Here is a 115,343-nt window from a genome sequence, read left to right as displayed (position 1 = left end):
AAGACCAACCGGGCGTTTGCCTTCGACGACCACCAGCGCACCGATATGCTTTTCATTGATCGTGTTGAGGGCAGCAGCAGCCAGGGTATCCGGCTCCACCGTCTTGGGCGTGGTGGTCATGATATCATCGACAGCCAGATCGACGAGATTGCGGTGCAGATTGCGTGAAATATCGCCATCGGTGACAATGCCAGCCAGATCACCATTCTCCTTGACGATGACCACGCAACCGAAACTCTTCTGCGCCAGCTCTTTCATTGCATCTTGCATGGCGGTTCCCGTCCGCACCAGCGGCAGACGCTCGCCGCGATGCATGAGGTCGCGGATATGGACGAGGCTTGCGCCCAGCGAACCGCCGGGATGAAAGGTCTTGAAATCGCTCGGTGTGAAGCCGCGTGCCTCCAGAAGCGCAATCGCCAGCGCGTCACCCATTGCAAGCTGCATCATGGTCGACGTCGTGGGTGCCAGACCATGTGGGCAGGCTTCAGTCGCCTTGGGCAATAAAAGCAGTGCGCTGGCCGCGCGACCGAGTGCTGAATCAGCGCGTGCGGTAATCGCAATCAGTGGAATCTGAAAACGTTGCGAATAGTTGACGATGCCTTTCAGTTCCGCCGTCTCACCCGACCAGGAAATGGCGACAATAACGTCATCTCGGCTGATCATACCGAGATCGCCATGATTGGCTTCTGCCGAGTGCACGAAAAACGCGGCCGTGCCCGTTGAGGCAAAGGTTGCCGCAAGTTTTGCACCAATATGGCCGCTTTTGCCCACCCCGGTGACGACGAGACGCCCCTTGGCTCCAGCGATAAGCCGAACGGCTTCAGCGAATGGAGCGGACAGGCCATTGTCGAGCGCTTGCAGAAGCGTGGCAAGCCCTTCGTTTTCGGTTTTGATGGTGCGGAGTGCCGAAGCGATGGCTGCCTGCGCTCCCGTTTGTATGTTGGGGTCGAGCTTTTCCATGGCGCAAATCGTTAGCCTCTTCGCTGCCGCTTGTCCAAGCTTTTATTGATTCTCGACATGCATCGCTACCAAGGACACGGCACGAATAAGAAAACCCGCCCTGCAATGAGCAGAGCGGGTTTTGAATCGTTCAAGGCCGTGTTGGTCAGTCAGGCTTGATTGTTCGCAACAATTCACCAATCGAAGTTTCAACCGTCGGGCGGATGTCATTACGCCAGAGCGCGAAAGCAACATTGGCCTCGATGAAGCCCGCCTTGGAGCCGCAATCAAAGGTCAAGCCCTGATAATTGAAACCGTAGAATTTCTGCGCGTCGGCAAGCTTGAGCATGGCGTCGGTCAACTGGATTTCATTGCCCGCCCCTCTTTCCTGCTTGCTTAAAAGCTCAAAAATCTCCGGCTGCAAAATGTAGCGTCCGTTGATGTAGAGGTTCGACGGTGCCGTGCCCTTGGCCGGCTTCTCGACCATCTGTGTGATCTCGAAACCATTGGCAATCGATGTGCCCTTGCCAACGATACCGTATTTATGCGCCTCTTCGGGATCGCATTCCTGCACGGCAATCACGTTTCCACCGGTTTGCTCGTAGAGATCAACCATTTCCTTCAGACAGCCCTTTTTAGACTGCATCACCATATCCGGCAAAAGCAGAGCGAAGGGCTCGTTGCCGACCAGTTCACGCGCACACCAGACGGCATGGCCGAGACCAAGCGGATCCTGCTGACGGGTGAAGCTTGTGGTGCCGGGCTGCGGCTGGATATCCTGAAGGTGGTCCAGAATTTCCTGCTTGCCGCGTTCAGCAAGCGTTGAATAAAGCTCCACCTGCGCATCGAAATAGTCCTCGATGACCGCCTTGTTGCGGCCGGTAACGAAGATCAGATGTTCGATGCCCGCCTCGCGTGCCTCATCGACCACGTACTGGATGACGGGCTTGTCTACGACTGTCAGCATTTCCTTGGGAACGGATTTGGTGGCAGGAAGAAAACGGGTACCAAGACCGGCTACAGGGAAGACAGCCTTGCGGATTTTACGAATCGAACTCATTCCTCTCCTCGATTTTACAGAATGCGGATTAAATCAAAGCATTGAAACTATTGGATTTCAAATAAGGCAGTTTCATTAAGGATCGACGAAAATACGGTCATCATCCTATCACATTGCGTGACCCACTCTTAATCTAGTTTGATTCAAAAGTTTTTCTAATCCCGAAGCAAGTTTTTTTGCGCATCTCTTGCATGGTAAACCAAATGCTAACCGACTGGGCTTAATTTGCATGTTCGACTGAACGTCGCCGAAATTCACACTGCCCATTTTCGTGACCGAATGCTATGAGAATATCACATGCAATCTGAAACAAGCAGAACGGCTTCGATCGATCCTCACGCCGACAGCGGCAGAACAATGATTGCAAAAGGGAAACACAGAATGCTGCGATTTCCATTCAATATGAAGCAGACAATTGCGCGCAAGGGAGCTGCGATAATCGCAACTGCGCTGCTTGCTTGCACCCTGTCATCGGGAGCGGCATTCGCCGATGCTCAGTTCCGGCAATGGGTGGCAAGTTTCCGCACTGTGGCTGTCAAGAGCGGCGTAACACCTTCCACCTTCGACCGTGCATTTCGTGGCGTCGACGCGCCCGATCCGGTTGTTCTGCAAAAAGCGCGTTACCAGCCCGAGTTTACCGAACCAGTCTGGAACTACATCGATAACCGCGTCAACGAACAATCAGTTTCGGTTGGCCAGAACATGGCACGCAAATGGGGCCCATGGCTTCAGCGCATCGAGAAGCGGTTTTCAGTCGACCGCAACATTCTGCTCGCCATCTGGTCCATGGAAAGCAATTATGGCGAAATCCTCAAGCGCGATGACGTAATGCGCGATGCCATTCGCTCGCTGGCAACGCTTGCTTATGCCGATAAAAGACGAGCCAAATTTGGTCGCACCCAGCTGATCGCGGCCATGAAAATTCTCCAGACCGGCGACATCGACCGCGCGCATCTTTCGGGCTCGTGGGCGGGCGCACTCGGCCACACTCAATTCATCCCGACGAGCTACCAGGCCTATGCTGTCGATATGGATGGCGACGGCAAACGCGACATCTGGAACTCCATCCCCGATGCGCTGGGCACGGCGGCCAATCTTCTGCACAAAAACGGCTGGCAGCCGGGACGAACATGGGGCTATGAAGTGGTGCTGCCAGCAAGCGGCAAATTCCCATCCGGCTCGCTCAGCATCGCCGAATGGCAGCGCCGCGGTATCGTGCGCGCCAATGGGCGTCCCTTCCCCGATGCCAATGAGAAAGCAACGCTCAAAGTACTCGATGGCCGCAAGGGCCCGGCTTTCCTGATGACCAAAAACTTCTTCGTTCTCAAGCGCTATAACAATGCCGATAAATATGCGCTGGCCGTCGGCCTGCTCGCCGACCGTATCGGCGGCTATCAGGGTCTACGTCAGGACTGGAACCGTCCGTTCACGCCGATCACCATGAATGAACGCGAGGAATTGCAATCGCATCTCAAGGCACTCGGCTATTATGACGGCAAGATCGACGGCAAGATCGGCTCGACATCACGTGCAGCCATCGAAGCTTTCCAGAAACGCAACGGCCTCCAGCCGGACGGACATCCAAGCAAGGAAGTGCTTTCGGTGCTGCGTCGTCGCTGACCCCAACTGCAGAATTTCCGGCAAGGACTTTGCACTTCGCCGGAAAGGTTCTTTTTAGCAAGCATTGTTCTACGCAAAACCACTTCGCACTTTTGCCGGAAATGCTATTGTACCGCCCGACAAGGGTAGGATGGATGCAAGAATATCGGATCATGCATAAGCTTTTAAAGGTCGTCGGGTTGTTACTGACGGCCTTTGTTCTCGTGTTTTCGAATATCGCATCCACGAAGGCGCGTGAACGGCCGCGCACCATCTTCGATATGCTGTTCGGTCCGAAACAGGCCGAGCCGACACCGAAAGTTGAGCCGCGCGCCACACCCAAACGCACAAGGCCAAAAGTAAATCGCGCGCCCAAGGCCGCCCCTCCGACCGCGCGATCGGCGGCACCTGCCGCAACCGTGCCCTCTTCACCCTCGGTCGAGAAAAATCCCGATGCGAGAAAGGTTTTGGTGGTCGGTGACTTCATCAGTGACGGCCTGGCACAGGGACTGGATACCGCCTTCGCGTCCGAAGCATCGGTGACAGTTTCGGTTCGCGTAAACGGTTCTTCCGGCTTCGTGCGTAGCGACCACTTCGACTGGCCAGCCAATATCGGCAAGATATTGGACGAGGAAAAACCGGCCGTTGTCGTGGTGATGATGGGCTCAAATGACCGGCAGGCCATCACCGACGAAGGGGCGAGCCTTGCAGCGCGCTCGCCGGGATGGAACGCCGAATACCAAAAGCGCGTGGCACACTTCATCCAGACGATATCTGACCAGAAGTATCCGTTGATCTGGGTTGGCCAGCCGCCATTCCGCCCAAGGGGCATGGCGCAGGATATGCTGGCCCTTAATGAAATCTATCGCGCCGCCACCGAAAAGGCCGGGGGCCAGTTTGCCAGCGTATGGGATGGCTTCGTCGATGAAGACGGCAATTTCACCCAGACAGGTTTCGACATTAACGGCCAGACCGCACGCCTGCGCGGCAATGACGGCATCAACCTGACGACGGCCGGCAAACGCAAACTTGCTTTCTATGCCGAGAAGCCGTTACGCGCCTATCTTGGTGGAAGCTCTCAAAACGAACCGCTTCCAACAGCCGATACCGCCGGAGCGCCCCGCCCGGTCGACCGCGTTGCCCCCATAAGCCTGCGCGATGTCATCCGCGACCGGAACGGCGTGTTACTTGGGGGCAGCCTTACCCCACGTCCCGCACCGCAGCACACCATACCATCGGATAGGAAACCGGTACCCGGGCGCTCCGATGATTTTACCTGGCCCAAGAAAAGCGTAAAGCCCTGAAAGCTCACCGATAACTGGCCGCATCTTTCTATGATGGTGCAGTTATGGTGTCTTACTCGCTTAATTGTTCGTCTAATTGATTATCCCACGCCATTCACATTTGTGTCGCCATCCATTATCAAAGGCATCTGCACCGTTCACCCGAAACATCGGGGGTACCAGTCGGCGCTCCGCTGATCTAAGCGGAGCATGCAGAGAAATATCTGCCCTTCATAAAGAGGCTCTCGAATGAATATCGCATCCAAACCTTCTGTCGATTCTAGTCGGGAGGAGGAGCCCCATCTTGCACGCAATCTTTCCAATCGCCATCTACAACTGATCGCCATCGGCGGTGCCATCGGCACCGGCCTTTTCATGGGATCGGGCAAGACCATTTCGCTGGCCGGACCGTCCATCCTGATGGTCTATGCCATTATCGGCTTCATGCTTTTCTTCGTGATGCGCGCGCTTGGCGAAATTCTTCTGTCCAATCTCGAATACCGCTCATTCGCCGATTTTGCCGGCGATTATCTGGGTCCGTGGGCGCAGTTCTTCACAGGCTGGACCTATTGGTTGTGCTGGATCGTCACTGGCGTCGCCGACGTGGTCGCCGTTTCAGGCTATGTGTCGTTCTGGTTTCCCGAACTGGCGCTATGGATCCCCGCACTTGGTCTGATTTTTACGCTTCTTGCACTGAATCTGCCCACCGTTCGCAATTTCGGCGAAATCGAGTTCTGGTTCGCCCTCATCAAGATCGTCGCCATCATCGCTCTTATTCTGGCTGGCGCCTATATGCTGACGACCGGCTTTACGTTGCCGAATGGCACCAGAGCCTCCGTCACGCATCTTTGGGACCACGGCGGCTTTTTTCCGACTGGCTTTTTTGGTTTCGTGGCAGGCTTTCAGATTGCTGTCTTCGCCTTCGTGGGCATCGAACTGGTGGGCACGGCCGCGGCTGAAACCGAGAACCCGACGCGCAACTTACCAAAGGCGATTAACTCGATCCCCATCCGCATTGTGCTTTTCTATGTCGGAGCACTCTTCGTCATCATCACGGTCATTCCGTGGAATCAGGTCGATCCGGGTTCAAGCCCATTTGTCGCCATGTTCTCGCTTGCCGGTCTGGGCATTGCCGCACATGTGATCAATTTTGTCGTGCTGACGTCCGCGACATCAAGCGCCAATTCAGGCATCTACTCGACCTCGCGCATGATCTATGGTCTGGCGACCTCGCGGCTTGCGCCAAAGGCACTGGGCAAGCTCAACGGCCGGAAAGTTCCGGTCAATGCGCTGTTCTTCTCCTGCATCTTCCTGCTTTCAGGCGTGGTGCTTCTTTATGCGGAGCAAAGCATCATCGCCGCCTTCACTATAGTGACGACGATTTCGGCACTTCTGTTCATTTTCGTCTGGTCGATCATTCTGGCGTCTTACGTGCAATATCGCCGCAAGCGTCCCGACCTTCATGAAAAGTCGACCTTCAAGATGCCTGGAGGGCGCGCAGCCGTTGCCATGGTCTTTGCCTTCTTCGCCTTCATCCTGTGGGCACTGGCACAAGAACCCGATACGGCTGTGGCTCTGAAAATCACGCCCTTCTGGTTTCTGCTGCTTGGCGTCATCTATCTGGCTATCCGCGCAAAACGCAAGCAAGGTTAAGCCAAACAAAAAAGCCCGGGATCATCCCGGGCTTTTCAATTGTCTGAATTTCAGCTCAGCGCGGCAGGACCGACGCGCCCATGAGATCGTGGTCAATCGCATGCGCCGCCTGACGTCCTTCGCGAATGGCCCAGACGACCAGTGACTGGCCGCGCCGCACATCACCCGCGGCATAAAACTTGGCCACGTTGGTGCGATAGTCGCGTTCATTGGCCTTTACTGAGGTGCCACCGCGGCGGTCTGTAGCGATATCGAGGCTCTCTCCCATTTCCTTCAACACACTGTTTTCGGCGGGACCGAAAAAGCCGATGGCGATGAAGGCAAGGTCGGCCTTGATGAAGAACTCTGTACCCGCGATGGGCTTGCGCTGTTCGTCCACATGGCAGCATTTGACGTGTGTCAACACGCCGTCCTCACCAACGAACTCCAGCGTTGCCACCTGAAATTCGCGTGTAGCACCTTCAGCCTGACTAGAAGAGGTACGCATCTTGGTCGCCCAGTAAGGCCACACGCTGAGCTTGTTTTCCTTTTCGGGCGGCTGCGGTCGAATATCGAGCTGGGTTACATTGACCGCGCCCTGCCGGAACGCCGTACCGACGCAGTCAGACGCTGTATCGCCGCCACCAACGACCACGACATGCTTGCCTCCGGCCAGAATGGGTTCTGAAACCCAGGCAACGGATTCAATGTTTTCGCGTCCAACACGACGGTTTTGCTGCACGAGATAGGGCATAGCATCATGCACGCCCTCAAGATCAGCACCGGGAATGCCCGCCGGGCGCGGCTTTTCCGAACCGCCGCAATAAAGCACGGCATCGTAGTCAGCGAGAAGCTCGCGCATTGGCTTGTCTACGCCGATATTGACACCACACAGGAAACGCACGCCCTCGCCTTCCATCTGCTCGATACGCCGGTCGATCAGGTGCTTTTCCATCTTGAAATCGGGAATACCGTAACGCAACAACCCACCGGGACGGCTCTCGCGCTCATAGACATCGACCATATGACCGACGCGGGCAAGCTGCTGTGCTGCCGCCAAACCTGCCGGGCCAGACCCGATAATGGCAACCGACTTACCGGTTTTCTGCGCGACAGGCTGCGGCACGATATAGCCAAGCTCAAAAGCTTTGTCGCCCAATGCCTGTTCAACGCTTTTGATGGCAACTGGCGTGTCTTCGAGGTTGAGCGTGCAGGCTTCCTCGCATGGTGCGGGACAGATGCGGCCAGTAAACTCCGGAAAATTATTGGTCAGATGCAGATTGCGGATCGCCTGATCCCAATTGTCGTTATAGACGAGATCGTTCCAGTCCGGGATCTGGTTGTGCACCGGACAGCCGGTCGGCCCGTGGCAGAAAGGAATGCCGCAATCCATGCAGCGTGCGGCCTGCTTCTGCACCTCGCCGTCGCTCATCGGAATGGTGAATTCGCGGAAATGACGAATGCGATCCGAGGCTGGCTGGTACTTTGCCACCTGCCGGTCGATCTCAAGAAAACCTGTAACTTTACCCATTTTATGCTCCTCTCGCGGGGCGAGGTTCACAGCGTCGTGCGCCATTTCAGGCGCACCGTAACGCTGCGATTATGTTTCCTGATGCTCTTATTCGGCTGCGACACCGACCTGCATGCGCTCCATCTCTTCCAGAGCGCGGCGATATTCGACCGGCATGACCTTCACGAATTTCGGGCGATAGCTCTCCCAATTGTCGAGGATCTCTTTTGCGCGCGTCGAGCCGGTATAATGCAGATGTTTGGCAATCAGTTGCACCAGACGTTCCTCGTCGTGGCGCGTCATGTTTGCCGATACATCGACCCGACCCATATGCATGAGATCACCGCCATGATGGTGTAGCTTTTCAAGGATATCATCCTCTTCCGGCACCGGCTCCAGTTCCACCATGGCCATGTTGCAACGCCGGGCAAAATCGCCTTCTTCGTCCAGCACATAGGCGACACCGCCCGACATGCCAGCGGCAAAATTGCGCCCGGTCTGTCCGATGACCACAACGACACCGCCGGTCATGTATTCGCAGCCGTGATCACCCACGCCTTCGACAACCGTAACAGCACCCGAATTGCGCACCGCAAAACGTTCGCCCGCAACGCCGCGGAAATAGCATTCGCCTTCAAGCGCACCATAAAGTGCCGTGTTACCGGCAATGATCGAATGTTCCGCGACAATCGGCGAGTTTTCCGGCGGGCGGATGACAATGCGCCCACCCGACAGCCCCTTGCCGACATAGTCGTTGCCGTCACCAATCAGATCAAAAGTGATGCCACGTGCAAGGAAAGCGCCAAAGGATTGCCCTGCCGTACCGCGCAGGGTAACGGCAATGGTGTCATCGGGCAGACCCTTGTGACGGAACCGCTTGGCAACCGCACCCGAAAGCATGGCACCCGCAGAGCGGTCGACATTCTTGATGTCGACATCGATCTTGACCGGTTTGCGCTCTTCAAGAGCAGGCTGTGCCTCGGCAATCAGCTTGCGGTCGAGCACGTCATCGATCGGATGCTTCTGGCGCTCGGTCCAGAAGATCGCCGACTTTTCAGCCTCGGGCTTGTAGAAGATGCGGCTGAAATCAAGCCCGCGCGCCTTCCAGTGATCGACCATCGCCTGCTTTTCGAGCAACTGCGCTTCGCCGATGATCTGTTCGAGTTTCGTGAAACCCATTTCGGCCAGGAGCGCGCGCACTTCTTCGGCAAGATAGAAGAAGAAGTTGATGACATGCTCAGGCGTGCCTTTGAAACGCTTGCGCAGAACCGGATCCTGTGTGGCAACGCCTACGGGGCACGTGTTGAGATGGCACTTGCGCATCATGATGCAGCCAGCGGCAATCAAGGGCGCAGTCGAGAAGCCGAACTCGTCGGCACCAAGCAACGCGCCAATGACCACGTCGCGACCGGTGCGAAGACCGCCATCGACCTGAAGTGCGATGCGCGAGCGAAGACCGTTCAGCACCAGTGTCTGATGGGTTTCGGCAAGACCGATTTCCCAAGGGGAGCCGGCATGCTTCAACGAGGTCAGCGGCGAGGCACCCGTGCCGCCGTCATAGCCCGAGACGGTGATATGGTCGGCGCGTGCTTTCGCAACACCGGCTGCAACCGTTCCTACACCCACTTCCGACACAAGCTTGACCGAAATATCGGCCGCCGGATTAACGTTTTTCAGATCATAAATGAGCTGCGCCAGATCCTCGATTGAATAAATGTCGTGGTGCGGCGGCGGCGAAATGAGGCCGACGCCCGGCGTCGAATGACGGGTTTTTGCAATCGTCGCATCGACCTTGTGGCCGGGCAACTGTCCGCCTTCGCCGGGTTTTGCACCCTGCGCCACCTTGATCTGGATGAGATCGGCATTGACGAGATATTCCGTCGTCACACCAAAACGGCCTGATGCTACCTGCTTGATGGCCGAGCGCTCGGGGTTCGCGGTGCCATCGGGTAACGGATAAAAGCGGTCTGGCTCCTCGCCGCCCTCACCCGTGTTCGACTTGCCGCCAATCGCATTCATGGCGCGCGCAAGCGTGGTGTGCGCCTCACGCGAGATCGAGCCGAACGACATCGCGCCGGTCGAAAAGCGCTTGACGATTTCCGTTGCCGGTTCCACCTCGTCGATAGACACAGGCTTGAGACCACGCGTTTCAGCAAAACGGATATCGAACAGCCCGCGAATGGTCTTGGCATCCGCCGACTTGGCATCAAGCGTCGCGGTATATTCGCTGAATGTCGCCGGATTGGACGTACGCACCGCGTGCTGGAGTTTCGCCACCGCATCGGGCGACCACATATGCGCCTCGCCGCGCATGCGATAGGCATATTCGCCACCGACTTCCAGTGATGTCAGCAGCACGGGATCATTGCCGAAGGCGGACGTATGACGACGAACCGTTTCCTCGGCAACCTCGTCGAGACCGACGCCCTCGATCGTCGTGGCAGTGCCAAAGAAGAATTGATCGACAAAATCGGATTTCAGTCCGACAGCGTCGAAAATCTGAGCGCCGCAATAGGACTGGTAGGTCGAGATGCCCATCTTGGACATGACCTTCAGAATGCCCTTGCCAATCGACTTGATGTAGCGCTTGACCAGTTCGTCGGCATCCACTTCCGGCGGAAATTCGCGGCGGCGATGCATGTCCAAGAGCGTGTCGAAAGCGAGATAGGGATTGATCGCCTCGGCACCGAAGCCAGCCAGACAGCAGAAATGATGCACTTCGCGCGGCTCGCCCGATTCCACCACCAGCCCCACAGAGGTGCGCTGACCCTTGCGGATCAGGTGATGGTGGACAGCGGCCGTTGCCAGCAATGCGGGAATAGCGATGCGGTCCGGTCCGACCTGACGGTCGGAGAGGATGACGATATTATATCCGCCATGAACGGCTGCTTCTGCACGGTCGCACAGCCGCTCGATAGCGCCATGCATGCCGCTTGCACCCTCGCTCGCATTATAGGTAATATCGAGCGTCTTGGTGTCGAAACGGTCTTCGGTATGGCCGATGGAGCGTATTTTTTCCAGATCGCCATTGGTCAGGATTGGCTGACGCACTTCCAGCCGCTTGCGGCGCGAGCTGCCGACCAGATCGAAAATGTTGGGACGCGGTCCGATGAAGGACACAAGGCTCATCACCAGTTCCTCGCGGATCGGGTCAATGGGCGGATTGGTAACCTGCGCGAAATTCTGCTTGAAATAGGTGTAAAGCAGCTTCGACTTGTCGGACATCGCCGAAATCGGCGTGTCGGTGCCCATAGAACCGATGGCTTCCTGACCGGTTGTGGCCATCGGCGACATCAGGAATTTGGTGTCTTCTTGCGTGTAGCCGAATGACTGCTGACGGTCGAGAAGGCTGACATCCTTGCGCAGCGCACGCGGTTCGACCGACGCGAGGTCTTCGAGGATCAGCTGCGTGTTACCGAGCCATTGCTTGTAAGGATGCTTTTGCGCGATCTGCGACTTGATTTCCTCATCCGAGACGATGCGGCCTTCTTCCATATCGATGAGCAGCATGCGGCCCGGCTGAAGACGCCACTTCTTGACGACCTTCTTTTCCTCGACCGGCAGCACACCGGCTTCAGAGGCCAGAATGACGAAATCATCATCGGTGACGATATAGCGGGCCGGACGCAGACCGTTACGGTCGAGCGTCGCGCCAATCTGGCGGCCATCGGTGAAGGCGACGGCGGCAGGGCCGTCCCATGGCTCCATCAGGGCTGCATGATATTCATAAAATGCCCGACGTTCGTCAGACATCAGCTTGTTGCCAGACCATGCTTCCGGGATCAGCATCATCATAGCGTGGGCGAGACTGTAGCCACCTTGATGCAGAAATTCGAGCGCATTGTCGAAACAGGCCGTATCCGACTGGCCTTCATAAGAAATCGGCCACAACTTGGAAATATCATTGCCGAAAAGTTCCGAGTCGACCGAAGCCTGACGCGCCGCCATCCAGTTGACATTGCCGCGCAGCGTGTTGATCTCACCATTATGCGCGACCATGCGATATGGATGCGCCAGACGCCATGACGGGAATGTGTTGGTGGAAAAGCGCTGGTGCACCAGCGCCACGGCACTTTCGAAACGCGGATCTTTCAGGTCGTTATAATAGCTTCCTACCTGATAGGCGAGAAACATACCCTTGTAGACGATGGTGCGCGCCGACAAAGAGACGACATAAAAACCCTTATCGTCGCCATCATGCTCCTGATAGATGCGGTTGGAAATGACCTTGCGCAGCACAAACAGGCGACGCTCGAATTCGTCGTCTGTCTCGATTGCCGGATTGCGCCTAATGAAAACCTGAACGTGAAACGGTTCGGTGGCGGCGATATGCGGTGCCTTGGACAGCGAGGCATTATCGACCGGAACGTCACGGAAACCGATAAAGCTTTGGCCTTCCGCCTCAATCACTTCACGCACGATTTCAGCACAATGCGCGCGCAGCTTTTCATCGCGCGGCATGAACAGGAAGCCGACGGCATATTGCCCCGGTTCGGGCAGATCGATGTCCTGCTTGGACATTTCTTCCCGGAAAAAACGGTCGGGTATCTGCACCAGAATACCAGCACCATCGCCCATCAGGGGATCGGCACCGACTGCGCCGCGATGGGTGAGGTTTTCGAGCATGAAAAGCCCGTCTTCGATCACCTTGTGCGACTTTTGACCCTTCATATGCGCGATGAAGCCGACGCCACAGGCGTCATGCTCGTTACGCGGATCGTAGAGGCCCTGCGCCGCGAAACCCTTCGCGGCGGAAATTATGGCGGGCGGCGTCCCTGCGGTGGTACGCGCCGTTTTTTGCGGCTGTCCAAAAGAGGCGGTCGGGGCAGCTTTGATCGTTCCGTTCTGATCGTTGTGAGACATCACATGCGATACAGATGGCGTCAAATGCGTCATCGTCATTCCCTCCGTTTGGCCCTCGTCTTGAGGAGCGCGGTCAGTTTAAACCGGGATGATGACAATCATCCCGCAATGCATTTTACATATAGGATAAGCCCCACAGAGAAGGCGTCGGACGAAGTTCCGGGCAGGCGGAAAGACCGCTGCGGGAAACGATGTAGCGCCTTGCTCTCATCAGGCCCGGACAGACAGCCATTAGCGCAACCAAAGGCGCGCCAGATTTCTCCCCGTCACAGTTAAAGCGTGTTGCGTTTTATCGCATGCTAGAAACACGCTTTCAGTTTTTGTTTTTACGCATGACCTATCCCAAAACCGGTTCCCACTTTTGGGAGACATGCTTTAGGGCACCTGTGACCGCCAGACGATTGCCTGGGAGTAAAGGCGCCTTATTTCCGAAATGGAAGAAGGGTACTGTGACCTTCACCCGTATCGATTTAATTGGACAGCATCAGGCAATTGGTCAGCTATGCTGTCCTAATTAGGTATGACAGAATTTAAATTTCCTCACAAGACCGAAACGTCATTTTTTTTGACATGTTGCGTAATAAAATGTCGCACCTTTCAACGGATACCTATTTTAATTGCGTTTCTTGGCTTTTATACCCAGGTAGACAGGAAGTCCTTATCGAAGTATCGAGGTTTAATCGCAAGCTTTTGATGGAAAAAACCTTACAAAACGGCGCGTTGACCGCTATAGGTGCCAGAAATTTTATTTCGTTTTCCGGAGAGACAGAGTTGCATTTCGCGTCCGACAACTGGGCTGGAGCCCACCCCAAGATTGCCGAAAGCCTTTCACGGCATGCGAAGGGCTTCGCCGCAGCTTATGGTGCCAGCGAAATCGACAAGCGTGTTGAAGAACGCTTCAATCAATTGTTCGAGCGCGAAGTGGCGCTTTTTTTCGTCGGCACGGGCACAGCCGCCAATTCACTGGCGCTGGCCAGCGTCAACCGCCCCGGCGGTGTGTCGCTGGTACATCGCGAGGCGCATGTGATCGAGGATGAATGCGGTGCGCCGGAGTATTTCACTGGAGGCGCACGGCTTCACCCCATCGACGGCAAGGCTGGCCGCATCGACCCGGAACTTCTCAAACGCGAATTGAAGCGCTTCAATCCAGCCTTTGTCCATGCCGGTCAACCGATGGCGGTCAGTATCACGCAGGCAACGGAGGTCGGCACGCTTTATCAGCCGGACGACATCGCAACGATTGCGTCCATCTGCCGCGAACACGACCTGCCATTGCATATGGATGGCGCGCGTTTCGCCAATGCGCTTGTGTCGCTTGAGCTCACACCCGCTGAAATGACCTGGAAACAGGGTGTGGATATCGTTTCCTTCGGCGGCACCAAGAACGGTTGCTGGTGCGCGGAAGCGCTTGTCTTCATGGACCCGGCCCGCGCCAGAGACCTGCCATTTATCCGCAAGCGCGCAGCGCAGCTTTTCTCCAAGACGCGTTTTATTGCGGCACAGTTCGACGCCTATCTCGAAAACGATCTCTGGCTTCAGCTGGCACAACATTCCAATGCGCTCGCCGCACGGCTTGCCGATCATATCGATCTTTCGAGCCAGATGCGCCTTGCCTGGAAGCCGGAGGCCAACGAAGTCTTCGCGATTATGAAACAGTCGGTCTATGATAGGCTTCGCAATGCAGGCGCGCTTTTTTACGACTGGAACCCGCCGCATTCGGAAGTAGGGCGCATCGGCGACGGCGAGATTTTCGCCCGTTTCGTTACAAGCTTTGCCAATACTCCGGACGATATCGACAACTTTGCCAAATTGATCACCTGAACCATATAGGAACAAAAAGGCCCCGCAGAACGGGGCCTCTTCTTTTATGAACAGACGCGACTATTCGGCGAGCCATTCCTTGATGCGGTCGGGATGGTCGGCGATATATTTATCGACGGCCTTGTCGTAAGACGTTTCCTGCGCTTCGAACATAGCAGCTTCCAGCTCATCGATCGGAATGTCCATCTTGGTCAGAAGGGCCGCCACTTTCGGATTATCTTCCTTGAAACCCTTGCGCACCAGCGCATCGACATGCTCAGCCGCGCCCAGTGCGCCTTCAGGATCCGCAATATAGCGAAGCTTGTATTTGCCAAACATCCAGTGCGGGCTCCACGATGTGGCAACAAACCAGCCTTCCGAACGAATAGCCCGATCAACCGTCGTCAGCATCGCCGCTTCACTGGAAATATTGAGCTTATAATCGAGCTCGTATTTCTTGACCGCTTCCTGCGACAGGCGCGTCAGACCAGCACCGGGATCGATGCCCTGAATTTCGCCTTTCAGCTTTTCCTTCACTTCCGGCTTTTTCAGATCGGCAATCGATGCGATCTCGCTTTCGGGAATATAGTCGGGGACGACCCAGCCGAGCTTGGCACCCTCATAAAGGGATCCAAGGTTTTCCACCTTGTCTTCAACCCGCTTGTAATAATCTGCATGGGTTTCCGGCAGCCAGGCCATGAGCATGGCATCGACATCACCGCGGCTCACGCCCTGATAGAGTGGCGCTACATCCGTCTGTACCAGCTCCACTTTCTGTCCGAGATTATCCTCGATCAGTTTTTTCGTCAGCTTGGTGACAAACTCGGCATCCGACCATGGCGCCCATCCGATCTTGACCGTTTGTGCGTCCTGCGCGAAAGCCGCGCCCATCGTCATGGTGCCCGCCACCACTGTTGCCAGACCGAAACCTGCGAGTTTTCTGAACATGCTTACTCCTTTTCGAATGAATTGCGTTCCCGTTATTATTCTTGTCTTTTTCACGCTTCCTGCTTGCGGAAGGACGGCGCAGCTTCAGTGTCTTCCGCCTTACGCAGGGCTGCCAGCCGCTTGAAGAAGCCGGTGCCGCCCTTGCCAAAGCTCTGGGTGATACGGTCGAGAATGACTGCCAGAATCACCACGGCAAGGCCGCCTTCGAACCCCACGCCCACTTGAAGACGCTGGATACCGGTAAGAACCGTATTGCCAAGACCACCTGCACCGATCATCGAGGCAATCACCACCATGGAGAGCGAAAGCATAATGGTCTGGTTGATACCCGCCATGATTGACGGCATGGCATTGGGAAGCTGCACCTTGAACAAAAGCTGCTGCGATGTGCAGCCGAAAGCCAGTCCCGCCTCAACGAACTCGGCATCGACCTGACGGATGCCGAGATTGGTGAGGCGTACCACCGGCGGCATCGCGAAAATCACTGTCGCAATTGTGCCGGGCACGGCACCAAGGCCAAAGAACATCGCCGCCGGAATGAGATAGACGAAAGCCGGCATGGTCTGCATCAGATCAAGCGCGGGACGGATGATCGAAGCGACCGTGTCGTTGCGCGCCATGACAATGCCCAACGGTATGCCAAGAAAGACCGCGATGACGGTCGACGCCAGGACAAGGGCCAACGTTTCCATTGTACCGTTCCACAAACCCATATGAATGATGAGCGCCAGCCCGGCGATTGTGAAAAGGGCAAACTTCCAGCCGACGCGCCAAAGCGCCAATATGGCAAAAATGCCAATGCCGACCACGGGAGGAAAGGCCAGAAGTGCGTTCTGGATGCCTCCCGTCACAAAACCGATTGTTGCCGCGATCATATCGAGCGCGGGCGTAAAATGGTCGAGAATATAATTGACCACGAAATCGGCACCATCGCCGATACTGAAATTCAATTCCATAAGATACCGTCCATTTCAGATCACCCTATCTGCGGATCGGACCGCCTTTATCGCAAAAGGCGTAAAATCCGGGGGCCTTGTTTTTCGCATGTCTCCCAAAATCGTTTACCGGTTCTGGGAGACATGCTTGAGGCCTCAGCTCGCGCGGCCAAGCGTTTCAAGCAGTGCCGATTGGCTGATCGCGCCGACATAGCGGTTATGCCGATCCGTGACCGGCACAGGCCATGGACTTGCGGCAACCTGCATAAGCAGACCTGCAAGCGGTGAATCGGCAGCAATGGCTGCCACATCATCCAGCCGCTGCCCCTCTTGTTCCACCTTCCCCGAACCAAGCGCATCTCGGCTGACGAGACCGCGATATGTGCCGTCGGTGTCGACCAGTACGCCAAAGGATTTTGACGCAGCATCGAAACGCTCAAGGGCTGTTGCAAGCTGCTCGGGTTGAAAAACGATCAGTTCGTCATCGCGGGCAACATCGCCCGCCTTGAACACATGCGAAATATTGACATTGCTGAAGAACGAGCGAACGTAATCATTAGCCGGAGCCGAAACGATCTCGTTGGGCGTTCCGACCTGAACCACTTTGCCGTGCTGCATGATGCAAATACGGTCACCGATGCGCATTGCTTCATCAAGATCATGACTGACAAAGATAATGGTGCGGCTGTGCTCGGCCTGTAGACGCTTCAACTCGTCCTGCATTTCTGTGCGGATAAGCGGATCGAGAGCCGAGAACGCTTCGTCCATCAACAGGATGGTCGGCTCGCTCGCCAGAGCACGCGCCAGGCCCACGCGCTGCTTCATACCACCTGAAAGCTGGTCTGGCTTGCTGTCGGCATAGGGTTCCAGACCCACGGCACTGAGCGCTTTGAGCGCCTTTTCATGCCGTTCAGCCTCGCCCATGCCAGCAACTTCCAGACCGAAGGCCGCATTGTTCAAAACGGTTCGATTGGGCAAAAGGGCAAAGGACTGGAAGACCATGCTCATATCACGACGGCGCAGATCGATAAGTTCGCGCTTCGACATCTGAACAATATCGCGCCCGTCAACTTCGATGGAACCGGAAGTGGGTTCGATCAGCCGGTTGAGCAAACGCAGCAGCGTCGATTTCCCGGAGCCGGACAGCCCCATGATGACGAATACTTCACCATCATAAATATCGAACGTAGCATCGTCGACACCGATCGTTGCACCCAGTTCGCTATAAATCTGCTCTTTTGTTTGACCTGCGCGCAATTCCTGCATTGCACGCTCCGGGTCGTCGCCAAAGACTTTAAACACACTATTTAAGCTTATTTTCGTCTTAGCTGGCGACTTCATACTTCATTCCTTGTATAAAATACCATGCATTAAGTTTAACCCCGCTGTGCTGGCGGACTTAATCTCCTTTTTTACAATGACAAGACTTCATTCCAGCGCTTTACCCGCAAGCGCAATCTGTGGCTCGCGAGCGGGCCATATAGAATGATTATTGGTAGATTGCTCGACTTTATAGCGATCATTTTCTGACATGTCCACCCACAGCCGTAAATTCGTCCAAGCGCGCCCACCCTATTATTTGATTTTCAAAAGGTTGCGCGACGATATCTGGGCGCTGTGCCGACTGTTTTCGAAATAAACAACCGACCAGCCTCTGATCAATATTAATGCTCTTGCAGCCATTTGCTGGGATGATGTGCGACACTTATAATAGTAGCTGCGACATTCAGCATAAGACGCAAAATAATGCCACTTTTACTTAAATGGCTGCCGTTCATATTGTGGCGTCTCTGAGAAATACAGAATATTCTGAATAGAATGAAGACAAGGATGTTTTTACGATGCATAAACGAAAGGGCGACCCTGCCCAATCCTTGCGCTCACTCAGTAAAGCACTTATAAATCAATGACTTGAATTCAACACCGGCTTCACAATTCCTGTCCGGCATCCGTCCGCAAGGATGACTGCATTTTTTCCACAATCAGGCAATGCGGATGCCTGTCACAACCAAATTCGACCCGACTTACGATCTGTCAATCATCGATTGGAAAACTAAAGCCTGCCTTCACCCGGTCCATTACGACCATTGTCTTGAAACCCTTAATATCGTGGTTCTCGTAAAAGAAACGGCGCGTAAAGGTTTCATAATCTTCCATGTCGCGTGCGGTCACCACCAGAATGAAATCGGCATCACCCGTTACATAATAGCCGATCATCACTTCCCTGGTTGCGCGGATGGCCGCCTTGAAACGGTCGACGATATCAGCTCGTTCGCGCTCAAGCGAAACAAGAACAATCATCGTAATACTGCGCCCCACGGCCTTGGGCGAAACGATCGAAACATCGGCCTCGATCACCCCTTCTTCGCGCAGGCGCTTCAGACGCCGCTGGCATGCCGTCGGCGACAGGTTCACGATCCCGGCCAGTTCTTCCGAGGTGAGGCGGTTGTTCTTCTGTATTGCGTTCAGTAGCGCCTTGTCGGCGCGATCGAGCGTAGTCATGCAGAAATCCTGCGTATGATTGAGAATAATGCCTAATTCCTGCGTTTTCTAAATGGGTAACGCATAAATTCCATATTGGTCTCCGGTTAGGCTTGTGTAAACCCCAACCGGAGTCCGCCCATGAAAGGCATTGCTTCTGCCGCCTTGAAAAACCTGAAACGGCCCGATCTCATTGAGCACCGTGCATTTTTAAACGGGGTATGGGTGGAGCGCGATGCCGTTGTGGCCGTGAGCGATCCGGCAACCGGCGACCATCTTGCTGATGTCGCCGCCTGCTCGCTCAACGATGCCGATGTGGCAGTCGATACCGCCCGCCGCGCTTTCCTCGACTGGCGCGACAGGCTTCCCACAGAACGCGGTCGGGTGCTGCGCAGCTGGGCGCAGCTAATGCGTGACAATGCAGACGATCTTGCTGTCCTGATGACAGCTGAACAGGGAAAGCCGCTCAAAGAATCGCTCGGCGAAGTTTCCTATGGCGCAGATTTTCTCGACTGGTTTGCCGCGGAAGGCGAGCGCGCCTATGGCGAAACCATTCCGAGCCATCTGCGCGGCAGCCGCCTTTCAGTACAGATGCAGCCGCTCGGCGTCACCGTTGCCATAACGCCGTGGAACTTCCCGTCGGCAATGATCACGCGCAAGGCAGGTGCTGCGCTTGCCGCCGGATGCACGATGATCGTCAAACCCGCACCCGAAACGCCACTTTCGGCACTCGCACTTGCAAAACTTGCCCAGGAAGTGGGCATACCACCGGGTGTTTTTCAGGTTTTGACCGGAGAAGCCGCACCGCTCGCAAGTCGTCTATTGCAGCATGCCGATGTGCGCGGTTTTTCGTTCACCGGTTCGACCGACGTCGGTCGTATCCTGCTCACCCAATCGGCACAGACGATCAAGAAAGCCTCGCTAGAACTTGGCGGTCATGCGCCCTTCATCCTGTTTGATGATGCCGATCTCGATAAAGCGGTCGCGGGTGCTATCGGCGCAAAATTTGCAACCTCCGGGCAGGATTGTCTCGCCGTCAATCGTATCTATGTCCAGCGCAATGTCTATGAGCGCTTCGTCGACCAGTTCGCCAGCGCCGCGTCTCAACTCACCGTGGGTCACGGGCTTGAACCTGGCACCGATATCGGGCCGATGACACGGCCTTCGGTCGCTGAAAAATGCCGTGAGCAGATTGCGCAGGCGCTTAGCGCCGGTGCCCGTCTTGTCTGTGGCGGTCAGGACAGCCCGCTTGGCGGCAATTTCGTCACGCCAACCGTGCTTACCGATGTTTCCGACGACATGCTGATCGCCCGCGAGGAAACCTTTGGACCGGTCGCCGCAATCCTGCCATTCGATGGCGAGAGCGACGTAATAGAGCGCGCCAATGCCAGCGAAATGGGGCTGGCGGCCTATGTTTACACCAACGATCTTAGCCGCGCGATGCGTCTGACCGACCGGCTCGAATACGGCATGGTTGCCGTCAACACGCCCAAATTCACAGGCGCTCCGATCCCGTTCGGCGGCTGGAAGCAATCCGGTCTTGGGCGCGAGGGTTCGCGTCACGGCCTTCTTGAATATCTCGAAGCAAAATATGTCTGCTTCGGCAATCTCGCTGCATGAAAGGAAAACTTGCCATGACTGTTAACCTCGACCAGATCGCAGAGATGGACCGCAATTCGGTTCTGCACCCCTTCACGCAGCTCAAGGATTTTGCCAGCGGCAAGCTGGGTGATCCGACCATTGTCGAAACCGGCAAGGGCATCCGCATCGAGGATGCGCATGGCAATCAGCTGATCGATGGTTTTGCCGGGCTTTATTGCGTCAATATCGGCTATGGCCGCACCGAGGTTGCCGAAGCCATTTCGCGTCAGGCCCATCGCCTCGCCTATTATCATTCTTATGCAGCACACACGACGGATGAGCTGGCGGTCCTTTCCGACCGTCTGGTGAAAATGGCACCAGGCAAAATGAGCAAGGTTTTTTATGGCATGTCGGGATCGGATGCCAACGAAACACAGGCCAAGCTGGTGTGGTATTACAACAATCTGCGCGGCAAGCCGAATAAGAAGAAGATCATTTCGCGCGAGCGCGGCTATCACGGGTGCAGTGTGGTTTCCGGCTCGATGACCGGCATGAGCTTTTATCATGACCACATGGACCTGCCGCGTGCCGGCATTCTCCATACCGGCGCTCCGCATCATTATTGGGGCGGGGAAGCGGGGGAGACGGAGCGCGAATTCTCCAGACGCCGTGCCGACGAGCTTGAAGCGCTGATCCTGCGTGAAGACCCGGAAACAGTCGGGGCCTTTATTGCCGAGCCGGTGCTTGGCACAGGCGGCATTACCCCGCCGCCAGAGGGCTATTGGGAAGACATCCAGAAGGTCCTTAAAAAATATGACATCCTGCTCATCGCTGATGAAGTGATCACCGGCTTCGGGCGCACCGGTTCGATGTTCGGCTCGCAGCATTATGGCATCGCGCCTGACCTCATAACTGTCGCCAAAGGGTTGACATCGGCCTATTTCCCGCTTTCCGGCGCTATTGTCGGCGAAAAGGTCTACAAGGTGCTCGAAGATGGGGCGGACCGCGTCGGCGCCTTTTCGCATGGCTATACCTATTCCGGCCACCCCATTGGCGCGGCTGCGGCCAATGCAGTTCTCGATATCGTTGAAAAAGAGGACCTGCCGGGCAATGCTCGCGACGTCGGCGGCTATTTTCAGGAGCAGCTGCAAGCCAAATTCGCGCAGCTTCCAATCGTCGGGGAAGTTCGTGGAGTCGGCCTGATGGGAGCGATCGAATTCGTGGCGGATCGTGAAAAGAAGACACGCTTTGCACCAGGTCTCACAGTCGGCGCACGTGTTTCAAAAGCCGCGCGCAATCGCGGCCTCATCGCACGCGCCATGCCGCACGGCGATATTCTCGGTTTTTCACCACCTCTTGTGGTGACGAAGGCGGAAATCGACGAGATCGTTGCAATAGCGGAATCGGCTGTGCGCTCCGTCATGGATGAACTGGTTCAGGAAGGCCAAAAGCTCTGATGGAACAACAGAGCGCATCCTGAAAATTGTCACAGGGTTTTCAAATAGGATGCGCTTCAAATCAAAGCGTTAGAGCGGCGAACTGATAAAATCAGATCGCCGCGCGTTTTAGGGCGATTGTGCATATCTTGCGCACAATCGCCGCTGATCCTGCTTAATGCTTCATCTTTGGATGAAACCATGCATAATGTCATGAAATTTTCTTCCTAAAACGAGACAATTTCATGCACGGTCATGCCAATTCATCGCTAAGCCAGCCGACCCCGACAGTCAAACCAGTGGTGTGGAAGCCGGTTCTCGTCAAGCAGAAGGGGGAAACCAAACATGCTGCACTGACGGGCTGCATCATCGCCGATATCGAATCCGGTCGGCTCAAGCCGATGGATCGCATGCCAACGCATCGCGATCTGGCGCACGAACTTGGCCTTTCGATACAGACGGTCAGTCTGGCCTATAAGGAGGCGGAACGGCTTGGTTATCTGAGCGGCGAGATCGGTCGCGGCACTTTCGTCAAGGCGCGCGTGACGGACCGCGCCGGTCGCATGATGCTCGATCACAGCCCCAATGAAGTGCTCGACCTGTCGATCATTCGCGGCGTCTATCTGGACGCACATGAAACCGCTTCGCGCGCTGTGTTTCGGGCGCTCGCCGAGACTGATAATTCGAGCTTCATGCGCCCCTGCCGTCCGATCGCGGGCCTGATGCATCATCGAGAAGCTGCGCGTTCATGGCTTCGCCCGCTTGGCGTCTCAGCCGGATCCGATCGTATTCTGGTTACCAATGGCGCGGCACACGGTATTTTTCTAGCCCTAAGCTGCATCATCCGCTCCGGTGACATGGTCCTGTGTGAAAACCTCACCGACCACGGCATAATCGGCCTTTCCAATATATTGGGCTTCAGCCTGAAAGGGCTGCCGACAGATGATGAGGGAATAGTACCCGACGCGCTGGAAGCCGCTTGTGCTGCGGGTGGCGTGCGAACGCTGGTATTGATCCCGACGCTCAACAATCCGACCAGCCACGTCGCGAGTGCTGCGCGGCGGCGCGAGATCGCTGCGATTGCCGAGCGCTACGGCATTTTTGTCATCGAAGACGAGGTCTATCGACCGATGCTGGACGAGGACTTGCCGTCAATTACCGAAATGCTGCCCGAGCTTGGGTTTTTTGCGACGAGTTTCACCAAGACGGTGCTGACCGGTCTCAGGGTCGGTTATCTTGTCGTTCCTCCGGCCTATTCCATCCGCGCGGCATCGATCCTGCGTGTCTCGAGCTGGAGCGGTACTTATCTTAGCGGTGAAATCGCCACACGCTGGATTGAGGACGGCACGGCATGGCGACTGCTGGAAATACAGCGTGGCGAGGCGCGGGCGCGCCAGTCTATCGCTTCTGAAATCCTCGGCGACCACATCGCCTCCAGCCACCCGCTTTCGCTCTGCGTCTGGCTGGGCGTTCCCCATCATTGGACCGAGGAGGGTCTGGTCCGCGCGCTTGCCAACCAGAATGTCGCGGTCACACCTTCCGACCCCTTTATCGCAGGGCCAGGCAACGGCGGCGGCATCCGCATCTGTCTTGGCGGCCGTATGAGCAAAGAAGACCTCGCTAGAGCGTTGACGACCGTACGCCAGACGTTTGAGCAATTGCCACCGGTCTATGATATAGGCTCCATCGGCTAACCAATCCGGTCAATAATTGAATCATGACAATATAATAATTGACACGATTTTACTTCGCTACCAACATGACAATCATGAAGAGCGATCTCCGGCCTGTAACAAACGAAAATAAGGGGCTGCCAGTCGAGCTGGCAGACATCGAGCGGGCTGGCGTGCGCATCAGCGGGCATGTGGCACGAACACCGCTTGTGCGCTCAAAGACTCTCTCCGAAAAAACCGGTCAGGCCGTGTATCTCAAACTCGAAACACGTCAGCCCATTGGTGCCTTCAAGCTGCGCGGCGCGATGAACGCCATTCTCGCTCTGGATGAAACGCAACGCAATCGTGGCCTCGTCACCGCATCAACCGGCAATCATGGCCGCGCTGTCGCCTATGCAGCGCAAAAACTCGGTATTGCAGCTACGATATGCATGTCGGCTCTGGTTCCGGGTAACAAGGTTGAGGCGATCCGTGCGCTTGGAGCGGAAATATCCATCGTCGGCACATCGCAGGACGACGCACAGGACGAAGTCGAGCGGTTGATTAAGGCCCGTGGCCTGACACCGATCCCGCCTTTCGACCATGCCGAGATCGTTGCCGGTCAAGGCACGATCGGGCTAGAAATTATCGAGGACCTGCCGGATCTCGCAACTGTGCTTATACCGCTTTCCGGCGGCGGGCTTGCAGGCGGCATAGCCGCTGCTGTGAAGGCCGTGAAGCCGCAGACGCGCATCATCGGCATTTCAATGCAGAACGGCGCAGCCATGCATGCCTCCATCATGGCTGGGCAACCGGTTGTCCTTACCGAGGAGGAAAGCCTTGCGGATTCGCTTGGCGGTGGCATCGGCCTTGCAAACCGCGTGACCTTCGCGCTTTGCCGCGCATTTCTCGATCAGATCGTGCTGGTCAGCGAAGACGAGATCGCACGCGGCATTCGCCATGCAGCCCTTGAAGAGGGCGAAGTTATCGAAGGGGCTGCGGCTGTCGGCATTGCAGCGCTACTTTCCGGCAAGGTCAAACCCACTGGCACCACCGCCCTTATCGTCTCCGGCAATAATATTGATCCTGAACTGCATCGGAAAATCGTAGCGGGGACCGCCGCATGAGCCACGTTACCATTCTCACGCAAAATGACCTCCGTGCGATTGTCACACTTGATATTTCCGCCGTCGATTGTGTTGAGCAGGCCTTTGCAGCCCTTGCCACAAAGCAGGTCGCCATGCCACCGATCATGCGGCTCGATATTCCCGAATTTCGCGGTGAAGTCGACGTCAAAACCGCCTATGTCCCCGGTCTCGACGGTTTTGCGATCAAGATCAGCCCCGGTTTTTTCGACAACCCCAAACTCGGCCTGCCGAGCCTCAACGGTCTAATGATCGTGCTGAGCGCCAGAACCGGACTGGTGGAAGCACTTCTTCTCGATAATGGCTATCTCACCGATGTGCGCACAGCTGCCGCAGGTGCGGTTGCGGCACGGCACCTCGCGCGTGAAGACGCATCTATCGCAACGATCTTTGGCGCGGGCATGCAGGCGCGGTTGCAACTTGAAGCCTTGATGCTGGTGCGTCCGATCACATCGGCGCGCATCTGGGCGCGTGATCAGGACAAGGCGCAAAAACTTGCCGGAGAATTGGCCCGCAAACACGGCATCGAAATCACGGCCATGACCGATGCGCACGAAGCAGTAAAGGGGGCGGACATCATCGTCACCACGACGCCCGCCGAGAAGCCCGTCCTGATGTCGGAATGGCTTGAAACAGGGCAGCACCTGACCGCGATGGGCTCGGATAGCGAGCACAAAAACGAGATCGATCCGGCCGTTTTCACACGTGCAACCTATTTTGCCGACCGCATCACGCAGACGCGTATTCTCGGCGAATTGCATCACGCCATCGATGTAGGGCTTGTATCGGCCAATCAGCCATTCGCCGAGCTTGGCGCGGTGATTGCCGGAGAGGCGCAGGGACGCGCCAGTGCTGACACTATCACCTTCGCCGATCTTACCGGCACCGGCGTACAGGACACGGCAATCGCCAATCTGGCTCTTACCCGCGCAAGAGATGCGGGACACGGCCAGACAATCGACAACGACATCAAAATGGGAGATGCGGCGTGAGTGTGACGCTGAATTTTACGCGCACGGAATATTCCGAGCGCCTTGCCAAAACCCGGCAAGCGATGGAACGCGACGGCATCGATCTTCTGATCGTCACCGATCCATCCAACATGCACTGGCTCACGGGCTATGACGGCTGGTCCTTTTATGTGCATCAATGTGTTCTGGTGCCGCCGGACGGCGAACCGATCTGGTATGGGCGCAAGCAGGATGCCAATGGCGCCAAACGCACCGCCTATCTCGACCACGACAACATCATCGGCTACCCCGATCACTACGTGCAGTCGAGCGAGCGCCACCCGATGGATCTTCTGTCCCAGATCATCGAAGAGCGCAAATGGGCGGGACTGACCATCGCAGTCGAGATGGACAATTATTATTTCTCGGCGGCGGCTTTTGCGTCCCTGAAAAAGCATCTGCCAAATGCCCGCTTCAAGGATGCGGCGGGGCTCGTCAACTGGCAGCGTGCGGTTAAAAGCCCGACGGAACTCGATTATATGCGCAAGGCTGGCAAGATCGTCGAGCGCATGCACCAACGCATCGTCGAGGTGGTCGAACCCGGTATGCGCAAATGCGATCTCGTTGCAGAAATTTACGATGCTGGTATTCGCGGCACGGAGGAATTTGGCGGGGACTACCCGGCAATCGTTCCGCTTCTGCCTTCAGGCACTGATGCTTCCGCGCCGCATCTGACCTGGGACGACAAACCGATGCGCTCGGGCGAAGGCACATTTTTCGAGATTGCCGGTGCCTATAAGCGCTATCATTGCCCGCTGTCGCGCACCGTGTTTCTTGGCAAGCCGACGCAAGCATTTCTCGATGCGGAAAAAGCAACGCTGGAAGGCATGGAAGCGGGGCTTGCTGCGGCACGGCCGGGCAACAGCTGTGAGGATATCGCCAACGCCTTCTTCGCCGTTTTGAAAAAATACGGGATTATCAAGGATAACCGCACCGGTTATCCAATCGGGCTTTCCTATCCGCCGGACTGGGGCGAGCGCACCATGAGCCTGCGTCCGGGCGACCGTACTGAGCTTGTACCCGGCATGACCTTCCATTTCATGACCGGCCTCTGGCTGGAGGATATGGGGCTGGAAATCACCGAAAGCATCGCGATCACTGAGAGCGGCGTCGAATGCCTGTCCAACGTGCCGCGTCAGCTGTTTGTGAAAGGCTGATGCAATGCTGACCGCCCTGCCCCGCCCCTCACCCATCGTTGCCTCGGTCGACTTTAATGCGCAAGGCGTACAACACGGCCATCTGCGCCTGCCTTACAGCCGCGATGACAGCGCCTGGGGGTCAGTGATGATCCCGATATGCGTGATTGCCAATGGCGAAGGCCCGACCGCGCTTTTTACCGGTGCCAATCATGGCGACGAATATGAGGGGCCGGTCGCACTTTTCGAACTTGCACGCACGCTCGATCCGGCAAAGATCAACGGACGTGTCATCATTGTTCCAGCGCTCAATTATCCAGCGTTTTGCGCCGGAACACGCACCTCACCGATCGATCGCGGTAATCTCAACCGCAGCTTTCCCGGCCGCCCCGACGGGACGGTGACGGAAAAGATCGCCGATTATGTCACGCGCCACCTGATACCGCTTGCCGATATCGTGCTCGACTTTCATTCTGGCGGCAGAACGCTCGACTTCCTGCCTTATGCCGCTGCCCACGAACTGCCGGGCAAGGATCAGGAAGCACGCTGTTTTGAAGCGGTTGCGGCTTTCGGCGCACCCTATTCGATGAAGATGCTGGAAATCGACGCCGTGGGTATGCTCGATACGACTGTTGAGGAAATGGGCAAGGTTTTCGTCACCACCGAGCTTGGCGGTGCCGGGACGGCAAGCGCCCGCTCCATCGACATTGCACGCAAAGGCAGCCTCAACCTGCTGCGTCATGCAGGGATATTGCAGGGCGAGATTGGGGCACAACCAACACTTTGGCTGGACATGCCATCAAGCGACTGCTTCACTTTCGCGCAAGATGCCGGGCTGGTGGCCTTTACGTGCAATCTCGGCGACCCGGTCAAAGCCGGTGAAACCATCGCCTGCGTCTACCCTTTGGGTAGAACGGGTGTCGCGCCGCACCAGTATCAGGCAGCCATGGACGGCGTGTTGGCGGCGCGCCACGTGCCCGGCCTCATCAAGGCTGGCGACTGCCTTTCCGTCATCGCCACGATCACGGAGAAGAACTAAACAGCATATCAAAGCGAGATCCGAAAACGGACCGCTCAAAACAACCAGAGGAGAATGAACATGAGCATGATCAAGATCGCCGGACTTTCCGTCCTCGCAATGTGCCTGTCCACTGCATCACTGAGCGCGCTGACGCTCGATGAAGCCAAGGAACAGGGCTATATCCGCGCCGCAACAGCCAATGAAGTGCCCTATTCCTACATGCAGCCCGACGGGACGTCCGCCGGTATCGGTCCCGATGTCGCCAATGCGGTTTTGAAGACCATGGGCATTGAGGAGGTCAACTGGACGGTGACCCCATTTGGTACGCTGATCCCTGGACTTAAGGCGAAACGCTTCGACTTTGCCGCAGCCGAGCAGAATATTTCGCCCGAGCGCTGCAAACAGGTCGCTTTCACCGAGCCAAACTCGTCTTATGGCGAGGGCCTTCTGGTCAAGAAGGGCAATCCTAAGGGTTTGAAGACTTATGCGGACATTGCCAAAGACCCAGCGCTCAAGGTGGCCGTGGTGTCGGGTGCCAATAATGTCGACTTCCTGCGTGCAGTCGGCGTCAAGGACGAGCAGATCATCTTCGTTCCGGCCAATGCCGATGCGATCCCGACCGTACAGAGCCGCGCTGATGCCTATGCCGCAACCGAACTGACGGTTTCGGAACTCGCCAAGGATCAAGCCCAGGTCGAGCAGGTTTCTCCCTTTGAAGATCCGATCGTCAACGATGCACCGGTGCGCAATTATGGTGGCTTTGCCTTCCGCCCGGAAGACAAGGAATTGCGTGACGCCTTCAACGCGGCTCTGGTCGAGTTCCGCAAAACCGACGAATACAAGACGATCCTCGGAAAATACGGTCTTTCCGAACAGAGCATCGCGGCTGCGGCCGAAAAGAACGTCGCCGATCTTTGCGCAGGAAAATAAGCTGAATGTGTCGCCCGGCCTTCGGGACGGGCGCTGTCTGTTGGAGCGCGTTTCGATCTGATATCACCAGATTGGCGCGTCTCAACTTCCTTTACTTTAAGCATAATCTTATCGATCCGCGTTGCACTCCGATAGGACTTATGCTCGAAAATCGGAGGGCTTGGACATGGAATGGTCAGCCTATCTGCCAATGCTGATGAAAGGTGCCAGCGTCACCATGACGATCACGCTTGCAGCGATTGCCATCGGCGCGCTGCTCGCCTTCGTCTTCGGCATTTTGCGTGTCGAAGGCGGGCCCGTCCTGTCTGCGATAGCGCTTTGTTACACCGAGGTCTTTCGCGGAACGTCGCTGCTGGTACAGCTCTTCTGGTTCTATTACGCTCTGCCACTGGTAGGCCTGAGCTTTGATCCCGTCACCACCGGCATTCTGGTTCTGGCAGCGCATGCGGGCGGTTATGGCGCGGAAATTGTGCGCGGTGCGCTTTCTTCCGTCTCCCCGCAGCAACTGGAAGCTGCCCGCGCCCTCAATTTCAATCGCTTCCAGACGCTGTTTCGTATTTCCCTGCCGCAGGCTGTCGTGGAGATGATGCCAGCCTTCGGCAATCTCGCGATTGAAACGCTCAAACTGTCCTCGCTTGTGTCGTTCATTTCCATTGCCGATCTGACGTTTTCGGCGCAATCGATCCGCAACATCACACTGGACAGCACAAGCATCTATTCGGTCACGCTCGTCTGCTACTTCGCCATGTCGCTGGTGCTGATGGTTGCGGTCAAGGTGATCGAACGTCTGGTGCGGCGAGGCAATGCCTTCCCGCGTGCGGCTCATTCATGAGGACGATATTACCATGATGTATGGATATGAATGGGACACCACGACATGGGTCACTTATGCGACCTCCATCCTGCCAATAATCCTGATCGGGCTTACCGTCACGCTGAAGGCGGCAGTTTCGGGCTTTGCCATAGCGTTGGTGCTGGGGCTGGTCTTTGCGCTTTTGCGCCGCAGCCGCAACGTGGCAATTTCCTGGCCGACGGCCTTCATCGTTGAGTTCCTGCGCGACACGCCGCTTCTGGTACAGCTGTTCTTTCTCTATTACGTGCTGCCGGAATTCGGCATCGTTCTGCCTGCTTTCCTCACCGGCGCGCTGGCGCTCGGATTGCAATATGCGGCCTATACATCCGAGGTCTATCGCGGCGGCATCGAAGCCATTTCGCGCGGCCAATGGGAGGCTGCGACCGCGCTCAACCTCACACGGATGCAGACCTATCGCGATGTCATTATTCCACAAGCTATCCCGCGCATCCTGCCCGCAATGGGCAATTATATGGTTGCGATGATCAAGGAAACACCGGTGCTGTCCGTCATCACCATCCTTGAGATGATGGGCCTTGCCAATATGATCGGCGAGCGTACCTTTGAATATCTCGTACCGCTGACGCTGGTTGGCCTGATCTTCCTCCTCCTGACACTAATCTGCTCCGCAGGACTTCACCGCTTGCAAAAAGCGCTTCCAAAAGCAGGAATATCGTTGCGATGACCGATAAATCCGAACAACCCATCATTGAGTTTTCCGACGTCTCAAAGCGTTTTGGCGCGCTCACCGTGCTCGACAATTTCAATTTCGATGTTGCAAGAGGTGAAAAGGTCACACTGATCGGGCCGTCGGGGTCCGGCAAATCGACGGTTTTGCGCATCCTGATGACGCTCGAGCCCTTTCAGCAGGGACGCTTGTCGCTTGCAGGCACCTCCTATCATCAACCGGGCGGAAAAGGACCGTTTCAGGCTTCGGAAAAGCACCTGCGCCAGATCCGCAACCATGTCGGCATGGTTTTCCAAAGCTTCAATCTCTTTCCGCATATGACGGTGCTGCGCAATGTGGTTGAAGCGCCGGTCAGGGTTTTGGGGATTGCCCGCGGCGAAGCCGAAGAACGTGCGCTGCAATTGCTCAAGATGGTGGGGCTGGCCGACAAGAAGGATCATTTTCCGGCGCAGCTTTCCGGCGGCCAGCAGCAGCGCGTCGCCATCGCGCGTGCGCTCGCCATGCGGCCACGGGTTCTGCTTTTTGACGAGCCAACCTCGGCGCTTGATCCGCAGCTGGTCGGCGAAGTTCTTTCCGTCATTCGCGGTCTCGCGCATGAGCATGATCTGACCATGCTGCTCGTCACCCACGAGATGCGCTTTGCCCGCGAAGTATCTGACCGCATCTGCTTTTTCGATAAAGGCCGCATCTGCGAACAGGGCGTTCCAGAAGAGATTTTCGGCGATCCCAAACAGGAGAGAACGCGCGAGTTTCTCGCTTCGGTTCTGGGATAATCAAATAGTCTAAGACAAGACTCCGCAGGGTGAGCCAATCCCGGTTTTTCGCGTATTTCCGGTATTTTCCACGGTTTGAAATGTAATTGCATAAGAGATGTTTTCTTGTAAGACTTTGAACTCGATTCCTGAGGGAGGAGCCGGGCACGGCAAAAGGGGATTGCCTGCAGACGCCCATGCCAACCGATACAGGATGAGTGTCAGGAGAGGAGACTTTCATGCAAGCTGTCGCGCCCCGTTCCGGGCTACAAATCCTTTTTTTGGGCATACTCGCCATCGTCGGCGCGTTTTCGCTCGGCTATATCGCGCTCAACCGCGGTGAGCCCATCAATGCGATGTGGATCGTCGTTGCTGCGGTCTGCGTCTATCTGATTGCCTACAGGCTTTACGCCAAATTCATTCTCAACAAGGTGTTGATTGCCGATTCTACCCGTATGACACCGGCTTTCCGGCACAATGACGGGCTCGATTATGTGCCGACCGACAAGCACATTCTTTACGGCCACCATTTTGCGGCCATCGCCGGTGCCGGACCGCTGGTCGGGCCGGTTCTCGCCGCCCAGATGGGCTATCTGCCGGGCATGTTGTGGATTTTGGCCGGTTGCGTTCTGGCCGGTGCGGTGCAGGACTTCATGGTCCTGTTCATTTCCACCCGCCGCGATGGCCGCTCGCTCGGCGAACTGGTGCGCGAGGAAATGGGCAATACTGCCGGTGTCATCGCGCTGATCGCCTGTTTCATGATCATGATCATCATTTTAGGCGTTCTGGCCATGGTGGTGGTCAAGGCGCTGGCCGGTAGCCCGTGGGGCACTTATACGGTGGCCTTCACCATTCCGCTCGCGCTTTTCATGGGCGTTTATCTGCGTTATCTGCGCCCCGGTCGCGTCGGCGAAATCTCCGTCATCGGCCTTGTGTTCCTGTTGTTTGCCATTGTTTCGGGCGGCTGGATCAAGGAAAGCAGCTATGCGGCATGGTTTACCTTCGAGGCCACCACACTGACATGGATCATCATCGCCTATGGCTTTGTTGCAGCCGTCCTTCCGGTCTGGCTGCTGCTGGCCCCGCGCGATTATCTGTCCACCTTCCTCAAGATCGGTACGATTATCGCTCTTGCAATCGGTATCGTCATCTTGCGCCCGATGCTGGAAATGCCAGCACTCACCAAATATATCGACGGCACCGGCCCGGTATGGAGCGGCGACATTTTCCCGTTCCTGTTCATCACCATCGCCTGTGGCGCGGTTTCGGGTTTCCATGCGCTGATATCATCAGGCACCACGCCCAAAATGCTCGCCAATGAAGACCAGACCGCCTATATCGGCTATGGTGGCATGCTGATGGAATCCTTCGTTGCTATCATGGCGCTGATTGCCGCCTGCGTGATCAATCCGGGCGTCTATTTCGCAATGAACGCTCCGCTTGCAGTACTCGCACCCGAAGGCACCACCGATGTGCTGCAATCGGCAGCAACGGTGATCAGCGGCTGGGGTTTCAGCATCACACCTGAAGCGCTTCAAGCCATTGCAACTGATGTTGGCGAAAACACCATCATCGCCAAGGCAGGCGGTGCGCCCACGCTTGCAGTCGGCATGGCGCATATCCTGCATAATGCCATCGGCGGACTGCTCGATATGTCGTTCTGGTATCATTTTGCCATTCTGTTCGAGGCGCTGTTTATTCTGACGGCAGTCGACGCCGGTACGCGTTCGGCACGCTTCATGTTGCAGGACCTGCTCGGCATGATCCATCCGCATATGCGCAAGACTGACCGTCTGGTGCCGAACCTGTTTGCCACCGCACTCGTGGTGATCTGCTGGGGTTATTTCGTCTATCAGGGCGCGGTCGACCCCAAGGGCGGCATCTATACGCTCTGGCCGCTGTTCGGCATCGCCAACCAGATGCTGGCTGGTATTGCGTTGACATTGTGCGCGGTCGTGCTCATCAAAATGAAGCGTGAACGCTATGTCTGGGTGGCGCTGCTGCCTGCCCTGTTCCTGTTCGTGTGCACGATGACGGCGGGCTGGCAGAAAGTCTTCAGCGACAAGATCGGCTTCTTTGCCGCAGCACGCCGCGCAACCACGCCGCAAGATGCCTTCAACAATTATGTCAACGGCACGCTGACCGCCTTCTTTATGGTGGTGGTGGTGACGCTGGTATTGTTTGCGATCCGCACGGGACGTACAGCGCTGAAAGCGAACAAGCCGACAGCCAACGAAGTGCCGCATGAGCCGCTGCCCGCCAACTGGCAGCAGATATTGCAGGGCGGCCATTAACTTAACCTCCGCCCCGGCGCAAAGCCGGGGCGGAGCATTACGAGGCAGATATGTTCAACAAGATCGCCAAAGCCGGTAAATATATGGGGCAAGCCGCCAAGCTGATGATCGGCGTCCCAGACTACGACAATTATGTGCAGCATATGCGGCTCACCCATCCTGATCAGGCGCCAATGACCTATGCCGAATTTTTTCGCGAAAGGCAGGATACGCGCTATGGTGGCAAGGGTGGCTTTCGCTGCTGCTGACCCCCTTATAGAGAAAAGCAAAGGCAGACATGCCCGTTCCCGTTACCATCCTCAGCGGCTTTCTCGGCTCAGGCAAAACCACCCTGATCAACCATCTCTTGAAAGCCAACGGCAACCAGCCCATCGCCATCATCGAAAACGAATATGGCGAAGCCAATATTGACAGTATGTTGCTGGATCGTGATGACACGGTTTCCGTGGTCGAAATGACCAACGGCTGCGTTTGTTGCTCGGTGCGCGGCGAGTTTGCGGTGGCACTCAATGAACTGATGGCAAAGCGGACGGCAGGCGACTTGAAGTTCGAGCGCATTCTCATCGAAACCACCGGCCTCGCCGATCCTTCGCCCGTGGTGCAGACCTTTTTCGTCGACGACGACTTGCGTGATGCCACACAGCTTGACGGCTGTATCACACTCGTCGATTGCGAACATATCGAGCAGCAGCTTTCCGAACATGCGGTCGCCGCGGCCCAGATCGCTTTTGCCGACCGGATTTTGTTGACCAAAAGCGACCGCTGCGATGCGCAAACCCATGCGAGGGTTCTGGCGCGCATCCACGAGATCAATCGCAAAGCGGAAATATTTGACGTGGTCAACGGTCAATGCCCGCCGTCACTCTGGCTCGACATCCATGCTTTCGAGCTTTCCGATACGCTGTCTCTCAACGAAGGGTTTACAGAAATCCGCAGCGGTGTTGCGCCAAGATTCCGGCAATTCGGTGCAGCCCAGCCAGTCATGGCAAGGCCGCATGACGACCGCATCCAGTCCTATTATCTGGAAGCGGAGCGGCTCGATCTCGACCGGATTGGTGCCTTCATGGAAGGCCTGATCGAGACTTACGGCAACGATATGCTACGCTATAAGGGCGTGCTTGCAATTGTTGGGCGCAACGAACGGCTGGTCGTTCAGGGCGTCCATAAGGTCGTGGCTTTCGATTACGGCTCGCCGTGGCGTGAGGATGAACAGGCCAGCTCAAAGCTGGTCATCATCGGTCGTGATCTGCCGGTAGATGAAATCAGGGCGGGGTTTTCCGCAGCAACGGCATGACCAGCCCAGCCGGGCTCACGCCCCGTTGAGCGCTGACTTCGCCACTACCTTGACCACCCAGTCGGCAAAGACACGCAGGCGGTTGCTAAGATGGCGATTGGGTGGATAGACAAGATGGATCGGCATGGGATCGATCTGCCAATCCTCAAAAATGGGACGTAGCGTGCCTTTTTCGAGATCTTCGCGCACCATGAAAGGCGGTGCCTGCACCACGCCAAGCCCGGCCCGTGCTGCGGCGAGATAAGTGGTCGATTCGTTGGCCGCGACGATATAGCGGCCATGCACCTCGATTTCTTCGGTTCCGCGTCGAAAATGAAATGGCATCTGTTGTCCGGTCGATGGTCGAAGATAACCGACCACATAAGAATTCTTGCCGAGATCGGACGGATGCAGCGGTTTAGAAAAGCGATTAAGATATTCGTCCGATGCACAAGCGATAAAATGCATGTCACCCATGCGGCGCGCGATCAGTGACTGGTCGGTCAACTTGCCAAGGCGGATCGCGCAATCCACATTTTCCGCCACATAATCGACCGGGCGGTCCGATACACCCAGATCAATCTGAATATCCGGATAACGCTGATGAAACTCGAGCAGCGCCGGAATGATGATGAGATTGGCGACCGAGCTGGGCATTTCGACGCGCAAACGGCCCTTCGGCATGGTCTGCGCACTTGAAAGACTACCGTCCAGTTCTTCAAGATCGGCAAGAAGCCGTGCCGCCCGCTCATAGTAAAGCGCACCATCTGGTGTTACGAGAACACGGCGCGTGGTACGGTTGAGAAGTTTGGTATGAAGATGGGCCTCAAGTCCCTGGACGAGATTGCTGACCGTTGCCTTGGGCATATTGAGGGAAGCGGAGGCGCGTGTAAAATTTCCGGTTTCGACAACGCGGAGAAAAGCACGTATGGCTGAAAGCTGGTCCATTGAGATAGTCACTATTGTTCGAGATTCTGAATAGTGTAATCAATTTTTGGGGACTATTCCAGATACTAGACAATGATATTGTAGCATCATGGCAAATGCCGCGAAACACGAAAGCAAGAGGATGGACGAGAAATTCACGGTTGAGAGGATACAAGCTGGCGGATGCACGGATAATTCCGGTTGCCTTGCCCATATCTATCGTGGAGCCGAATTACTCGCGCCACCTCCGGTGGTTCTGCACCTTCATGGTGGTGCCTTTTCGGCCAGCTGTGAGCACGCCTGCGGGCGGGTTCCTGAAACGCTGGCTGCTGCAGGTGCTGTGGTGGTGTCGCTGCAATATTCATTTGCCTGCCTCAACCCGTTTCCAGCGGCGCTTGAGGTGATTTATTCGATTTTGACTTCAATGCCTGCGCGCTGTCCGGATTTCGCGCATAAGAAGTCGATGCTGTTCGTCGCGGGTCAAGAGGCGGGCGGCAATATTGCTGCCGGCGTCGCACTCATGGCGCGCGATCAGTATCTGACCGATCTCAAAGGCCAGATATTGCTTTCGCCCATGCTCGACCCCTTCCTTGCAACGGCGTCTTTCCGCAAATATTGCTCGGAAAGTGCAGTGCAGACGATGGCTGACGGCTGGCAACATTATCTAGGCGAGCATGCGGGTTTCACCCACCCGTATGCGGCTCCTGCCATGTGTTCGCGCCTGGCTGGTCTAGTTCCAACCTTGCTGGTCACCAGCGCCGAATGTCCGATGCGTGACGAAACGCAAGCCTATGCCGAACGTCTGCGCAAAGCGGATGTGAAAGCCCAATCATATATCCTGCCGGGCAAAGCTGGCTGGATACCCGAACACAAGGTGGCAGACAGTGACTGGTTGCCGCAACAAGAGAAACTTATCGCCCTGTTCGCGGAATTCTTTCAGCAAGCTGGCGCCAAGCAGACAGAAGTAATTTAGAGCAGCCCGAAGGGCTTCCCACCTTTCGCTCTGCTTCCCACCTGAAGCCGGCCCCCACCGGCAAGGAGATATATATGACTTCGATCATTTCCCGCCGGGTCCTATGGGGCACCGGTCTGAGCATTCTATTGTCTGCCGCAGGCGCGGGCGCCATATTTTTAGGTTCTCCGCACCTGAAGGCTGATGCAGCGACCGATGCTGCCACTGAAGCGCCCGCTGTTCCGGTTTCTGTCGACAAGGCGCAGTCACGATCCATCTCCACATGGGAAGAGTTTTCCGGGCGTCTGGAAGCCATCGAGCGCGTAGAGATCCGCCCGCGTGTCGGCGGCGCCATTCAGAAAGCACATTTCCGCGAAGGCGCTCTGGTAAAGAAGGGTGATCTTCTGGTCACCATTGACCCGGAACCCTACGAGGCAGCAGTCGAAAGAGCCAGGGCGCAGGTTTCCGCCGAAGAAGCGCGTCTTTCGCTTGCGAAAGCTGAACTCGAACGCGGTCGTCAGCTGGTCAGTTCGCGCACCATCGCCCAGAGCGGCCTCGACCAACGTGCGAGCGCCTATGATGAAGCACAGGCAAGCCTGCGTTCGGCCAAGGCGGCGCTTCGAACCTCTCAACTCGACCTGCAATATACGCAAGTGCGCGCACCGATTACCGGGCGCGTCGGTCGACTGGAAGTCACCGCCGGAAATCTGGTTGCCGCAAGCTCCGCCTCCCCTGTTCTGACCACGCTTGTTTCGGTCGATCCGATCTATGCAAGCTTCAGCGCCAATGAGGAAGTTGTCACCAAGGCGCTGGCCAAGCTTGCCGCTTCCGGCAGCAGCAGCGAAATCGAGCGCATTCCGGTCCAGATCGGCACGGCTGCCGACAATGGCACACCGATTTCCGGCCATATCCAGCTCATCAACAATGAAGTCGATGCGACCACGGGAACGATCCGCGTGCGCGCGGCAATCGACAACCCGAACGGTCGGCTCATCGCGGGCCAGTTCGTGCGCATCCGCTTCGGGGATCCCGATCCGGCGGAAAGATTGGTGGTAAGCGACCGCGCCATCGCATCCGATCAGGACAAGAAATTCGTTTTCGTGGTCGGTGCTGACAACAAGGTTGAGTATCGACAGGTAACACTCGGCCGCAATTATGACGGTCTGCGCATTATCGAAAGCGGGCTGAAATCCGGTGAAAGCATCGTGGTCAACGGCTTGCAGCGCATCCGTCCCGGCGTCGTTGTCGATCCGCAGCCAGTTTCGGAAACGCTTGCCAAAAACTGATTGGCCAAAAACTGATTGAAACGGCGCAGGCTTGAAGCCTGCGCACCCATATAAAGCAACGCAGAAACTCTGCCCATTCAACTTACGAGAACAGCTGTTTTCGTGGGGCGGGAGAGTTTTTGCCTTCCCGCTTACAGCATCTGCTTTCCAAAAATCGAAATCGATTTTTGGAAAGCACGATGCGTAGATTCAAGAAGTTAGAGCGTCCTTTGTGCGTCCGAATGGGCGCACGGCGCTCTAAAGGGGATAAACAATGAACTTTTCACGCTTTTTTGTCGACCGCCCGGTTTTTGCCGGTGTCCTATCGGTCCTCATCTTCGTTGCTGGTCTGATCGGGATGACCGGCTTGCCGATTTCCGAATATCCCGATGTCGTGCCTCCGCAAATCGTAGTGCGCGCGCAATATCCAGGTGCCAATCCGGCCGTTATCTCCGAAACAGTGGCCACTCCGATCGAAGAACAGATCAACGGTGTCGAAGGCATGCTCTATATGCAGAGCCAGGCCACCGCCGACGGCGTCATGACGCTGACGGTTACGTTTGAGCTCGGCACCGATCCCGATCAGGCGCAGCAGCTGGTGCAAAACCGCCTTTCGCAGGCCGAGCCCCGTTTGCCTGCGGAAGTCCGCACGCTCGGCGTTACCACCGCCAAAAGCTCGCCCGACCTTACCCTCGTCGTTCACCTCATTTCGCCCAACGGCCAGTATGACGTCAACTATCTGCGCAATTATGCCGTCCTCAACGTCAAGGATCGTCTTGCGCGCATTCCCGGCGTCGGTCAGGTGCAGATTTTTGGCGGCGGCGACTATTCCATGCGCGTGTGGATCGATCCACAGAAAGCCGCCGAACGCGGACTTTCCGCAAGCGATATCGCCAATGCCATCCGCCAGCAAAATGTGCAGGCCGCAGCAGGCGTAATCGGAGCTTCGCCGTCTACATCGGAACTCGACCTCCAGCTTTCCGTCAATGCGCAGGGCCGCCTGCAAACTCCGGAAGAATTTGCCGAGATCGTCGTCAAATCGGGAAATGAAGGTGAGATCACGCGGCTTGGTGATGTAGCGCGCGTGGAAATGGGTGCTGCGGATTATTCGCTGCGTTCACTTCTCGACAATAAATCAGCTGTGGGCATGGGTGTATTTCAGGCACCCGGTTCCAATGCGCTCGATATCTCGCAGAACATTCACGAAGCCATGGCCGATCTGAAGAAGACCATGCCGGAAGGCGTTGATTTCGACATCGTCTATGACACGACGGAATTCGTGAAAGCGTCAATCGAATCGGTCATTCACACCCTGCTCGAAGCCATTGTTCTGGTGGTGATCGTGGTGATCATGTTCCTCCAGACATGGCGTGCGTCGATCATCCCACTGGTGGCGGTTCCCGTTTCCATCGTCGGCACCTTTGCGGTCATGTATGTGTTCGGCTTCTCGATCAATGCGCTCAGCCTGTTTGGTCTGGTACTTGCCATCGGTATCGTGGTCGATGACGCCATCGTTGTGGTGGAAAATGTCGAGCGCAACATCGAACAGGGCCTGTCGCCGGTGCAAGCGACATACAAGGCCATGCAGGAAGTATCGGGCCCCATCATCGCCATCGCGCTGGTGCTGGTTGCAGTTTTCGTGCCGCTCGCCTTCATCACAGGCCTGACGGGCCAGTTCTACCGACAGTTCGCACTGACCATCGCCATATCGACAGTCATTTCGGCGATCAACTCGCTCACCTTGTCGCCTGCTCTCGCAGCACTTTTGCTGCGTGGCCATGATGCGCCCAAGGATTGGTTGACCCGCGCCATGGACAAACTATTCGGTTGGTTTTTCCGCGGCTTCAACCGCTTCTTCGGTGCAAGCTCGGAAGCCTATGGGCGCGGCGTCGGCAGCATTCTTTCGCGAAAGTCCTTGGTCATGGGCGTCTATATCGTCATGATCGGCATCACATTCGTCCTCTTCCGCGCGGTGCCCGGCGGTTTCGTGCCAGCACAAGACAAGCAGTATCTAATCGGCTTTGCGCAATTGCCAGATGCGGCCACGCTCGATCGCACCGAAGACGTAATCCGCAGTATGAGCGACATCGCGCTTAAGCATCCAGGCGTCGCCCACGCGCTGGCCTTCCCCGGTCTTTCAATCAACGGGTTCACCAATTCCTCCAATGCCGGTGTCGTCTTCGTGACGCTGAAACCGTTCGAGGAGCGTACGACGCCAGAACTTTCCGCCGATGCGATCACCACGGAGCTGAACCAGCAGTTCGGGGCCATTCAGGAAGCTTTTATCGCCATGTTCCCGCCGCCACCGGTTCAAGGACTTGGAACGACGGGCGGTTTCAAATTGCAGCTTGAAGATCGCAACGGACTTGGGTTCGGCGCGCTCGACGAGGCTACCAAGGCTTTTCTTGCCAAGGCCTATCAGACGCCCGAGCTGGCAGGTCTTTATTCCAGTTATCAGATCAACGTGCCACAGCTTTACGCCGATCTTGATCGTGTCAAGGCGCGTCAGCTGGGCGTTGCCGTCACCGATGTTTTCGAGACATTGCAGATCTATCTAGGCTCGCTCTATGTCAACGACTTCAACGCGTTTGGCCGCACCTATAGCGTACGCGTACAGGCAGATGCTGATTACCGCAGTCATGCGGAGGATATCGGCAAATTGAAGGTGCGCTCACAATCGGGCGAGATGATTCCGCTGTCCGCACTCCTGAAAGTTGACCAGACGGTCGGGGCCGAGCGGGCAATCCGTTATAATGGTTTTCTTTCCGCCGACATCAACGGCAATGCCGCGCCCGGTTTTTCGTCTGGTCAGGCTCAGGCGGCAATCGAGCGTATTGCAGAGGAGACGCTGCCACCCGGCATCGCCTATGAATGGACGGATCTGACCTATCAGCAGATCCTTGCCGGCAATTCAGGTATGCTCGTTTTCCCGCTTGCCTTACTGCTCGTCTATCTGGTGTTGGCCGCCCAATATGAAAGTCTCGCCCTGCCGCTATCGATCATTCTGATTGTGCCAATGGGTATCATGGCTGCACTCATTGGCGTCTGGCTGACAGGCGGTGACAACAACGTCTTCACCCAGATAGGGCTGATCGTGCTGGTGGGGCTATCGGCGAAGAACGCAATCCTGATCGTCGAATTTGCCCGCGAGCTGGAACTGTCGGGGCGAAGCGTTGTCGAGGCAGCGGTCGAGGCAAGCCGTTTGCGCCTGCGCCCGATCCTCATGACCTCCATGGCCTTCATCATGGGCGTCCTTCCCCTGGTCATGTCGACCGGGGCGGGTGCGGAAATGCGCTCGGCCATGGGTGTTGCGGTATTTGCCGGCATGATCGGCGTGACGGCGTTCGGCATCTTCATGACACCGGTCTTCTATGTGTTGATCCGCAAATTAAGCGGCGAGCGTCCGCTCAAACATGCGGGAGCGAAAATAGAAGCACCCCATCTGGCAGCAAACCACTAAGCCAAAAGAGCCCTCGCGCAAGCGAGGGCTCTTTTAAAGCAGAATACATCTCAATGATTCAGGCAAATGATAACCTCATCAGCCAACCAAATGGCAGCATCAACGATCCTGCCTTTTATGTTCTACGCCGGCCGCTTCCTCGCAGACCCTGACATGTTCTGCCAGCGCTTCCAGAGGCAGAAACGAACTGACCGAGCAAATATCCCGCTTCTCGAACTTTGGCAGTTCCTGAAGTTCCTTCAAGCGGATAAGAAGTGTACCGCGGTTCATGGAATTTCCCTCCATTTTCCCCCGATTGAAAATATCAGGCAGCGCGGACGCCCGCCTGCTTACCTGCCTTGAGCGGCAGTTCGATATCGACTTCCAGCGTCGACATATGTTCCCCCCGGTCCATTTTCACGCTGACCTTGTCGCGATCGATCTGGATGTGTTTGGCGATAACGGCGAGGATTTCCTCACGCAGCACCCCAACCAGATCAGAATGTCCCTCCGACGCCCTCTCATGAGCGAGAAGAACCTGCAAGCGTTCGCGCGCCTGGGGCGCGGACGGCTGCCGGGTGAAGAAACGAAACAGGCTCATGCCGCTCTCCTTCCGAAAATCTTGCCAAGAAGACTGCGCTTTTCCGAGGGCACTGTCATGGCAACCTCTTCTCCCGCCAGGCGGCGGGCTGCATCCAGATAGGCAATTGCCGGCGCGCTGCGCTGGTCTGCAAGCGTCACCGGAGAACCAATATTAGATGCACGCAGCACATCCTGACTTTCAGGGATGATGCCCAAAAGCGGGATCGACAGAATTTCAAGGACGTCTTCAACCTTGAGCATATCGCCGCGCTCGGCGCGCAGCGGATCGTAGCGCGTGAGAAGCAGATGCTTTTCAACGCGCTCACCATTTTCGGCCTTCAGCGTCTTGGCATCAAGAAGCCCGATGATGCGGTCGGAATCGCGTACCGACGAAACTTCCGGATTGGTGACCACTACGGCGATGTCGGCATGACGCATGGCAAGGGTCGCACCACGCTCGATACCGGCGGGGCTGTCACAGATGATCCAGTCAAAGTCCTTCTTCAGCTCTTCGATCACCCGATCCACGCCTTCGGTGGTCAGGTTGTCCTTGTCGCGGGTCTGGGAGGCGGGCAGGAGATAAAGAGTGTCGAGACGCTTGTCACGAATGAGCGCCTGCGAGAGCTTGGCATCGCCCTGAATGACATTGACCAGATCATAGACGACGCGGCGTTCGGCACCCATGACGAGGTCAAGATTGCGCAAGCCGACATCGAAATCGATAACGGCCGTCTTCTCGTTGCGCTGCGCAAGAGCCGCGCCAAGTGCAGCCGAGGACGTCGTCTTGCCAACGCCACCCTTGCCGGAAGTTACAACAATCACTTTCGCCATATTATTCTCCTGTAGCTCCCGCTCGCCTTGATAATTGTGCCCGCCCAACCGGACATGAATTTTTTAGAGTAACTCTCGATCTGATATTATCGGATCGGCGCTCTCACACCTTGACCTGAAGCATAACCTTATCGATCTTGGTTTCACTGTGATCGGATTATGCTTTAGCCGAGCGTTTCCGCCCGCATGTAATCACCATCGAGCCAGAGCTGCACCGCCTGACCACGCAAGCCCTGTTCCATATCCTCGGCGGTCTTGTAAAGACCGTCTATCGCCACCAGTTCGGCTTCCATCTTGCGGCAGAAAATGCGCGCATTGGCATTGCCGGAAGTGCCGGCCATCGCGCGACCACGCAGCGCGCCATAAACATGGATCGAACCGCCCGCCACAATTTCCGCCCCAGAAGCAACTGAACCGACCACGGTGACATCACCATCAGGAAAATAGATGGACTGCCCCGAACGTACCGGCTCCGTCACCACCATCGAGGGCACAGCCTTGACGAGCTGAACAGCAGCGGGTGCTGCCGGGGCCGCAGGTTTGCTTTCAGCCACCGGTTCGGTGACTTCCGGTGTAAAATCCGCGACCGTTTGCCCGCCACGCAACGCAGGCGGCATTCCCGGCCCCAGAAGGGACGGACGCGCGCCCTCGAAGCCTGTTACCCAGACATTGCGCCGGGTGAGGTTTTCGAGCAGCTCCAGCAATTGCCCGCGCTCGATCGCCAGATTTTCCAGATCGAGCACTACCGGCCGATTGAGGAAAAAGCCTGCGGAACGCGCTGCAAGATCATCCAGCCTGTCCAGCCAGCCATCGAGCGGCAATTCCGGCGAGAGCACTAGCGCCAGAAAGGAGCGCCCTTTCAAACGGATCGGACGAGATTGTGTTAGCACTTGATTCATCTTCGTTAAAAATCTGTTTATATGGGTCTATATGCGGAATGGTTAACAGATGGTTAATTCTGTGTGGAACTCGTCACGCAACCCGTGGGATGCCGGTCGGACGCAACATCGACTCACTGCGCTGATCGTAAACGAAGAATAAGGCTCCAAGCTGGCGCATTGCCATCTTCCACAGAAGAAATCAGCGTCGAGGTTGGTCTTGCTCAATTTTTAATACAGCAATGCACAACGGTCGCTGCGGAGGTCGATCTTCATTCAAATCGCGCTTAAACCTGCCCGCATAATCAAAAAAGCATTCAAAAAAAACACGCAATTGCCGACAAATTCTGAAGCACGTGGGAGAAATATTACGATTTCCACAATCGTTCATACTCGCTGGCAAAGCATGATTGAGGCGCTTATTGCCTTATAATTCCTATGAAATCAGCCTCCGTTCACGCTATCTTTCAGACTGGAACCCTTTGTTGGTTTTAAAATTGTTTTTAAAACCCCATTTTCCTTTGGCGTGCACTCCTGAGAGCTCGCCCGCCTCGCGTCCCCAAGCCCCCCCGCCCAAACGCGAGGCGGTTATTTTGTCAATGCCGCAAAATTGACCTTCGCCTCCCAAAAGATGGTAAACCGCCCGCAACAATTGCATGGAGAATTTCCGCGATGGGCGGCAGCGAAAGCGAAGCACTGATCCACTATCTTTATATGACAGCGATTGTAGCCGAAGCGATGACGGCGGCACTTGCCGCCGGTCGACGCGAAATGGACTGGATCGGCGTGTTCTTGCTTGGCTGCATCACAGCCCTTGGTGGCGGTTCGGTGCGCGACGTGCTGCTCGACCATCATCCGCTGTCATGGGTAGCACATCCAAGCTATCTGGTGATTACCGGCTTTGCTGCGCTCGCAACCATTATCGTCGCTCGCTACATGCATCGGCTCAGGCAAATCTTCCTGTTTCTCGATGCCATAGGCCTCGTCGTGTTCACGGTCATCGGCTGCGGCGTGGCGCTTGGCATGAACATGCCGATCATCGTAGTGATCGCTGCAGGCATGATCACCGGCTGTGTCGGCGGCGTTTTGCGGGATGTGCTTTGCAACGAGGTGCCACTGCTTTTCCGATCCGAGCTTTATGCGACTGTATCGGTTGTGACGGGCCTGATCTATATCGGTGGCATTCATCTGGATTTTGCGCAAGGCCCTGCTGCCTTCACGGCAATGACGATCGGCCTTGGCCTCCGCCTGCTTGCACTTCGCTTTAACTGGAGCATGCCGAAATTCGTCTACACCAAGGATCTGCACTGAAAGACAATCAGTCGTTCCTTTTTTGACGGCGTGCACGCAGCCAGAAGATGGCAAAAAAGCCTAGCACGAACAGGACGGCAAAAATGACGGCCGCAACTTGCGAACGCTCACCGAGCGCCAGCATGATACCGGGCAGAAAATAGCCCAACACACCGAAACTGACGAGAATGATTGCAGCGGCAATGGCCGGATTGCTCTTTTTTTGCTCAGCCAAGGTTGCGAAACTCCTCAAGTTTTCTCTTCTGCTCGCCCGTTTGGGCGAAATTTTCCGATGCAAGCCATGCGAGATAGGCTTGTTTTAATGCTGGCCATTCATGATCAAGCACGGAAAACCATGCTGTATCACGGTTTCTGCCCTTAACCACAAGATGTTGGCGGAATGTGCCCTCATGGCGAAAACCGAAACGCTCGGCTGCGCGCTTGGATGGCGCATTGTCGTCATTGCATTTCCACTCATAGCGGCGATAGCCGAGCTCATCGAAGATATACTGCATGAACAGGAACTGCGCCTCGGTCGCAGCCGGTCTGCGTGAGATCATTGGTCCCCAGTAAACATTACCGATTTCGATGACGCCATGTTCAGGCTCTATGCGCATCAACGCCTGACGTCCCGCAACCTTGCCGCTCGCCTTGTCGATCACGACAAAAAACAACGGGTCTTCACTCTCGGATGCTTTTTCAAGCCAAGGCTCGAATTCGGAGCGATTGACGGGCGGGACCTCAAACAGCCATGTGAAACGCTGATCTGCATCCTTGACTGTCGATGCAGAGAACAATTCATCACCATGCTTTTGCGCATCGAGCGGTTCAAGCCGCGCATAGCGCCCCTCAAATGTCTTACGCTCGGGCCTCGGACGCCGCGTCCAGTTCTGCAAATCAGTCATCTTTGCTTCCTATCTCCACAGACAGGAAGCATAAAAGTAGAGCGCCGAAAACCCCTTCGCTCGTCGCCCTTGTTTTATTTCTCCCTGATGCCTGCGCGATCAATCGATACGGCCTTGATAAGCGCCACCACCTTATCACCAACGTTCAGCCCAAGATCATCGACGGAGCGCCTTGTCAGGCGTGCGCCAAGGCGACGTCCACGAAAATCGAGCATCACATGGGCGTTCGGTCCATCGTCCGTCTCAATCGCCGTGATTGTGACGTGGAGTTGATTACGGATGCTGATTTCTTCAGGCACTTTTCGCGCAAGAGAGACATCCCGCGCGCGAACGCGCAGCCGCACATGCATATCCTGCCTGAGGCCTGTATCGCTTAACTGGAATGCCGCGCCGCCTAGATCAATCTCTGCAAGTTTATAAGCTTCGTCATAGGATGAGACAGTGCCTTCAAGTAGCACGCCGCCGCCTTCATCCTGCGCATTGATCAACGGAAAGATTTCAGCCGCCTCGCCGCTTGCCGTGACCTTTCCGCCCGCAAGCAGCACGATTTCATCAGCCAGCCGCGCCACTTCATCAATCTCATGGCTGACATAGACAATAGGCACATGGCTTTCGTCACGTAGCTTTTCAATAAAGGGCAGGATTTCCTGGCGCCGCGCATGATCGAGTGAGGACAAAGGCTCATCCAGCAACAGTAAAGCCGGATCAGACAGAAGCGCACGGCCAATAGCAACGCGCTGGCGCTCGCCGCCCGAAAGGCTTGCAGGCGCACGGTTAAGGAGGTGATCGATCCCGAGCAGCGCCACCACTTCGTCAAAACTGCGGGTGTTCTTCCTGTGCCCGGCCCAGCGGGCATAGGTCAAGTTGCGCTTCACGCTCATATGGGGGAAAAGCCGCGCTTCCTGAAAGACATAGCCGATGCGGCGCTGCTCAGGGCGCAGATCTATGCCTTTATCGGCATCGAATAATGTGAAATCCCCCACTGCGATACGACCGCTTTGCGGTTTGAGCGTTCCGGCAATCATCTTGAGCAGCGTGGTCTTACCCGCGCCTGAATGACCGAACAGCGCCGTAACACCCCAGCTGGCAGCAAAATCTGCCTCAACAGCGAATCTGCCATTGCAACCGGCAACTGATACATCAAGACCGCTCATTTCGCCTCCCTCGTCAACCTGCGCTGCAACCACTCGGACAGCACCACAGCGGCAATCGAAATCGAGGCCGAGATAGCGATCAACCGAAGTGCAGCCGCATCCCCAGAGGGGGTCTGCAATAGCGAATAGATGGCGAGCGACAGGGTTTGCGTCTCGCCGGGAATATTGGAAACAAAAGTGATGGTGGCACCGAACTCGCCCAACGCCTTGGCAAAACCCAGCACCGCCCCTGCCAGAACGCCCGGCAACAAGGGTGGCAGAACGACGGTGAAAAAAGCAACCAGACGATTGGCGCCGAGCGTACGGGCTGCTTCTTCAAGCCCACGATCAAGCCCTTCTATCGATAGCCTTATCGGACGCACGAGCAAGGGAAAGGCCATGACGCCTGCGGCCAATGACGCGCCTGTCCAGCGAAACGAAAAGGAAAGGCCGAGCCATTCCTGCAAAGGACCACCAAGCGCGCCGCGTGCGCCAAAAAGGATCAGCAGAAAATAGCCTGTCACAACCGGCGGCAACACCAGCGGCATGGTGACGATGGCCTGCACAAGCGACTTGCCCGGAAATTGAAACCGGGCAAGCAACCATGCGACGATGAAGGCGACTGGCAGAGCGACAAGAATGGCGATCCCGGCAACCCGGAGCGACAGAAGAACAATCTGCCAGACATTTTCATCGAACATTATTGCGCTGCCTCTGCGGCTCCGACAAAGCCCTTATCCTTGATGATCGCCTGACCGGCATCACTTTCAAGGAAAGCCAGAAATGCCTTGGCGGCGTCACTTTCATTCTTGGCAATCATGGCGGCAGGATAAAGGATCTGCGCGTGGCTCGAAGCGGGGAAGCGATAGGCCTCGATAAGATCAGGCGCCGCCGCACGGTCGGACGCATAGACGATTGCGGCCTTCACTTCCGCGCGGCTCACATATTGCAGCGCAACACGCACATTTTCAGCAAAGACGGCGTTCTTTTCAACGTCTTTCCAGAGATCGAGCTTTTCCAGTGCTGCCTTGCCGTACTTGCCAGCCGGAACATTGGACGGGTCGCCCATGGCAAAACGGCCCGCGCTCAACAAATCCTTGGCCTCAGCCTTTGACGTATCTTTTTGCGTTGCAATCACCAGCGCATTACCGGCAATGACCTTGCGCGAGGCTTTGTCTATGGCATCAGCTTTTTCGACATAATCCATCCAGTCCAGATCGGCGGAAATGAAAATCTGTGCAGGTGCACCCTGCTCGATCTGCTTGGCCAGCACCGAGGACGAAGCAAAGGAAGCAACCACTTCCGTACCATCCTTGGCCTTGATCTGTTTGGCGGCTTCCTCGATCACATCCTTCATGCTGGCTGCGGCAAAAACCGTGACCTTTTCGGCTGCATTGGCAATCGTAGCAGCACTGGCTGCAACCGTGATCATAAACGCCGTGATAAGCTTTTTCGCAATAAGTGTCTTCATTGTCGACCTCCATAATGCCCGCAATGCGAGCAAACACCATCATCCACCGGCGAGCGACCGGCGCTTAATCGTTCAGGCATTGCTTTTTGCGCAATGCTTCGACTTGCGATGATGGGTATGAGGGAGGCAAACGCGACCCGGATGCCGTCAGACCCTTTTCACACAGGCGTCCATGCAAAAGTCGCCCAAATTTTTGTAACAATTTCAGATTGTTCCAAAAACAAGGGCACAATAGTCAGGCAAAAACAATTTGGCTAGTGCTTTGGGCCATCATGCGGCAAAACAACCGCACAAAGGTTTATCTGATTTGACGCGCTCTTATTGGAAAATCATTTCACACCTGTCGGGATGCGCTCTAGCTACCAATATGCCTTGGTGCACCGCGCTGTTTGGCAAGCGCGATCTGCTTTTGCCGTTCGGCGAAGCGGGCGCGGTCTTCCGGCGTGCGCTCGTCAAAGCAACCAGCGCAGGAAATGCCTTCCTCATAGAACTGTGAAAGCTTGTCTTGCGGCGTGATGGGGCGACGGCAGGCATGACAAAGCTCAACATCGCTTTCCACCAGACCATGGCCGACGGCAACCCGCTCATCGAAAACGAAGCACTCGCCGTTCCATAGGCTTTCCTCACGCGGCACATCTTCCAGATATTTGAGAATACCGCCCTTGAGATGAAAAACATCATCAAAGCCAAGGCCCTTTACAAAAGCTGTCGCCTTCTCGCAGCGAATGCCCCCGGTGCAGAACATGGCGATCTTCTTGCCTCCCAGCTTGTCGCGATTGTCCTCGACCCATTGCGGAAATTCGCGAAACGTCTTGGTCTGCGGATCGAGCGCGCCTTCGAATGTGCCAATGGCATATTCGTAATCGTTGCGCGTATCGACGACGACAGTGTTTTCATCGGCGATCAATGCATTCCAGTCCTGCGGCGCAATATAGGTGCCCACACTTTTCAAGGGATCGATGCCCTCGACGCCCATGGTGACGATTTCGCGCTTGAGCCGTACCTTCATGCGGTGAAAGGGCATTTCGCTTGCATGAGAATATTTCAGTTCGGGCGCGCCAAGGCCGGGAATGGCCGTGATGTACTCAACCAGTTTTTCAATCGCAGCCGCCGTTCCGGCAACCGTGCCGTTGATCCCTTCGCCTGCCAGAAGCAGTGTACCCTTGATGCCATTTGTGCAGCAGAGTTTGGCCAGCGGCTCACGCAGGCTTTCATATTGCGGCAGCGGCGCAAAACAATAAAGGGCTGCAACTTTAAACGGTAAATTGCTCATCAGCTTATCTTCTCTGGAATTCCAGCCCTGCACTACCTCCCGCAAACGGCGAATTCAAGTCACGTTTGACATTACACAGTGGCGCTAATCTGAAATTGGTATCACTTTAAAGCGCGCTTTGACCGGATTTCAGAATCAAATCCACCACACTCGCCCCGATCGATGGAAATAGCTTTGAAAGCTCAAAGCTAGACAAACAATGGAAGGCATTCTAAATCGATTATTAATCGTCCCAGCAGTTAAGCCGAAAATTAAGCGAGAGAACATGCCGCAAAAAACAGACCTTCTCGTCCCCGTCCTGCAAGGTCAGCCCGTCATTCCGGTGCTGCTGATCGATCGGGTCGAACACGCCGTTCCTCTCGCCCGTGCCCTGGCCAAGGGCGGATTGCCCGCAATCGAGATCACCTTGCGTACAGATGCGGCCCTTGACGCCATCCGCGCCGTTGCCTCGGAAGTGCCCGAAGCGATTGTCGGGGCGGGCACCATCCTCAATGCAAAGCATTATGAGCAAGCGGCAAAGGCCGGTTCGCGTTTCATCGTCAGCCCCGGCACCACAAGCCAGATCATTGCAGCCGCAAATGACAGCGACGTGCCGCTCCTGCCTGCCGCCATCACGCCAGGCGAAATGCTCACGCTGCGCGAAGAAGGCTACACACATCTCAAATTCTTCCCCGCTGAACAGGCAGGCGGAGCATCTTTCCTCAAAGCGCTTTCCTCGCCTCTGGCCGGAACTTTTTTCTGCCCGACTGGCGGTATCAGCCTGGCCAATGCAAAGACTTATCTCGCACTGCCGAACGTTATTTGCGTTGGTGGCTCGTGGGTCGCACCGAAGGAGCTGGTGGAGAAAGGCGACTGGGACGCCATTACGGCGCTGGCGCAAGGTGCTGCCGGTCTAAAAGGCTGATCAGCTCAAGATCAAAAGAAAAGGGCCTTCGCGGGCCCTTTAATTTTTGCTCTCAATCAAAGCTCAACAAGAAATCGGTCAAAGATCGGTTGGTTTCGAGAATTTTGCCACCGTCAGGAAAGTGACGGCATTGCCCCTGAACTTGTTGGCTTGCTCACTGGGCAGATCGCCCTGCTGGAAGCCTGCCGTATAGACTACGGCGGGGGCCGTACGCATCGCATCATTGCGCAGGTTCGGATTGGTTTCTGGAACGGTTTTGGCAACCGATTCCGCCGACATGGCAATTGCGGCATTATGTACCGTCACCGGCTGCACGACCGGACGCGGCTTCGCTAGAGCCTTGGCAAGCTTGCGTGCGCCTTTGGTGGTGGTGCGCACGCCAGTGTTGGCAGCTTTGCCAACCTTGGCGACCTGCTTCGTTACTGCCGGCTGGACGGGGATTGCATTTGCGGCAGACGCGACCTGTACCGGCGTCGGTTGCTCGGCAACAGCGGCAACCGGCTTGGTGTCATAATCGTCATCATATTTCGGCGTGGCGATCAACTCGCCGATTTCGTCACTCTTGGAAAGCATGGCGATTTCTGTGCTGGCGCGCGGCGCTTCCTGCGGCAGAGGCAAGGCACCCGCCTGACCCGCTATCGGTGCCGAAGCATCTGCATTGTTTGCCGCTAGGACATCATGCTGCTCACTGACGAGCGCCGCGATGGCATCCTGACCGGAAGCAGCCCCGGATTGTCCATCCGGACGTATTGACGGAACCGGCACAAAACCATTCATCAACGCAGAAGGCGCTTGCGTTTCGGCCTCAGCCATAGCGAGCGCTATGGCATCCTGCGGTTTACTTGCCGGAATCGGCACATTCATAGCCACCAGCGCCGCATCTTGAGCGGGTGCGGCATTCTGTGGCTCTACCGCAGGCATCAAAGATTCCAGGTTCGTTTCAGGGCGCGGTGCCTGCATCGGGATCGGAGCATTTCTGGTCGGCAACGCTGCGATCATCGTTTCTTCCGGCTGTACCGGCTGCTGTGGTACTGCGGCAGGTGCTTCTCTCACGGGAGCCGTATTTCGTACCGGACGCGCGCTTCCGCGCACGGCGGTATCGCCATTATCCTCTTCTTCGTCGGCACCACCGCCAAACAGCGCACCGAAGAGCGACTTGCTCTTGCGCTTGGTACTGGAATTGCTGGCCATCAGGATTTCGCCGCCGCTGCCTTTCCGCTTTTCGATCATGGCAAGCGCCTGCTGATAACCCGGTAACGGCTTACCATCGGACGGCAGGTGTGCGGTTTTGCCATCCGGGAACAGGGCCAGCAATTCGCGACGGCTCATACGGGGCCAGGAGCGCACATTACCGACATCCATATGGACGAAAGGAGAGCCGGAGCGCGGATAATAGCCAACGCCGCCGATCTGATAGCGCATGCCGATGCCGCGCAGCTTGGCGAGATTGACGCCGGGAATGAAGAAATCCATGGCACGACCGAGCATATGCTGGCTCTTTTTGGCCACACCGCTCGATTTGCCACGCAGCATCTTGTTGGTTGCGGGGGAACGATATGCCGATACAACCGTTATGTACTGGCTGGAACCTGAGGATTTATAAACCTGCCAGACCAGATCGAACAGACGCGGATCCATCTTGGTCGGCTCGTTGCGGCGCCAGTCGCGCAGAAAAACGTTCAGACGTTTGAGGCCGTCGGGAAGATAGCGGCCATTGCGCTTGAAGGCGATTTCGGCCTTTTCACCGGTATGGACGTAATAAAGCTTCAACGAACGCGTCTCAGCGAAAGCCTGCGCTGGCATGAATGCCAAAGCAAAAGTTGCCGCGACGACTGAAAGCGACAGAGACAGACGGGCTTTCGCACCGAGCCTGACTTTTGCCCAGACATCCGCCAGACACATTTGAATGGTCGATATGCTATTCATCAGATCGTATCGCCTTACCGTTTTATCCGTTCCCACAGGCCGCGTCCAAAACCTTGTCCAGCTCCGATCGAAGACTGGCTACAGCACATGCCATAACCGCTGCGAACACCATTGCGACCGGCTCTTTTGTTAACAAGCCTTCTGCAACTTGCCCTTCGCCTCCATCGACCCATTGTCGGATTGAATGGTTAATAGAGCTTTAGTGAACAACAAATGCGGAAACACCATGGCAAAAAAGACACAACAGTGCATCTATTTTCATTATAGTAAAAAAAATATTAACAGTCTTCAAGAAGCCGCAATTGATCGAGCCAAACAAGAGAACATGCATAAAAGTCTTTATATTCAACAGATTATCGATTTCCAAGTGAATTCATTTTCCGGGAAGGCGAAATTTTCCAAGCCGCATAAGTGTATTCAAGTTCTCTCTATAACGAAGCCACATCAGCGCCATATTCTGAAGCCGTCAGCCATAATCCCATAAACTTTGATTCCGGTCGGGGCGCGTTTCACCATCACGAAAGAGGGCACTTCCACCTTGGCGATCTCGACAAGACATGCGAGAAGAAGCCGACAGGAGAACGCCATGACCCAAGTTTCAACCCCTTTCTCAAATCCCCTTCCGCGTGCTGCCGCCAATGCTGTAGGTGCATCAAAAAAGTCCGATCTTGGCGCTTTGCCGGAATGGAACCTGGCAGATCTCTATCCTTCACCCGAAAGCGCGGAACTGAAGGCAGATCTGGAAAAGGCAGCCCGGGATGCGACTGATTTTGAAAAGCGGTGGAAAGGTCGGCTTGGCGAAGAAGCGGCGAAAGTTGATGGCGGCGCTTTTGCCGATGCGATCCGCGACTATGAAGCCCTGAGCGAACTCATGGGCCGCATCGCCTCTTTTGCAGGGCTTTATTATTATGGTGACACCAGCGACCCCAGGCGCATGAAACTGTACGGCGATGTTCAGCAGAAACTGACTGATGCCAACACGCCGCTTATTTTCTTCAGTCTCGAAATCAACCGCATCGATGATGCAGTTCTCGAAAAGGCAATGAAAGCCAATACCGCCATTGCCCATTACCGGCCATGGCTGGAAGACCTGCGCCTCGACAAGCCTTATGAGCTCGATGACAAGCTGGAACAGCTCTTCCACGAAAAGTCGATCACCGGCTACAGTGCCTGGAACCGTCTTTTTGATGAGACGATGGCGAGCCTGCGCTTTGAGGTCGATGACGAGGAACTGGCCATCGAACAAACGCTCAACCTGTTGCAGGATGCCGATGGTGCTATCCGCAAGAAGGCCTCGCAAGCGCTGGCCAAGACTTTTGGTGAAAATCTGCGCATCTTCACGCTGATCACCAATACGCTGGCCAAGGACAAGGAAATTTCCGACCGCTGGCGCGGTTTTCAGGATATCGCCGACAGCCGGCACCTTGCCAATCGTGTCGAGCGCGAGGTGGTCGATGCGCTGACCAAAGCCGTCGAAGATGCCTATCCGCGCTTGTCACACCGTTATTATGCGCTGAAGGCCAAATGGCTCGGCCTTGAGAAGCTTGAAAACTGGGATCGCAATGCGCCGCTTCCGGAGACGCCGCAGGCGCTGATTTCATGGGACCAGGCGCGCGAAACCGTGCTTTCCGCCTATGGCAATTTCGCGCCTGAAATGGCCGATATTGCACGCGACTTCTTTGACAAGAACTGGATCGACGCTCCGGTCCGCCCCGGCAAGGCACCGGGTGCCTTTGCCCATCCCACAGTGCCCTCGGCGCATCCTTACGTGTTGCTCAACTATATGGGCAAGCCGCGCGATGTGATGACGCTCGCCCATGAACTTGGCCATGGTGTGCATCAGGTTCTGGCTGGGAAGCAGGGCGCGCTCATGGCCGGAACGCCACTGACGCTTGCCGAAACCGCATCGGTCTTCGGCGAGATGCTCACCTTCCGATCCCTGCTTGCGGCCACCAAGGACAAGCGCGAGCGCAAGGCCATGCTGGCGCAAAAGGCCGAAGACATGATCAACACGGTCGTGCGCCAGATCGCATTCTACCAGTTCGAGCGCCGCATCCATAAGGAACGCGGCGAGGGTGAACTGACCGCGGAACGCATCGGTGAAATCTGGATGGATGTGCAGCGCGAAAGCCTTGGCGATGCGGTCAATCTCAATCCGGGCTACGAGACCTTCTGGACCTATATCCCGCACTTCATCCATTCGCCATTTTATGTCTATGCCTATGCCTTCGGCGATTGTCTGGTCAATTCGCTCTACGCCGTTTACCAGAATTCCGAAACTGGCTTTCAGCAGAAATATTTCGATATGCTGAAAGCTGGCGGCACCAAGCACCACAAGGAACTGCTGGCACCGTTTGGCCTTGACGCGACCGATCCGGATTTCTGGCACAGGGGCCTGTCGGTGATCGAAGGCATCATCGACGAACTCGAAGCCATGGAAGACTGAGATATAGTCGTGCCGGTTTCTAAGAGGCCGCTTATTTTGTTTCGGGATGACAAGGCGGGCCGCGATGTTCTTTTCGCGAACCCGTCTTCGATTATCCGCGCGGAAAGTGCCAGCGAATTCGAGTGTGCATGGGAGGCGATGCAGCGCGCACATGAGGCGGGAAAATGGCTTGCAGGCTATTTCGCTTATGAAGCAGGCTATCTTCTTGAACCCAAGCTAGCACCACTCCTACCGGAAAATCGCAGAACCCCGCTGCTGTGCTTTGGCGTTTTCGACGGTCCTTGCGACGAAGCGATTCATCATCACAATGATGACCCGCATACCGTCCTGCACGACCCCGTCGCACAATGGTCATTTGAGGACTATCAGCAACGCTTCGATCGGTTGCACCAGCATTTGCGCGACGGCGACTGCTATCAGGGCAACCTGACCTTCCCTGTTGACGCGCAATGGCAGGGCGATCCGCTGACGCTTTTCAACAAGCTTAGCCAGCGTCAGCCGGTGCGTTATGCCACTTTTTGCGATCTTGGTGGCCCCGTCATCCTGTCGCGCTCGCCAGAACTGTTTTTTGAGATCGGCAGCGATGGCTTTATCGAGACCCATCCGATGAAGGGCACCATGCCGCGCGGGTCATCGCCGCAAGAAGATGAAGAAAACCGGCGCTTCCTGATGAACGACCCGAAAAACCAGGCAGAAAACCGCATGATCGTCGATCTTCTGCGCAACGACATTTCATTGATCAGCGACGTCGGTTCGCTGGATGTACCTGAGCTTTTCAGGGTTGAAACCTATCCCACCGTTCATCAGATGATCAGCCGTGTGCGCGCAAGACTGAAAAGCAATCTGCCGTTGCGGTCAATTTTTGCAGCCCTGTTTCCCTGTGGTTCGATTACCGGCGCACCGAAAATCAGCGCCATGAAAATCCTGCGCGAACTTGAGATTGGCCCCCGCGATATCTATTGTGGATCGCTCGGATGGATCGCCCCGGGCGGGCAAATGCGGTTCAATGTGGCCATTCGCACGATCTCGCTTCTGGATCAAAATCATGCGATCTTCAATGTCGGAGGCGGCGTGGTCTTCGATTCCACAGCGCAAGCGGAGTATGAGGAATGTCTGGTGAAAGCGCGGTTCGCGACGGGGCAGAAGCCAGCGTCAAGCTCGATGAGCAGACCGATCAGGGGCCCGATTATCAACTGATCGAGACCATGCGCTGGGAACCCCTGTCGGGTGTCCTGCGTCTTGATCTGCATATGGCGCGCCTGGAAGGTTCGGCCAACGAGCTCGGCTTCGATTGCGATATGATGGCGATCCGCCAAAAGATCGAAGCGGCAGGCACATCCGATCAGGCCTTGAAACTGCGCCTGACGCTGGCACCCGACGGTTTGAGCGAGATTATCGCCACCCCTTTCGAACCATTACCGCAAAACACTGTCTGGCGCATTGCCATCGCTAGCACTCGCCTCAGACACGACGATCCGCTCTTGCGCCACAAAACCACGCGTCGCCGAGCCTATATTGCGGCGCGGGAGGAATATTCGCTCGCGGAAGTGGATGAAGTCATTCTGCTTAACGAGCGCGATGAACTGTGCGAAGGCACGATCACCTCGATTTTTCTCGATACAGGCGATGCTACCTTCGCCACGCCCGCGCTGTCGTCAGGGCTTCTCGACGGTGTTTTGCGCCGCGAAATCCTCAACAACGGCATTGCCACCGAAACGCCGGTTTCGGTTAAAGACCTGAAAAAAGCACGGACCATTCTGGTTGGCAATTCGTTGCGCGGCATGATCCGCGCAAAACTGATCGACATTGATAAGATTTAAAAGAATCATGCATGTCATAAGCTTGTGACGTTGCTTCCTTTCAATGAACCTGTGTTATGCTTTATCCATAATCAATAGAGCCCATGTGGGCTTCTGAGAGGAAGAAAATGGCGAAAGAGAAGTGGCAAGTCCATGGCGAGATTACCGGCTCCGTCATCATGATCGGCTTTGGGTCGATCGGGCGCGGTACCCTGCCGCTGATCGAGCGCCATTTCAAATTCGAGAAAGCGCGTATGGTCGTGATCGACCCAAGCGAAAAAAACCGCAAGCATCTCGATGACAAGGGCATTCGCTTCCTGAAAGAAGCCATCACCCGCGATAATTACAAAACTATCCTTGGTCCCCTGCTGAAAGAGGGCGAAGGCCAGCCCTTCGTCGTCAATCTGTCCGTGGATACCGGGTCGGTCGACCTGATGCGTTTTGCCCGTGAACAAGGCGCGCTTTATATCGACACCGTGGTCGAGCCATGGCTTGGTTTTTATTTTGATGCCGAGGCCGACAATGCCGCACGCACCAATTACGCCCTGCGCGAAACCGCGCGGGCCGAAAAGCGCAAGAACCCAGACGGCCCGACTGCCGTTTCGTGTTGCGGTGCCAATCCCGGCATGGTGTCGTGGTTCGTGAAAAAGGCGCTAGTCAATCTCGCGAACGAACTCAAGCTCGACTTCATTGAACCCGCAGCGGATGACCGTCAGGGCTGGGCAAAGCTCATGAAGAAAGCTGGCGTCAAGGGCATTCACATTGCCGAACGCGACACGCAGCGCGCCAAAAAGCCCAAACCCTTCAACACGTTCTGGAACACCTGGTCGGTCGAAGGCTTCATTGCTGAAGGCTTGCAGCCTGCGGAACTTGGCTGGGGCAGCCATGAAAAATGGAAGCCCAAGAATGCGCGCAAACAGAAAAAGGGCAACAAAGCAGCGATCTTTCTTGAACAGCCCGGAGGCAATACGCGCATTCGAACATGGTGTCCGACCCATGGCGCGCAATATGGTCTGCTCGTCACCCATAATGAGGCGATTTCGATTGCCGATTTCTTCACGCTGCGCAGCAAGAAGGGCAAACTCGACTATCGCCCGACCTGCAATTACGCCTATCACCCCAGCAATGACGCCATTCTGTCGCTCGACGAGATGTTCGGCAATGGCGGGCGTGCGCAGCCGGTCCAGCATGTGCTGGAAGAAAACGAAATTCTGGATGGCGCAGATGAACTCGGCGTCCTTCTCTACGGTCACGACAGGAACGCTTATTGGTATGGCTCGCAGCTTTCTATTCGCGAAGCGCGCAAACTCGCCCCCTATCAGAATGCCACCGGATTGCAGGTATCGTCCGCAGTCCTTGCCGGTATGGTCTGGGCGCTGGAAAATCCTTTAAGCGGCATCGTCGAAACCGACGAGATCGATTATCGCCGCTGCCTTGAAGTACAGACGCCCTATCTGGGCCCGGTGAAGGGATATTATACCGACTGGACCCCGCTGGAGGGCCGCGGCATACTCTTTGAAGAGGATATCGACCGCAAAGACCCTTGGCAGTTCCGCAATATCCTCGTCGGATAGGCAGGGCGCTATGATGACAAAAGACGACTGAAAACAGGCCTTTGATGTTGCGGCAGTTTCGCAACAATCACGCAATCCTCGCAAAAGGGACTTGTTTTCCTGTAAAATTCAATACATCACAGGGATATCATCCCAGGAGCGATCGGGCTGAAACAGAACTCCGATATCGCTCGACTTTTGTTTTAGAGCATATGTGCCAAAGACCGATGATCTTTCGCTGCAAATGCTTATATGGAGAGCATGGACATGAAACGCTTCCGCATCATTGGCTCCCTTGCCCTCATGTCGCTGGTTTTGGCGGCTTGTGAAACGACCGGCCCGGTAGGCGGCAACTCTCAGTCTGCCATCGGGCGTCCTGGCGGCATTGAAGGCAACTGGTCAGACCCCAACGGCATTATTTCCTCATTCAATGGCGGTTCTTTCCAGACCCGGACCACCGACACCAACGAGCGACTGGCCGAAGGTAGCTACCGCTATCAGTCGCCGCAGCTCGTGGAAATCGACATGCGCTCCATCGTGCGTGGCACATCTTCCAAGGTCAATTGCGCGCTGGTTTCTCCAAGCCAGCTTAACTGCACTTCATCGACCGGCGCCCGTTTTTCACTGACACGTGGCGCTGTCGGTTAAGAAACACCACATAGCTATAATGGCGGCACCGGATACACCGGTGTCGCCTTTTTTATGACAGTGATTGTCAGGATTGTAATTTGGCTTTTTTTCTCTACTTTCAAACTGAATATATGACGGCCAACTGGATAGATGGCAGAAGGTGAATGAGATGAAAAAAGCGCAGAAAAGCCAGACCCAAACGGCGACAGATCAGACAGGCGTCGAAGCGCCGCAATTGCCGAAAGTCGGCGTCCTGCTCGTCAATCTTGGCACGCCAGACGGCACCAGCTACGCGCCGATGCGCCGCTATCTTGCCGAATTCCTCTCCGATCGCCGCGTTATCGAATGGCCGCGCGTCGCATGGTTACCAATCCTTTACGGCATCGTTCTCAACACCCGCCCATCCAAATCCGGCAAGCTTTACGAACGCATCTGGAACCGGGAAAAAAACGAATCGCCGCTGCGCACCTATACCCGCGCGCAAGGCGAAAAGCTGGCAGAAGCCTTGAAGGATCATTCAAACGTCGTCGTCGATTGGGCGATGCGCTACGGCCAGCCTTCCATCGAAACGGTGACCGACCGGCTGTTGCAGGCTGGATGCGAGCGCATCGTCATGTTTCCACTCTATCCGCAATATTCGGCCACCACGACCGCAACGGTGAATGACAAGTTCTTCGAAGTGCTGATGAAGAAGCGCTTCATGCCAGCCGTGCGCACCATCCCCTCCTATGAGAGCGAGCCGGTCTATATCGAGGCCTTGGCCCGCTCGATCGAGAACCATCTGAAAACGCTTTCCTTTGAGCCGGATGTGATCCTCGCTTCTTTCCATGGCATTCCCAAAAGCTATTCGGAAAAGGGCGATCCCTATCGCCAGCAATGTCTGGAGACGGCGCGCCTGTTGCGGGCACGCCTCGGTCTTGATGAAGAAAAATTCCGAACCACTTTTCAGTCCCGCTTCGGCCCGGAGGAATGGTTGCAACCTTATACGGACGAGACCGTGGAAAACCTTGCCAAACAAGGCGTCAAGTCGGTTGCCGTGCTTAATCCGGGTTTTGTCGTCGATTGTCTTGAGACCGTTGATGAGATCGGAAATGAAGCCGCACATGCCTTCCACGAAAATGGCGGCGAGAATTTCAGCCATATTCCTTGCCTCAATGACAGCGAAGACGGTATGAAGGTTATCGAGACGCTGGTGCGGCGCGAATTACAGGGCTGGGTATGAGCCTACAGGACTGAACAGGTCCAGTTCGCGAAATTAAGGACGATACAATGACAGGTTTTGACATAACGCTGCTGATTTTGGCTGCGCTGGTTCTGGCAACACTGTTTGCAGGCATCAAGACGGTGCCGCAGGGCTTTAATTATACAGTTGAGCGTTTCGGACGCTATACGCGAACGCTCAATCCGGGCCTCAACCTGATCATTCCCTTCTTCGATCGCATCGGTGCGCGCCTCAACATGATGGAGCAGGTGCTGGATGTTCCGACACAGGAAGTCATCACCCGCGACAACGCCATTGTCGGTGTCGATGCAGTGGCCTTCTATCAGGTCTTGAACGCCGCTCAGGCCGCGTATCAGGTTTCGAACCTGCAATATGCCGTCCTCAACCTCACCATGACCAATATCCGTACCGTCATGGGGTCAATGGATCTCGACGAACTTCTGTCCAACCGTGACACGATCAATGATCGCCTGCTGCGTGTGGTCGACGAAGCCGCGCATCCATGGGGCCTCAAGATGACACGCGTCGAGATCAAGGATATCAGCCCGCCTGCCGATATCGTTGCCTCCATGGCCCGCCAGATGAAGGCCGAACGCGACAAGCGCGCACAGGTTCTGGAAGCCGAAGGCGACCGCAACGCGCAGATTCTTCGCGCCGAAGGCCAGAAACAGTCACAGATTCTCGAAGCCGAGGGCAAGCTCGAAGCCGCCAAGCGCGAGGCGGAAGCTCGCGAACGGCTGGCGGAGGCGGAAGCCAAGGCCACCACGCTTGTTTCCGATGCGGTTTCCAGCGGCAATGTGCAGGCACTCAACTATTTCGTGGCGCAGAAATATACCGAAGCCCTTGGCAATATCGCCAGCGCCAAGAACCAGAAGGTTGTGCTGATGCCGCTTGAGGCCAGTTCGCTGATTGGTTCGCTCGCCGGTATCGGCGCGATCGCCAAGGAGGTTTTTGGCGATGGTGTCACCCCGGTCGATCCGGCCTCGCCGCCACCCGTTACGCGCGGGCGCAGCGTGCCGACGACAAACCGCAGCTAGGTTAAAGAAAGCAGGGCACCATGATATCGGACTTCCTCTCCGGGCTTGGCCTCTGGAACTGGTTCGTCTTCGGGCTAGCCCTGCTGCTTCTTGAACTTCTGGCGCCGGGCTTCTTTTTCATCTGGTTTGGGCTGGCGGCACTGGTCACCGGCGGCATTGCCCTGCTTCTTGGTTCCATAACCGGCTTCGGATGGCAATTTCAGATCGTCGTGTTTCTGGTTATGGCAGTGATCTTCGTGCTGGCCGGTCGCCGCTTCTTCGGCAGCAATGACCGCCATGACGAGCCGTTCCTCAACCAGCGCGGCGAACAGCTCGTCGGTCAGCGCGCAACACTCGAGGAAGCGCTCGTCAATGGCCGTGGTCGCATCCGCATCAACGATACGATATGGCGCGTAAAAGGACCGGACCTACCAGCCGGTACGCAGGTGCGTGTCGTGAGCTTCGATCCTGTCACGTTGGAAATAGAGGTAGCAGTTTAACTTTCCTGCTCCAGTTCAAAGACATGATGGTGGATATGCCCGTCGAACATGGCGAGCAGACCCTTGGTTGCCTCGCGGCTTTCGTAACGAATGGGCGAGGAAAGCGCCTTTGCCAGAGCATCCCTGCTATCATACTGCGTCCACAGCACCATCGGATAAGGCGGTGCACCCTCATCACGTTCGACAGCGTACAAGACTTTGACGTCCCGGATGCCCGGAAAGGCAAGCCACATCGGCATCAGCGTTTTCGCAACATAATCCTTGAAGGCATCTTCACGACCAGCGTGAATTTGTCCTTCGAAAAAAGCCTGTCTGACAATCATCATGAACTCAGTTGACTGTGGAAGGAGGGGTTTGGCCGGCAAAGAATGCTTGGATATTTTCCAGCACCAGTTCGCCCATGGCAATGCGCGTCTCAACAGTTGCGCTACCCTGATGTGGCATCAAAACCGTGTTGGGTGCGCTCAGGAATTCGTCGCGGATGGTCGGCTCATTGACAAAGACATCAAGCCCCGCGCCTGCGATAACGCCATTTTCAAGGGCATCGAGAAGCGCGTCTTCATCGACAACGCTGCCACGTGAGACGTTGACGAGATAGGCCTTGCTGCCAAGTGCTGCCAGCACATCGGCATTGACGATATTGGCGGTAGAGGGATTGGCGGCGACGCACACTGCCAAAACATCGCTGTTTTTCGCGAGCTCGACCGGCGAAGCATGGGCGATCCAGTCGGTATTTTCAACGGGTGAGCGGTTCCAGTAATGAACCTGCATACCAAAGGCTTCGGCCCGTCTGGCCATTGATCTGCCGATCTGGCCAAGCCCCAGAACACCGATGCGCTTGCCTTTGGGACTGACGCCCAAGCTAAAGGCCTCGCCGCGCGCCCAGCGTCCCTCACGCACAAAGCCGTCACCTGCCGTGACATGGCGCAGGAGATCAAGCATCAATATAATGCCGATATCTGCCACATCATCGCTCAACAGGCCCGGTGTGGTCGTCACATTAACGCCACGATCGCGGGCAAATTCGAGATCGACCTTATCGGTACCAACCCCGTTTATTGCGATAATACCCAGTGCGGGAAGCCGTGCGATCCATTCGTTCGAAAGCCCGCTGCCACCGCCGGTTACCACCGCACGGATTTTGCCGAGCGCTGCTTCAATTTCCGTCTTCTCTTCAGCCCTGTAAAGCCGGTGCACTTTATAACCGGCATCAAGTTTTTCTTCGATCAGCGCCATCATCGGCTCGACGAGCAGGATTTCATGCGTCACGGATAGCTCCAGTCATTTCATATGATATGCGCGTCGGTCAGGAAATCTGACCGATAAAGGCTTTCGTGCGCTCATGCTTGGGATTGCCAAAAAACTCTTCCGGCGGTGCCATTTCCAGAATCTGCCCCTGGTCCATGAAAATTACCCGATCGGCGACCTGACGCGCAAATCCCATTTCATGGGTCACGCACAGCATGGTCATGCCCTCTTTCGCCAGATCGATCATGGTGTCGAGCACCTCCTTGACCATTTCAGGATCAAGGGCCGAAGTCGGTTCATCGAACAGCATGATCTTGGGATTCATGCACAAGGCGCGGGCGATCGCCACGCGCTGCTGCTGGCCACCGGACAGCTGGGCGGGATATTTGTCGGCCTGTTCGGGAATGCGTACGCGCTCAAGATATTGCCGTGCGGTCTTCTCGGCTTCAGCTTTTGCCACACCGCGCACCTTTGTGGGCGCCAATGTGCAGTTTTCAAGCACCGTCATATGCGGAAACAGGTTGAACTGCTGGAAAACCATGCCGGTTTCCTGCCGGACAACATCGACGTTCCTGCCGCCTTTGGTCAGGTCCAGGCCATCGACGACAATCCGCCCTTCCTGAATACTTTCAAGCTGGTTGATGCAGCGGATAAGCGTGGATTTGCCCGATCCGGACGGGCCGCAGATGACGATACGCTCACCCCGCGCCACGGTCAGGTTGATGTTTCGCAGCGCATGATAGGTCCCGTACCACTTGTTGATACCTTCCATGAGCACTGCCGGACCCACTTTGTCCTGCGCCGTCTGGTTCATAACGGAAAACCTGCTTTCGAGAGAATAGTCGTTTTAAAGCCCTATCGCCATGCCCGGCCAAACCGGGCATGGCGCAAATCGAGATTTACTTTGCCTCAGACACAAAATCCGGCAATGGCGAGCCGAGCCATTTTTCGTGGATCTTGTTGAGTTCGCCGTCGCCCTTGGCCTTTTCGATGAATTTGTTGACAAATTCGAGCATCTCGGTCGAACCCTTCTTTACCGCAATACCCTGTACCTGCTGGCTCAGCTGCATTTTCTGCTCGTAGCGGCCAGGGGCTGCCTTTTCGATTTCTGCGGCCACGACGTTGGAAAGTCCGATCAGTTCCACCTGATTGGAGAGCAGTGCCTGTACGGCGCTGGCATCGTCATCGAAACGCCGGATGGTGGCGTCCTTTGGAGCAGCTGCGGTAACGGCCGTATCCTGCGTGGATGCACGCGCCACGCCAATCGTCTTACCCGAAAGGTCTTCGGGCTTCGTGACGGCCGCGTCTTTCGGTCCGAAGACGCCAATTGAAATACCCGCATAAGGCTGCGAGAAATCTACGCTCTTCGCGCGTTCCTCTGTGATACCAAGCGAAGCAACCAGCACATCGACCTGTCCGCTCTGCAGATAGGGAATACGGTTCGGTCCGGTGACGGGAACGATCTGTGCCTTAACATCCAGTTCCTTGGCCAGCAGTTTAGCAACGTCCGCGTCATAGCCGTCCGGCTCGTTGCTGGTGTTTATGATGCCGAAAGGCGGAAAATCGACCAGCATGCCGATCTTGATCGCGCCAGCCGATTTGATGCCTTCCACGCTCTGGGCAAAGGCCGACGGCACCACGGCGGTTGCAAGCGCGCCTGCCCCGATGAGGATCATTGCCATTCGTCTGGTGTAATTCATGTTATTTCCTTCCCTGTGTGTGGCCGGTCTCCTCGCCGGCACGTGGTGTGTTTATGCTTTTGATGTTAGCGTGCGGTTGAACGCGAAAACCGTGTTTCCATACGCCGCGCCAGAATGGACAATGGCCAGCACAAAATAAAATAGAGCGCGGCCACCGTGCCGAACACCATGAACGGACTGAAGGTCGCATTGTTGATGATCTGGCCCTGTCGGGTCAGTTCGGTAAAGCCGATGATCGCGGCAAGCGAGGTTCCCTTGATGAGCTGCACCAGGAAGCCAACTGTCGGCGCGACCGAAATGCGGGCGGCCTGTGGCAGGATCACGTAGCGCATCCGGTTGAAATATCGCAGACCCAGAGCCGTTGCTGCTTCACGCTGGCCAGGGGGCACCGCATCGATGCAGCCGCGCCAAATCTCGCCCAGAAAAGCGCTTGCATGCAAGGTCAGCGCGATGCTCGCTGCAACCCAAGGATTAACGCCAAAGCCAAAAATATTGAGGCCGAAGAACACCAGAAACAGCTGCATCAAAAGCGGCGTGCCCTGAAACAGCCGGATAAAGCCCAGCGCAATATAGCGGATTATCTTATTGTCCGACACCCGCAACAGCGCCACCAGAAGCCCGCCGACACCGCCGCCTGCAAAAGCGATCACCGACAACGCTATGGTCCACTGCGCCGCATAAAGGATGATGAGAAATTCGTTCCAGCCGAAAGGTCTGATCATGATCGGCTCCTATCGGCTCAACGGATACTTGAATGCCATTCTCTCGATCAGCGAAAAGATCGCCGAGAATCCGATCGACATGATCAGATAAAGAATGGTGATGACGATATAGACTTCGAAACTTGCAAACGTCGCCGACTGAAGATCGTTACCGGCAGCGGCGAGCTCGCTGGCGGAAATTACCGAGACAACACTCGACGTCAGCATAAGATAGATGAACTGGCTGGTCAGCGACGGATAGACCGTGCGCAATGCAGGCTTCATGATGATGTAGCGAAACACCTGCAGCCGCGAAAGGCCCAGCGCCGTACCCGCTTCCACCTGACCCTTTTGAATGGATTCGATGCCCGCGCGGATGATCTCTGTGCCATAGGCACCGAAATTCACCACCAGCGCCAGAAGTGCGGCACTATTGGGCGAAAGACGCAGACCGACAGATGGCAGACCAAAGAAAATGAAGAATATCTGGATGAGAAACGGCGTGTTACGGATGATTTCGATATAGGCATCGATCACGAAACGCACCGGCTTCGGACCGGCCGTCTTTCCCACCGCACAGATGATGGAGACGATCAGACCCAGCAACATGGAGGCACATGATAGCTCGATCGTCTGCCACGCACCGATGAGCAGCGTGTCCATCGACGCGAAGACCGGTTCAAAATTGAAATTATACACGTTAAACCTCCGGGCACCCAGGCCGCTCGCTCCTGCGACAAGTGTGTTTAGATCGATCTAAATGCTATCGTACCTATGCGTCAATGTCTAATTGGTCGCACTCTCTCGATAAACAGGGCCGCCACAGGATTGGCGAACCTGCAAATATGTTTCGCTGATAATCTTGCGCGACACACGATCTGGCTGGTCAAGACGGTCCAGAAGCAGACGGGCAGCGTTCTGCCCCACCGTTACGGGCCGCGTCGCAACCGAGCTCAGTCGGGGGCGCGTTGCTTCCGCATCACTGACGTCGTCAAACCCGACCAACGCAAAATCAAGCCCGATTTTCTTGCCATAGTCATAAAGCCCGGCTGAAAGACCGAGCGCGACAACATCATTGAGACAGATTGCAGCGGTTGGCATCTGCCCCTGCGCGAACAGCAACGGAGTCGCTCGGGCAATTTCAGGGATCGAATTTGGCAACTCGACAATCAGTTCCGCATTGAGGCGCAGTTGCAGCATCGCCTCGCGAAAGCCTTCGATTCTCTCGCGATAGGCCGAATGGAAGGGGCGATGAACTGCAAACGCGATTGTCTTGTGGCCGAGAGCGGCAAGATGATTGACCGCCTGGCGCATGCCGCTGGCATAATCAACGCCAGCATAGTCGACCCTGTCACTCACATGCCGCAAAACCTGCACAGCTGGTAGCCCCCAGCCGGGCATCTGTTCGATATATTCTGCTTGCGTATCTGCGGACGGCGAAACGATTACGCCATCGACACCATGTTCGCGCATGCGCTGCATCAACAGGCGCTGATTGGAAAACTTGTCATGGCTGATCGCCAGAAGAACCACGATTTCAGCTTCGCCCAGTACACTTTCGATGCCAGCAAGAAGCTCGCCGTAAAACGGATTGCCGAGGGTGGGCAAGATGACGCCGACCGTATTCGACCGTTCGGCACGCAGACTGGCCGCCCCCATATTATAAACATAACCCAGTTCCCGTAGTGACCTTTCCACTTTTTCACGCGTTAGCGCACTCACCAGCGGGCTCTTGCGCACCACAAGCGATGCTGTCGCGCGGGAAACATCGGCATGGAGGGCCACGTCGATCAGGGTGACGCGGTTTTTTCTACGGTCGTCATGGGCCACGAACATCACCTGTCGGACTGATTAAAGCTTGCACAATGCCCAGAACATACGACGCCAGGCGATATTGTGAAATCCCGCTATTGATAGGCCACATTTCTGCGCGGCGCAAAGCGCCAGTATTGCTCCCATCCACTGTAAACGCTGAAAATGACATTTACCGCAAGGTGTCAGGATTTTGCGCGTAGCCTGTCTGCGTCTGGGTGAACGCCTTTCAAACGTGCAGGGGCCTTAACCGGGCGACTCAGAAAGGCAGAGCCTTGGAGACAGAAGCGCCATGGAAATTCGGTTGCCTTCGATATACCGATCCTTAATCCCCTCACGACCTGCATTTCGCGCTGGCATGGTTCCAGCCGAAAGGGCACCCGGTCCAGCCGCTGGCCATCGAGATCGCCAGTGATCCCTAGAGCCTGCGCAAGCTTGGCAGGACCAGAGCAAAGCGAATCCTCCTGTTCGCTCTGTCTCCTTTGCTTCATTTCGTCCAGTCCACTTAAGGGTTCCAGAGCGCGGATAAGCACGGCCGAACCACGGCTGCAAACGATATTCATGCACCAGTGCAGCCCATAGATCCGGTAGACATAGGCCCGACCGGGCAGACCAAACATGGACTTGTTGCGCTTGGTTTCCCCCTTAAAACTGTGTGAGGCGGGATCGGTAAGCGTATAGGCTTCCGTTTCCACGATCATCCCGCCCGTATCGCCCACCGCGAAAGTCCAGCCGATCAATTGCGTCGCGACCTCGACGGCGTCCCTATCGAAAATTTCAGAGAACTGCGGGCTTTCCATGGTCATCGATATCTTCCCGTCCCATCCTTATCCGCAGGTGTATCAGGTGGCAGGTCTGGATTTCAAACGAGAACAGACCTGCTTCGTTCCCAATACGCGCCTGAGCATTCCTTTGTCTGTTAGCGTACGGATAATCATTTGCCGAATCTGGGTGTTATAGAAAAACAACCGTCAAAGAATTGGGGCATCGCGACGGGGGGAGCTCGTACTTTGCCCATCAGCAACATCCATGTACGACAAGAATAGTTTGAAAAACCGCCTTCTCAACTACCTCGATAGCGATATTCTTCACCATATCGGTTCCAGCCTGGAACCGGTAAGGCTTCATCGCGGCCAAGTAATCGTGGAAGCCAATCAGCCCGTCGGGTATCTATATTTTCTTTCGGACGGCATTGGCTCTGTCATAACCATTTCGCGGACTGGCCAGCTGGCGGAATCCGGCATGTTCGGTCGCGAGGGCTTTTCGCCGACATCCGCTGCAGTCGGCGCGACAACGAGCTTGCATGAAGTGGTGATGCAAATGGACGGTTACGGTCATCGCCTGCCGATTGCCGCGGCAGCCACCGCACTCGCGCGTCACAGCCAGTTCGCCAACCTGCTGGCCCGCTACATGCAGACCTTTACATCCCAGATTTCCTATACCGTCTGGGCAAACGTCAATCTTCATATCCATGAGCGCCTTGCCCGCTGGCTATTGATGGCGCATGACAGAATCGACGGCGACGAGATCGTACTCACCCATGATTTCATCGCATTGATGCTGGGGGTTCGGCGCCCGAGTATCACGACCGGTCTGCATATGCTTGAAGGGAAAAAGCTTGTGCGCTCCGAGCGGGGCCGGATCACCATTCGTGATCGCAAGGGGCTGGAGGAGTTCGCTGGCGAAGCCTACGGAAAACCGGAAGAAGAATATAGCCGGCTTATCGAAGGGTATTAGGGCCAATCGACTTTAATTCTCCCGATACGCCCCAGGGTCCGGATCCTAGACACACCAAGGCTCAGGCGCGGGCAGGTTCGAGAGAAATCGCTCATATTGCCTTTCGGGCCGTCCATAAGCATCTTCTGCATATTGTTCCAACCCGCGCCGATCACGAATAGTAATCATGCCCCGATTGGCTCTGATAAGGCCAAGCCCCTCCAGAACGTGCAGGGAATCGGTGACGCTGGGCCTGCGCACGCCAAGCATGATCGAGAGGAATTCATGCGTGAGGGGGATTTCATTTCCGGCAAGACGGTCATCGCACATCAAAAGCCAACGCGCGAGACGCTGGGGTACATCGTGAACGGCATTGGATACCGCCGTATGCGCCAGTTGAACAGAAAAAGCTTCAATCGACCGGATCATGATTTTGTTGAAACGGCCATTTTTCTCCATCCAGCGGCGAAAGCTGTCATAGGGCAATGCGTAGCCCTCGCCTGCGATCTGGATTATGACGTCATAGCAGCTGGTTTCCACGCCAGCGATCGCGGACGTTGGAACATAACCTTCAAAGCCGAAAATCCCGGCTTCCGCCCGCCGCCCCTTGCCCGTCGTCAAAATAACGGAGCCAATACCAGAAGTCATAAAATATACTTTATCTATAGGCTTTTCGCATCGGGCCATATAAGTGCCGGAAGGCAACGTAACATAGGTAAGCTCTTGGGCCAGTTCTCGGTAATCCGGTTTTGGCATTGATGCCAAAAGCTTGTTGGCAACATCTTCATGGGGTGGAAAATCCATTTCATTTACCTCTCAGGTAATTTTGAAACAGCGAAGAAACCAAAAAGTTCCGGATTATTGCGCGTTTTCCGTACGATATCGTACGCATGCGCCATGAACTCAGTTTACCTCTACTCAAATCGGTTAAACGCATTATCCTATGTGTCTATTGAAGGAGGCTGCCATGCCGTTGTTTAACGAAGCGAGCCGAATTTACACGCCGGGCGAAATCAATGTTATGCGCGACTGCTTTTCGCAGGCGGCAATCCTTCTGGAAGAAAGTAACAGCGCCCATACCGAGGCCGAACTCGCGACATGCATCATGAAGCTCTACGAGAGCGGCTTGAGGGAACCAGCTTACATTGCGCAATTATCCGCACGCCTTGCACATTCTAAATTCAGGCCTGATGCGGATAACCCGAACATACAAGGCTTGAACGAAGAAATTCTTTAATCTGCAGTGTTTTTGGGCGGGGGGAACGGCCCGGGACATTAAGAGCGATGTCCTGGGCCGGTTCTTTTATGGCAAGGCATTGGAGGCACTACGAGGGTAACCCCCAGTGCGCAAACACGAAAAAGCCATCCTCAGTTAACCGCTTCGGATAGAAACCCCGACCAGTTCAGCGGGCAGCAATGGCAACAGCTGCACCTGCCATCATGCCGGCACTGGTCCGGTTGGCAATGCGCATCATGCGCGGGCTACGTAAGAAGCGGCGTGCTTGCGCCGCAAGAACCACCCAGGCGCTGTCAACAGCGGCAAGAACCGCAAACATTACCACAAGCAGTTCGCCCCAGCCGACCATTGTTACCGCGTTAATGTCGATGATGGTGGGCAGGATCGCAATATAGAATACCATGATCTTGGGATTACCCAGTGTAACCGCAAGCGCACTCAAAAAAAGCTTACGGCCTTCGCCATGTTGCGGAATGGCGTTCTCATCCGTCTCTCCTGCAACCGGCGCGATCCACATTTTCCATGCCAGATAGCAAAGGTAGGCGATACCCGCATATTTAAGGATCAGGAAAGCGGTATGGAACGTGTTGGCCAGCGCCGAAAGACCCCAGACGGCAAGAGAAAGCCACACGGCATCCCCCAGCCACAAGCCAAACATAAAAGGAAAAACGCCCTTGTGGCCGCGACTGATGACCCGAGCGACAAGCGCTCCAACATTCGGTCCCGGCGTACCGGCAGCAACAATCAGAATACCCGCGAAAGCAATCAGCGATGCCAGATCCATCTTCAACTCCTGAACATGTTTTGCTTGTTACAGAAACCATCCGCCTTGGCAATCGACATAATAGAGCGCCCGTCACGCCCATCCGCACGCACAAAGGCCGCGTCTCAAATATTAGATTTATGTATCGGTCCGATTCTATAGTGGTCGTTTGAAATTTTGCCGCAGCGTTTCTATTTGCGCACGACAGTGACAGCCTTCGATATGGTCATTGACCAACCCCATGGCCTGCATGAAGGCATAGACCGTGGTTGGACCAACAAACGACCAGCCCCGCTTTTTTAGATCCTTCGAAATGCGCAGGGAAGTCTCTGTCTTCGGATTTGCGATAAGGGTCGGATAATCAATGACGGCGGGGCGCTCTTTCACTCCCGGCTCGAACGACCAGAAATAGGCAGCAAGCGAGCCCTTTTCCGCAACGAGTTCAATGGCACGATTGGCATTATTGATCGTGGAGACAATCTTGCCACGATGACGCACGATGCCCTTGTCGGCAAGAAGACGCTCTACGTCCTTTTCGTCATATTGAGCGACACGATGAAAATCGAAGCCGCTAAAGGCCGCACGGAAATTCTCGCGCTTGCGCAAAATTGTCAGCCATGACAGGCCGGATTGAAAGCCTTCCAGACAGATTTTCTCAAATAGCCGGTAGTCGTCATCAACCGGCACCCCCCATTCATAATCGTGATAGGCAAGATAATCCGGAAGTTCACTCGGCCAGAAGCAACGCGTTTGACCATCGGAACCAATCCTCAGACCGGATTTTACTTCGACTATATTATTCATTGACCTGACCTTTGGATTTCACGCATTCTTAAGCATGTCGCGCAACTTTCCACTAACCACAACAACAGTTAGAGCAAAAAGACACGAAATACACGGCAGACGTTTACTTTTACGATTCCATTATCCCGCACAATGGCGGAATAACTTTTAAGACCTTTCTCCTGACAGAGATTGTCAGGACATTTATCAGGCAACAAGCGCTGGCAAAACGGCATATCGCCGAACGGTGCAAACAGGATGGAACATGACATGAAACCGCGTCATCTTCTCTTGGTGGGCTCACTTGCGGCATTAGCCGTTTCGATTGTTAATACGAGCATGGCTTTTGCCTATGATCGAAACGATAATGCACTGCACCAGGTTGCCCAGTTGCAGCAGGAACCCATGCGCGGCACGGCCAGGCAAAAAGCCCAGCCGAAACCTCAGGCCACACGTAAGGTTTCCTTACAGCGCCCTGCCGTAAGCCCCAAGCCGAACAAGAAGCAGATTTCTTCCATCTACCTGCCTCAGACCGTCTCATACAACGGCAAGGAAGCCCCCGGCACGATCGTTATCGACACCAAAAACCGCTTCCTGTTTCTGGTGCAGTCTGGCGGAAAAGCCAAGCGCTACGGCGTCGGAGTCGGCAGGCAGGGTTTTAGCTGGAAAGGCGGGCAGCGCATCAGCCGCAAAGCGGAATGGCCGACCTGGACCCCGCCCAAGCGCATGATTGAACGCGAGCGTAAGAAGGGTCGTATCCTACCGACCAGCATGAAAGGCGGGATCAACAACCCGCTCGGCGCGCGTGCCCTTTATCTCGGCGATACGCTTTATCGCATCCATGGCACCAACCAGCCTTGGACCATCGGCAAAGCCATGTCTTCCGGCTGCATCCGCATGCGTAACGAAGATGTGAGCGATCTGTACAATCGTGTTCCCGTGGGCGCCCGCGTTGTCGTGCGCTGATTAAAAAACCGCCTTGCTGTCATTTCAGGCCGTCCTTCCAACGAAGGGCGGCCTTGTGTTTTCATAAATCTGAAACAACCGTAATATTTATTCACAATATCGCCGCCAAACGCAAAAAGCTCCCGCAAAAGGCTTTTGCTTTTATCGCGAACACCCATATGCTTGTCAGACAAACAGGAATTGAATGCTGCCGCCGATGGGCGGCGCGCATCGCAGCAGGATCGGTGCGCCTTGGAGGGAAGGATAGAGCATGAGCGTACCGACCGTGAAACTGAACGACGGCAATCAGATTCCACAACTCGGTTTCGGTGTCTGGCAGGTCGGCAATGACGAAGCGGTTGCAGCCGTCAGCGAAGCCTTGAAGTTGGGCTATCGGCATATAGACACAGCCGCCATCTATGGCAATGAAGAGGGTGTCGGCAAAGCGATCAGCGCATCAGGTCTCGCGCGTGGCGACATTTTTCTGACCACCAAATTATGGAATGGTGAACAGGGCTATGAATCAACCCTGAAGGCTTTCGACGCCAGCCTGAAAAAGCTCGGCACCGATTACGTCGATCTCTATCTCATCCATTGGCCGATGCCATCCAAGGATCTTTTTGTCGAGACGTGGCGCGCCTTCATCAAGCTGAAGGAAGAAGGCCGGGTAAAATCTATCGGCGTGTCAAATTTCCGCACAGCCGATCTGGAGCGCATCATCAAGGAAAGCGAAGCAACCCCTGTGCTCAACCAGATCGAACTGCATCCACAGTTCCAGCAGGACGAGTTGCGCCTGTTCCACGGCAAGCACAACATTGCAACCGAAGCCTGGAGCCCGCTTGGGCAGGGTAAGATACTGGAAGATGCAACGCTTAAAGCCATCGCGGAAAGGCACGGCAAGTCGGTTGCTCAGGTGATTTTGCGCTGGCATATCGAAACCGGCAATATCGTTATTCCGAAATCGGTCACACCGGCCCGCATCAAGGAAAACTTTGACGTGTTCGATTTCCGCCTCAATGGCACCGATCACGATGCAATCACCAAGCTTGATCGCGCGGATGGACGCATCGGGCCAAATCCCGGTACACTCTCCTGATCAAACGAAAAGCCGGGTAAAGCCCGGCTTTTTCATGCGGCGATGGTTTTCAGTTGCTGCGGACATGGCCCGCCATAGGCCCAGTCGATCAGTTCCACCGTATGCACGATCGGCAATGTCGAGCCGGAACCGATCTGCGTCATGCACCCGATATTACCGGTGGCGATCAGCTGCGCACCCGTCGCCTCGATGTTTTTGACCTTGCGGTCGCGCAACCGCGTGGCGATTTCCGGCTGCATGATGTTGTAAGTGCCCGCCGACCCGCAGCACAGATGGCCTTCGAGCGGCTCTTTCACGCTGAAACCGGCCTTTGCCAAAAGGTCTTTTGGCGGACGCACGATCTTCTGGCCATGCTGCATGGAACAAGCGGAATGATAGGCGACGGTCATCGCCTTTGGTTGCTGCGGCTCCGGCAAATCGATCATGGCAAGATATTCGGTTACATCCTTTGCCAATGCAGAAACCCTGGCTGCCTTATCCGCATAGGCGGGATCAAGCCGTAGCATATAGCCATAATCCTTGATGGTCGTACCGCACCCCGAGGCTGTGACGATGATTGCATCGAGACAGTCCGCCTCGATCTCGCGTGTCCAGACATCGACATTGTGGCGTGCCTGCGAAAGCGCCTCTTTCTCGCGGCCCATATGGTGCACAAGAGAACCGCAGCAGCCTTCATCTTTCGGTGTCACCACTTCAATGCCGAAGCGGTTCAGAACACGCAGAGTTGCGGCATTGATGCCCGGATCGAGCACGGATTGCGCGCAACCGCCAAGCATCGCCACCCGCCCGCGCTTTTCGCCCGCAACCGAATTGATCATATCCGGCTTTGACGGAAGGTGCTTTGGCGCAAGGCCCAGCATTGCCGCAACAGGTTTCAATGCCGGGCTTTTTTCAAACAGCGGTGCAAAAGGCCTTCCAAGCTTCGCCAACCGCAAAGCGGTACGAAAACGCCCCGGATAGGGCAGCACATGCGCCAGCACACTGCGCAGCAGCCGGTTGATGAACGGACGCCGATAGGTCTTTTCGATATGCGCACGGGCATGATCGACCAGATGCATGTAATTGACACCGGACGGACAGGTGGTCATGCAGGACAGGCACGACAGGCAGCGGTCGACATGGCGCACGACCTCGTCGTCCGCCGGGCGGTCGTTTTCCAACATGTCCTTGATGAGATAAATGCGACCGCGCGGGCTGTCCAACTCATTGCCAAGCGTCACGTAGGTCGGGCATGTGGCCGTACAAAACCCGCAATGCACGCATTTGCGCAGGATTTTTTCGGCTTCGTTGACATCGGGATCAAGCAATTGTTCAGGGCTGAATTGGGTCTGCATGGTTCACGCTCCAGCCTTTGGGGGATAGATGCGCCCCGGATTGAGAATGTTTTCCGGGTCGAACTGCTGCTTCAAACGCTGAGACAATGCAGCCAAGGCGGGAGGTTGTGGCTCGAACACATCGATATTTTCGCGGATATGTTGCGGCGCGCGCACGAGCGTCGCATGACCGCCGCCATATTGCGCAATCAGTTTACGCAGCACATGCGGTTCCGGATTTGCTTCCATGCGCATCCAGATCAACCCACCCTGCCAATCGTAATAGGCGTCAACACCGGCGTAACGGCGGAAATCATCGACCATGCGCCAGCCCTTCATGGGTGCCATCGACACACGCCAAATAGCACGACTGTCGCCGGCCTTGGCATAAGGCACAACATCGCGCACCTGGAGCCACAGCCGGTATGACTGATCGGAATCAAGCATATCGGCGCCACCCAGAAGCGCCTGCAATTGTTGGCTGCGATGCGCGACCGAGGGCGCAAAACCTTCTAGCCGCAGAATGGTTGCGGCCTCCCAGCCAAAAGCTCCATCCAGAAAAGCTGCGGCTGCGGTAGGCGGCAGATGGGCGGCAGACGAGACTTCCTCACGCGATCCCATCGCCATCGCCATGACACGCACTGCCTGCTCGTCGGCCAATCCGCGCACGATCAACGTCGCCACGGTTTCGGGGCGCGGCAACACCTTGAAAGTCACTTCCGTTGCCACACCCAAAGTGCCCCAGGAATTAGCCATGCCCTTGGAAAGATCATAGCCGGTCACGTTCTTGACTACACGTCCACCCGACTTGAACACTTCGCCCCGCCCCGACACGACACGCACACCCAGAACATGATCGCGTGCTGCACCCGCCTTGAGCCGTCGCGGTCCCGAGAGGTTCGCTGCCAGCACACCGCCGATGGTGCCGCGCCCGTGTGTCCCCGAAAGCAGCGGGCCGTAATCCATCGGCTCAAAATGAAAACACTGATTGTTTTCAGCCAGAAGTTTTTCGATCTCGGCCACCGGCGTCCCAGCGCGGGCAGACAGGACCAGCTCATCCGGCTCATAAAGCGTGATGCCCGTAAGCGCAGACACATCCAACATGCGGCCTGCCTCGACCGGACGCCCGATACCGCGCTTGGAGCCATGGCCAATGATTTCCAGCGGTGTCGAATTTGCCAACGCCCACTGCACGCTTTCCAGAACACCCGCCTCATCCTGCGGTTTTAGAATATTTGCATCACGCATGATCAGAACTCAGAACCGTGGAAGATCGGGAAATGCCATTTCGCCGCGATGCACGTGCATGCGGCCCAACTCGGCGCAGCGGCGCAGTTGCGGAAAGACTTTTCCCGGATTGAGGAGATGGTTGGCATCGAAAGCGCATTTGACCCGCATCTGCTGGTCGAGATCGATTTCATTGAACATTTCCGGCATGAGATCGCGCTTTTCGATACCCACGCCATGCTCGCCGGTCAGAACCCCGCCAACTTTTACGCAAAGGCGCAATATATCCGCACCGAAATCTTCCGCCGCCTGCAATTCACCGGGATTATTGGCATCGTAAAGGATCAATGGATGCAGATTACCGTCACCGGCATGAAAGACATTGGCCACACGTAGACCATATTTTTCCGACAGTTCCCGCATACCGGCCAGAACACGCGGCAATTCTTTACGCGGAATGGTGCCATCCATGCAAAGATAATCCGGCGAAATGCGCCCCACGGCAGGGAAAGCCGCCTTACGGCCTGCCCAGAAGGCCAGACGCTGTTCTTCAGAATGCGACAGGATGCATGTGCTGGAACCATTTTTGAGTGCGATCCGCTCCACTTCACCGATGAGATAATCGACCTCAACCGGCGGGCCATCGAGTTCGACAATCAAAAGTGCCTCGACATCGAGGGGATAGCCGACCCGCACGAAATCCTCCGCTGCAAGGATGGCGGGACGATCCATCATCTCCATGCCGCCGGGAATGATACCCGCGCCGATAATATCGGCCACGCATTGCCCCGCCTGTTCACTCGATGGAAAGCCGATCATCACGGCCCGCGCGGTTTCCGGCTTTTGCAGGATACGCACGCTCACTTCAGTTACCACGCCAAGCAGGCCTTCCGAGCCAGTCATCAGCCCTAGAAGATCGTACCCCTCACTGTCGAGATGCTTGCCGCCAAGACGCAGAACTTCGCCGGTGATCAGGACCATTTCGATGCCAAGCACATTATTGGCGGTCAGACCATATTTGAGGCAATGCACGCCACCTGCATTTTCCGCCACATTGCCGCCAATCGAACAGGCAATCTGCGATGACGGATCGGGCGCGTAGTAAAAACCTTCATGTTCGACAGCCTTGGTAATGCCGAGATTGGTCACGCCCGGCTGCACCACCGCGACGCGATTGGGGTAATCGATTTCAAGAATGCGATTGAAGCGCGACATCACGAGCAGCACTGCGTCCTGCAATGGCATGGAACCACCCGACAATGATGTGCCAGCGCCACGCGGCACGACGCGGATGTTGTTGTCATGGCAATAACGCAAGACCGCAGCCACCTGATCAACGGTTTCCGGCAGCACCACCACCAGCGGCAGGGTGCGGTGCGCGGTCAACCCATCTGTCTCGAACACACGCATGGCGTTGAGCGTATCGACCACGCCTTCGCCCGGCACGATGGCGCGCAGATCAGCCACAATCCGCGCCCGCTTTTGCAGCACGGCGGCATCCGGCTCCGGCATAATCAATCCGCTCATAATCTCCTCCCACCGTCACCTGACACAGTGCATTGCATGCACTTTACGTCAAGTGGTAAACCAACTTTACCAATCCACCTGCCCGTTAAACAGTTTTTATGCTGCGGCATAATTGCTTGCTTCATTTCATCAGCCCCGGCTAGATGGAACCAAATCATGGCAGTGGAAGAGCGCATATATGATGAGCAATCTGGCGGATATGGAAATCTTTGCCCGGGTCGTGGCAACCGGCAGCATGTCGGCGGCAGCCCGCGATCTTGGTCTGTCGCCCGCCGTGGTCTCCAAGCGGCTGGGGCGACTGGAAGAGCGCCTCGGCACCCGTCTCCTGCAAAGGACAACCCGCCAGATCGCGCTCACCGAAGCCGGTCATGGTTATCATGAGCGGGTGCTTGCGATCCTTTCCGGGGTCGAAGAAGCGGAAGCATTCGTCGCCCGCCGATCGGCGGATGCGCGCGGAACGCTCAAGATTTCTGCACCAACCTCTTTCGGGCGCATGCATATCGCACCCTATCTCGTATCTTTCATGCGCGCCAATGCAGACCTCACGGTCAATATGCAGTTGAGCGACGACATGGTCGATATCGTCGGCGATGGCTATGACCTTGCCATACGCATCGGCGAACTTTCCGATTCGACGCTTGTCGCCCGCCGTCTGGCACCGGTACAGCGTATTCTCGTCGCCTCCCCCGACTATATTGCCGAGCGCGGCGAGCCTCAAACAATCGAGGACTTACAGCAACATATTTGCCTCGCCCCGCACAACAATGATCCCTGGCGGCTGGAAGGGCCGAAGGGACCGTTCATCCTGCGCCCGACTGGTCCGCTCCAGACCAATTCCAGCGAACTGGTGCGCGAGGCTGCGCTTTCGGGGCTGGGCATTGCACAGCGCTCAACCTGGGATATCGGTGTCGAACTTGCCGCCGGAAAACTCGTGCAGGTGCTTCCCGGCTATGCAGCATCGCGCAATGTTGCCATTCACGCGGTCTATCCTTCAAAGCAGTTTCTGCCAGCCAAGGTACGGCTCTTCATCGATTATCTTACCGATCTTTACGGACCGGTTCCCTATTGGGAAGGCGGCGCATCAAAAAAATAGACGAAGGCGCAAGGTTAGGCTACTGAACCGCAATTATTAGAAAATGCGCATAAGGAAAACCAATGAATACCCCCCTTCGCTTCATCTTCGCCCTCATTGTCGCCGTGATCGTCGGCTGCGGTTTCATGGTGTATGACAAGTCGCGTGGCGCGGAATGGGTCGTTTCTCCGCAACAGATCGAACAGGCGAAGGCCGAAGGCAAGACCGGTTTTGAAAGCAGGCCGGGAACGGTCACTGTGCTACCGATCCGCAGCGAAACCGCTGACGCTCTTCCGGTCAAGTGGGCCATGTATGGTATCGTTGCCGGGTTGTTTGTGCTTGTCGCAACGCGTCGCCGCAAACAGGCCTGAGCATTCGCAAATATGGCCCGGAAGCAAGCGCGTATCCGGGCCTGTTGCGCTATTATTGCGTTGCCCGCACTCTTCCATACCGCTACCTTGTCGTTCATATGAATGAGTTCGAGATGACATGAACGAGACAATTTTTTCCCGGATACAATCGAGCCGCACGGCGGACGACGTCGTGCGCCAGATCGAGGCATTGATTCTCGAAGGCGTCCTGAGCGGCGGCGACCGCCTGCCGGGCGAACGTGAACTGGCCAAACAGTTCGATATCTCCCGCCCCATTCTTCGAGATGCGCTGAAACGCCTCGAGACGGATGGTTTACTGATTTCGCGCCATGGCGGCGGGACTTTTGTCGCCGACGTCATAGGGCAGGTTTTCAGCGCGCCGGTGGTCAGGCTTTTCACTGATCACCGCAAGGCGACATCGGATTATCTCGAATATCGCCGCGAGATCGAAAGCGTCGCCGCCGAATATGCGGCGCTGCGAGCAACACCTGCCGACAAGGCGCTCATGACGAATATCATGGATGCCATGGAAAAGGCGCGCAAGGAAAGCGACTTCGACACGGAAACACGGCTTGATGTCGAATTGCATAATGCGGTCGGCGAAGCCGCCCATAACATTGTTCTGCTGCACACGTTGCGCTCCTGCTACCAGCTTCTGAAGGACGGCGTTTTCTATAATCGCAGCCTTATCTTCAGCTATCCGGGTGTTGCCGACATGTTTTTATCGCAGCATCGCGCCATTTATGATGCGGTGATGGCAGGCAATCCACAAGCTGCGCGCGAAGCAGTTCAGAAACATATCCGCTTCGTCGAACAGGCGACGCATGAACGCGAACTCACCGAGGAACGCCAGCGCGTTTCGCAACTGCGCTATCGCCAGCGCGGCGGCGCAAACGGTGAATGACCACTGAAAAAACAGAGCAGCTGAGCGGCTTGATTTTCAAAGATGTGTGCGGGCGTGAAATAGCCGACTTTCTGACATCGGAGATATTCTCGATCGCCTTGATCTTCTGAAAGCCCTACACGCCCATTTCCGAGCCGATCTCGACCAGAATCCAGCACAGTTGGAACCTTCGCTCGTGAGGGCCGGCCACATCCCGGGTCGATGGGCGTCGCATATCCCGTTTTCCACGTCGCCTTTATGGGGATGATCATGATGGGTGGGAGTGATTTTCAAGCGATTGACAACACCACCGTCAAGGCGCACCGCTCCGTGGGCTACGGAAACACCATTATAAAGCTGGGAGGGAACAAACGCTATGAGCATTGCATGCGAATGCAACAAGTTACCGAATAATTTTGTTTTCATCTATCCGACGATATTCAATTCTGAACATGCCGGGGGAGCATAAGTGTATTTATTTAATTAAAACAATTAATTACCATAATTAAATAATTTCGGCCGGATATTAAGTCACTGTAGACATATGAATATTATGCAGATAACGTATGCATTGATTTAGGGAACAATGCCGTGATTACAAAAACAACCCCACCAGTATGGGGGCTTCACGTCGAATATGAAGTTTGAAGGGGCTCGTGCAAGTGAGCGTCATAGACCCTTTATCGATTTCTGAATGGATGCAAATGGGAGTATCAAGATGTACAAAATTGCCGCTGCTTTTTCGTTGGCTGTTTTATTGGCCAGTTCAGCCTCGGTCATTGCTGCAACCAGCGAAGATGTGATCTCTGAAGCAAAGCAATATGTTGAAAACTCCTCCCGCAATCGGGGGGAATGGCCGGGACCGACGCAATCGCCACCAATGGCCGAAGGCAAGTCCATTACAATTATTTCTTGCCATCAGGCATCAAATTGCGCAATCGACGCGGCAGGCGCAAAAGAAGCTGCAACGGCCGCTGGCTGGACTGCTACCGTGGTGGATGGCAAGGGTGACCCTGCGATCTATAATGCGGCCATCCGCACAGCCGTGAATGCCGGCGTCGATGGTATCATCACAATTGCAATTGCGCCTTCGCTGATCCGCGATGGCCTACGGTATGCACAGGAACGCGATATTCCTGTCGTCAACGGTGCTGAAATCGCGTCTGACAGCGATCTCTTTGCAGCCCATGTTGACCGTGAGTTTGCCGCTCAAGGCGAACAGATGGGTAAATGGATGATCGCAGATAGTGGCGGGACTGCAAAGGCCGTGTTGCTGCGCGCCGATGAATTTCAGGCCGTGATTGAACGTCAAAGCAATGTTGCGAAGGCTTTTGAAAACTGCGCCGATTGTAAAATTCTTGATTCCGTTAACCTGACAGTCTCGCAGGGAGCAAATCCATCTTATATCCAGCAGCTCGTGCAGAGTCTTGTTGCCCGCTTTGGTGATGACCTTAACTATATTGTATCGCCATATGGCACACTGGATGGCCTGATCGTGCCTGCATTGCGTGCTGCGGGTCGTTCCGATGTTAAGGTCGTTGGCTATGATGGCAATGCGCAACAAATGCAATTATGCCGTCAGGGACAGGTTGGTGCAGTTGCTGTGACTTTACTTAGCTGGTCTGGTTGGGCGGGCGTCGATCAGATGAACCGGGTCTTCAATAAAAGCGAGCCGCAGAAGCAGAATATTCCGGCCTTCATGGTTGTGAAGGCTACCTGCCCTGAGACGGGTCTTGCAGAACAGGCCTACGATATTGATTTCCGAGATCATTATAAGAAGATGTGGGGTAAAAAATGACCCTGAGCGTAGCAAACTACGCGGAACAGCCGCTCCTGATAGCGAAGAATGTCAGTAAATCTTTCGGTGCAACGAAAGCCTTGAAATCCTTTAGCATGGAAGTGCTTCCGGGTCAGATTCATGCGCTCATTGGTGAGAATGGTGCCGGAAAATCCACCTTCATTAAGATCCTCGCTGAGATCTATAAGGAAGATGGCGGCTCTATCCAGTTTGCTGAAAGTGATGATGGTCGTCCTGCGATTGCCTTTATTCATCAGGATCTGGGTCTGATCCCTTCCATGACTGTTGCCGAGAACATTGTTCTCGGCGCAGGTTACCCGAAACGGGCGGGGCTGGTTAACTGGCGCAGCGTCAATCAAACGGCACGCAAGTGCCTGAATATGCTTGGCGTTGCTATCGACCCCGAAAAAGAAGTATCAGAGCTTTCGCTTGCAGAAAAAGCATTAGTGGCCATTGCCCGCGCATTGGGGCGTAATGCGCGGTTGCTGGTCTTGGATGAGCCGACAGCCACTTTGCCCGGCAGCGATGTTGACTTGCTGTTCAAGGTGTTGCGGCATCTCAGCCAGCAGGGCATTGGCATGATTTATGTCAGTCACAGGCTGCGCGAAGTGCTGACGATCGCCGATCATGTGACGGTTGTTCGCGATGGTTTACTTTATCATACGGGCACGACCACAGGCCTGAGCGAGGCCGATCTTGTCTCGATGATGTCGGATAAGGTAACCGATGGACGTGAGCGTCGCGCGCCTGTACCAACAAGTGTCGCTTCAATGCTCACGCTTGAGAATGTCAGCACAGCACACGGCTTACAATCGGTTGATCTGACTGTTCGCAAAGGTGAAATTGTCGGCTGTGTCGGCCTGCGCGGTGCAGGTCAGGAAGATTTGGGAAAACTGCTTTTTGGTTTGGCAAAATCAGAAGGCAGGATTGAACTGGCCGGAAGGCCATATGTTCCAGCCACGCCTGCTTCAGCCATGAAGGAGGGCATTGTCTTTATCAGTGGTGACAGAACGCTGACAACGGCTGCAACCATGAACCTGATTGAGAACCTGTTTCTTAATCCAACTACATCGTCTTTGCCAAGTTTAGTCCGCTCCCGGCGTCAGGAACGAGCAACAACGGTCAGGGCCATTGCTGAATATGGCGTGAAACCTGCAAATGCCGATGCGTTAATATCGGAATTGTCGGGCGGGAACGCGCAGAAAGTCATCGTCGCGCGCGGCTTTGACGCGAATCCCAAATTAGTCATTCTGGATGAACCGACCGCTGGCGTGGATATGCCAACGCGAAACGCGCTTTACGCATTGATGCGCCGGAAAGCGGATGACGGCGTCAGCTTCCTTCTTACATCTTCGGATCATGACGAAGTCGCAGCCGTCAGCGATCGCATCTACGTTCTTGCACATGGGAGGATCGGGCGAGAACTCGTTGACCAGCCATTTGATCCTGAAGCTGTCGCCCAGCTTACGCATGAGGTTACATAATGAAAGCTACCGCAATTCCTGAAAAGAAGTCGTTTGTCTCAGGCGGTCTCTTTGAGGCGCTCACTGGAAAATACGGCCTGGTGCTGATCGTGATTGCACTCGTTCTGACATTCGCTTTTCTCAAGCCAGACACCTATCTGACTACGCGTAATCTGTTATCGATTGCCACATCGCAATCCATCATTGCGCTTTTATCTTTATCTATTCTCGGCGTGCTGATCGTCGGTGAGTTTGACCTGTCTTTTGCAGCGCTTATGGGGCTTTGTCAGGTTCTCATCATTGGACTTGTGTCACAAAGCACTCTTCCATGGCCGCTTATCGCCGTGCTTCTGGTGAGCGCTGGCTGTCTCGTGGGCCTGTTCAATGCTTTCTTGATCAGAGGCCTCTATGTCAGTTCCTTTGTCGCAACCATGGGGCTTGCAACCATTCTCGGTGGTATCGGAATGGGCTATTCAGGTGGAGCAATTATAACGGGTATTCTGCCAGACTCATTTTATACATTTGGTCAGGGCAAGCTGTTTGGTATTGATTTCCCTGTCTGGTATGTCTTCATGACAGCAATTTTCCTTTATTTTTTGTTTGAGCATACTGCGCTGGGCAGGCATATGCGTGCGGTCGGTGACAATCGTGCGGCATCGAAGCTCATTGGCATTAACATCACCAAGACGGTTGCGGTCGCATTTGCCCTTGCGGGTGGCATTGCAGCCTTTGCGGCCATTGTGAGTGGCAGTCAGCTCGGTTCAGGCCAGCCGATGATCGCCATGGGCTATCTGCTACCAGCCTATGCAGGTGCTTTTCTCGGCCTCACCACCATTACACCCGGAAAATTCAACGTCTGGGGCACACTTGTTGGCGTCTTTCTGCTCGGCGCAGGTGTGAGCGGCCTTCAGCAGCTCGGTTTTGCCCCTTGGGTGCAGGATCTTTTCAATGGTGCAATGTTGCTGATTGCAGTCTCCCTGTCAGGTTTCCTGAACAAAAACCTGCGACGCAGAGCAGTTTAATCTTATTCGCTTAGAGCGGTCTTTATGTGGCGCATAAACCGCGCCGCTCTATCTGGTTTTCATGCCTGTCCTCAGAGTTCTTAACTGCACACTCTGAGGACAGTCTAAAGAAAAGAAATCATCTCATGCCCACCGCAATTAAACCGCACCAGATTATGGGTTATTCGGACCGGCTCAGCGCCCGTGCTGGCGAAGAACTCAATTTTTATATCAGTGCACCCAATGGCTCATACGAGGCGGAAGTTTGGCGTATTCAAAGTATCGATGATCGTGAAGGCGCGCCGGGTAAAAAACTGTTCCGCGTTGAAGCACCGCTTGCAAAATCCTATCCGGGTAAGCTTCAGCTATCGTCAATCGGGTCTTATCTGACGTTTCAGGATGAGCGCGGCCTGCTCTGCCAGCGGGAAACGACGATCAGCTTTGCTTTTCTGCCGACAATTCTCGAAGGCAGGAGCACACAGACCCTTCTTTCTATCGGCCGTGCTCTTGCGTTGCGTATTGAGAATGCAAAGCTTCAGCTTGTCATTGCAGGCCGGGTTGTGGGTGAGTTGTCTCAAACATTATCCACGCTTGCCTGGTACCGGGTTGTTATCACTCTTGAAGGATCCGTGATCCGTATCGCGTTGCGCAGTGTTTCGCGTGCCAGCTATTCGCTGCCGCTGGATGTGATGGAATACACGAATGCCGACAGTCTGCTGGGTCACGAAAAAGGTCAGATTGTTATTCTGGCCGCAGAGCAGCGTGAGACGATTGTCGCAAACCATTTTACCGGCAAGATTGCTTCTCTGTCGCTTGCCAGTGGCGCAGCCAATGCTTCGCAGGTAAGTCAGATTTTGCGCGGCAATGACCTTTCCAATGTTCTGGGCACAGCTGTTTGGGCAGCATGGTCCTTTGGTGTGGAGCCCCGACGGTTTGATATTTCAAACCAGATTGAGGGCGGTCCAACGGCAACGCTGGTCAATGCACCGATGCGTGCCGTCACTGGCCCGGAATGGAGCGGCCGCCACAATCACTATAAAATTGCCCCGCATGAATATGATGCGATTTTGTTTCATGCCGACATGGTCGCCGGCGGTGATTGGGAAAAAAGCCTTAGCCTTCCAATTGGCGATAGCTGGAAAAGCGGCGTCTATGCCCTGAAAATATTTGACGGCGGCGCTGAAGACTGGATTCCATTCTATGTGCGTCCATCCATCAATAGCCGGAAAGCCCGCGCGGTTTTCCTCGCGCCCACCAATACATATCTGGCCTATGGCAATGAAACCAATTCTTTAAGTGAAATCGGCGTTGCCGAACTCTCTTTGATGAAGAATGAACCCGTCGAGCCGCAAGCTGCCGATCTCTATGTAGCCTGCCACCCCGAACTTGGCTTGTCCATATATGACAACCATCTTGACGGTGCAGGTGTTGCGTATGTCTCACGCTTGCGTCCAATGCTGAATTTTCGACCATTCCACCGCAATTGGCTCAACAATTCTTACCGGCATTTTCCTGCCGATTTTTATCTGCTGGACTGGCTCACCGAACAGGGTTTCGAGTTTGACGTGCTAACGGATGAAGACCTTCATCTTGAAGGCCGCAGCGCGCTTGATGGCTATAAGGTAGTGATCACAGGTTCGCATCCCGAATATGTTTCTGAACGCATGCTGGATGCGATTCAGGACTATGTTGGCGATGGCGGCAATCTTATGTATTTGGGCGGAAATGGCTTTTACTGGACCACGACCTATCATCCAGACCGGCCGGATATGATCGAGGTGCGCCGTGGCTATACGGGTGCAAGAAACTGGACGTCCCCCCCCGGCGAAGTAGTACACGCATTTAGCGGTGAAGAAGGTGGCTTGTGGCGCAATAAAGGCCGCAGCCCGCATCGCTTGACCGGCATTGGCATGGGTGCTGTGGGCTGGGGCCGTGCCTCTCCCTATAAGATCAGCGAGACCGCGCGCAGCGGACCAAGAGCTTGGATATTCAACAATGTTGAAAGCGACCTTCTGGGTGAAGATGGCATGATGCTGGGTGGTGCCGCCGGTGATGAAATTGATCACACGGATTATTTGCATGGCACGCCAGCGGCAACCGAAGTACTGGCCTCATCCATTAATCACAGCGAGTATTTCCAGCCAGTGATTGAAGACTATACCAATATGCTCCCGCAGCAGGGTGGCTCAAAAAACCCCTTGGTGCGGGCTGATCTGACCTGGCTTGATATATCGGGCGGTGGTGCGGTGTTTTCTGTTGGCTCGATCTGCTGGATCGGTTGTCTCCCCATGAATGGATATGACAACCCGGTCTCAACGCTCACGGCAAATGTGGTCCGCCACTTTGTAACATCTGAATAGGCCCAGAGCTTCAGATACTAAATGTCAAAACTCCATGCGTCCAATCCGGCGCATGGAGTTTTTGGCTTATCACGATTAAGGTTTTATAGATTTTCCTTGGGGCGGCGTGTCATGCCATCGGGTATGCGGGCGGTTCCTCTGATCAGAAACTCACCAGCCACCGTGATGCGTCGCGGCGCCTGTGACGGGTCGCGTACAAAATCATTGACGATCCCGATTGTCAGATCAACAAATGGGGTTACCGGCTGCGCATAGGTTGTGAGATCAAAACCGGGCAGGCGCGATTGCGGCATATCATCGAAACCAACGATCGAAATATCATCCGGCACTTTTAAGCCAAACTCATATCGTGCAACGTCGAGACAAGTAATTGCGGTGGAATCATTCGCGCAGAAAACAGCGTCAGGCCGGTCCCGGCGATTAAGAAGGTCACGCATCACTTTTGCGGTTGTATGAATATCATAATCACCATTGACACGGATCGGTTCAGGCAGACCAGCATTCACAACCGCACGGGTAAAGCCCACCTCACGATGATGGCTTCCCACGGTACCTTCATGTCCGCTGACAAAAGCCATCCTTTTGTGACCACCCTTGACTAGAAAATCGCCAATCATTTCACCGGCTCTCTCGTTTTCACCGAGAACCATCGAAATGCCTGTATCTTCCAGCGATGGATTAAACATGATAATCGGCACGCCAGCCAGCTGGCACTCGCTGGTTTGCAAAGGTGACAAGCCTGTCGAACCCAGAATAACGGCCTCAACCTGATATTGCATGATCTGTTCGAGCAGCAGACTCGCACTTGAACCATGAGGCGCTGAAAATAGCAGAACCTGATAGCCCTGATCCTGTAACCGACTGGTTAAAACTTCGATCAGTTTCGCATTATAGGGATTGTGCATCATCGCCATTGTGACGGCAACCATGCCGGAGCGGCGGGTGATAAGCGAACGTGCAAAGGCGTTTGGCCGATAGCCCAACTCATTGGCGGCTTTAAGGATACGCTTTCGCAACTCCGTTGAAACGCTGGCACCGGGGGTGAAAACTCTGCTGACCGCAGATTGAGAGGTTCCGGCGAACTGCGCTACGTCCTGAGCAGTCGTACGTCGCTTAGCGTTTTTCAATTGTTAACGTCCTGCAATCCAAGTTTGAGCACCCCTAAAGTCATTTTGGTGAACAGGCGGAGCAGTTCAACCTGAAAATGCCTCAAAACGAGAAAACAAGTCGAATCTGAAAATCCATATAAATCATAATTAGAGTATTCAAAAAAGTGATATCGAACCAGTCGCATATTGTTTCCGTCTTCTCGAATAAACATTTGTCATCAAGGAGAAGACTTATCGCAGCGCTACATCCTGACGATTTCAGACGCAAAGCAGTTCACATCAAGCTTCTGAGCAAGCTCACCCGCTGCTAGATTTTTTCGAAAAGCTTCCCCATGCGCATAATGCCCATTGTAAGGGTATCCGATTATGTTGCTTCTTGCAAAAAACCGTCAAAAGCCTCTGCTGATATCTTAAATCCAAAGGACTTGCGGGATCGTGTTAGGGCGACTGCAAATGACTGGCCGCGACTGACATTCATTGTTGGTTTCTTTCGCCAATTTTTCATGTCTGCCCCACCCTACGATGCACGGACGTGAGTTGTCACTGAAGAGTGCCTTTGACACCCATAATGCTGCTACGAGGTCGGTCAACAGTTCAAAGCTATGATCTGCTCTAAGAGCGAAGCTTATAGAGCTACGCACGGTGTTAACCAGCAATTTATGTAGGGATCGAAGCAATTTTCTTAGGGGTTGGCTACGTCAATGTCGCTGGGTGAGAATGGTATAAATTCCTCGATGCTTCCAAGTAGGAGGTTTTTGCAAAAAACATCACTTCACGGCGCCGCACCAATTATAAGCTACGGCCTCTTGACAAGACATTCTCTATGATACCTGATAGGGCGATCCAGTAAAACAGACATGTGTCCATTATATTGGATTCAAAGCAGTGTCCAGTTCATAGGGGAACGCAATGACCATTTCTTTCCGCACCGGCATCATGTCTCTGGTTGCCGCCACATTCCTTTCCACCACACCGGTTCTCGCCGACGGCAGCAAACTCGATGAAGTGCTTGCTCGCGGCCACCTCGTTCTGGGCACCGGGAGCACGAACGCGCCTTGGCACTTCAAGAGCGCTGATGACAAGCTGCAGGGCTTTGACGTTGATATGGGCCGCATCGTCGCCAAGGCCCTGTTTGGCGATCCAAACAAGATTGAATATGTCAATCAGTCTTCCGACGCCCGTATTCCAAACATCACCACCAACAAGGTTGACCTGACCTGCCAGTTCATGACCGTGACCGGCGAACGCGCGCAGCAAATCGCCTTCACCATTCCTTACTACCGTGAAGGCGTTGGCCTGATGCTCAAGGCAAACGGCAAATACGCTGATTATGAAGCGTTGAAGGCAGCTGGGTCTTCCGTCACCATCTCTGTTTTGCAAAACGTCTACGCTGAAGCCATGGTTCATGCAGCCTTGCCGGATGCAAAGGTTGACCAGTACGAATCCGTTGACCTGATCTATCAGGCGCTGGAATCCGGTCGCTCCGACGCTGCCGCCACCGACCAGTCGTCGCTTAGCTGGTACATGACCCAGAACGAGGGGCGTTACAAGGATGCCGGCTATGGTTGGAACCCGCAAACTTACGCTTGCGGCGTTAAGCGTGGCGACCAGGATTGGCTGAACTTCGTCAACACGGCTCTGCATGAAGCGATGACCGGCGTCGAGTTCGATTTCTATGCCGACTCCTACAAGACATGGTTCGGCAAGGAACTGACGCCGCCAGAAATCGGCTTCCCTGTCGAATACAAGTAAGCCCACCGGCTTGTCTCATATGGACGAAGAGCTGAGCTCTTCGTCCTGCTCGCTCTACTACTATGGCAGGATGACGCCATGGGCTACACGCTCAATTTTGCCGCCGTCTGGCGCAGTTTCGACCAGCTTCTTGCAGGTCTTCTGCTCAGTCTCGGCCTTGCTTTTGTTGCCATTCTGATCGGCGCGCTGATCGGTTTGCTTGTCGCTTTCGCGCTGATTTCGAAGAATGTCTGGATCAAAGCTCCGGCTGCGACCTACGTCACGATCATTCGCAACCTACCGATCCTCGTGCTGGTGCTGTTTGCCTATTTCGCCTTGCCGCAGCTTGGCGTGCGGCTTGGCAAGATCGAAAGTTTCGTTGCAGTCCTGGCGATCTATTCTGGAGCCTATCTGGCCGAGGTATTTCGCGCTGGCCTGTTGTCTATCCCGCGTGGTTTGACGGAAGCCGGTCTCGCCATCGGTTTAACACCTATGCAGATCCGCACGTCGATCATCGCACCGCTGATGTTCCGCAATGTGTTGCCATCCCTGTCGTCGACGATCATTTCGCTGTTCAAGGACACATCGCTTGCTGCCGCTATCGCCGTGCCGGAACTGACCTTCGAAGCACGTAAGATCAATGTCGAGACGTTCCGTATCGTCGAGACTTGGATCGTCGTATCGGGTCTTTACGTCACCACCTGTTTTGTGCTCGCCGCGCTGATGCGTTTTGTCGAGCGCCGTCTGACTGTCCCGAGGTGATGTCATGATGGATTTTTCCGCTTTCTTTGATCAGGTCTGGCTGGCGCGTTACGTCATCCTCAAAGGCCTCGGTGTCACGGTATCGATCTCGCTTCTGGCAATCCTTGCAGGCTCCGTGCTCGGTGTGTTTGTCGGCCTCTCGCTGGTCTACGGCAATCGTGTGCTGCGCTTTTTCGTCCGTGCCTATACTGACTTCATCCGCGGTACGCCGGTTCTTGTGCTGGTTTTGGCCAGCTATTATGTACTGTCAGCTGTCGGCATCGCGCTCGGACCGTTTCAGGCGGGCGTGTTTGCTCTCGCCATCTTCTGTTCCTCCCATGTCGGCGAAATTGTCCGAGGTGGCCTGCAGGCTATTCCCAAGGGTCAGACTGAAGCCGCCAAGGCGATCGGCCTGACCTTCAGCCAGACCTTTACCTCTGTGCTGTGGCCGCAGGCATTACGGCAGTTCCTGCCGGCTTGGGTCAACACAGCAGCAGAGATGGTCAAGGCCTCGACGCTGCTTTCAGTCATCGGCGTTGCCGAGCTTCTGCTGCGTACGCAAGAGATCATCTCGCGCAATTTCATGAGCCTGCAGTTCTATTTCTTCGCCGGGCTTCTCTATTTCGTCATCAACTACAGCATCGAGCGCTTTGGCAAATACGTCGAACGCAAGACCGCTGTCCCGTCCTGAGGCCGCATGTCATGAGCAAAATACTTCTCGAAATCCAGGGACTGCGAAAGCAATATGGCCCGCTTGAAGTCTTAAAAGGCGTCGACACCACAATGCATGAGGGCGAAGTCATCTCGATCATCGGCTCTTCCGGCTCCGGCAAGACAACAATGCTTCGTTGCATCAATATGCTGGAAGAGTTCGAGGGCGGACACATCCGCCTGGCGGGGGAAGAGATCGGTTACGAATATTCCGGCAGCACCCGCAAGCGGAAAAGCGAAAAAGAAATTGCCCGCCAGCGCGCCATGACAGGCATGGCTTTCCAGCAATTCAACCTCTTCCCCCACATGACAGCGCTACAGAACGTCATGCTCGGCCTGATCAAGGTCAAGAAAATGAGCCGCGATGAAGCCCGAACCATCGGCGAAAAGTGGCTTGAGCGCGTGGGCCTCGGTTCACGTGGTGGCCATTTCCCCGGCCAGCTGTCGGGCGGCCAGCAGCAGCGCGTCGCGATTGCCCGCGCCATTGCCATGTCGCCACAACTGATGCTGTTCGACGAAGTAACGTCGGCACTCGACCCTGAGCTGGTCGGTGAAGTGCTGCAGGTCATCAAGGGCCTGGCTGCAGACGGCATGAGCATGTTGCTCGTCACCCATGAAATGCGCTTCGCATACGAGGTTTCCAGCCGCGTGATTTTCATGAATCAGGGCATCATCTGTGAAGAGGGCGACCCTAAAGAGATGTTCATCAGGCCGAAATCCGAACGGCTTGCTGAATTTCTCAAGACATCCAGTTTCAACTAAAAAAGGGAAAGTGCAATGACGATAAAGCGTTACGGTGCCGGGGAAACCGGTGCAGGCGGACAGCCCCTTCCCTTCGCCAGAGCTGTAGAAGCCAATGGGTGGCTACATGTTTCCGGCCAGGTTCCGATGGAAAATGGTGAGATCGTGCGCGGCGGAATCGTCGCTGAAACCCGCAAGGCTATTGAAAATCTGATCGCCATCTTACACGAGGCTGGTTACGGCGTGGAAGACGTTGTCCGCATTGGTGTCTGGCTGGACGATCCCCGCGACTTCTGGAGCTTCAACGGCGTCTATGCAGAATACTTTGGCACCAATCCACCGGCCCGCGCTTGCGTTCAGTCAAGTATGATGGTCGATTGCAAGGTAGAAGTGGACTGCATTGCTTACCGTGCCGACCGCGCCTGACAAGATTTGGAGAACAGCATGACCGATACGGAAGCCGATACTGTATCGCGACGCACGAGGGGACTGGATCGCGCTTTCGATATCCTGGAGTTTTTACGCGTGAAGCGGCAGCCCATGCGGCCAAACGAGATCGCCTCGGAAATTGGGGCACCTCGCTCGTCGGTCTACGAGCTGGTCAACCTTCTGCTCAACCACGGCATGCTGGATTATCAGGGCGACGACGGTCGAGTGTTCCTCGGCCGTCGTCTCTATTTCCTCGGCACGGCCTATGCCGAACAGTTCGACCTGATGCGCGAATGCGACCGAATGCTGACGCGACTTGCGGAAGAAACCCGCGAGACAGCGCAGATGTGCCTGCTTGAGGGACGAAAATATACGGTTGCCATGATGCGCGAGGGTATTCGCCCGTTTCGAATCTCGTCGAATGTCGGTGAACTAGTCTCTATCGTCTGGACAGCGTCCGGCCGTCTACTTGTTTCGCATTTGAGCGACCAGCAGATCCTTGATCTAATCCCACCGGAAGACTTTATTTTGCCGGATGGTCGCAGGATGGAACCGGCAGATTTCATTAAGCAGGTCCGTCAAGCCAGCCGTGAACGCTTTTTCACCTTCAACAGTGAAGTGGAGAATTTTACCCACTGCTTTGCCGTACCTATTTATCAGGCAGATGGCGCATGCATCGCCACCCTCTGCCTTGTCGCGCCTCGGGAAGACGGTTTGCGTAACCGCAATGCTTACCTCGAAAGTCTGATGAAGGCCGCGAGCGAAATTAGTGAAATGCTTGGTTACGTACAGCATCAGTATCGGACTAAAAGCTAGAAGCGCTCGTCACTGTAAGAACTGATACTCGAAGATCTGACTCGGAAGGTCTCCAAAAAAGTAGGGTCGATTACGTCCTACCTGGCCTGCCAGAGCCTGGCACGTCAGTTATTTTTACGGGTGGCCGCGATTTCGGCCATAACGGATACGGCGATGGTCGCAGTGTCGCGCGCCTTGGGGATCAATCCTATGGGGGCTTTGATGCGCAGCATGGATTGGGCTGGGACGCCGAGTTCTTCTAACGCCTTGACGCGTCTTTCGTGGGTCCTCTTACTTCCCAGTGCACCTATGTAGAAGCAATCGGATTCAAGGGCTGCCCGGAGTACCGGCAATTCCTTGTCCAGATCGTGAAAGAGCAGAGCGACCGCGGTATCAGCATCGAAATGCCAGCACATCCGGCTACGGTCGGATATCACACTGACATCATACTCCATAGCCCGTCCGACCTTGGCGCACATTTCTACTTCGTGGCGGCTTCCCGCCAGCAAAAGCCGGACTTTTGGGCGATATGACGTCAAAAAGATTCCGTCGCGCCAATCACCTATGTCGATATCTGATGTGGCTGTCAGCCTCTGGGTCGCAGGATCATATGCTAGGGATGCCGGAGACCTATGATTCATAACCTGTTCAAGCATGGTTCTGATCTCGATAGAGCTTCTCAGCACGTGGATTGCCAGATTAAGCCCGCCGCCGCAGGGAAGCATGATATCAAAAAACGGCGAGCCTTCACCAAGTTTCAGGAACCGGTCAAGACCGTTCTCGATGGCCTGCATAGCCTCCGCTGCAACGGCGGCCTCCGTACATCCCCCGGAGATATAGCCGCAATAAAGACCATCTGCACGCACCGCCATTTGCGCGCCAAGCGCACGGGCTGCGCCACCGCGTATCTCAACCAAAGTGACAAGCGCTGCCCCGTGGCCTTGCTCCCACCATTGGGCGGCACGCGTCAAAATGTCCAATGGATCATCACCGGCATTTAATCGGATTGGCAGCGTGTTTGAGGCGAATGTGGCTTCTTTTGTCAATGGGATACCTTTATCTCGTGGCTTCACTGCGATCAACCGCCCGGACGAAGGACCACTTTGCCTTTAGCTGACTATGCATGTAAATTTCAGTCAAGTTAACATTCAGGGAGGAACGATGTCGGAAGTACTTCGGATAGCTTATGGCGACTTTGGGAGAGTGGCACTCCTTGATATGGACCGCCCTCTTGTTCGACATGCGCATCCGCATTGTCACGTACTGCTTAAGGTCGAGGGTGCCGATACGTTCTTTGCAGTTGGCGACCGCATCGTGCCTTTGACCGACAATAATGCAGTTCTGGTGAATGGATGGGAACCGCATAGCTATGTGCACGATCCCGAGAGGCCGAAAACGCTCATTCTGGCGCTGTATATCGAACCCCAATGGTTGAAGGTATTCAGAACCGGTTGGCAGGCCAGCGGTTCTCCTGGCTTTTTTACCCAGCCGACCGGTGAGCTTTCGCGGCTCATCAAGACGACCTCCCACGACCTGGTCGCAGAAATGATCAGCCGTCCGGGCGCACGCGTGAGCCATGAGGAGCTACTCGCAAAGCTGATGATTGCAGTCATCGAACGTTTTTCGGCCTGGCGTGAGCACAGTGTCTCGGTACGGGGCCTTGCTGCCGGTCCCCTGATCGATTTTCGCATCCGTCGCGCGATACACGAAATGCGTAATGACCATCGCGAAGGCGAGGACATTGACAAACTGGCCCGTAAGGTGGGTTTGTCGCGTGCGCATTTTTTCCGCCTGTTCGAAGCCAACACGCACGTGTCCCCGCGTGTTTATTTCAACGTTATCCGGGTCGAAGCAGCCGTTGATGCCAGCGCGAACTCCAATGACAGCTTTTCCGATATCGGCGAGCGGCTGGGTTTCTCGGCTCCCACACATTTTAATCGCTTCTTTCGCGATCATCTTGGTGTTCCTCCCGGAGAGTTTCGCAGGGTCATAAGAGCGTCTTCCGCCATATGAAGTAAAGTCAGCCCGGTGGTGTGAATGCAAATAATGAGACTTAGCGGTCATTTGCGAGACTCCTCCATATCGCCAATTCTTCCAAAATACTGAAATCTTCCCGCTCGCTCTTCGTATGGGGATCAGGCGTGCCGCAGGCGTTTGCCCGGCATGAACGAACGCGAACGAGTTTGGCTGGAAGACGCTCGATAGCCGGGGGCGGCTTACCTTATTTGGAGAACCGGCGGGAGGATCAGTCTTGACTATCAGTGATGCCACTGTCGGCACCAGCCCGAAAGAACGCAAGCAGATCGTGAGCGCCATTACGTCATCCCTTCTGGGGTGGTCGCTGGACCTTTATGATCTTTTTATTCTTCTCTACGTTGCTCCCGTTATCGGGCAACTTTTCTTTCCTTCAACGCACGCCACATGGTCGCTTGCCGCTGTGTATGCTTCCTTCGCGGTGACCTTGCTGATGCGACCGATCGGGTCGGCAATTTTTGGCCATTTCGCCGATGTGCATGGTCGAAAAGGAGCTATGCTTATCGCCATCGTTGGTGTGGGCATAAGCACGGCTGCTTTCGGTCTGCTCCCGACCATTCATCAGATTGGATGGTTTGCGCCGCTGATTTTCATCGTCCTGCGCCTCATTCAAGGCATTTTCGTCGGTGGTGTTGTCGCATCTACGCATACGATTGGAACGGAATCCGTGCCTGAGAACTGGCGCGGTGCGGTTTCAGGCCTTGTTGGTGGTGGTGGTGCGGCCATCGGTGCATTGCTCGCATCGATCGCCTTTCTTCTGACGTCTTGGGCCTTTCCAGGTGAAGCGTTTGCCGAATGGGGCTGGCGCGTGATGTTCTTCTCCGGGCTAATCAGTTCGTTTCTTGGCTGGTTCATCTTCAAGAACCTTGAAGAATCGCCGTTCTGGAAAGAATTGAAAGCCCGTAAGGCAGCCAACAAGGCGACAGCGGTCCAATCGCCTCTCAAGCGCCTGTTCTCTACACAATATCGTAGAATTCTGCTGCTCAATCTGCTCATCACAACAGGCGGTGGTGCAGGCTATTACCTGACCTCGGGCTATATGCCGACACTTCTCAAGGTGGTTAACCAAATACCGAACCATGTCACATCGTTGATCCTCATGGCCTGCAGTATCTCGGCTTTCGTGGCGGCTGTGGGAATCGGGATGCTCAGTGACAGGATCGGGCGAAAGAAGACCTTTCTGATTGTCGGTGTGTTTGCGGCCGTCCTGCTGCCTGTCTGCTATCTAGGCATGGCTGGGGCGACCAGTATTCCGGTCATCACGTGCTATGCCATGGCAATCTCCTTTATCGGCAATGCAGGCTATGCTCCCGTCCTGATTTTCCTGAACGAGCGCTTTCCGACCGAAATCCGTGCCAGTGGCACCGGCCTCTCGTGGAATATCGGTTTTGCGATTGGCGGCATGTTGCCCACTTTCGTCTCCCTTGTCAGTGCGACGACTGCGGATATTCCGACATCGCTGTCTATCTTTGCTGCGGCCGTCTTCGTCCTTTTCCTCATAGGAGCGATTGCGACGCCCGAAACCAAGGGCAACTTCCGCTGACGGACAGGTCATGGCCGGCATATCCGGCCATGACCTGACGACTGAATGGTGATGACATTGACGCTTGCAACACAGAAATTACGCGAGGAACCGGCTTCACCCGGCAAGATTGGGAAATGGACTGGAAAATCCATGCCCCGTGTCGAGGATGGCGCGCTTTTGACCGGGCGCGGGCGTTATATCGATGATCTTCCGACCCGGACCAGGACATGCCACGCGGCCATTCTTCGCTCGCCGCATGGTCATGCACGCATTGGAAAAATCGACACGTCTAAGGCATCCGTACTGCCCGGCGTTGTGGCCATCCTGACCGCCGAAGATGTGAAACGTTACGGGAGTTCGCTCGTCGTAGGTGTCAAGGCACCCATCGAATGCTGGCCGATTGCCGTTGATAAGGTGCGTTATTTCGGCGAGCCGGTGGCGATTGTGGTTGCTACGAGCCGCTATATCGCAGAAGACGCGCTCGACCTGATCGAAGTCGCCTACGAGCCGCTTGCCGTCGTAACCGATCCAGTCGAAGCCCTCGGCAGCAATGCTCCGGTTCTTCACGAGGGACTGAATGGCAATCTCGCCAATGATCGGTCGTTTCGTTATGGCGATCCCGATACGGCATTCGCCACTACACCACACACGATTTCCATCGATGTGCGCTATCCGCGCAATGCCTGCACGCCGATTGAAACCTACGGCGTGGTTGCAGAATATGATCCGACCGAAGACAGCTATGACATTCTGGCGAATTTTCAGGGGCCGTTCAGTATTCATGCGGTGATGGCGCGCGGGCTGAATGTACCGGGCAATCGTCTTAGATTGCGTACGCCGCCTGATTCAGGCGGCAGTTTCGGCGTCAAGCAGGCCATATTTCCCTATGTCGTGCTGATGGGTATTGCCGCGCGTGTCGCCGGTTGTCCGGTCAAGTGGATCGAAGACCGGATGGAACATCTCATGGCTTCGGTGACGGCAACCAATCGCGTGACCCAACTCAAAGCCGCTGTCGAAGCAGACGGCAGGATCACGGCGCTGCACTGGGACCAGATCGAGGATTGCGGTGCGCATCTGCGTGCGCCAGAGCCCGCAACGCTTTATCGTATGCACGGCAATATGACGGGTGCCTATGCGATCCCCAACCTGTCGATGCGTAACCGTATCGCGTTGACCAACAAAATGCCGACCGGGCTCAACCGCGGTTTCGGCGGACCACAGGTCTATTTCGCGCTGGAACGCCTCATGCAGCGCATAGCCGTGGAGCTGTCGCTCGATCCGCTTGATGTTATTCGCGTCAATCTCATTCCTGCCAACGCCTTTCCCTACCGCAATGCAGCGGGTGCGCTCTATGACAGCGGTAATTATCAGGCCGCAATCGACATTGCAGTCCGCGACGGCAAACTCGATGAACTTATTGCTCTTCGTGACTTGGCTCGCGCCAAAGGGCGCGTGTTCGGCATAGGCTATGCGGCTGTCGTTGAACCCAGCGTCTCGAATATGGGCTACATCACTGCGGTACTGAGCCCCGAACAGCGAGCCAAGGCTGGCCCAAAGAACGGTGCTCAGGCAACTGCGACCATCAGCATCGACGCGCTCGGCTCGGTGTCGGTTCATGTTGCGTCCGTCCCGCAAGGACAGGGGCATCGCACGGTGTTGTCGCAGGTGGTGGCCGATGTCTTTGGATTGAAACCTGCCGATATCCGCGTCGTAACAGAACTCGATACGGCAAAAGATGCCTGGTCAATTGCTTCGGGAAATTATTCGAGCCGCTTTGCTGCCGCGGTGGCCGGTGCTGCCGATATTGCCGCGCGCCGGGTCCGCGCCAAGCTTGCCGCCATCGCGGCACGGCAGTTGAAAGCGAACTTTGAAGATATTGTCTTCGAGGGTGGTCGTGTTCATGCTGGCGACATCCAGAAGAGTTTCCCCTTTGCCCGTGTCGCCTCGTCAAGCCACTGGTCGCCGGGCGAGCTGCCGCAAGGCATTGACCAGACGATCCGTGAAACCGCTTTCTGGACGCCGCCGGAACTGACCGCACCGGACGAGCAGGACCGTGTAAACTCGTCGCTCTGCCATGGCTTCATCTTCGACATTTGTGCCGTCGAAATTGACCGCGTCACCGCAGAAGTGAAGATTTATAAATATGTCACGATGCACGATTGCGGACGCATCCTGCATCCGGGCATGGTCGAGGGGCAAGTGACCGGCGGGTTCGCGCATGCGTTGGGTGCGGCTCTTTATGAAGAAACCAGTTATGGCGAAGACGGCGGCCTGCAATCGGGTACTCTGGCCGATTATCTCATTCCGACGATCATGGAGACGCCACCGCTTACGATCCTGCATTATGAAAGCCCTTCGCCATTCACGCCGCTGGGCGCTAAGGGGGTCGGCGAGGGAAACTGTATGTCGACACCCGTCTGTATCGCAAATGCGGTTGCAGATGCACTGGGAATCCATGACATCCAACTTCCACTCACGCCGGCAAAGCTCGCCGAGCACGTTCACGGTGCTGAACCCGCACCAGCCAAGCCACCGAAGGCCAAGCCTAAATCAACGCATGCAAAAGCCGGAGAGCGGGGACTTTCCGGTGAAGGCGAAGCCATCGTTCAGTCGTCACGCCAGCGCATTTGGGACATGCTTCTTAACCCGGACGAACTGATGTCGATCATTCCGGGCGCGCATGGCGTTGAGAAAGTATCGGATACCCAATTCAAGGCTGATGTCACGCTTGGTATCGGTCCCGTCAAGGGACGCTATTCGGCGTCTATTAGCCTATCCGACCTCAACGAACCGGAATCGGTCACTCTTAGCGGCGGCACAAGTGGTGCGCTTGGAAACGGCGAGGGTACGGGAACCGTGACGCTCACGGAAATTTCGCCCGGCGTAACGAAGATTTCTTATCAGTATACCGCAGCCGTGGGCGGCAAGGTCGCCTCCATCGGCGGACGGTTGCTCGATGGCGCAGCACGCGTGGTCATAGGGCAGTTTTTCGAGGCGCTGGCCGCTAAGGCCGGAGGCAAAAAGCGCGGCTTCAATCCGATCGCTTCTTTGAAGCGTGTCGCTCTTGCTCTGGGGTGGATGCGATGAAACCGGCACAGTTCGATTATCTGCGTCCAGACGCTCTTTCCGAAGCGTTGGACGCCTTGCAAAAAGAGCAGTCAAATGCGCGCGTTATCGCAGGTGGACAGTCTCTCGTTCCTATGCTGAATATGCGTCTTGCCCGCCCTGTATTGCTTGTCGACATCATGGCTATAGAGCCGCTGCGCAGGATCGAGGACACGGGCAGCGGCCTGCGCGTTGGTGCTGGCGTCCGTCAGGCGGAACTGGAACGCTATCCGGCGCTGGACGACCGGCAACCGCTGCTTTCTGCGGCGCTTAAATGGGTTGGCCACGCGCAGACCCGTGCGCGGGGAACCGTCTGCGGTTCTGTTGCCCATGCTGACCCATCCGCCGAGCTTCTGACCACGCTCATAGCGCTTGAGGGCACCGTCCATCTCACCTCATACAAATCGAAGAAGGAGCGGGTACTGCCCGCCGAAAAATTCGTAACCGGCATGATGACCACCGCCAAGGCGGATAATGAACTGATCGTTGCCGTAACTTATCCCACGCGCAGGGATGGTCATGGCTATGCATTTGGCGAAGTCGGGCGCCGGCATGGTGATTTCGCCATTGCGGCTTGTGCAGCCGTGGTTGATGGCGAAACCGCGTGGCTCACCGTTGGCGGGGTAGCCGATACGCCGACCCGACGCGCCTTGCCGCTTCCGGATTCTGCCGATTTCGACGCCGCGCTCAACCAGTTTGCCTGGGATCTCAATGCCCGTGACGACCTTCACGCAACAGCCCGCTATCGCCGTGACCTCGTGCGCAAGTTGGGTCGCCAGACGCTAGAGGAGGCTGTCACATGCCGCGACTGAGTGCAGACAGAAGACATCTCGTTTCATTCACGTTGAACGGCCGCAATGTTTCGGGTCTAGCGGAGCCGCGGATGTTGCTGAGCGATTTTCTGCGGGGCGAACTCGGAATGACTGGAACCCACGTCGGTTGTGAGCATGGCGTCTGTGGTGCCTGCACGATTGAGATCGACGGGCGTATGGCGCGCGCCTGTCTCGCCCTCGCAGTACAGACCGAAGGTTGTGACGTGCGAACCGTCGAGGGTCTCGCGGGTGACGGTGCCCGCCTTTCCATCCTTCAGGAGTCGTTTCGAGAGCACCATGGTCTGCAATGCGGCTTCTGCACGGCGGGCTTTCTGATGACCGTCGATGTCTTTTTGAAAGAACAACCCGATGCGAGCGAGGATGAAATCCGCGACGTTCTCTCTGGAAATCTCTGCCGATGCACCGGCTATGCACCCATTATCAAAGCGGTTCTTGCTGCCCAGAAGAAACTTCAGGCAAAGCGGGCGCTGAATACGGAGGAAATAAATGCTTGATCTCGGCACGACATTTTTGGCGAGTTTGGAACGGGAGCCGGGTGGACTTGCCGTTGTCGACGGTGACGTGAGGCTTACCTATCAGGATCTTTACGAAAAGATTTCGGCATTGGTAACGGCCTTCGACGACCTCGGATTGAAGCCCGGCGACCATCTCGTCAGCATTCTGCGCAACCGTTGGCAAGCGGCCGCGCTTCATTGGGCCTGCCAGTTTTCCGGCATTATTTTGACGCCAATCAACTGGCGCTCCAAAGCCGATGAAATCCATTATGCCGTCAGTGATTCCGAAGCGCTCGCCGTCATTTTCGAGGGTTTTGCAGCGCAGGCCGTGCGCGAAGCGCAACTACCTCAAAGCATTCATCTGATCTCACTGGATGATGTTAGCGGTGCAGAAATCTCCTTTGACACGATGCTGGAAGCGGGCGCCTCTCCAGCCGTTCCGCGGGTTGGGGCAGATGCGTGGTCGCTGATGCTCTATACATCCGGCACCACATCGCGCCCAAAGGGTGTTCCGCGTCGGCAAAGGGCAGAGCGCGCGGCAGCCATCGCTCATGTCGCGCAAAATCTATATGGATATGGCGAAAAGACGCTTGGCGTCATGCCCCTTTACCACACAATGGGTGTGCGTTCGCTTCTGGCCTCGGCCGCAATCAACGGAACTTTTATCTGCCTTCCCAAATTCGATACGGCCGAAGCGCTGCAGCTGATCGAGCTGGAAAAGATCGACAATCTCTATCTCGTTCCGACGCTCTATCATTCCCTCATCAATGCGCCTGAGTTCAAGCAGACGAATATAACTTCAGTTCGCAAACTGGGTTTCGCAGGAGCGCCGATGACTGAAGCGCTGCTACAGGCACTACAGAAGGCCTTCAAACCAGACCTCTTCGTCAATCATTATGGTTCTTCCGAAATCTATACCTGTTCGATCAACCAGCGCGCACAGCTAAAACCTGGCAGCGCCGGAAAATCCGGCCTTAACCAGATGATCCGTGTGGTGGCGCTTGACAGCGATGATCCCGAAAGCCGCCTGCCAGCTGGCGAAGAAGGACAAATCATTGCGCTCATGGCCGGGGACGAGGCTTTCGAGGGTTATTGGCGCCGCCCGGAATCGGATGAAAAGGCCTTCAAGTCAGGCTGGTATTTCAGTTCCGACACCGGCTACTTCGATGCGGATGGCGATCTTTTTGTGACCGGGCGTGTCGATGACATGATTATTACCGGCGGCGAAAATGTCTCACCCGTCGAGATAGAGAGCCTGTTGTCGCTACATCCTTGCGTTTCCGAAGTGGCTGTTGTCGGCTTGCCCGACGAGAAATGGGGTAAAGTCGTCACCGCCTTTATCACCCGAGCCGACAAAGTCAGCGAAAAGGAACTCGACGCCTATTGCGCCGCTTCCACTCTCGCCAATTTCAAGCGACCGCGCGCCTATGTTTTTGTGACGGAAATCCCGAAATCGCCCGTTGGCAAGCTTCTGCGAAGAAAGCTTGTCGAAGGAGACTATCAACTGGAAACGAGTGAAAAAGAAAAGAGCATGGCATGAGCGATCCATACAGCAATCTCGATGGGTTCCGCGTAGAGATCGACGCGGACAGGCAGCGTGGCGATATCATCTTGTCGCGTCCGCCCTTCAATACCGTATCTATGCTGCAACGCGACCAGTTGCGGCTGGCCTTCGAAGCGCTGGACGCTGACGAGCGCGTGCGCGTTGTGGTGCTTCGTGCCGAGGGTGAGCATTTTTCCTCTGGCGGCTATATTATGGGCTTTCTCGAAGCTTCGCCCGAACATGTTTCCAAGCTTGCCTGGAATATCGCCGCACCCGCTCGCTGCGAAAAGCCGGTGATCGTCGCCAATCGCGGCTATGCTTTCGGGGTCGGTTTTGAAATCTCTTTGGCTTGCGATTTCCGCATCATTTCCGAAACGGCGGAATTTGCGCTGCCGGAGCAGAAACTTGGCCAGATTCCCGGTTCAGGCGGTTCAGCCCGTCTGCAGCAGATCGTCGGCATCACCCGCACGAAAGATATCGTCATGCGCTCCAGACGCATCAAGGCGCAGCAGGCCTATGACTGGGGTATCGCAACCGAACTCGTTGCCGACGACCAGCTTGAGGACGCAACGGATGCTCTGGTCAAGGAACTGCTTTCCTTCTCACCGCTTGCCCAGCGCACGGCCAAGAAACTGCTCAACGACAGCGAGAACAGCTCGCTTTCGACGGCAATCGAATTGGAAGGTCATTGCTATAGCCGTCTGCGCTCATCGGAAGATTTCGCTGAAGGGGTGAAAGCTTTCCACGAAAAGCGCAAACCCGCTTTCAAAGGACTGTAATCATCTGCTGTTGCAATACTGCGGTAGCTGTTTATCCATGAAAGAGAAAGGGGCCGGATATATTTCCGGCCTCATTGCGAGACATGTCTATGAAATTCCCCGCGCATTTGACCCGCAGAACGCTCTCTCTTCTGCCGCATCTGGAGCTTGACGTTGCGATGTGGGGGCCGCCAGCACCAGCGCCGCAGATCATTCTTTTGCATGAAGGGCTGGGCAGTATTGCGGAATGGCGTGACTTTCCCCAAAAACTTTCGGAGGAGACAGGCTTCGGTGTCGTTGCCTATTCACGCGAGGGTTACGGGCATTCCACGCCGTTGCGAAGGGTCGATAATCTGGACTATCTGCATGATGAGGCACGGCATATTCCGGCGATACTGGACTGCCTAGGCATTGAAAAGGCCTACCTGTTCGGTCATAGCGACGGCGGCTCCATCGCGATCATCACTGCGGCCCTTTTTCCGGAACGGATATTGTCTATCTTTGTCGAAGCGCCTCATCTTTATGTTGAGCCTGAAACGGTCAAAGCCGTTATGGCGGCAGGAGAATCCTGGGATAAAGGTCCGTTAAAACGGGCGCTCAAGCGCCAGCATGCCAATCCCGAGCCGATCTTCCGACGTTGGCATGACCTCTGGATTAGCGAGCGCTTCGGGCACCACTTCAATATCTTGCCAGAGCTTAAGCGCGTAGTTTGCACTATCATTGCCGTACAGGGGACTCTGGATGAGTTTGCTTCTACAAAGCAACTAAGAGACATCCAAAATTTTGCTGCTAAAGGAAAAACCATTTGGATTGAAAACTGCGGACACGCTCCGCACCGTCAGGAACCTGAACTTATCATGTCTCTTGCGAGAAAGTTAATGTCGGCTGGGGTGAAACCAACGGGTGAACAGATAACAACTCGTAACAGGCGATAAAAAGCGTATCAAGCATCGCGGAACGATCTAATCTGAGAAGCGAGGCCTTTGGAACTGGTAGGGACGAAAGAGTTCGTACGGCTGAGAAGAGCGACAAGATAATGCTGCCGCGTCCATTGAGTGGACAATGCTCCGCCACACCTTCGCGGCGGCCGCAATCCGCTCGACTTCCGATCAACCAAACTTCAAACATAGAGGCAAAACCTGGCAGCGAGTGGCAGATCAACTTCAACCACGTTTGCCATATATCGATAAGACAGAGATTGTCTTAGCCTATGATAAACTCGAAAGTTGCTAGATGATGCCAGAAGGCTAGCCAGATAAATTACACAAAATCGACAGCCTCTATCTGGCGTTACTGCACTTCGCTTGATCCAAATCACGTTCGGCTATACCGAGTATACAGTTAATAGCCTGCGTTGCTTTGACCGTGTCGCGCATTCTTAACGCTTCGACAAGATTTCCATGCGCAGCGACGGCCTCATCGCGAGTTTCGGCAATCTCATTGGAGGTTTGCAATGAATATTTCAGCGCAGCACTGATCGTATGTGAGAGTTGTCTGAATATCTGATTATGGCTGGCTTTAAGCAAACATGAGTGGAAAAGCACGTCAGCTTCCGTGAATTTTGTGATGTCTTTTTCGGCATCACACATCATTTGCCAAGCCTTCTCAATATCCGCAATTTCTTGTGTGCTCCCTTTTTCGGCGGCCAGAACGACCGCCGCCGGCTCTATGCTGCGTCTTGCTTCCAATACGCAGTCAAGCAGATTGAATTCAATAATCCGGTCACCAAGCCATTCAATTACCTGAGGATCCAGAATGTTCCATTCGTCGGGCTCGCAAACAACCGTACCCACACGCGAACGAATATAAACAAGTCCCTTGGATTCCAATACCTTGAGTGCCTCGCGAATAACGGTTCTGCTCACATTATAACGTGCACACAGATCACTTTCGCTTGGAAGATAGCTTCCCGGAGGAAAAGAATTTGAACATATATCCAGGGCAAGGGCCGAGATTACGCTATTCTTTACTCTCGGGCGGGATTTAGAGGATGATGACGTGCTTGCTGTTTCACTTGATGGCACTGTCATCACTTTTCCGGTTTTCACTTCTGATCACTCGTCATCGGCCTTCGAAAGGCTATTAAGCGGACGCAGAACTTAGCGCGTTCACGAGGTGCAATCTACTCGAGAATAGCCTCGCTATATACGCCATAACAAAGCTGGTATGATTATAGGAATATAAAAATTATACAAGAGAAAGAATTCATCATACCAGAGATTGACGAAACCCGATGATCGGTTTAGGCATACGGACCGCTATGGAGTGCGGGGGAAGTTTATGGGAGATCATCATGAATTTGGTTAAGGCCGCGCTCGTGGCCAGCACAGTTGCATTTGCCGGCGTAACCTCGGCCATGGCTGCGGACGTAAAGATTGGTTTTGTGGTGAAGCAGCCGGAAGAGCCCTGGTTTCAGGATGAATGGAAGTTCGCTGAAGTGGCGGCCAAGGAAAAGGGCTTCACTCTCGTCAAGATTGCTGCACAAGATGGCGAAAAGGTTCAGGCCGCACTCGATAATCTTGGTGCGCAAGGCGTGCAGGGTGTGATTATCTGCACCCCAGACGTGAAACTTGGACCTGGCATCGTGGCCAAAGCTGCCGCCAATGACCTTAAGTTGATGACGGTCGATGACCGCCTTGTCGGTGCGGATGATAAGCCACTGGAAGATGTTCCGCATATGGGCATTTCCGCCACAAAAATCGGTGAAGCGGTCGGTCAGTCGATCGGTGAAGAAGTGAAGAAACGTGGATGGGACTGGAAAGACGTTGGCGCAATTCGCGTGTCTTACGATCAGTTGCCAACTGCTGTTGACCGTGTAGAGGGTGCTCTTTCTGCTTTGAAGGCTTCAGGCCTTTCTGAGAGCAATATTTTTGATGCACCTCAGGCAAAGACCGACACGGAGGCGGCTTTGAATGCATCTACTGTCGTTCTGAATAAGAACCCCCAGATTAAACATTGGGTTGCTGTTGGTCTTAACGACGAAGCGGTTCTTGGTGCTGTGCGTGCGACAGAGAGTGTGGGTATGTCGGCGGATAGTATTGTGGCTGTTGGTATCGGAGGATCAGATTCCGCAATCAACGAATTCAAAAAGCCAAATAATACCGGCTTTTATGGCACCGTAATCATCTCGCCCAAGCGCCATGGTTATGAAACGGCAGTCAATATGTATGAGTGGATCGCAAACGATAAGGAGCCGGAAAAGCTTATCTTGACTTCTGGCGAACTGGCTCTGCGCGATAATTTTGAACAGGTAAGAAAAGACCTCGGCATAGAGTAGGTCGAACGTCTTTCTGGTGCGGCCGCTCTCATACCGTGCGGCCGCCTATCTGCTTTCACGCATGTCCTAGATCGAAAACCGATATATCGTTTTGTGGAACTGCCCCGATCATCATAGTTTATGGAGATGTCATGGATAGCTTTCTTGCGTTCAGTCATATCTCAAAATCGTATCCCGGCGTAAAAGCGCTTTCCGATGTTTCTTTCACGATAGCCAAGGGCAGTGTCCATGGCTTGATGGGAGAAAACGGCGCGGGGAAATCTACGATGATCCGCATCTTATCAGGCGATCAATCCGCAAACTCCGGATCAATATCAATTGATGGTGTCGAACAGAAATATACATCCGTTCGCGATGCCTTTCAGGCGGGTGTGGTGGTTGTACATCAGGAACTGCAACTTGTCCCTGAACTGACGGTTGCGGAAAATCTTTGGCTGGGGCGCTTCCCCAACAAGGGCGGCATCATCAGTTCTCGTTACTTGATGAACGAAGTCACAGAAAAACTAATTGATATTGGCCTGGATATCGATCCTTCAGTTAAGGTCTCGAAGCTCTCCATTGGCGAACGGCAGATGGTCGAGATTGCCAAAGCCATTATGTTCGATGCTCGCGTTATTGCGCTGGACGAGCCTACCTCTTCCCTCTCGTCGCGTGAAAGCGAAATCCTTTTTAAGCTGATCCGTAGGCTTAAAGCCGAAGGAAAGGTAATTATTTATGTCTCGCATAGATTGGACGAAGTATTCGATCTCTGTAACAGCCTTACAGTCTTGCGCGACGGCAAGCTTGCAGCCCATCATGGTACGCTTGAAAATGTTACGCGTGATCAGGTGATTGCGGAAATGGTAGGGCGAGAAATCTCCGATATTTGGGGATGGAGAGGCCGCCAGATCAAAGATCAGGTACGATTGCGAGTAGAAAATATTAGCGGCCCAAAGTTGCCTGAGCCTAACAGTTTTGAGGTGCGCAAGGGCGAAATTCTTGGTCTGTTCGGCCTTATAGGAGCCGGCCGTTCTGAGATGCTGCGCCTTCTGTATGGCGCCGACACCCGCCATAGCGGCAGCGTGGAAGTCGATGGCGTGAAAGCACCTGCAAATAACCCTCGAAAATCGATAGAGGCGGGTATTATGTTATGCCCGGAAGATCGTAAGGCGGATGGCATTCTGCAAAGTCGCTCCATCGAAGAAAACATCACGATTTCTACCCGCAGGCATTTTTCTCCGATGGGGATTATCAATCCGCGCAAAGAAGCCGGTATTGCCGAAGCCAGTATCAAGCAGCTGCGCGTGCGCACGCCGTCACGCAAGCAGGATATCGTTCATTTATCGGGTGGCAACCAGCAGAAAGTCATTCTCGGGCGTTGGCTTTCGGAGCAAAATGTCAAGGTGCTGATGATCGACGAGCCAACCCGTGGCATCGATGTCGGCGCAAAAGCCGAAATTTATGAAACGCTCTACGGCCTTGCTGACAGCGGCATGGCCATTGTTGTGGTTTCGAGCGAATTGCCAGAAGTCATGGGCATTTCGGACCGTATTCTCGTTATGTGCGAGGGTCGAATCGCCGCTTCAGTTGAACGCGCTGACTTTAACGAGCGCACTATTCTTGCAGCGGCTCTGCCGGACCGCACGGCATCTATTCAGTTTGACAGTCAGAAGGTTGCGCCACGATGAACTCTTTGAAAAAACTCCTTCTCGGCGAACAGGGGCTAGTCGTTATTTTCGCTATTGCTTTCGCAGTGGTGGCATTGACGGTGCCCAATTTTCTTACCGAACGTAACCTGTTGGGTTTGTTGCAATCAGTTGTAACAATCGGAATTGTTGCCTGCACAATGATGTTGTGTCTTGCTTCACGCGACTTCGACCTTTCGGTTGGTTCCAACGTGGCCTTTACCGGAATGATTGCGGTCATGGCTTCCAACATGAGCGGCTCGATCATTGTAGGCCTCTTAGCTGCACTGGCTGCGGGGTTTTTTGTGGGGCTTTTCAACGGCATCGTTATTGCACGCTTTAAAATTAATGCGCTGATCGCAACGCTTGCCACTATGCAAATTGTGCGAGGTCTTGCGCTGATATCCTCCGATGGCCGGGCCGTCGGTATCAATGACCCTTCGTTCTATCAGGTCGCACTGTCAAAGTTTCTTGGCGTTCCGACGCCAATCTGGGTGATGATCGCTTTGTTCATCGTGTTCGGGTTTATTTTGAACCGCACGGTTTTCGGAAAGAACACACTGGCAATCGGTGGTAACCCGGAGGCATCCCGTCTGGCGGGCGTGAATGTCGTAAGCATGCGGGTATGGATATTCGCTCTTCAAGGCTTGATCTGTGCAATTGCCGGGATTCTACTGGCATCGCGTATAACTTCGGGCCAGCCGAATGCTGCAACCGGTCTGGAACTGTCCGTTATCTCGGCATGCGTACTTGGCGGCGTTTCGCTCGCAGGAGGACGTGCAGCAATGACCGGTGTGATTGTGGGTGTTCTGATCATGGGCATTGCAGAAAATGTAATGAACCTGCTGAATATCCAGGCATTTTACCAATATGTCGTGCGCGGCTTTATCCTGCTGCTAGCTGTTCTTCTCGACAACCTTCGTTCGTCAACCATCGCATTTAGAAGCTAGTGGCTGCACGAATGGTAAATAACGTGTTCTATGCGCTTGCCGATTGGGGTACTTCCAGTTTCCGGCTTTGGCTTGTCGATGAGCACGGTATAGTGCTCGGTGAGAGCAAGAGTGATGAAGGAATGTTGAAGGCGGCAAAAATCGGATTTGCCGCCATTCTGGAAAACCATCTTATTAAACTTGGAGCTCCTTCCGATCTCCCTGTGTTGATCAGTGGAATGGCTGGAGCACGTCAGGGCTGGGTGGAAGCACCCTATCTACCAGTTCCAACATACCTGGACAGCCTGGCTGATTGCGCAGTTCGGGTAAAAGGATACAAGCGGGATGTCCGCGTTATTCCCGGTGTCGCTCAAATCCGGGACGATGCTCCCAATGTGATGCGTGGCGAGGAAACGCAGCTTGCTGGAATAATTAACACTTTACCAGACGGACTTGTCTGCATGCCGGGCACCCATTGCAAATGGGTAAGCATCATTGAACGCAAAGTCGCTGGTTTTACCAGTTTCATGACGGGTGAGCTTTATGCCGTGCTCTCGCAGCATTCGATCCTTGCACATGCAATTAATCCCGAAAGAACCTTTGATGCTGATACGCCAGCCTTTTCGAGAGCTGTTGAGCGTAGTCTGAAATTGCCGGAACAGGCGCTGGCTATGCTATTTGAAGTCCGCGCAAGCCAACTTCTGGGTTTAGAACAACACGCTGAAGGTTCGGCCCATCTTTCCGGTTTACTGATCGGAGCAGAAGTCGGCGCGGCGCGGCGAATTTATGGTGCAGGAGAAGTCGGGCTGGTGGCGTCCGAACGACTGAATAGGCTTTACCAGCCGGTCATGGAGCAGGCCGGTTTCAGCGTCCAGCTTTTTGACGGTGAAGAAGTCGTCAGATCGGGGCTCTTCGCCGCCGCACGATCAATCCATTCCCAGCCTGGAGCATAAGATGAATATCACCCCTATCTGGCCATCGCTGCAACGCTCGCTTGTGGCAATCATTCGCGGCATTCGTAACGACGAAGTTGAGCCAATTCTTACCGTGCTGGTGGAAGAAGGATTTGAGGCGATAGAGATTCCCCTGAATTCACCGCAGCCGTGGGGGTCTATCAGTAAGGCGGTCAAGCTGTTTGGCGATAAGGCACTGATTGGTGCCGGGACAGTTCTGACCTTAGACGATGTTGCGCAACTCGCCGATCTTGGTGGGCGCATCATGGTCAGCCCTAATACTGACGCGGATGTTATCAAGGCAGCGGCCGTACGCGGACTGTATTCCATGCCGGGCTGTTACACGGCTTCGGAAGCTATTTTAGCTCTTAAAAGCGGCGCATCGGCACTGAAATTCTTTCCAGCAGGATCACTCGGCCCATCCGGCATTGCTGCAATCAAAACCATTCTCCCGAAAGATACCGTGGTTGGAGCAGTCGGTGGTGTCTCCGATGCAAGCTTTGCTGATTACGAGAAGGTGGGTGTACGCACTTTTGGACTTGGAACGAGCCTTTATCGGCCCGGTGATACGGCGGAGATTGTGAGAGCCAATGCACGCCGTACCATTGCTGCTTATGACCGGGTTTTTCATTAGCCGCACGCCCGAAAACGAAGCGATAGAGCGCGTAGTGGCTACGATTAAGTGCAACATCCACTAACGGGGAGAGATCGGTGGCTTTGTGCATCAGTTCAAAACGTCTGTCTGCCAGTATCTCCAACCAGGGCGGGGTAGTGCTCGGCCTGTGGTGGCTGCACGAAGATGGTACGCAGATCCCATTGTTGCGACCGGCTGCACATGACAATGTTGCGGCGATGGATAGCGCAGCCTTTCCGATGGTGCCTTTCGCTAACAGGCTGGGAGGGAACGGCTTTGCGTTTCGGGATCGTATTTATCATCTCTCCGCAAATACTTCGCTCGATCCACTTTATCTGCACGGTGACGGTTGGCTGGCGCAATGGGACACTGTAGAGCACTTACAACATTCTCTGGTGCTCAGTTATCGCCATCCAGGCGACGGCAAAAGCCCGTATAACTATACCGCGCGTCAGGTTTTTAACCTCGACGAGCATGGGCTCAACCTGCAAATGTCAGTCACCAACGAGGGTGCCGATGAATTGCCGTTTGGGCTTGGTTGGCATCCCTATTTTCCACTTCGTTCTGATACCTTGATCAAGTTTGAAGCGAAAAAATTTTATACGGAAGCTGAAGGATGCCTGCCCGGCGAGGAGCTGAAGTTAAGCGAGCCTTTCGATTTTAGAGCGCCACGTTCATTGCCCCAGCGCTGGATCAATAATGGCTTTAGCGATTTTCAGGGAACTGCGTACGTTTATTGGCCTGTAGCTGGGCTAACATTGGAAATGCACTGCGATCCTGCTTTTGCTCATGTGTTTTTATATCTTCCCTACATTGAAAATTCCAAAGCGAGCATGCCGGATTTCTTTTGTCTTGAGCCGATGACGCACAGGACTAACGGACACAACAGTCCCGATCTTGGCAACTTACGCAGTCTCGCTCCGGGCGAAGTTTTGTCTGGATCAATCCGTCTCACCATATCCGCATCCCCCACCGTCGAGAATTGAGCGATACAAATGAAAATTACCAAGCTGACAACCTATATCGTTCCGCCGCGCTGGCTGTTCCTGAAAATTGAAACCGACGAAGGGGTCTGTGGTTGGGGAGAGCCGGTCATTGAAGGACGCGCTCGGACAGTTGAGGCAGCCGTGCACGAATTGTCCGACTATCTCGTCGGCAAAGATCCGCGTCTGATTGAGGATCACTGGAATGTAATGTATCGTGGTGGGTTCTATCGGGGCGGGCCTATCCTGATGAGTGCGATTGCTGGCATCGATCAGGCATTGTGGGACATCAAGGGCAAGGCACTCGGCGTCCCGGTAAATGAGTTGCTTGGTGGACGGTGTCGCGACCGGATCAAAGTTTATTCCTGGGTTGGCGGAGATCGTCCATCTGATGTGGCAAAAAATGCACGCGGGATGGTTGATCAAGGATTCACAGCACTAAAGATGAACGGTGCACAGGAATTACAGATTGTTGATAGCTACGACAAAATCGATGCCATCGTGGAAACTGTTGGTGCAGTACGTGCAGCCGTCGGCCCGCATATCGGTATCGGGGTAGATTTCCATGGCCGTGTTCATCGACCGATGGCAAAAGTTCTTGCCCGCGAACTGGACCAATTCAAGTTGATGTTCATTGAGGAGCCGGTGCTGTCGGAAAATGTCGAAGCGCTGGCTGAAATTGCTAATCATACTGCAACGCCTATAGCGCTCGGTGAGAGGCTTTATTCCCGCTGGGACTTCAAATCGATCCTCCGTGGTGGTTATGTTGATATAATTCAACCAGATCTGTCACATGCCGGCGGTATTACCGAATGCCGTAAAATCGCAGCGATGGCTGAAGCCTATGACGTGGCCCTGGCGCCGCATTGTCCACTGGGACCGATCGCGCTTGCCGCATGTCTGCAAGTGGATGCAGTCAGCTACAACGCTTTCATTCAGGAGCAGAGCCTGAACATTCACTATAATGAAAGCAATGATATCCTCGACTACATCACAAACCGCGAGGTTTTCGAGTATAGCGACGGCTACGTTGCGATCCCGCAAGGCCCGGGTCTCGGTGTTGAGATCAACGAGGAATATGTCAGAGAACGCGCGAAAACCGGCCATGACTGGCGCAATCCGATCTGGCGTCATGCGGACGGCAGTTTGGCGGAATGGTAGGGGAGATACGGTCATGGTTGAGCGGCTTAAGGGAAAGCGCATATTTATCACAGGTGCCGCACAGGGTATTGGCCTTGCCATAGCGCAGGCTTTTGTAAACGAAGATGCCGCATTGTTCCTCATTGATATGGATGAGGAACGGCTTGCATACGAAGCTCTTGCCCTGCGAGAGCGTGGTGCAACGATTGGTTTTGCGAAGGCCGACATCTCAGACGCAGCGGCGATTGCCAGGGCCGTTATACAAGCGAACGAAGAAATTGGCACCGTCAATGCGCTGGTTAACAATGCTGGTATTAACGTTTTCAGCACGCCACTTGAAACGAGTGATGATGAGTGGGCTCGGTGTTTCGATGTCAATCTCAAGGGTGCCTGGAATTGCAGCAAGGCTGTTCTTCCAGGCCTGATCGAGCAAGGCGGTGGCGTTATTCTCAATATCGCTTCCACCCATGCCTTCACCATTATTCCCAGCACATTTCCTTATCCGCTTGCGAAACACGCCCTTTTAGGGATGACGAAATCTCTGGGATTGGAGTATGCGCCTCAGCACATTCGGGTGAATGCGATTGCTCCGGGCTATGTCGAAACACAGAAAGTCCTCGATTACTGGAACAGTTTCCCTGATCCGGAAGAAGCGCGCGCAGAAACAATGGCCTTACATCGCGGCGGGTGCATCGCCTCGCCGCATGAAATTGCGATGGCAGCAGTATTCATGATCTCAGACGAGTGCCCTTTCATGAATGCCACGTGCCTTACAATAGACGGTGGTTTGAGCGTACAGCAGCATTCAGCGTAGATCGTGCGCAAGATGCACTGAGGCTTGTGGGGATTCATCTTGAATTGATGACTGTGGCTGCGAGACTGGTGATGGCGGAAAAGCTTTCGTCTGTCTTGTCTACCCTCATAGCGACGCGTTTGAAATCCTCCAGTTTGCAAAAGAAATTCTCGATCAAGTCCCACCACTTATAAAGCTCGCGGTCCATAGGCAGCGGCTTTGAACGTCGTGAATGCTGGGAGATAACGATTCTGGCCCCACGCTTGTTGAGGTAATTGATAATAGTATCGCTGTCGAATGCCTTGTCGGCAATCAGTCCGTCGAACTCGACGCCTTTAACCAAAGGTTCAACGCCGACCGTATCAAAGCGATGTCTCGGCAGAAGCTCGAATCGCACCAGATTGCCGAGTGAACCGGTCAACGCGAGAGTTTTGGTCGTCATTCCACCTTTCGAGCGACCTATGGCCTGGCTCTGATACCGACGCAGTAGTCTCGTCATGGTATTTCCTGTTCCCGGCAGCGAAGCCGAGTCAGGCAGAAATTCCACTTTTCTCCACTGTTCGAATTTCCTGAACCACCTCTGTCTGAGATTCATCGACTCAGACTGGAAGACGTCACTCGGGTGGCTCGTGCCTCGTGTGAAGAACGCAACCGGTAACGATCGCCGGGATATGTGAATCGGCTGCGTGTGACTGGTATCCCGGTACGCCATGTCTGCCGGTCCACAAGCAGGCAGGGTTGGCTGATTTCAATCTGCAAGATTTCCCGGATATCTTCATCCGCTCGTATGGCACGGATCGTATTATCCACTGTCGTGACAATCGTGTTCCTTAAAAGCCAGAGGTTCGGGGTAATCAGATTGAAGTCCTGCTGGAGATAATCCGGCGCTTCTGCGCTATTCACATATCGCTCTTCGATCTGGATTGGGGTGCCATCTTCAAGATGCAAAAGCTTGGAATAAAAGACCTCGTCTTCCGGCGCGCTCTGCAACATGTTGCGCCTTGGGTTGTCCGCACTCAATACCTCATGTTGCAAAATACGGCTGCTATGGGCGCCGCCTGACAGGATTACTTCCTCTGAAGCGTCCGGCAAATTGAAAATGGCGCATTGCGCCCGCGGCCCAATTACGAATGTTCCGCGCCCCTGAATGCGCAAGAGAACTCCATCAGCCTGCAATTCCCGTAATGCCCTTCGAACAGTTAGACGAGACGCACTAAAGGCTCCTGCGAGATCATCTTCCGAAGGCACCTGAAAATTGGCTGGCCATTCTGCTGTTTCGATCTTTTTGTCGATAGCGTTTTTTATTTGAGCATACAATGGTTGGTCTGACGTAGTCATATCTCTACAGCAAATAATGTTATTAATAGCGCATAATCACATTCATAGTCTGGTCGGGTCAAGCCCACCTGGTCATTACTTATAGTTTGAATGATGGCCTTCCTGCTTTATAGTTGAGCGCTATCGTTCTGGCTACAAATTCAGCTTCTGCCGGAAGATTTGCTATTTCTAGAGAGCCAAACGTATTCAATAGCGCCAGAGAAACGGCGAAAATGTCGGACTTCCCCTCCATGACGCGCACACCGAAATAGATGGGGATCAGTTTTTCCAGAACCTCGACTTCAATTTTTTCTGCTTTTAATTC

103 protein-coding genes and 1 pseudogene (2 of these 104 running past the window's edge) are annotated in these 115,343 nt (G+C 55.0%); 64 read left to right on the top strand and 40 right to left on the bottom strand.

The features are described from left to right. Both AAIB41_RS12225 and galU read right to left on the bottom strand, forming a co-directional pair. Window positions 1–960 carry the 5' portion of a KpsF/GutQ family sugar-phosphate isomerase gene (locus AAIB41_RS12225; RefSeq protein WP_343315565.1) on the bottom strand. 39 nt of this gene lie to the left of the window's left edge, so only the first 960 of its 999 coding nucleotides appear in the window; its start codon is at window positions 958–960; its stop codon lies beyond the left edge, outside the window. A gap of 145 nt (window positions 961–1,105) precedes the next feature. Continuing rightward, the gene (galU, locus tag AAIB41_RS12220; protein WP_343315564.1) at window positions 1,106–1,999 is read right to left on the bottom strand and encodes a UTP--glucose-1-phosphate uridylyltransferase GalU; all 894 of its coding nucleotides are present in this window, start codon (window positions 1,997–1,999) and stop codon (window positions 1,106–1,108) included. Window positions 2,000–2,380: 381 nt separating this feature from the next. Here galU and AAIB41_RS12215 point away from each other — a divergent pair, with 381 nt between their 5' ends. From AAIB41_RS12215 to AAIB41_RS12205, 3 genes are all read left to right on the top strand, one after another. Continuing rightward, window positions 2,381–3,619, top strand: a complete 1,239-nt coding sequence (locus AAIB41_RS12215; RefSeq protein WP_343315563.1) for a lytic murein transglycosylase — start codon at window positions 2,381–2,383, stop codon at window positions 3,617–3,619. A 134-nt stretch (window positions 3,620–3,753) separates the two neighbouring features. After that, the gene (locus AAIB41_RS12210) at window positions 3,754–4,902 is read left to right on the top strand and encodes a DUF459 domain-containing protein (protein WP_343315562.1); all 1,149 of its coding nucleotides are present in this window, start codon (window positions 3,754–3,756) and stop codon (window positions 4,900–4,902) included. A gap of 228 nt (window positions 4,903–5,130) precedes the next feature. After that, window positions 5,131–6,534, top strand: a complete 1,404-nt coding sequence (locus tag AAIB41_RS12205) for an amino acid permease (protein ID WP_343315561.1) — start codon at window positions 5,131–5,133, stop codon at window positions 6,532–6,534. A gap of 55 nt (window positions 6,535–6,589) precedes the next feature. Here AAIB41_RS12205 and AAIB41_RS12200 read toward each other — a convergent pair whose 3' ends face one another. Next, on the bottom strand, window positions 6,590–8,044 hold the full coding sequence (locus AAIB41_RS12200; RefSeq protein WP_343315560.1) for a glutamate synthase subunit beta: 1,455 nt from the start codon (window positions 8,042–8,044) through the stop codon (window positions 6,590–6,592). Window positions 8,045–8,131: 87 nt separating this feature from the next. Further along, window positions 8,132–12,919: a glutamate synthase large subunit gene (gltB, locus tag AAIB41_RS12195; RefSeq protein WP_343315559.1), complete on the bottom strand. Its 4,788-nt coding sequence runs from the start codon at window positions 12,917–12,919 to the stop codon at window positions 8,132–8,134. A gap of 738 nt (window positions 12,920–13,657) precedes the next feature. On the opposite strand from gltB, the gene AAIB41_RS12190 reads away from it, so the two are divergent. Then, window positions 13,658–14,707: a low specificity L-threonine aldolase gene (locus AAIB41_RS12190; RefSeq protein WP_343315558.1), complete on the top strand. Its 1,050-nt coding sequence runs from the start codon at window positions 13,658–13,660 to the stop codon at window positions 14,705–14,707. A 60-nt stretch (window positions 14,708–14,767) separates the two neighbouring features. Here the strand turns inward: AAIB41_RS12190 and AAIB41_RS12185 are convergent, their stop codons facing one another. From AAIB41_RS12185 to AAIB41_RS12170, 4 genes are all read right to left on the bottom strand, one after another. Next, the gene (locus AAIB41_RS12185) at window positions 14,768–15,634 is read right to left on the bottom strand and encodes a glycine betaine ABC transporter substrate-binding protein (RefSeq protein WP_343315557.1); all 867 of its coding nucleotides are present in this window, start codon (window positions 15,632–15,634) and stop codon (window positions 14,768–14,770) included. Between the two features lie 50 nt (window positions 15,635–15,684). After that, a complete protein-coding gene (locus AAIB41_RS12180; protein WP_343315556.1) occupies window positions 15,685–16,590 on the bottom strand; it encodes a proline/glycine betaine ABC transporter permease in 906 nt (301 codons plus the stop codon). Window positions 16,591–16,725: 135 nt separating this feature from the next. After that, a complete protein-coding gene (gene proV, locus AAIB41_RS12175; protein WP_343315555.1) occupies window positions 16,726–17,910 on the bottom strand; it encodes a glycine betaine/L-proline ABC transporter ATP-binding protein ProV in 1,185 nt (394 codons plus the stop codon). Between the two features lie 693 nt (window positions 17,911–18,603). Continuing rightward, window positions 18,604–19,071 carry an Lrp/AsnC family transcriptional regulator gene (locus tag AAIB41_RS12170; protein ID WP_343315554.1) on the bottom strand — a complete coding sequence of 156 codons (468 nt, stop codon included), beginning with the start codon at window positions 19,069–19,071 and terminating at the stop codon, window positions 18,604–18,606. Window positions 19,072–19,191: 120 nt separating this feature from the next. Here AAIB41_RS12170 and AAIB41_RS12165 point away from each other — a divergent pair, with 120 nt between their 5' ends. The 14 genes from AAIB41_RS12165 (at window position 19,192) to AAIB41_RS12100 (ending at window position 34,842) form a co-directional block, all read left to right on the top strand. Continuing rightward, window positions 19,192–20,670, top strand: coding sequence for an NAD-dependent succinate-semialdehyde dehydrogenase (locus AAIB41_RS12165; RefSeq protein WP_343315553.1), 1,479 nt, complete (start codon window positions 19,192–19,194; stop codon window positions 20,668–20,670). A gap of 14 nt (window positions 20,671–20,684) precedes the next feature. Further along, window positions 20,685–22,088, top strand: a complete 1,404-nt coding sequence (locus tag AAIB41_RS12160) for an aspartate aminotransferase family protein (protein WP_343315552.1) — start codon at window positions 20,685–20,687, stop codon at window positions 22,086–22,088. A 224-nt stretch (window positions 22,089–22,312) separates the two neighbouring features. After that, window positions 22,313–23,761 carry a PLP-dependent aminotransferase family protein gene (locus tag AAIB41_RS12155; RefSeq protein WP_343315551.1) on the top strand — a complete coding sequence of 483 codons (1,449 nt, stop codon included), beginning with the start codon at window positions 22,313–22,315 and terminating at the stop codon, window positions 23,759–23,761. Between the two features lie 65 nt (window positions 23,762–23,826). Further along, window positions 23,827–24,846: a hydroxyectoine utilization dehydratase EutB gene (gene eutB, locus AAIB41_RS12150; protein ID WP_343315550.1), complete on the top strand. Its 1,020-nt coding sequence runs from the start codon at window positions 23,827–23,829 to the stop codon at window positions 24,844–24,846. Beyond that, window positions 24,843–25,856, top strand: coding sequence for an ectoine utilization protein EutC (eutC, locus tag AAIB41_RS12145; protein WP_343315549.1), 1,014 nt, complete (start codon window positions 24,843–24,845; stop codon window positions 25,854–25,856). The genes eutB and eutC overlap by 4 nt, the downstream gene beginning before the upstream one ends. Further along, window positions 25,853–27,031: an ectoine hydrolase DoeA gene (doeA, locus tag AAIB41_RS12140; protein ID WP_343315548.1), complete on the top strand. Its 1,179-nt coding sequence runs from the start codon at window positions 25,853–25,855 to the stop codon at window positions 27,029–27,031. The genes eutC and doeA overlap by 4 nt, the downstream gene beginning before the upstream one ends. Before the next feature lie 4 nt (window positions 27,032–27,035). Next, window positions 27,036–28,049, top strand: coding sequence for a N(2)-acetyl-L-2,4-diaminobutanoate deacetylase DoeB (doeB, locus tag AAIB41_RS12135; protein ID WP_343315547.1), 1,014 nt, complete (start codon window positions 27,036–27,038; stop codon window positions 28,047–28,049). A 60-nt stretch (window positions 28,050–28,109) separates the two neighbouring features. Further along, window positions 28,110–28,961: an ectoine/hydroxyectoine ABC transporter substrate-binding protein EhuB gene (gene ehuB, locus AAIB41_RS12130; RefSeq protein WP_343315546.1), complete on the top strand. Its 852-nt coding sequence runs from the start codon at window positions 28,110–28,112 to the stop codon at window positions 28,959–28,961. A 166-nt stretch (window positions 28,962–29,127) separates the two neighbouring features. Then, the gene (gene ehuC, locus AAIB41_RS12125) at window positions 29,128–29,793 is read left to right on the top strand and encodes an ectoine/hydroxyectoine ABC transporter permease subunit EhuC (RefSeq protein WP_343315545.1); all 666 of its coding nucleotides are present in this window, start codon (window positions 29,128–29,130) and stop codon (window positions 29,791–29,793) included. 13 nt (window positions 29,794–29,806) lie between these two features. Then, complete coding sequence (ehuD, locus tag AAIB41_RS12120) at window positions 29,807–30,499, top strand: ectoine/hydroxyectoine ABC transporter permease subunit EhuD (RefSeq protein ID WP_343316136.1); 693 nt, start codon at window positions 29,807–29,809, stop codon at window positions 30,497–30,499. Then, window positions 30,496–31,275: an ectoine/hydroxyectoine ABC transporter ATP-binding protein EhuA gene (gene ehuA, locus AAIB41_RS12115; RefSeq protein ID WP_343315544.1), complete on the top strand. Its 780-nt coding sequence runs from the start codon at window positions 30,496–30,498 to the stop codon at window positions 31,273–31,275. Before ehuD ends, ehuA begins: the two co-directional genes overlap by 4 nt. Before the next feature lie 218 nt (window positions 31,276–31,493). Next, window positions 31,494–33,548 (top strand): carbon starvation CstA family protein, encoded by a 2,055-nt coding sequence (locus AAIB41_RS12110; RefSeq protein WP_343315543.1) that lies wholly within the window; start codon window positions 31,494–31,496, stop codon window positions 33,546–33,548. A 50-nt stretch (window positions 33,549–33,598) separates the two neighbouring features. Next, a complete protein-coding gene (locus tag AAIB41_RS12105; RefSeq protein ID WP_343315542.1) occupies window positions 33,599–33,796 on the top strand; it encodes a YbdD/YjiX family protein in 198 nt (65 codons plus the stop codon). Between the two features lie 29 nt (window positions 33,797–33,825). Beyond that, on the top strand, window positions 33,826–34,842 hold the full coding sequence (locus tag AAIB41_RS12100; protein WP_343315540.1) for a GTP-binding protein: 1,017 nt from the start codon (window positions 33,826–33,828) through the stop codon (window positions 34,840–34,842). A gap of 15 nt (window positions 34,843–34,857) precedes the next feature. Here AAIB41_RS12100 and AAIB41_RS12095 read toward each other — a convergent pair whose 3' ends face one another. Then, a complete protein-coding gene (locus tag AAIB41_RS12095; protein WP_343315539.1) occupies window positions 34,858–35,769 on the bottom strand; it encodes a LysR substrate-binding domain-containing protein in 912 nt (303 codons plus the stop codon). Window positions 35,770–35,890: 121 nt separating this feature from the next. On the opposite strand from AAIB41_RS12095, the gene AAIB41_RS12090 reads away from it, so the two are divergent. The 3 genes from AAIB41_RS12090 to AAIB41_RS12080 all read left to right on the top strand — a co-directional run bounded on the left by AAIB41_RS12090 (window position 35,891) and on the right by AAIB41_RS12080 (window position 41,425). Continuing rightward, a complete protein-coding gene (locus AAIB41_RS12090) occupies window positions 35,891–36,721 on the top strand; it encodes an alpha/beta hydrolase (RefSeq protein ID WP_343315538.1) in 831 nt (276 codons plus the stop codon). Between the two features lie 74 nt (window positions 36,722–36,795). Then, window positions 36,796–37,986, top strand: coding sequence for an efflux RND transporter periplasmic adaptor subunit (locus tag AAIB41_RS12085; protein WP_343315537.1), 1,191 nt, complete (start codon window positions 36,796–36,798; stop codon window positions 37,984–37,986). A gap of 253 nt (window positions 37,987–38,239) precedes the next feature. Continuing rightward, entirely contained in the window at window positions 38,240–41,425 is a 3,186-nt protein-coding gene (locus AAIB41_RS12080) for a multidrug efflux RND transporter permease subunit (protein WP_343315536.1), read from the top strand. A gap of 99 nt (window positions 41,426–41,524) precedes the next feature. Here AAIB41_RS12080 and AAIB41_RS12075 read toward each other — a convergent pair whose 3' ends face one another. The 4 genes from AAIB41_RS12075 to minC all read right to left on the bottom strand — a co-directional run bounded on the left by AAIB41_RS12075 (window position 41,525) and on the right by minC (window position 43,716). Further along, window positions 41,525–41,695 (bottom strand): hypothetical protein, encoded by a 171-nt coding sequence (locus AAIB41_RS12075; protein ID WP_343315535.1) that lies wholly within the window; start codon window positions 41,693–41,695, stop codon window positions 41,525–41,527. A 34-nt stretch (window positions 41,696–41,729) separates the two neighbouring features. Next, window positions 41,730–42,005 (bottom strand): cell division topological specificity factor MinE, encoded by a 276-nt coding sequence (minE, locus tag AAIB41_RS12070; RefSeq protein ID WP_343315534.1) that lies wholly within the window; start codon window positions 42,003–42,005, stop codon window positions 41,730–41,732. Further along, window positions 42,002–42,817, bottom strand: a complete 816-nt coding sequence (gene minD, locus AAIB41_RS12065) for a septum site-determining protein MinD (protein WP_343315533.1) — start codon at window positions 42,815–42,817, stop codon at window positions 42,002–42,004. Before minD ends, minE begins: the two co-directional genes overlap by 4 nt. A 164-nt stretch (window positions 42,818–42,981) precedes the next feature. Continuing rightward, window positions 42,982–43,716, bottom strand: coding sequence for a septum site-determining protein MinC (gene minC, locus AAIB41_RS12060; RefSeq protein WP_343315532.1), 735 nt, complete (start codon window positions 43,714–43,716; stop codon window positions 42,982–42,984). A 651-nt stretch (window positions 43,717–44,367) separates the two neighbouring features. On the opposite strand from minC, the gene AAIB41_RS12055 reads away from it, so the two are divergent. Next, window positions 44,368–45,006, top strand: a complete 639-nt coding sequence (locus tag AAIB41_RS12055) for a trimeric intracellular cation channel family protein (protein ID WP_343315531.1) — start codon at window positions 44,368–44,370, stop codon at window positions 45,004–45,006. 7 nt (window positions 45,007–45,013) lie between these two features. On the opposite strand, the gene AAIB41_RS12050 is transcribed toward AAIB41_RS12055, so the two are convergent. The 6 genes from AAIB41_RS12050 to AAIB41_RS12025 form a co-directional block, all read right to left on the bottom strand. Beyond that, entirely contained in the window at window positions 45,014–45,220 is a 207-nt protein-coding gene (locus AAIB41_RS12050) for a hypothetical protein (RefSeq protein ID WP_343315530.1), read from the bottom strand. After that, window positions 45,213–45,890 carry a GNAT family protein gene (locus tag AAIB41_RS12045; protein ID WP_343315529.1) on the bottom strand — a complete coding sequence of 226 codons (678 nt, stop codon included), beginning with the start codon at window positions 45,888–45,890 and terminating at the stop codon, window positions 45,213–45,215. Before AAIB41_RS12045 ends, AAIB41_RS12050 begins: the two co-directional genes overlap by 8 nt. Window positions 45,891–45,964: 74 nt before the next feature. Further along, a complete protein-coding gene (modC, locus tag AAIB41_RS12040; RefSeq protein ID WP_343315528.1) occupies window positions 45,965–47,044 on the bottom strand; it encodes a molybdenum ABC transporter ATP-binding protein in 1,080 nt (359 codons plus the stop codon). Beyond that, entirely contained in the window at window positions 47,041–47,727 is a 687-nt protein-coding gene (modB, locus tag AAIB41_RS12035) for a molybdate ABC transporter permease subunit (RefSeq protein WP_343316135.1), read from the bottom strand. Before modB ends, modC begins: the two co-directional genes overlap by 4 nt. Next, on the bottom strand, window positions 47,724–48,494 hold the full coding sequence (gene modA / locus AAIB41_RS12030; RefSeq protein WP_343315527.1) for a molybdate ABC transporter substrate-binding protein: 771 nt from the start codon (window positions 48,492–48,494) through the stop codon (window positions 47,724–47,726). The genes modB and modA overlap by 4 nt, the downstream gene beginning before the upstream one ends. A gap of 355 nt (window positions 48,495–48,849) precedes the next feature. After that, window positions 48,850–49,767 (bottom strand): rhodanese-related sulfurtransferase, encoded by a 918-nt coding sequence (locus AAIB41_RS12025; protein ID WP_343315526.1) that lies wholly within the window; start codon window positions 49,765–49,767, stop codon window positions 48,850–48,852. A 265-nt stretch (window positions 49,768–50,032) separates the two neighbouring features. On the opposite strand from AAIB41_RS12025, the gene AAIB41_RS12020 reads away from it, so the two are divergent. Beyond that, complete coding sequence (locus AAIB41_RS12020) at window positions 50,033–50,671, top strand: 2-dehydro-3-deoxy-phosphogluconate aldolase (protein WP_343315525.1); 639 nt, start codon at window positions 50,033–50,035, stop codon at window positions 50,669–50,671. A gap of 78 nt (window positions 50,672–50,749) precedes the next feature. On the opposite strand, the gene AAIB41_RS12015 is transcribed toward AAIB41_RS12020, so the two are convergent. Further along, window positions 50,750–52,474: a DUF882 domain-containing protein gene (locus AAIB41_RS12015; RefSeq protein ID WP_343316134.1), complete on the bottom strand. Its 1,725-nt coding sequence runs from the start codon at window positions 52,472–52,474 to the stop codon at window positions 50,750–50,752. 709 nt (window positions 52,475–53,183) lie between these two features. On the opposite strand from AAIB41_RS12015, the gene AAIB41_RS12010 reads away from it, so the two are divergent. From AAIB41_RS12010 to AAIB41_RS11975, 8 genes and pseudogenes are all read left to right on the top strand, one after another. Continuing rightward, the gene (locus AAIB41_RS12010) at window positions 53,184–55,043 is read left to right on the top strand and encodes a M3 family oligoendopeptidase (RefSeq protein WP_343315524.1); all 1,860 of its coding nucleotides are present in this window, start codon (window positions 53,184–53,186) and stop codon (window positions 55,041–55,043) included. Between the two features lie 9 nt (window positions 55,044–55,052). Beyond that, window positions 55,053–56,240 (top strand): aminodeoxychorismate synthase component I, encoded by a 1,188-nt coding sequence (locus AAIB41_RS12005; RefSeq protein ID WP_343315522.1) that lies wholly within the window; start codon window positions 55,053–55,055, stop codon window positions 56,238–56,240. Further along, on the top strand, window positions 56,153–56,863 hold the full coding sequence (locus tag AAIB41_RS12000) for an aminotransferase class IV family protein (protein WP_343315521.1): 711 nt from the start codon (window positions 56,153–56,155) through the stop codon (window positions 56,861–56,863). Before AAIB41_RS12005 ends, AAIB41_RS12000 begins: the two co-directional genes overlap by 88 nt. A 107-nt stretch (window positions 56,864–56,970) precedes the next feature. Continuing rightward, the gene (locus AAIB41_RS11995; protein WP_343315520.1) at window positions 56,971–58,416 is read left to right on the top strand and encodes a homospermidine synthase; all 1,446 of its coding nucleotides are present in this window, start codon (window positions 56,971–56,973) and stop codon (window positions 58,414–58,416) included. A gap of 246 nt (window positions 58,417–58,662) precedes the next feature. Further along, on the top strand, window positions 58,663–59,043 hold the full coding sequence (gene omp10 / locus AAIB41_RS11990) for an outer membrane lipoprotein Omp10 (protein ID WP_343315519.1): 381 nt from the start codon (window positions 58,663–58,665) through the stop codon (window positions 59,041–59,043). A 214-nt stretch (window positions 59,044–59,257) separates the two neighbouring features. After that, window positions 59,258–60,247, top strand: a pseudogene (gene hemH / locus AAIB41_RS11985) (ferrochelatase); the annotation flags it as partial. A 47-nt stretch (window positions 60,248–60,294) separates the two neighbouring features. Continuing rightward, the gene (locus AAIB41_RS11980; protein ID WP_343315518.1) at window positions 60,295–61,284 is read left to right on the top strand and encodes an SPFH domain-containing protein; all 990 of its coding nucleotides are present in this window, start codon (window positions 60,295–60,297) and stop codon (window positions 61,282–61,284) included. A gap of 20 nt (window positions 61,285–61,304) precedes the next feature. After that, window positions 61,305–61,763, top strand: a complete 459-nt coding sequence (locus AAIB41_RS11975; protein ID WP_343315517.1) for an NfeD family protein — start codon at window positions 61,305–61,307, stop codon at window positions 61,761–61,763. On the opposite strand, the gene AAIB41_RS11970 is transcribed toward AAIB41_RS11975, so the two are convergent. The 8 genes from AAIB41_RS11970 to AAIB41_RS11935 form a co-directional block, all read right to left on the bottom strand. Beyond that, a complete protein-coding gene (locus AAIB41_RS11970) occupies window positions 61,760–62,086 on the bottom strand; it encodes a hypothetical protein (protein WP_343316133.1) in 327 nt (108 codons plus the stop codon). The two genes, AAIB41_RS11975 and AAIB41_RS11970, sit on opposite strands and share 4 nt — an antisense overlap. 7 nt (window positions 62,087–62,093) lie before the next feature. Next, window positions 62,094–63,002 carry a 2-hydroxyacid dehydrogenase gene (locus AAIB41_RS11965; RefSeq protein ID WP_343316132.1) on the bottom strand — a complete coding sequence of 303 codons (909 nt, stop codon included), beginning with the start codon at window positions 63,000–63,002 and terminating at the stop codon, window positions 62,094–62,096. Window positions 63,003–63,069: 67 nt separating this feature from the next. Then, window positions 63,070–63,825, bottom strand: coding sequence for an amino acid ABC transporter ATP-binding protein (locus AAIB41_RS11960; RefSeq protein WP_343315516.1), 756 nt, complete (start codon window positions 63,823–63,825; stop codon window positions 63,070–63,072). A gap of 85 nt (window positions 63,826–63,910) precedes the next feature. After that, complete coding sequence (locus tag AAIB41_RS11955) at window positions 63,911–64,711, bottom strand: transporter substrate-binding domain-containing protein (RefSeq protein ID WP_343315515.1); 801 nt, start codon at window positions 64,709–64,711, stop codon at window positions 63,911–63,913. A 65-nt stretch (window positions 64,712–64,776) separates the two neighbouring features. Continuing rightward, complete coding sequence (locus tag AAIB41_RS11950) at window positions 64,777–65,433, bottom strand: amino acid ABC transporter permease (protein WP_343315514.1); 657 nt, start codon at window positions 65,431–65,433, stop codon at window positions 64,777–64,779. 9 nt (window positions 65,434–65,442) lie between these two features. Next, entirely contained in the window at window positions 65,443–66,111 is a 669-nt protein-coding gene (locus AAIB41_RS11945; RefSeq protein ID WP_343315513.1) for an amino acid ABC transporter permease, read from the bottom strand. A gap of 87 nt (window positions 66,112–66,198) precedes the next feature. After that, window positions 66,199–67,242 carry a LacI family DNA-binding transcriptional regulator gene (locus AAIB41_RS11940; protein ID WP_343315512.1) on the bottom strand — a complete coding sequence of 348 codons (1,044 nt, stop codon included), beginning with the start codon at window positions 67,240–67,242 and terminating at the stop codon, window positions 66,199–66,201. 167 nt (window positions 67,243–67,409) lie between these two features. Further along, window positions 67,410–68,030 (bottom strand): DNA-3-methyladenine glycosylase, encoded by a 621-nt coding sequence (locus AAIB41_RS11935; RefSeq protein WP_343315511.1) that lies wholly within the window; start codon window positions 68,028–68,030, stop codon window positions 67,410–67,412. Window positions 68,031–68,253: 223 nt separating this feature from the next. Between AAIB41_RS11935 and AAIB41_RS11930 the strand changes: the two genes are divergently transcribed. Continuing rightward, window positions 68,254–68,961 carry a Crp/Fnr family transcriptional regulator gene (locus AAIB41_RS11930; protein ID WP_343315510.1) on the top strand — a complete coding sequence of 236 codons (708 nt, stop codon included), beginning with the start codon at window positions 68,254–68,256 and terminating at the stop codon, window positions 68,959–68,961. A 45-nt stretch (window positions 68,962–69,006) separates the two neighbouring features. Here the strand turns inward: AAIB41_RS11930 and AAIB41_RS11925 are convergent, their stop codons facing one another. Beyond that, a complete protein-coding gene (locus tag AAIB41_RS11925; protein ID WP_343315509.1) occupies window positions 69,007–69,744 on the bottom strand; it encodes a Crp/Fnr family transcriptional regulator in 738 nt (245 codons plus the stop codon). A 163-nt stretch (window positions 69,745–69,907) separates the two neighbouring features. On the opposite strand from AAIB41_RS11925, the gene AAIB41_RS11920 reads away from it, so the two are divergent. Next, window positions 69,908–70,177 carry a hypothetical protein gene (locus AAIB41_RS11920; protein ID WP_343315507.1) on the top strand — a complete coding sequence of 90 codons (270 nt, stop codon included), beginning with the start codon at window positions 69,908–69,910 and terminating at the stop codon, window positions 70,175–70,177. A 166-nt stretch (window positions 70,178–70,343) separates the two neighbouring features. On the opposite strand, the gene AAIB41_RS11915 is transcribed toward AAIB41_RS11920, so the two are convergent. Both AAIB41_RS11915 and AAIB41_RS11910 read right to left on the bottom strand, forming a co-directional pair. Beyond that, a complete protein-coding gene (locus AAIB41_RS11915) occupies window positions 70,344–70,961 on the bottom strand; it encodes a LysE family translocator (protein ID WP_343315506.1) in 618 nt (205 codons plus the stop codon). Window positions 70,962–71,096: 135 nt separating this feature from the next. Further along, window positions 71,097–71,744: a DNA-3-methyladenine glycosylase I gene (locus AAIB41_RS11910; protein WP_343315505.1), complete on the bottom strand. Its 648-nt coding sequence runs from the start codon at window positions 71,742–71,744 to the stop codon at window positions 71,097–71,099. 249 nt (window positions 71,745–71,993) lie between these two features. Between AAIB41_RS11910 and AAIB41_RS11905 the strand changes: the two genes are divergently transcribed. Both AAIB41_RS11905 and AAIB41_RS11900 read left to right on the top strand, forming a co-directional pair. After that, the gene (locus tag AAIB41_RS11905; RefSeq protein WP_343315504.1) at window positions 71,994–72,689 is read left to right on the top strand and encodes a L,D-transpeptidase; all 696 of its coding nucleotides are present in this window, start codon (window positions 71,994–71,996) and stop codon (window positions 72,687–72,689) included. A gap of 250 nt (window positions 72,690–72,939) precedes the next feature. Beyond that, the gene (locus tag AAIB41_RS11900) at window positions 72,940–73,764 is read left to right on the top strand and encodes an aldo/keto reductase (RefSeq protein ID WP_343315503.1); all 825 of its coding nucleotides are present in this window, start codon (window positions 72,940–72,942) and stop codon (window positions 73,762–73,764) included. 32 nt (window positions 73,765–73,796) lie between these two features. Here AAIB41_RS11900 and glcF read toward each other — a convergent pair whose 3' ends face one another. Genes glcF through AAIB41_RS11885 form a run of 3 tightly spaced genes read right to left on the bottom strand, consistent with a single transcriptional unit; the run spans window position 73,797 to window position 77,831 of the window. Next, window positions 73,797–75,098, bottom strand: coding sequence for a glycolate oxidase subunit GlcF (gene glcF, locus AAIB41_RS11895; protein ID WP_343315502.1), 1,302 nt, complete (start codon window positions 75,096–75,098; stop codon window positions 73,797–73,799). 3 nt (window positions 75,099–75,101) lie between these two features. Beyond that, window positions 75,102–76,325 (bottom strand): glycolate oxidase subunit GlcE, encoded by a 1,224-nt coding sequence (gene glcE / locus AAIB41_RS11890; protein WP_343315501.1) that lies wholly within the window; start codon window positions 76,323–76,325, stop codon window positions 75,102–75,104. A 9-nt stretch (window positions 76,326–76,334) separates the two neighbouring features. Beyond that, the gene (locus AAIB41_RS11885; RefSeq protein WP_343315500.1) at window positions 76,335–77,831 is read right to left on the bottom strand and encodes an FAD-linked oxidase C-terminal domain-containing protein; all 1,497 of its coding nucleotides are present in this window, start codon (window positions 77,829–77,831) and stop codon (window positions 76,335–76,337) included. A gap of 178 nt (window positions 77,832–78,009) precedes the next feature. Between AAIB41_RS11885 and AAIB41_RS11880 the strand changes: the two genes are divergently transcribed. The 7 genes from AAIB41_RS11880 (at window position 78,010) to AAIB41_RS11850 (ending at window position 86,779) form a co-directional block, all read left to right on the top strand. Then, a complete protein-coding gene (locus AAIB41_RS11880; RefSeq protein WP_343315499.1) occupies window positions 78,010–78,924 on the top strand; it encodes a LysR family transcriptional regulator in 915 nt (304 codons plus the stop codon). A 62-nt stretch (window positions 78,925–78,986) separates the two neighbouring features. After that, complete coding sequence (locus AAIB41_RS11875) at window positions 78,987–79,274, top strand: hypothetical protein (RefSeq protein ID WP_343315498.1); 288 nt, start codon at window positions 78,987–78,989, stop codon at window positions 79,272–79,274. A 118-nt stretch (window positions 79,275–79,392) separates the two neighbouring features. Further along, window positions 79,393–80,178, top strand: coding sequence for an FCD domain-containing protein (locus tag AAIB41_RS11870; protein ID WP_343315497.1), 786 nt, complete (start codon window positions 79,393–79,395; stop codon window positions 80,176–80,178). Between the two features lie 697 nt (window positions 80,179–80,875). Beyond that, on the top strand, window positions 80,876–81,955 hold the full coding sequence (locus tag AAIB41_RS11865) for a substrate-binding domain-containing protein (protein ID WP_343315496.1): 1,080 nt from the start codon (window positions 80,876–80,878) through the stop codon (window positions 81,953–81,955). After that, window positions 81,952–83,439 carry a sugar ABC transporter ATP-binding protein gene (locus AAIB41_RS11860; RefSeq protein ID WP_343315495.1) on the top strand — a complete coding sequence of 496 codons (1,488 nt, stop codon included), beginning with the start codon at window positions 81,952–81,954 and terminating at the stop codon, window positions 83,437–83,439. Before AAIB41_RS11865 ends, AAIB41_RS11860 begins: the two co-directional genes overlap by 4 nt. Further along, window positions 83,439–84,440, top strand: a complete 1,002-nt coding sequence (locus AAIB41_RS11855) for an ABC transporter permease (RefSeq protein WP_343315494.1) — start codon at window positions 83,439–83,441, stop codon at window positions 84,438–84,440. Before AAIB41_RS11860 ends, AAIB41_RS11855 begins: the two co-directional genes overlap by 1 nt. 125 nt (window positions 84,441–84,565) lie before the next feature. Beyond that, complete coding sequence (locus AAIB41_RS11850) at window positions 84,566–86,779, top strand: N,N-dimethylformamidase beta subunit family domain-containing protein (protein WP_343315493.1); 2,214 nt, start codon at window positions 84,566–84,568, stop codon at window positions 86,777–86,779. 83 nt (window positions 86,780–86,862) lie between these two features. Here the strand turns inward: AAIB41_RS11850 and AAIB41_RS11845 are convergent, their stop codons facing one another. Continuing rightward, window positions 86,863–87,906 carry a LacI family DNA-binding transcriptional regulator gene (locus AAIB41_RS11845; RefSeq protein WP_343315492.1) on the bottom strand — a complete coding sequence of 348 codons (1,044 nt, stop codon included), beginning with the start codon at window positions 87,904–87,906 and terminating at the stop codon, window positions 86,863–86,865. A gap of 891 nt (window positions 87,907–88,797) precedes the next feature. Here AAIB41_RS11845 and AAIB41_RS11840 point away from each other — a divergent pair. The 6 genes from AAIB41_RS11840 (at window position 88,798) to AAIB41_RS11815 (ending at window position 93,057) form a co-directional block, all read left to right on the top strand. Then, entirely contained in the window at window positions 88,798–89,640 is an 843-nt protein-coding gene (locus AAIB41_RS11840; RefSeq protein WP_343315491.1) for a transporter substrate-binding domain-containing protein, read from the top strand. Window positions 89,641–89,718: 78 nt separating this feature from the next. Next, window positions 89,719–90,381, top strand: a complete 663-nt coding sequence (locus tag AAIB41_RS11835; RefSeq protein ID WP_343315490.1) for an amino acid ABC transporter permease — start codon at window positions 89,719–89,721, stop codon at window positions 90,379–90,381. 4 nt (window positions 90,382–90,385) lie between these two features. After that, entirely contained in the window at window positions 90,386–91,051 is a 666-nt protein-coding gene (locus tag AAIB41_RS11830) for an amino acid ABC transporter permease (RefSeq protein ID WP_343315489.1), read from the top strand. 11 nt (window positions 91,052–91,062) lie between these two features. Then, window positions 91,063–91,833 (top strand): amino acid ABC transporter ATP-binding protein, encoded by a 771-nt coding sequence (locus AAIB41_RS11825; protein WP_343315488.1) that lies wholly within the window; start codon window positions 91,063–91,065, stop codon window positions 91,831–91,833. 15 nt (window positions 91,834–91,848) lie between these two features. After that, window positions 91,849–92,238 (top strand): RidA family protein, encoded by a 390-nt coding sequence (locus AAIB41_RS11820; protein WP_343315487.1) that lies wholly within the window; start codon window positions 91,849–91,851, stop codon window positions 92,236–92,238. Between the two features lie 18 nt (window positions 92,239–92,256). After that, a complete protein-coding gene (locus AAIB41_RS11815) occupies window positions 92,257–93,057 on the top strand; it encodes an IclR family transcriptional regulator (RefSeq protein ID WP_343315486.1) in 801 nt (266 codons plus the stop codon). Window positions 93,058–93,161: 104 nt separating this feature from the next. Here AAIB41_RS11815 and AAIB41_RS11810 read toward each other — a convergent pair whose 3' ends face one another. Next, window positions 93,162–94,016: an XdhC family protein gene (locus AAIB41_RS11810; RefSeq protein ID WP_343315485.1), complete on the bottom strand. Its 855-nt coding sequence runs from the start codon at window positions 94,014–94,016 to the stop codon at window positions 93,162–93,164. A gap of 181 nt (window positions 94,017–94,197) precedes the next feature. On the opposite strand from AAIB41_RS11810, the gene AAIB41_RS11805 reads away from it, so the two are divergent. From AAIB41_RS11805 to AAIB41_RS11770, 8 genes are all read left to right on the top strand, one after another. Then, window positions 94,198–95,049: an AraC family transcriptional regulator gene (locus AAIB41_RS11805; protein WP_343315484.1), complete on the top strand. Its 852-nt coding sequence runs from the start codon at window positions 94,198–94,200 to the stop codon at window positions 95,047–95,049. A 238-nt stretch (window positions 95,050–95,287) separates the two neighbouring features. Next, a complete protein-coding gene (locus AAIB41_RS11800; protein WP_343315483.1) occupies window positions 95,288–96,613 on the top strand; it encodes an MFS transporter in 1,326 nt (441 codons plus the stop codon). Window positions 96,614–96,745: 132 nt separating this feature from the next. Then, a complete protein-coding gene (locus AAIB41_RS11795) occupies window positions 96,746–99,682 on the top strand; it encodes a molybdopterin cofactor-binding domain-containing protein (protein ID WP_343316131.1) in 2,937 nt (978 codons plus the stop codon). Then, window positions 99,679–100,512 carry an FAD binding domain-containing protein gene (locus AAIB41_RS11790; protein ID WP_343315482.1) on the top strand — a complete coding sequence of 278 codons (834 nt, stop codon included), beginning with the start codon at window positions 99,679–99,681 and terminating at the stop codon, window positions 100,510–100,512. The genes AAIB41_RS11795 and AAIB41_RS11790 overlap by 4 nt, the downstream gene beginning before the upstream one ends. Further along, window positions 100,500–101,027 (top strand): (2Fe-2S)-binding protein, encoded by a 528-nt coding sequence (locus AAIB41_RS11785; protein WP_343315481.1) that lies wholly within the window; start codon window positions 100,500–100,502, stop codon window positions 101,025–101,027. Before AAIB41_RS11790 ends, AAIB41_RS11785 begins: the two co-directional genes overlap by 13 nt. Continuing rightward, window positions 101,020–102,567, top strand: a complete 1,548-nt coding sequence (locus AAIB41_RS11780) for an AMP-binding protein (RefSeq protein ID WP_343315480.1) — start codon at window positions 101,020–101,022, stop codon at window positions 102,565–102,567. Before AAIB41_RS11785 ends, AAIB41_RS11780 begins: the two co-directional genes overlap by 8 nt. After that, on the top strand, window positions 102,564–103,349 hold the full coding sequence (locus AAIB41_RS11775; RefSeq protein WP_343315479.1) for an enoyl-CoA hydratase-related protein: 786 nt from the start codon (window positions 102,564–102,566) through the stop codon (window positions 103,347–103,349). Before AAIB41_RS11780 ends, AAIB41_RS11775 begins: the two co-directional genes overlap by 4 nt. 89 nt (window positions 103,350–103,438) lie before the next feature. Further along, a complete protein-coding gene (locus tag AAIB41_RS11770; protein ID WP_343315478.1) occupies window positions 103,439–104,263 on the top strand; it encodes an alpha/beta hydrolase in 825 nt (274 codons plus the stop codon). 345 nt (window positions 104,264–104,608) lie between these two features. On the opposite strand, the gene AAIB41_RS11765 is transcribed toward AAIB41_RS11770, so the two are convergent. Then, window positions 104,609–105,358: a FadR/GntR family transcriptional regulator gene (locus tag AAIB41_RS11765; RefSeq protein ID WP_343315477.1), complete on the bottom strand. Its 750-nt coding sequence runs from the start codon at window positions 105,356–105,358 to the stop codon at window positions 104,609–104,611. Window positions 105,359–105,621: 263 nt separating this feature from the next. Here AAIB41_RS11765 and AAIB41_RS11760 point away from each other — a divergent pair, with 263 nt between their 5' ends. From AAIB41_RS11760 to AAIB41_RS11725, 8 genes are all read left to right on the top strand, one after another. Continuing rightward, a complete protein-coding gene (locus tag AAIB41_RS11760) occupies window positions 105,622–106,605 on the top strand; it encodes an arabinose ABC transporter substrate-binding protein (RefSeq protein WP_343315476.1) in 984 nt (327 codons plus the stop codon). 131 nt (window positions 106,606–106,736) lie between these two features. After that, window positions 106,737–108,272 carry an L-arabinose ABC transporter ATP-binding protein AraG gene (gene araG, locus AAIB41_RS11755; RefSeq protein WP_343315475.1) on the top strand — a complete coding sequence of 512 codons (1,536 nt, stop codon included), beginning with the start codon at window positions 106,737–106,739 and terminating at the stop codon, window positions 108,270–108,272. Further along, window positions 108,269–109,219 carry an L-arabinose ABC transporter permease AraH gene (gene araH, locus AAIB41_RS11750; RefSeq protein ID WP_343315474.1) on the top strand — a complete coding sequence of 317 codons (951 nt, stop codon included), beginning with the start codon at window positions 108,269–108,271 and terminating at the stop codon, window positions 109,217–109,219. The genes araG and araH overlap by 4 nt, the downstream gene beginning before the upstream one ends. An 11-nt stretch (window positions 109,220–109,230) precedes the next feature. Beyond that, window positions 109,231–110,151 (top strand): 2-dehydro-3-deoxygalactonokinase, encoded by a 921-nt coding sequence (locus AAIB41_RS11745; RefSeq protein WP_343315473.1) that lies wholly within the window; start codon window positions 109,231–109,233, stop codon window positions 110,149–110,151. A gap of 1 nt (window position 110,152) precedes the next feature. After that, window positions 110,153–110,785, top strand: coding sequence for a 2-dehydro-3-deoxy-6-phosphogalactonate aldolase (locus AAIB41_RS11740; protein ID WP_343315472.1), 633 nt, complete (start codon window positions 110,153–110,155; stop codon window positions 110,783–110,785). 77 nt (window positions 110,786–110,862) lie between these two features. After that, window positions 110,863–111,771, top strand: coding sequence for an aldose 1-epimerase (locus tag AAIB41_RS11735; protein WP_343315471.1), 909 nt, complete (start codon window positions 110,863–110,865; stop codon window positions 111,769–111,771). A gap of 9 nt (window positions 111,772–111,780) precedes the next feature. Continuing rightward, entirely contained in the window at window positions 111,781–112,929 is a 1,149-nt protein-coding gene (dgoD, locus tag AAIB41_RS11730; RefSeq protein ID WP_343315470.1) for a galactonate dehydratase, read from the top strand. A gap of 13 nt (window positions 112,930–112,942) precedes the next feature. After that, window positions 112,943–113,722, top strand: coding sequence for an SDR family oxidoreductase (locus AAIB41_RS11725; RefSeq protein ID WP_343315469.1), 780 nt, complete (start codon window positions 112,943–112,945; stop codon window positions 113,720–113,722). 34 nt (window positions 113,723–113,756) lie between these two features. On the opposite strand, the gene AAIB41_RS11720 is transcribed toward AAIB41_RS11725, so the two are convergent. The 3 genes from AAIB41_RS11720 to AAIB41_RS11710 form a co-directional block, all read right to left on the bottom strand. Further along, window positions 113,757–114,200: a hypothetical protein gene (locus AAIB41_RS11720; protein WP_343315468.1), complete on the bottom strand. Its 444-nt coding sequence runs from the start codon at window positions 114,198–114,200 to the stop codon at window positions 113,757–113,759. A 92-nt stretch (window positions 114,201–114,292) separates the two neighbouring features. Next, window positions 114,293–115,039, bottom strand: coding sequence for a UTRA domain-containing protein (locus AAIB41_RS11715; RefSeq protein ID WP_343315467.1), 747 nt, complete (start codon window positions 115,037–115,039; stop codon window positions 114,293–114,295). A 79-nt stretch (window positions 115,040–115,118) separates the two neighbouring features. Beyond that, a protein-coding gene (locus AAIB41_RS11710; RefSeq protein WP_343315466.1) for a TIGR02444 family protein crosses the window boundary here: on the bottom strand, window positions 115,119–115,343 show its 3' portion. The gene runs 318 nt beyond the window's last position; only the last 225 of its 543 coding nucleotides appear in the window; the start codon falls outside the window, past its right edge; it ends in the stop codon at window positions 115,119–115,121.

It is taken from the genome of Brucella sp. BE17 (assembly GCF_039545455.1).
In the GTDB taxonomy this organism is placed as follows: domain Bacteria; phylum Pseudomonadota; class Alphaproteobacteria; order Rhizobiales; family Rhizobiaceae; genus Brucella.
Note: the sequence above shows the minus strand (reverse complement) of the source record. Positions and strands in the feature narration are given on the sequence as shown.

Coding starts and splice junctions, on each gene's coding strand:
- galU (WP_343315564.1), bottom strand. CDS start 1,999: ATGAGTTCGATTCGTAAAATCCGCAAGGCTGTCTTCCCTGTAGCCGGT.
- AAIB41_RS12215 (WP_343315563.1), top strand. CDS start 2,381: ATGCTGCGATTTCCATTCAATATGAAGCAGACAATTGCGCGCAAGGGA.
- AAIB41_RS12210 (WP_343315562.1), top strand. CDS start 3,754: ATGCAAGAATATCGGATCATGCATAAGCTTTTAAAGGTCGTCGGGTTG.
- AAIB41_RS12205 (WP_343315561.1), top strand. CDS start 5,131: ATGAATATCGCATCCAAACCTTCTGTCGATTCTAGTCGGGAGGAGGAG.
- AAIB41_RS12200 (WP_343315560.1), bottom strand. CDS start 8,044: ATGGGTAAAGTTACAGGTTTTCTTGAGATCGACCGGCAGGTGGCAAAG.
- gltB (WP_343315559.1), bottom strand. CDS start 12,919: ATGACGCATTTGACGCCATCTGTATCGCATGTGATGTCTCACAACGAT.
- AAIB41_RS12185 (WP_343315557.1), bottom strand. CDS start 15,634: ATGTTCAGAAAACTCGCAGGTTTCGGTCTGGCAACAGTGGTGGCGGGC.
- AAIB41_RS12180 (WP_343315556.1), bottom strand. CDS start 16,590: ATGGAATTGAATTTCAGTATCGGCGATGGTGCCGATTTCGTGGTCAAT.
- proV (WP_343315555.1), bottom strand. CDS start 17,910: ATGAAGTCGCCAGCTAAGACGAAAATAAGCTTAAATAGTGTGTTTAAA.
- AAIB41_RS12170 (WP_343315554.1), bottom strand. CDS start 19,071: ATGACTACGCTCGATCGCGCCGACAAGGCGCTACTGAACGCAATACAG.
- AAIB41_RS12165 (WP_343315553.1), top strand. CDS start 19,192: ATGAAAGGCATTGCTTCTGCCGCCTTGAAAAACCTGAAACGGCCCGAT.
- AAIB41_RS12160 (WP_343315552.1), top strand. CDS start 20,685: ATGACTGTTAACCTCGACCAGATCGCAGAGATGGACCGCAATTCGGTT.
- AAIB41_RS12155 (WP_343315551.1), top strand. CDS start 22,313: ATGCACGGTCATGCCAATTCATCGCTAAGCCAGCCGACCCCGACAGTC.
- eutB (WP_343315550.1), top strand. CDS start 23,827: ATGACAATCATGAAGAGCGATCTCCGGCCTGTAACAAACGAAAATAAG.
- eutC (WP_343315549.1), top strand. CDS start 24,843: ATGAGCCACGTTACCATTCTCACGCAAAATGACCTCCGTGCGATTGTC.
- doeB (WP_343315547.1), top strand. CDS start 27,036: ATGCTGACCGCCCTGCCCCGCCCCTCACCCATCGTTGCCTCGGTCGAC.
- ehuB (WP_343315546.1), top strand. CDS start 28,110: ATGAGCATGATCAAGATCGCCGGACTTTCCGTCCTCGCAATGTGCCTG.
- ehuC (WP_343315545.1), top strand. CDS start 29,128: ATGGAATGGTCAGCCTATCTGCCAATGCTGATGAAAGGTGCCAGCGTC.
- ehuD (WP_343316136.1), top strand. CDS start 29,807: ATGATGTATGGATATGAATGGGACACCACGACATGGGTCACTTATGCG.
- ehuA (WP_343315544.1), top strand. CDS start 30,496: ATGACCGATAAATCCGAACAACCCATCATTGAGTTTTCCGACGTCTCA.
- AAIB41_RS12110 (WP_343315543.1), top strand. CDS start 31,494: ATGCAAGCTGTCGCGCCCCGTTCCGGGCTACAAATCCTTTTTTTGGGC.
- AAIB41_RS12105 (WP_343315542.1), top strand. CDS start 33,599: ATGTTCAACAAGATCGCCAAAGCCGGTAAATATATGGGGCAAGCCGCC.
- AAIB41_RS12100 (WP_343315540.1), top strand. CDS start 33,826: ATGCCCGTTCCCGTTACCATCCTCAGCGGCTTTCTCGGCTCAGGCAAA.
- AAIB41_RS12095 (WP_343315539.1), bottom strand. CDS start 35,769: ATGGACCAGCTTTCAGCCATACGTGCTTTTCTCCGCGTTGTCGAAACC.
- AAIB41_RS12090 (WP_343315538.1), top strand. CDS start 35,891: ATGGACGAGAAATTCACGGTTGAGAGGATACAAGCTGGCGGATGCACG.
- AAIB41_RS12085 (WP_343315537.1), top strand. CDS start 36,796: ATGACTTCGATCATTTCCCGCCGGGTCCTATGGGGCACCGGTCTGAGC.
- AAIB41_RS12080 (WP_343315536.1), top strand. CDS start 38,240: ATGAACTTTTCACGCTTTTTTGTCGACCGCCCGGTTTTTGCCGGTGTC.
- AAIB41_RS12075 (WP_343315535.1), bottom strand. CDS start 41,695: ATGAACCGCGGTACACTTCTTATCCGCTTGAAGGAACTTCAGGAACTG.
- minE (WP_343315534.1), bottom strand. CDS start 42,005: ATGAGCCTGTTTCGTTTCTTCACCCGGCAGCCGTCCGCGCCCCAGGCG.
- minD (WP_343315533.1), bottom strand. CDS start 42,817: ATGGCGAAAGTGATTGTTGTAACTTCCGGCAAGGGTGGCGTTGGCAAG.
- minC (WP_343315532.1), bottom strand. CDS start 43,716: ATGAATCAAGTGCTAACACAATCTCGTCCGATCCGTTTGAAAGGGCGC.
- AAIB41_RS12055 (WP_343315531.1), top strand. CDS start 44,368: ATGGGCGGCAGCGAAAGCGAAGCACTGATCCACTATCTTTATATGACA.
- AAIB41_RS12045 (WP_343315529.1), bottom strand. CDS start 45,890: ATGACTGATTTGCAGAACTGGACGCGGCGTCCGAGGCCCGAGCGTAAG.
- modC (WP_343315528.1), bottom strand. CDS start 47,044: ATGAGCGGTCTTGATGTATCAGTTGCCGGTTGCAATGGCAGATTCGCT.
- modA (WP_343315527.1), bottom strand. CDS start 48,494: ATGAAGACACTTATTGCGAAAAAGCTTATCACGGCGTTTATGATCACG.
- AAIB41_RS12025 (WP_343315526.1), bottom strand. CDS start 49,767: ATGAGCAATTTACCGTTTAAAGTTGCAGCCCTTTATTGTTTTGCGCCG.
- AAIB41_RS12020 (WP_343315525.1), top strand. CDS start 50,033: ATGCCGCAAAAAACAGACCTTCTCGTCCCCGTCCTGCAAGGTCAGCCC.
- AAIB41_RS12015 (WP_343316134.1), bottom strand. CDS start 52,474: ATGCCAGCGCAGGCTTTCGCTGAGACGCGTTCGTTGAAGCTTTATTAC.
- AAIB41_RS12010 (WP_343315524.1), top strand. CDS start 53,184: ATGACCCAAGTTTCAACCCCTTTCTCAAATCCCCTTCCGCGTGCTGCC.
- AAIB41_RS12000 (WP_343315521.1), top strand. CDS start 56,153: ATGTCTGGTGAAAGCGCGGTTCGCGACGGGGCAGAAGCCAGCGTCAAG.
- AAIB41_RS11995 (WP_343315520.1), top strand. CDS start 56,971: ATGGCGAAAGAGAAGTGGCAAGTCCATGGCGAGATTACCGGCTCCGTC.
- omp10 (WP_343315519.1), top strand. CDS start 58,663: ATGAAACGCTTCCGCATCATTGGCTCCCTTGCCCTCATGTCGCTGGTT.
- AAIB41_RS11980 (WP_343315518.1), top strand. CDS start 60,295: ATGACAGGTTTTGACATAACGCTGCTGATTTTGGCTGCGCTGGTTCTG.
- AAIB41_RS11975 (WP_343315517.1), top strand. CDS start 61,305: ATGATATCGGACTTCCTCTCCGGGCTTGGCCTCTGGAACTGGTTCGTC.
- AAIB41_RS11970 (WP_343316133.1), bottom strand. CDS start 62,086: ATGATTGTCAGACAGGCTTTTTTCGAAGGACAAATTCACGCTGGTCGT.
- AAIB41_RS11965 (WP_343316132.1), bottom strand. CDS start 63,002: ATGATGGCGCTGATCGAAGAAAAACTTGATGCCGGTTATAAAGTGCAC.
- AAIB41_RS11960 (WP_343315516.1), bottom strand. CDS start 63,825: ATGAACCAGACGGCGCAGGACAAAGTGGGTCCGGCAGTGCTCATGGAA.
- AAIB41_RS11955 (WP_343315515.1), bottom strand. CDS start 64,711: ATGAATTACACCAGACGAATGGCAATGATCCTCATCGGGGCAGGCGCG.
- AAIB41_RS11950 (WP_343315514.1), bottom strand. CDS start 65,433: ATGATCAGACCTTTCGGCTGGAACGAATTTCTCATCATCCTTTATGCG.
- AAIB41_RS11935 (WP_343315511.1), bottom strand. CDS start 68,030: ATGACCATGGAAAGCCCGCAGTTCTCTGAAATTTTCGATAGGGACGCC.
- AAIB41_RS11930 (WP_343315510.1), top strand. CDS start 68,254: ATGTACGACAAGAATAGTTTGAAAAACCGCCTTCTCAACTACCTCGAT.
- AAIB41_RS11925 (WP_343315509.1), bottom strand. CDS start 69,744: ATGGATTTTCCACCCCATGAAGATGTTGCCAACAAGCTTTTGGCATCA.
- AAIB41_RS11920 (WP_343315507.1), top strand. CDS start 69,908: ATGCCGTTGTTTAACGAAGCGAGCCGAATTTACACGCCGGGCGAAATC.
- AAIB41_RS11915 (WP_343315506.1), bottom strand. CDS start 70,961: ATGGATCTGGCATCGCTGATTGCTTTCGCGGGTATTCTGATTGTTGCT.
- AAIB41_RS11910 (WP_343315505.1), bottom strand. CDS start 71,744: ATGAATAATATAGTCGAAGTAAAATCCGGTCTGAGGATTGGTTCCGAT.
- AAIB41_RS11905 (WP_343315504.1), top strand. CDS start 71,994: ATGAAACCGCGTCATCTTCTCTTGGTGGGCTCACTTGCGGCATTAGCC.
- AAIB41_RS11900 (WP_343315503.1), top strand. CDS start 72,940: ATGAGCGTACCGACCGTGAAACTGAACGACGGCAATCAGATTCCACAA.
- glcF (WP_343315502.1), bottom strand. CDS start 75,098: ATGCAGACCCAATTCAGCCCTGAACAATTGCTTGATCCCGATGTCAAC.
- glcE (WP_343315501.1), bottom strand. CDS start 76,325: ATGCGTGATGCAAATATTCTAAAACCGCAGGATGAGGCGGGTGTTCTG.
- AAIB41_RS11885 (WP_343315500.1), bottom strand. CDS start 77,831: ATGAGCGGATTGATTATGCCGGAGCCGGATGCCGCCGTGCTGCAAAAG.
- AAIB41_RS11880 (WP_343315499.1), top strand. CDS start 78,010: ATGATGAGCAATCTGGCGGATATGGAAATCTTTGCCCGGGTCGTGGCA.
- AAIB41_RS11875 (WP_343315498.1), top strand. CDS start 78,987: ATGAATACCCCCCTTCGCTTCATCTTCGCCCTCATTGTCGCCGTGATC.
- AAIB41_RS11870 (WP_343315497.1), top strand. CDS start 79,393: ATGAACGAGACAATTTTTTCCCGGATACAATCGAGCCGCACGGCGGAC.
- AAIB41_RS11865 (WP_343315496.1), top strand. CDS start 80,876: ATGTACAAAATTGCCGCTGCTTTTTCGTTGGCTGTTTTATTGGCCAGT.
- AAIB41_RS11860 (WP_343315495.1), top strand. CDS start 81,952: ATGACCCTGAGCGTAGCAAACTACGCGGAACAGCCGCTCCTGATAGCG.
- AAIB41_RS11855 (WP_343315494.1), top strand. CDS start 83,439: ATGAAAGCTACCGCAATTCCTGAAAAGAAGTCGTTTGTCTCAGGCGGT.
- AAIB41_RS11850 (WP_343315493.1), top strand. CDS start 84,566: ATGCCCACCGCAATTAAACCGCACCAGATTATGGGTTATTCGGACCGG.
- AAIB41_RS11840 (WP_343315491.1), top strand. CDS start 88,798: ATGACCATTTCTTTCCGCACCGGCATCATGTCTCTGGTTGCCGCCACA.
- AAIB41_RS11835 (WP_343315490.1), top strand. CDS start 89,719: ATGGGCTACACGCTCAATTTTGCCGCCGTCTGGCGCAGTTTCGACCAG.
- AAIB41_RS11830 (WP_343315489.1), top strand. CDS start 90,386: ATGATGGATTTTTCCGCTTTCTTTGATCAGGTCTGGCTGGCGCGTTAC.
- AAIB41_RS11825 (WP_343315488.1), top strand. CDS start 91,063: ATGAGCAAAATACTTCTCGAAATCCAGGGACTGCGAAAGCAATATGGC.
- AAIB41_RS11820 (WP_343315487.1), top strand. CDS start 91,849: ATGACGATAAAGCGTTACGGTGCCGGGGAAACCGGTGCAGGCGGACAG.
- AAIB41_RS11815 (WP_343315486.1), top strand. CDS start 92,257: ATGACCGATACGGAAGCCGATACTGTATCGCGACGCACGAGGGGACTG.
- AAIB41_RS11805 (WP_343315484.1), top strand. CDS start 94,198: ATGTCGGAAGTACTTCGGATAGCTTATGGCGACTTTGGGAGAGTGGCA.
- AAIB41_RS11795 (WP_343316131.1), top strand. CDS start 96,746: ATGCCCCGTGTCGAGGATGGCGCGCTTTTGACCGGGCGCGGGCGTTAT.
- AAIB41_RS11790 (WP_343315482.1), top strand. CDS start 99,679: ATGAAACCGGCACAGTTCGATTATCTGCGTCCAGACGCTCTTTCCGAA.
- AAIB41_RS11785 (WP_343315481.1), top strand. CDS start 100,500: ATGCCGCGACTGAGTGCAGACAGAAGACATCTCGTTTCATTCACGTTG.
- AAIB41_RS11780 (WP_343315480.1), top strand. CDS start 101,020: ATGCTTGATCTCGGCACGACATTTTTGGCGAGTTTGGAACGGGAGCCG.
- AAIB41_RS11775 (WP_343315479.1), top strand. CDS start 102,564: ATGAGCGATCCATACAGCAATCTCGATGGGTTCCGCGTAGAGATCGAC.
- AAIB41_RS11770 (WP_343315478.1), top strand. CDS start 103,439: ATGAAATTCCCCGCGCATTTGACCCGCAGAACGCTCTCTCTTCTGCCG.
- AAIB41_RS11765 (WP_343315477.1), bottom strand. CDS start 105,358: ATGACAGTGCCATCAAGTGAAACAGCAAGCACGTCATCATCCTCTAAA.
- AAIB41_RS11760 (WP_343315476.1), top strand. CDS start 105,622: ATGAATTTGGTTAAGGCCGCGCTCGTGGCCAGCACAGTTGCATTTGCC.
- araG (WP_343315475.1), top strand. CDS start 106,737: ATGGATAGCTTTCTTGCGTTCAGTCATATCTCAAAATCGTATCCCGGC.
- araH (WP_343315474.1), top strand. CDS start 108,269: ATGAACTCTTTGAAAAAACTCCTTCTCGGCGAACAGGGGCTAGTCGTT.
- AAIB41_RS11745 (WP_343315473.1), top strand. CDS start 109,231: ATGGTAAATAACGTGTTCTATGCGCTTGCCGATTGGGGTACTTCCAGT.
- AAIB41_RS11740 (WP_343315472.1), top strand. CDS start 110,153: ATGAATATCACCCCTATCTGGCCATCGCTGCAACGCTCGCTTGTGGCA.
- dgoD (WP_343315470.1), top strand. CDS start 111,781: ATGAAAATTACCAAGCTGACAACCTATATCGTTCCGCCGCGCTGGCTG.
- AAIB41_RS11725 (WP_343315469.1), top strand. CDS start 112,943: ATGGTTGAGCGGCTTAAGGGAAAGCGCATATTTATCACAGGTGCCGCA.
- AAIB41_RS11720 (WP_343315468.1), bottom strand. CDS start 114,200: ATGACGAGACTACTGCGTCGGTATCAGAGCCAGGCCATAGGTCGCTCG.
- AAIB41_RS11715 (WP_343315467.1), bottom strand. CDS start 115,039: ATGACTACGTCAGACCAACCATTGTATGCTCAAATAAAAAACGCTATC.